The organism is Rhodococcus sp. NPDC056960 (assembly GCF_042674125.1).
Classification (GTDB): domain Bacteria; phylum Actinomycetota; class Actinomycetes; order Mycobacteriales; family Mycobacteriaceae; genus Rhodococcus_F.
Map to the genome: position 1 here is coordinate 1 of NZ_JBHURF010000027.1, position 112,598 is coordinate 112,598.

Below are 112,598 nucleotides of genomic sequence, written 5' to 3' on the forward strand. Positions count from 1 at the left end.
AACAGGGCGCACCCGTGCTCGTGGACGGCGTCGGCGACGCGCCGGTATCCCTCGATGCAGCTGTCGTCGGTGGCCATGAGCACGTGGTAGGTGTAGCGGGCGGTCTCGTGGATGCCGGCGACCTGCATGACGATCAGCCCGGCACCGCCGGCGGCGCGGGCGCGGTGATAGTCGACGAGCTGGTCGGTGACCTGGCCGTCGTGCACCATCACGGTGTCGTGCCCGGAGGAGAAGATCCGGTTCTTGACGGTGACGGGGCCGACCTGCAGGGGGGAGAACAGGGTCGGGAAGAGGGTGTCAGACATGAAAATCCCAGTTTCTTACCGGTGGGGGAACGGGGTCGGGAACAGGTCAGTTGGCGTCGGCGAGGACGCGCTGGGCACCGGAGACGGCGACGGCGTCCGCCTCGAAGAGCATGCCGTCGACGAGGAAGTCGTTCTGTACGGCGGTCACCGCCGGGTACGGGGCGGTGAAGAACTCGGCGCGGACCTTCTTGAACGTGTCGAAGTCGTCGCGGTGGCCGAGGTAGGCGGTCAGCTTGACCACCGATCCCATCGACGCGCCGTGCTGGTGCAGGATTGTTTCGATGTTGCGGAACACCTGGCGGGCCTGGGCCTCGAAACCGCCGTCGACGAGGGTGCCGGCGTCGTCGTAGCCGGCCTGACCGGACGTGAACACCAGATCTCCGGCCTTGGCGCCCTGGCTGTATTGGGCGGACTGTGCCCAGGTGAACGGGGCGGGGCGGGTCTCGACGATGGTCTCGGTGGTCGTCATTGGAAATCCTCTCGAAAGACGTCCCGGAGATCCGGGACCGCGGTGGCGGCGTGTTCGCCGCTGACGAGAGGAAACGCTAGGGGATGACCCGCCCAGTAGTAACCGTGCTGGTGGCTAGAACCGGACTATCGATCTAGTCATCAGTATGTCTCGGCGAGGTGGGGGGAGAATGCCGGATCGCGGCGTCCCGCAGAACCCGGAGCAGCGGCGTCACCCGGTTGCGTCGGTACACGAACCTCACGACCGCAGGAGGCGCGCCGACCAGCGGGATGAACCGCACATTGCGATGAGTCACCCGCCTTCGGGCCACTTCCGGAACCGTGCCGACACCGCGATCGGCAGCGATCAGTTCGAGCCACTCGTCGAAATTCGTGCACGTCACTACCGGACCGTCGTGGTTCGGCCACAGATCTTCGGACGTGGTGCCGCTGAGGGTATTGATCACCAGCGGAAGGGCTCCGAACTCGGCCCACTCGATCGACGTGCGCGCCGCGAGGGGAGAGGCGGTCGACACCGCCGCGATCCGCTGCTCCTCGAACAGCGGATGCTGCACGAACTCGTCGCCCGGGACGTCCCGGCGGACGACGGCGGCGTCCACGGTGGCGTTGTTCAGCGCAGCGATGGGGTCGTCGCAGCGACGGGGTACCACGGTGGCGCGGGAGTTCTGCTCGACGTCGTCGATCACCTGCTGCGCCCACGGATCGGGGAGGAGCCAACTGAAGCCGAGTGCGAGAGATCGATTGGTGTACAGCGCAACCGCGGAATCGAGATCGCCGAGAATGACGCGCACCTTCTCGACGAAACCGGCACCGTCCTCGGTGAGAGCGAGTGCGCGCGAGGTCCGGTCGAACAATCGTACGCCGAGCGCGGCCTCGAGTTGCTGCACCGTTCGGGTGAGCGCCGGCTGGGTGATGTGGAGTGCGTTCGCCGCCGCGGTGAACGAGCCTGCCTCGGCAATCGCCACGGCGGCCCGCAGATGCCGCAGTTCGATGGACATAACTCCCAAGCATAGATCCAGCCGAATCGGCATTTCCGCTCCGCGAGACAGCGGTGCAGGATCGAGTAGGGAACACGTGACGCGGACGCAAATCGCGTCCGCCACGCACACATCGACCGAAAGGATCCCGGTGTTCGATCTCGAGGACGGCCTCCGAATTCCCATCATCGGGGCGCCCATGGCGGGCGGACCGAGCACCCCCGCACTCGTGGCCGCGGTCTCGTCCGCCGGTGGCCTCGGCTTCCTTGCGGCGGGATACAAGACCGTCGATGCGGTTCGGCGTGAGGTCGGCGCCGTTCGCGCACTGACGAGCGCGCCGTTCGGACTGAATCTCTTCGTCCCCGGACGACCCCTCGCCGATCGTGCAGCCGTGGAGGCCTACCGGGAGCGGCTGCGGCCGCTCGCCGAACGGTGGCAGGTGGTGCTGCCCGAGATCGTGGACTACGACGACGACGCGTTCGACGCCAAGGTCGACCTCGCGGTCGAGCTTGCGGTTCCCGTGGTGTCCTTCACCTTCGGCCTTCCGTCGCGGGACGTCGTCGATCGGTTGCATGATGCCGGCAGTGCCGTGGTTGCCACGGTGTCGGATGTCGACGAAGCACGCGCGGCCGCACAGCGGGGCGTCGATGCGATCTGCCTGCAAGGAGTCGACGCAGGCGGGCATCGAGCGACGCTGGACCCCGACGCCGAGCCGGACCCGCGTTCGACGCGAGAACTGGTCGAGGCGGCCCGCTCGGCCGTCGACCTACCCCTCCTCGCGGCGGGAGGGATCGCGACCGCGGCAGACGTCGCCGCGACCCTCGCGGCCGGCGCCGCTGCGGTACAGATGGGTACCGCCCTCCTGGACGCCGACGAGGCTGGAACCAAGCCGGCGCACCGCGCCGCGCTGCACGACGCGCGGTTCACCGACACCGTCGTCACCCGCGCGTTCTCCGGTCGTCCCGCCCGCGGCCTGGTCAACGGCTTCATCACCGACTTCGATGCTCACGCGGTGGCGGCATATCCGCAGGTACATCTGCTGACCAGTGGCCTGCGGGCGGCAGCGGGCGCCGCTGACGACCCGGACGGTCTCGCTCTGTGGGCCGGCGTCGGGTATCGCAGCGCACGTTCGGCACCCGCGGCGGAGATCGTCCGCGATTTGTGGAGCGAAGCACGAGATGCCTCGCCGAGATCGGCCACCTGACATCGCCTACCCGAATATCTTTGGAAGAGAAGGCATGAGCGCACCAAGTAGGGCGGACGGACCGGTCACGGTCCGACCGCCGACATCACCGTGGGTCACGGTCGGTCAGGTGGGGGCGGCATTGGCGGCCGCCATGGGCATCGGGCGCTTCGTCTACACCCCGGTTCTGCCTCTGATGGAGGCCCAGGCAGGTTTGACACCGTCGGCGGGCGCCGCTCTGGCGACGGCCAACTATCTCGGGTATCTCCTCGGGGCGCTCGCCGGAATCGTCCTCCCCGCTGTGGTGCGCTCGGCGGTGGCCATGCGCGTCTCGATGCTCGTCCTGGCCGCGACGTTGGCGCTGATGCCGGTGACGTTCAACGAGACAGCGTGGGGTGTATTGCGATTCGTTGCGGGTGTGACCAGCGCGATGGTCTTCGTCATCGCCGTCAGTGCCATGCATTCCACTCTGCGTGGGCACGCGGCACACCTGTCGGGTTGGGCGTTCGGCGGAATCGGAGCGGGTATCGCGCTGTCCGGGCTCGTCGTCCTCATCCTGCGGTCGTTGAGCACGTGGGGTTCGGTGTGGTGGGCGGCGGCGTTGCTGACCGTGGTCTGCACTCTGGCGGCGTGGACGCTCGCACCGGCACACGAGGCCACCCCGACCGCCGCTGAGCGGACACTGTTCGGCGGCAGGGCGTTCCGCTGGTTCGGCGCACTCTTCGTCAGCTATTTCCTGGAGGGCGTCGGCTACATCATCGCAGGCACGTTCCTCGTCGCGGCGATCGATCGGACCGCGGGTAGCCTCGCCGGCAGTAGCGCATGGGTGCTCGTCGGGTTGGCGGCGTTGCCGTCCGGTCCGCTCTGGGCGTTGCTCGGCCGACGATGGTCCCGTCCGATCCTGCTGGTGATCGCCCTCGTCGTTCAGGCCGTCGGCATCGCGCTGCCCGCGGTGGCAGACGGCATCTGGCCGGCCCTGATGTCCGCCTTCCTGTTCGGGGGAACATTCCTCGGCATCAGCCAGATGTCGCTGGCGATCGGTGCCGACCTCCAGTTCCCGCGAGCGGTCGCGATCTTGACCAGCGGATACAGCCTCGGCCAGATCGCGGGCCCGCTTCTCGTCACGCCGCTGCTGTCCGATGGCTACCACCTGGCGTTGCTCGTCGCCTCGGGCATCGTGCTCGCAGCGGCACTCGCGGCCGCGGCACTGCCGGTCTTCACGCGGTGTCTGTCGACACGAGACGGAGCCACAGCCACAGGCGTGTGGTCGGATCGTCGAAGTCGATAGAGAACTCCTCGGTGAGACGGGTGATTCGGTAACGAATGGTATTGCCGTGGACATGCATTCGGTCCGCGGCTTTGGAGACGTTCGCGTTCGAATCGAAGTACGCACGCAGCGTGATCAGAAAGTCGGTGTGGTGGGCCTCGTCGTACGCTCGGATCGCATCGATGACGTCGAACCGGTCGAGATGCTTCTCGGCGATGTACCGGCCGATCTCCAGTAGGTTGAGCTCGGTCCAATGATCTTCGAACACTGCGACTGCCGGAAGAAGTGGAGTCGGACTCTCCCTCGCGACCGACTGCCGGTGCATGAGGAACTGCAGAGTACGGACCGCCTCGGTGCGGGATCGAGGTAACTCGCCGATCTCCTCGGCGATGCCACCCACCGCGGCGACGACGGGATGTGCACTGATCGTCGTTGCGTAGGAGCCGAGGTCACGGATCACGCGACGGTGGGCTGCCCGGGGATTCTCCCCCGCACAGGGGAGAAGTGCGTAGACGACCGAATCGATCAGAGCGCTGTACGCACTGCGGAACTGGACGTTGCACGTGACGGTCACGAGTTGAAGTAGTCGATGCTGCTCGCGCATGGCGTCGAGGCTGCCGGCGTTCGGGTGGGCGAGGGCGAAAGCCGCAATGGCGAATCCATCGGTGAACTCGAGGCCGAGTTGCGCAGCGGCGAACGACGCTTGTGCCGGATCGGCCATCAGTGTGCGCATGAGATCGGCGTTGCGGCGCTCGGTGAAGTCGGATGAAGACCGGGCGTGAAGCATGTGGAGACCGGCCAGCGGGGCCAGCCTGTCGAGCGCATCGAGCGCCGGTTGGCGCCGTTCACCTCCGGGATCGATGATCCAGATCGATCCGAGCAGTTCCCCGCCGGCTCGGACCGCGAGTGCCAGCCGGTCCGCGATGTCGCCCGGCGACTGGACGAGTAGCGCAACAGTCGAGGCGTAGACGACCTTGAAGTCCTCGTCGAGGGCCGGGGGTGTCCGTTCCTGCAGGGTCAGGGTCGTCTCTCGCCGCAGATCGTCGATCGGCTGGCCCGGCACGGTGGAATATCCGAGGATGCGGCCCGAGGGGTCGACGATGCTGGCGGCGCCATTGGTTATCGAGGCAACGGCGTTGGCGAAGGCGAACAGATCGCCCAACCGCACGCCCGATACCGAATCGACCGCAGCACCCGCGACTGCTGTCCGTGCTGTCGCGATCAGCCGTGTCCAGTCCGCGTCCTCTCCGACGACGAGCACGGGAACGTCGTGACGATTGGACGCGGCTCTCAGGTCTTCGATCGGGGTTCCTCGCGCCTTGACGATCACGGCGGCGGCTTCGCCGTCGGCGGCGTGGACGAGTACTCGTTCGAATCCTGCCGATCCGCACGACACGCCTATCGCGAGGACGACTGCGTTCCTGACATTCGCCCGGTCGTCGAGTGCGTCGTAGAGCTGCACGTCGGCGACGGGGCGACGGAGGTTTTCCGGTGTCGGATTCGCGTGGACCAGATCTTCCTGCACGAGATCGGTCCAGTCCGCCAGCGCGATCGGCGCGGGTGCCGCGTCGTCGTGGAGCTGCTCGAGGGAGTGCATCTGGAAGATTTTACAAGCGCTGCGGATGAGCTTGGAAATTTCTCCATATCAACGCGGTGAGGTCTGGATCACCATTGGTTCACCCCGCGCACCGGGTGTCAGCACCATTTCGAGGAGTCCCGATGAAGCTCAGAGATATCAGGTCGTTAGTCAACGTCGAGGGCCCCGCTCGGTCCGTGCCGGAACGGCTCGCACGGCGATGCCACAGCATCGAAGACGTGCGAAAGATGGCGGCCGCACGTCTCCCGCTGAGCATCTTCGACTACATCGAGGGCGGCGGGGAAGACGAAGCGTCGATCCGCCGCAATCGTGCCTCGTTCGACGACTGGTCTTTCGTGCCGCGGTGGGGCGCGGTGGAGAACCTCGACCTGGCGTCGACTCTCCTGGGGCAACCGGTGGCGATGCCGCTGATGCTCTCGCCGACCGGGGGAACACGGCTCTTTCACCCGGAGGGCGAACTCGGTGCGGCGCGTGCCGCTCTCGCCGCAGATGTCCCGTACGGCCTGGCGCATCTGAGTACCACGCCGATGGAACTGGTCAGTGCACAAACCCCGGGCCTGCGTCGCTGGTTCAACATCGAACCGATGGCGGACAAGGGCATGCTGCAGGCGCTGCTCGACCGGACATCGAGCGCGGGGTACGAGGCACTGCTCGTCAATGTCGATTGCCGGGCCATCGGCCATCGGGAACGTGACTACCGCAACGGCTTCACCGCGCCCCCGTCCCTCAAACCGCGGACTGTCGTCGAGGGAGCACTGCATCCCCGGTGGGCGTGGGGTTTTCTGCGCAACGACGCGATCGCCTTCCCCAATCTCGACGGGACCATCGCGGAGGGGCCGCTCGCGAGCACACCGGACATGTGGCGAACTCTGCTGTCCGGGTCCTACGAGCCCACCGACTGGGACACCCTCTGCGACCTCCGCTCCCGATGGAGTGGCCCGATCGTCCTCAAGGGCTGTGTCAGCGCCGACGACGCCGCGATCGCCGCGGACATCGGCATCGACGCCATCCAGGTCAGCAACCACGGCGGCAGGCAACTCGACCACATGGCCTCGCCGCTGGACGTGCTGCCGGAGATCGTCGAACGCGTGAACGGACGGGTCGAGATCATCGTCGACAGTGGCATCCGCCGCGGATCGGACGTGATCAAGGCCCTGGCTCTGGGAGCGACAGCGTGCGCGATCGGCCGTCCGTACCTCTATGGACTCGCGGCGGCCGGTCAGGAGGGTGTCTCGCACGTACTGCGGATCTTCGCGGACGAGATGACGCGGACGATGATGCTGCTGGGGGTGTCGAGCATCAAGGAACTGCAGGACAACGGACCGGCCCTCGTTCGCAACCGCCACGCTGCCCTCGCCCGCTCCACGTCGGCGCATGCCGGATCGGACTCGGCGACCTCGAAGCGGACGTCCTCGTCATGACGCGACACGAGGCACGAATTCTTCCCGGATGCCGCGCTCGCCGCCTCGTGTGTGCAGGCGCCCTCGCTGCACTCCTCCTCTCGACGGCGGGGTGCGGTCGACTCCAAGAATTCGCGGACCCGCCGGCCTCGCCCGCTGTGGAGGGCGAAGGTGTACCGGAACTGGGCGTGAACGACGCGGCAGTCGCGTTGCTGCCTGACTCGGTGGCGTCACGGCACACGCTCCGGGTAGCGATCCCGACCAATGAGCCACCCACCCAATTCTATTCGGAGGGCAGCCGATACATGACCGGCACGAATCCCGACATCGCGAGACTCATCGGCAAGGCGCTGAACCTGGACGTCGACATCGAAGTCGTCAATTTCGACTCGATCATTCCCGGGATCGCGGCCGGCCGCTACGACATGACGGTGTCCTCGATGACGCCCACCACCAAGCGGATGGCGGTGATGGATTTCGTCGACTACATGCAGATGGGAAACGCGATCGTGGTCGCGAAGGGGGCGGAACCCATGACGAAGGACACCCTCTGCGGGAAGCGGGTCGGCGTCCTGACCGGCTCGTATCAGCTCACCGTCAACATCCCGGCCTTGAACCACGACTGCACAGCCACCGGCAAGCAACCGATTCAGACCGGCCAGTTCCAAGACACGCGACAGGCGATCTCCGCGCTGACCAGCGGCCGGCAGGACGCTGTCCTGGCGGACTCCCCGATCCTCGAATACGCGACGGCGCACAATCCCGCCGTCGAGGTATCGGACACATTCGAGTACACCCCCGTTGCCGTAGGCGTCACCAAGGCGCCCGCCCTCGTCGACGCCGTAGCGGCGGCACTCGACTCCGTCGTCGCCAGCGACGCGTACCGGGAAGTTCTCGGAAAGTACGGTGTGGAGTCCGCGATGATCACCCGTGCGCGCGTCAACGCGGCCCAATAAGGAGACCCACAATGCAGCACTTGGCCTCGCGAGACGCCTTTCCCTCACCGTCCGCGGTGACGACGACTCCGGACCCATCCGCCCCGGTGATTCCACTCAAACATCCTGTGCGGCAGACGTTCGCGATTCTCCTCCTCGTCCTCGCCGCGGCGGTGACCTGGAATGTCGCAACGAACGACCGGTTTCACTGGACTGTCGTGTCCACCAATCTCTTCGCCCCGCAAGTACTTCGTGGCGTAGTCCTGACGATCATCTTGACGGTCGTCTCGATGACCGCCGGAATTTCGCTCGGCACTCTCCTTGCCGTCATGCGGCTGTCGGAGAACCCGATCGTCAATGCGATCAGCCGGGGCTACATCTGGTTCTTCCGGGGCACTCCACTGCTCGTCCAACTGATCTTCTGGTACAACATCGCTGCCCTGTATCCCACCGTGTCGATCGGAATTCCGTTCGGGGGTCCCGAATTCCTGTCCGGGTCCGTGAACACGTTGATCACGCCACTGGGGGCCGCCCTCCTCGGGCTGTCGCTGAACGAAGCGGCCTACATGGCGGAGATCATCCGCGGCGGCATCGGATCGGTGGACAAGGGCCAGTACGACGCGGCTCAGGCATTGGGAATGAACAGAACTCAGCTGATGCGCCGGGTCATACTGCCGCAGGCGATGCGGGTGGTGCTTCCGCCGACCGGTAATCAGGTGATCTCGATGTTGAAGGGAACGACACTCGTCAGCGTTCTCGCGATCTCCGATTTGCTGTACTCGGCGCAGATCATCTATTCGCTGAACTATCAGACGATCCCGCTGCTGATCGTCGCGAGCCTGTGGTACCTCCTGATGACCACCGTCCTCAGTTTCTTCCAGGACAAGCTCGAGAAGCATTACGCGCGGGGCTTCACCGCATCGGCAGCACCCACTCGTTTTCGAAGTGCATGGGGAAGGACGAAATGAACAACGTCATGGTGCAAGCGGTGGGAGTCCGGAAGCGATTCGGCGCCACCGAGATCCTCAAGGGCATCGACCTCAGCGTCGAGCGCGGTTCGGTCACCTGCCTCATCGGACCGTCCGGCTCCGGGAAGACCACCTTCCTGCGATGCATCAACCATCTCGAAAAGGTCGACGCAGGACGCCTGTACGTGGACCGAGAACTCATCGGCTACTCGGAACGCAACGGCCGGATCCACGAGATGAAGCCACGGCAGACGGCGCGTTCTCGCCTGAACGCCGGGATGGTGTTTCAACGGTTCAACCTGTTTCCTCACATGACGGTTCTGGAGAACATCGTCGAAGCCCCGGTTCACGTTCTCGGCAGACCCCGCGACGAGGTGACCGCGGAGGCGAACATCCTGCTCGATCGTGTCGGACTGGGGAACCGAGGCCACTCGTACCCACGAGAGCTCTCCGGCGGACAGCAACAGAGGATCGCCATTGCCCGCGCACTGGCGATGAAGCCCAAGTTGCTGCTCTTCGACGAACCGACTTCGGCACTCGACCCGGAACTCGTCGGTGAAGTACTGGACGTGATGAAGTCGCTCGCCGAAGCCGGAATGACCATGGTCGTCGTCACCCACGAACTCGGGTTCGCCCGCGAGGTCGGCGACCAGATCGTCTTCATGGACCAAGGTGTCGTCGTCGAGGCCGGCCCACCCTCCGCCGTCATCGGGAACCCGCAACAGGAACGGACCCGCGCGTTCCTCTCCAAGGTGCTCTGACACCTCACCCGACCCGTCCGAGAACGAACACCCGAAACTGAGGAAAGACATGAAGATTCAACACGTCCGCACGGACCATGCACCCCGCCCTGCAGGGCACTACTCCCAGGCGATTCTCGCCGACGGGGTCATCTACACGGCAGGCCAGACACCCCACCACCCGGACACGTGGGAATTGGTCGGCGAGACCATCGAGCAACAAACCGAACAGGCACTGCGCAACCTCGCAGCCGTGCTCGAATCGTGCGGCTCGGACTTCTCGCACGTGGTCAAAGCCACTGTCCACCTGCAGAATCCGGGGCGAGACTTCACCGGGTTCAACGAGACCTATCAGAAATTCGTCTCGGAGCCGTACCCGGCGCGAACAACCGTCGGATCACATCTCGGCGACTTCCTGGTCGAAATCGACGTCGTCGCTCTGTGTCCCGAGGGAACCGAATGATTCGCCGGCCGACTCGACCGCGCAGCCTGTTCGGCGCGGTTGCCTGATTCGCAGATCTCGTCCCATAGGGATCCGCGCGGCCGAGAACATGTGACATCCTCACGAGGTGCGACGGTGCAGAGGTGAGAGTGGTGTGGCCGGTACGCTGGCTGCGACCACGTCAGGGGAAACCCCTGGCTCGACAGTGTTCGTCGGAGGCACCGTCCGACGCGCGACCGTATGCTCCGCGTGCTTCGGCGCGCCGCAGACGACAGATATCGGTCACCTCTCACCGTCGCACACATGACAGCCGGTCGCGCCGTCGAGCCTGCACTCGCTCGCCGCCTCGCGGAGGTCGCGACCACCGGCCCGTGGACGAGGGCCGGCCTCGTGCTCCGCTTCGAGGAAACGGGTGCGCCGGATGCCGGCAGGATCGCGACCCGGCTCCACGACCTCATGCCCACACCGCCGATCGACGACGTCGGCACCGTCTATCGGCTGCTGTCGGAACTCCCGCAGATCGAGCAACCGGAACCGGTCGTCGAGGTAGCCGGCAGCGACTGGAAGTTCGACGTCCCGCGATGGACTCACACGACGTCGGTCGCGCAGGCGGTCGGCCTCACTCCCGCCGAACTCGCATGGTTCGCAGATCCGGGCGGTTGGCTGCGCACGAAGGCGCCGCCGCTGCAGCATTACCGCTACCGGATCCGATCCGGCAACCGTCTGCTCGAGGCGCCCAAGGAACGCCTTCGGGAGGTGCAGCGCCGGATTTTGCGGTCCGTGCTCGACCGCGTTCCCGCGCACGATGCGGCGCACGGATTCGTCCGTGGCCGCAGCGTCCATACCTTCGCCGCTCCCCACGCGGGCCACGACGTCGTGCTGCGTATCGACCTCCGTGCATTCTTTCCGTCCGTCTCACAGGCGAGGGTGCGTGCGATCTTCGCCGCCCTCGGCTATCCGCCCCCGGTGTCACGCGTGCTCGCCGGGCTGTGCACGACCTCCACACCGCCAGGCGTCCTCGCACAGATTCCCTTCGACGCGGCGACTCGGCTGCGGGGTGCGCACTTGCCGCAGGGTGCGCCGACGTCGCCGGCGCTCGCGAATCTCGTCGCCTATCGACTCGATCGCAGATTGACTGGACTTGCGCGGGCCGGTCGGGCCGGGTACACCCGGTACGCCGACGACCTCGCGTTCTCCGGCACGGATCTGGCGGTGGATCGGCTGATCCACGCCGTCGGCCGGATCGTCGCAGACGAAGGGTTCTCCGTGCACCCGGGTAAGACCCGCATCATGCGGGCGCACCGACGCCAGCACCTGGCCGGGCTGGTGGTGAACACTCGGCCGCAGGCAGCGCGAGCCGACTTCGACGATCTGAAAGCACTGCTCTTCAACTGCGTCCGCTACGGGCCCGATTCGCAGAATCGCGACGGGAGAGCGCATTTCCGTGACTACGTCTACGGGCGCATCGCCTGGGTGGGGGAATCGAACGCGAACAGAAGTCGTGCGCTGCACGCGCTCGCGGAGCGGGTCGACTGGGCAGGGTAGATCTGTGCCGCGGAGCCGCATCACTCGGAGGGGATTCAGTGGGCGCGGATTCCGTAGACGGTGACGACGAAGCTGCGCCCCTTGGCGGTGCAGGTGACGTCGCCCATGAATCTTGCGAGACAGGTGGTTCCCCCGTGCGTGATCGTCTTCTGGTACATGGTCCGGCTGGTGGCGACCTCGGAGATGTCGGGGTTGCCGCCGGGCACGGTGAAGGGGGTGCCGAGCGGATAGGTGGGATGTGCCGGAAGCCAGGGAACATCGATGACGACGTGTCGGACCGGGCCGAGCCAGGGCAGGCCGAACTCGCCGAGCCGCGGGAAGTCCATCGGTACCGGTTGCGGCAGATCGCATCCCACGGTGCCGTCGGGGGCGATCGAGCAGTTGACATCACCCACGCGGAAGTAGACGGGGGAGGGGAGTCCGCCTGCGCGGGTGGGGCGACCGCGAGCTGCGCCGCCGTAGCGGCGGCGAGCGGGTGGCGACTCTCTTCACTGAAGGGTTCATACGACGTATATACGGCGGCGAGCGCAGGACGTTAGCCTGGCGTACGCCCGGTCGCGACTGTGTCGTTCTCGCAGACGGAAGTGCCGTTTTTCGAATGAGTTAATCGGGGTATTCCGTCGTAGGACGAGGAGGTCTGAGGAAATGCCTGTTTGGGGATGGATCTTGATCGCGGCGGTCGTCGTGATCGCCGTGCTGGCGGTCATCGCGTCCCGCTCGGTGAGCAGTCGCAAGAGGACCGAACGGCTGAAGGGGCGGTTCGGTCCCGAATACGAGCGGACCGTCGGCGAGGTCGGCGACCGGAGCGCCGCGGAAGACGAACTCGCCGCACGGGAACGAAAGCGGGAGAAGCTCGATATCGTGCCGCTGTCGCCCGATGCGCGAGCGAAATACGCAGACTCGTGGCGGACGGTGCAGATCGAGTTCGTCGACAATCCGTCGAGCGCGGTCGGCGCTGCGGACCGACTCGTGATCCACGTCATGCGCGAGCGGGGCTACCCGATCGACGACTTCGACCAGCGGGCGGCGGACATCTCCGTCGATCACCCGAAAGTCGTCGAGAACTACCGAACGGCGCACAGGATCTTCCTGTCGCAGGAGCAGGGCGACGTCGGTACGGAGAAGCAGCGCGAAGCGTTCGTGCACTACCGCGCACTCTTCGAAAAATTGCTCGAGACGGATGAGACCAAAGACAAGCCAGAGGAGACGCGCGCATGACCACCCAGGATCAGCAACCCGAGAACACCGGATCGACGGTGGAATCGTCACCCGCGGCCGCCGGTCCGACCGAGCAGACCGGACCGGCGACGCAGGCCGCCGGACCCCCGATGCAGGCAGCCGAACCCCAGACGCAGGCAGCCGAACCCTCGACCGAGCAGACCGGACCGCCCGCTCAGGCAGCCGAACCCTCGACCGAGCAGACCGGACCGCCCGCTCAGGCAGCCGAACCCGCGACCCGGGCAGCGGAAGCACCGGCAGCGAAGGACGAAACATCGCCTGGAGAGTCACTGTTCGCCGAGGACGAGCTTTCAGTCCTCCGGCTGCGCTGGGACGAGGTGCAGTCGAGTTTCGTCGACGATCCCAGACAGTGCGTCCAGAAGGCCGACGGCCTCGTGCAGGATGTCGTCGACCGGCTGACCACCGGCTTCTCGGAGGCACGTTCGCGTCTCGAGGAGCAGTGGGCTCGCGGTGAAGAGGGCTCGACGGAGGATCTTCGTCTCGCGCTCAAGCGCTACCGCGAGTTCTTTCAGCGGTTGCTCACGGTCTGAGAGAGCTGAGGGAACAACTTCAGGGCGTTGTGGGTGGTCAACGACCGCCATGTGTCGGGGGTGGGCTGCTGGGCGGCGTCGAGGGAGGCGATCTGGCGGGCGGTCACGGCCGCAGGGGTCCAGCAGTAGTCGCTGCCGTAGAGAACGCGGTCGGAGCCGAATGCGGTCGTCAGCGCCGGAATCTGGTGCGGGAAGGGCGTTCCGGCCGTGTCGAACCACAGCCGGCGCAGCTGATCCGGAACACTCGGGGCGCTCGCGCTGGGTTCCGCGATCAGCCCACGGAACAATTCCATCCGATCGGCGAGCAAGGGTAGGGCGCCCCCGCCGTGGGTGAAAACCCATTCGATACCCGGATACCTCAGGAGGACGCCGGCGAACACGAGGTCGCTGACGGTTCGGGCAGAGTCGAAGAGGAACTCGAGCATCGGCCTGGGGCGTCCGAGCGAGACCGCGTCGTGGCCGGGCGGCGAGGTGGGATGCACGAAGACGACCGCGCGGCGTCGGTCGAGTTCGGCCCAGACCGGCTCGAACCGGCGGTCGCCGAGATACAGGCCGTGGGCATTCGTTTCGACGGTCACACCATCGGATCCCAGAACATCGAGGGTATAGTCGATTTCGCGCAGTGCCGCGTCGACATCGGGCAGCGGCAGGCTCGCGAAATGGCCGAACCGGCCGGGGTACCGCCGCACCAGGTCGGCCGCGTACTCGTTGACCTCGCGGGAGAGATCCCGGGCGGCGCGGTCGTCACCGAAGTGCGTGCCGGGTGACGACACCGACAGCATCGCGGTGCCGATGCCGCCCTCGTCCATCAGGGCAAGGTGGTCGGCCACGTTCCAGTTCGGCCACCCCGGCATGCCGTCGGGCTGGTCGTGTCCGGCGGCGCGAGCGGCGCTGACATAACGGTCGGTGACGAAATGCGCGTGCACGTCGACGAGTGTGGGTGCGTCGGTACTCATTCGGAATGCGCCTTTCGGGGAACGAACCGGGCGAAGTAGCGCAGGGATGCGGGGTCGTCGACGGTGTCGCTGCCGACGACCTTCTCGATCGGCGCGCCCTGGAGCAATCGTTTGATCGGTACCTCGAGTTTCTTCCCGGTGCGTGTGTGCGGGATCGACGGGACGGTGATGATCTCGTCGGGGACGTGGCGGGGGGAGGCCTGGGTGCGGATGGCGTCGGTGATGCGATGACGTAGCGCGTCGTCGATGTCGGTGCCGTTGGCGAGGACCACGAACAGGGGCATCCAATAGCCGCCGTCGGGGAGTTCGGCACCGATCACCAGTGCCTCCCGGATCTCCTGGAGGTCCTCGACGACGTCGTAGATGTCCGCGCTGCCCAGGCGCACTCCCTGCCGGTTGAGGGTGGAGTCGGAACGGCCGGAGACGACGAGGCTGCCGCGTGAGGTGACGGTGACCCAGTCGCCGTGCCGCCACACGCCGGGATACGTGCCGAAGTAGGCGTCGCGGTAGCGCGTGCCGTCCGGGTCGTTCCAGAAGTAGATCGGCATCGACGGCATCGGCGCGGTGACGACGAGTTCCCCGACCTCGTCGACGACCGGGGTGCCGTCGGCATCCCAGGCGGCGAGCGCGACACCCAGTAGGGGTGCGGAGATCTCACCCGGCCATACCGCGGTCGTCGGTGCGCTGCCGGCGAAGCCACTGACGACGTCCGTGCCGCCGCTGGTCGAGGCGACCTGGACACGGTCCCCGACGTGGTCGCGGACCCAGTGGTAGGACTGTGCGGGCAGGGGTGCGCCGGTGGATCCGATCAGACGCAGTGCAGACAGGTCGAGGTCGCGGCCCGGTTCGACACCGGCCTTCGCGCAGCCGAGCAGATATCCGGGGCTCAGTCCGAGGACGCTGACGCGATGCTCGGCGGCGATGTCCCACAACCGCTGCGGGTCCGGGTGGGCGGGGCTGCCGTCGTAGAGGACGATGGTGGCGCCGACCAGAAGACCCGACACCACCATGTTCCACATCATCCAGTTGGTGGTGGTGTACCAGAAGAACCGTTCCCCGGCCCGAAGGTCGTTGTGCAACCCCATCAGTTTGTGGTGATCGAGGATCACACCGCCGTGCCCGTGCACGATCCCCTTCGGCAGCCCGGTCGTGCCCGAGGAGAACAGCACCCACAAGGGCGCGTCGAAGTCCACGCGCACGAACTCCGGTTCGGCGTCCGCGGCCGTCACCTCGTCCCACCGGACGTGGGGAGTGCCGTCGAGATCGACGGGCAGGCCGAGGACCGGCACATGCACGACAGCGCGGACGGTCGGAAGTTGCCGGCCGAGTTCGGCGACGTCGGCGCGGCGGTCGTGTGCGCGACCGTTCCACCGGTATCCGTCGGCGGCGACGAGGATGGTCGGCTCGAGTTGCGCGAATCGGGACGCGGCGCCGGACGCCCCGTAGTCCTGGCCGCACGCGGACCACACCGCTCCGATCGCAGCGGTGGCGAGGAATGCGACGACCCCGTGGACGGTGTCGGGGAGATACCCGACGACCCGGTCTCCCACCCCGACCCCCGCCCGGCGCAGCCAGGCCGCGACGGCGGCGACCTGACGCCGCAGCTGTGTCCAGCTGATCTCGATGGTGGTGCCGTCCTCGGCGACGGAGATCACCGCCGCCTCGGGTGAGTCACCCTGGCGGAGTGCGTGTTCGGCGTAGTTGAGCCGAGCTCCGGGGAACCATCGGGCGCCCGGCATGGTGGAGTCGGCGAGGACCTCCTCGGGCTTGACGTCGGCGATGATGTCGAAGTAGTCCCACACCGCCGACCAGAAGGCGGACGGTTCCTCGACGGAGAAGTTCCAGAGGTCGCGGTAGTGCGGGTAGGTCGCGCCGGTGCGGGCGGCGACGGCTTCGGCGAATTCGGTGATCCGCGCCTGCGACCTCTGTTCGGGGTCCGGTGTCCAGATCGGCTCCGACGCGAGGCCGGCGGGGGTCGAAAATGTGTTCATCCCAGTCCTTCGTGATGCTCGAGAGCGATGTCAGGGCGCGATCATGGGGGTGCGGAGAGTCCCGACGCCTTCGATCCAGCTGGTCAGGACGTCGCCGGGCCGCAGAAACTTCGGGGGCTTGCGGGCCCCGCCGACACCGGAGGGGGTGCCGGTGAAGATCAGGTCGCCGGGCAGCAGTGGGCACACCGCCGACAGGTGGGCGACGAGTTGGGGGACGGTGAAGATCAGATCCGCGGTGCGGCCCTTCTGCAGGACTTCTCCGCCCTCGAGGGCGCAGCCGATCTCGAGGTCGTCCCGGTCGGGTAACTCGTCGACGGTCACCAGTTCCGGCCCGGTAGGGGCGAAACCGCGGTAGGACTTGCCGAGGGAGAACTGCGGTGCCGGTCCGGCCAGTTGCAGTCCGCGCTCGGACAGATCCTGCCCAACGGTCACTCCGGCGATGTGGCCCCAGGCGTCTGCCTCGGACACGTAGTCGCAGCGGGTGCCGACGACGGCGACGAGTTCGACCTCCCAGTCGACGGTGTCGGCGGGCAGGGTGACGGCCTGGTCGTGGCCCGTCAGGCTGGTGGGGAACTTGGTGAACACCGGAGGGACGGTGGGGCTGTCGAGTCCCGACTCGGCAGCATGGTCGTGGTAGTTGAGTCCGATGGCGAACACCTGCCGCGGACGCGGCACCGGCGGGCCCCACAGCGTCTGTTCCGTTGTGTCGATCACGGTGTGGCCGCTGGTGTCCAGGTGCGCGGCCCAGTTCGTGAATTCCGTCCAGACCTCGTAGACGGCCTGCGGGTCGGCATCGAAGGCGCCGCCGCTGGCGTGTTCGACGTCGATGTAGCCGTTGTCGACCGCGAGGGCGAGCCGTCCGTCGATGTTGGCGATTCTCATGGGGGTTCTCCTTGTTGGAATGTCGGAAAAGGGGTCTCAGACCTCGGCGGGGACGGTCGCGGTCGTCGGCGCCGGCTCGTGGTGGCGGGTGGTGAGAGCGGCGACGCTCAGCAGCGACGCGAAGGCGGCGATTCCGGCGAAGACCGAGAAGCTCACCAGCGCAGGAAGTCCCGCGAGAAAGCCACCGAGTACCGGACCGCATACCCCACCGATCCGGCCGATGCCACCGATCAAGCCGAGCGCGCTTCCGCGCACCTGCGCGGGAAAGTGGAGTGCGGCGAACCCGTACACGACCGGCTGGATCCCGACCGTGCCTGCGCCGGCGAGGAACAGTGCCAGGTACAGAACAGGCTGCGGCAGCGCCGCCGACAGGCCGAAGATGGCGACGGCGCCGATCGCGAATCCCGCAATGGTGACGCGGCGTCCACCCACCCTGTCCGCGGTCCACGAGCCGGTTGCGCTGCCGGCCATCGCGCCGATGCTGAAGACGATCAGGAACACCAGCGACGAACCGAGGGAGTACCCGGACGATTTCATGATCTGCGGCAACCATGTGAGCAGCCCGTAGGACAGGACCTGGCAGCACCCGGTGACCACGATGAAACCGGCGAGGGCCCGCGCACCGCCGTGGCCGAGCAGCGCACGCAGCGAGACTCTCACGTTCCGCCCGGATCCGGTGGTCGCGTCGGCGCTGTCCGGTGCCCACTTCCTCAGCTTCACCGCCCCGATCGGAACGACGAGCAGTAGCGGGATCACGCCACCGATGAGGAACACCGCCCGCCAGCCGCCGCCTTCGAGGAAGGCCAGGGCGCTGAGCGCCGCCGTGATGCCGCCGACCGGGAGTCCGGTCAGCATCACTCCGTTGAGGAAGTTCCGCCGGTCGTGCGGTGCGACACTCATCGTCAGTGCGACGGCGGCCGGACCGAGACCGCCCAGGCCCAGTCCCGCGACGAGGCGGGCGATGCCCAGCAGTTCCGCGGTGGGCGCAGCTGCGCAGAAGATCATCCCGAGGGAAAACCAGGTGACGCAGGCGAGGAAGAGCCGGCGGGCGCCGAAGCGGTCGGCCAGCACCCCGGCGGCGATCGATCCGAGGCACATGCCCACGATGGCCGTGCCGGCGATGACTCCTATCCGGGCTGGGGTGAGTCCCCAGTTCGGGTCGGCGAGCAGGTCGGGTATCGCGGCACCGAAGATGGCGAGGTCGTAGCCGTCGGCGGAAATCGCGATGAATGCGAGAACCGCGACGCTGACGAAGGCGGGCACGCGCGGTCGTGGAGAGATGGTCATGAGGTCCTATCCCTGGGATTCGTGAAGCCACGTGTGATGCGCCGCAACGTACTTCGCGGCGAGCTCGGGACGATCCGGGCCCGGCAGGTCGGGGCCGATGGTGTAGCCGACGCTGTCGAGCACGGCAGCAAGGTATTTGTACGGGCGGTCGACGGGGAACTCCACACGAGCCAACGCCGACAGGTCCGCGGCCGGATTCACCGGGGAGACGACGTCCTTGTAATAGAGCATCGTCAGGTCGGTGATACGCCACTGCCCGTCGACCCTGATCAGCCGCTGGTAGAGCCGGCCGTGCGACGCGATGTCCAGCTCGATGCACGCGAGGGTTCCCCTCGCGTGCACCGTGACTCCCTCGTGGGCGAGTGCTCGCCCGCCGACGATCTCGACGCTGGGCGCGCCGACGACGTGGAAGCCGCGGCTGCCGCGGTCGTACATGTCCTTCGAGGCATCGACGAATTCCGCTCCGGTTCCGGTGAACCAGCTGAGACTCACATGTGCGTCGGCGGCGAACGCCGACCGCATCTGGTCCCACTGCGCGGTGTCCCGCCCGGCGCGCTCTCGCAGAACCACGTCGATCACCGCGGCGGTGTCCGAGGGGTCAGGCACTGGTGCTCCGATCGGGTGTGGTGAGCGGCGGCGTTGCACCGAGCGTCGCGGCCGGGGCGTGTTCGACACCCCCGCACCAGATGCGTTCGATGTTGCGGGTGGCGCGGATGTCGGCGAGAGGGTCGCCGTCGACGAGGACCAGATCGGCACGCAGGCCGGGTTCGACGGCCCCGCGGTCGCCGAGACCGAAGTGGTGGGCGGGCAGCACGGTTGCGGCACGCAGTGCGTCCACCGTCGACAGTCCCGCGGCGACGAGGAGTTCGAGTTCGTGATGAAGGCTGTCGCCGTGGGCGACGAGTTGGGGCAGGCCGGGCTGCACTGCGGCGTCGGTGCCGGCCAGGACCGGCACTCCCGCCCGATACAGGGCGGCCACGCTGTCCGACGCGGCGGCGAACGCGTCGGCGTTTCCACGCAGTGCCGCGAGCGCCTGCATCATCGACAGTGTCGGCACCGCGACACGGCGCCCGGCCACCATCCGGGCCACGATGTCGTCGCCGAGCGGGTCCTCGTTCGGGACATGGGTGACGATGTCGGCGCCCGCCTCGAGTGCCAGAGCATAGGCTCCGGGTGAGGAGGCATGCGCGACAACGTTTTTACCGTGCCGGCGCGCGGCATCCACGACGGCCCGTGCGACCGCAGGGTCGGGGCCACCGTCCCCGGGGGCCTCGAGGACGATCTTGATGTAGTCGGCTCCTTCCGCGACTCTGGCCGACACGAACCGGTCCGCGGCCTCCCCGTCGGGCACGACCGCGTCGGCGGGCATGCCGAAATGCGAGTGCGGACCGGCCGGACCGATCACGGGGATGCCCGGACTGCGGATGTCGGTCAATCCGTCGATGCCGCGGAGTGAGGACACCAGTTCCGGTGGCCACGTGGCCATGTCCAGGCCGGTGGTCACTCCCCAGGAACACAACTGCTCGAGTGTGTCGCGGCCGTGCAGGTGGATGTGGGCGTCGATCAGTCCGGGCAGCAGCACCCCGCCGTCGGCGTCGACGATCCGTGCGCCTGCCGGGTCGGTCCCGATCACGGGTCCGTCGATGACGACGGTGCGCGGTTCGGACAGTTGCCGCCCGTCGAAGACCCGGACGCCGGTCAGCGCCGTCCTGCCCGCCGACTGTCGTGTCGTCATGATGCCGCCCCGGCGAGCGCCGGCAGCGCCGCGTGGGTGCCGAAGGTCCGCCTGCTGTACACCAGCGGGGTGGCGTCGCTCGTCGAGCAGTCGCGGACCGTGGCGAGGAGCAGGGTATGGTCGCCGCCCGGGATCTCTGCGGAGACCTCGCATCGGAGCCATGCGCTGCTGCCGGTCAGGAACGGGAGGCCGTCGACCAATTCCCATGCCGTACCGGCGAATCGGTCGTCGCGGCGGCTGGCAAATCGCACCGCCGCCTCGTGCTGACCGGTGGACAGTACGTTGACGCCGAAGCCGCCGGTCTCCCGTACGATGGCGAGCAGTGCCGAGCCGTTGTCGAGTGCGACGGTGATCATCGCCGGCGACATGCTCAGGGAGGCGAGCGAGCTGACGGTCGTGCCGTGCGGGGTGCCGTCGCGGTGGGCGGTGACGATCGCGACGGGTCCGGTGACCCGGGCCATGGTGTCCCGGAACTGGTGCGCATCCATCGGACTGTTCCCTTCTGCTGGGTGCGGTGCCGGAATCATCCGTGCACTCCGGTCATCAATTCGGCGAGATCCTCGGGGGCGAGGAACGACGGCGGGGGCGGCGGACCCCAGTTGAAGAGGGCGCGAGCACCTTCCCAGTCCCGCGGCGTCCACAGTTGGTCGTCGACGATGCAGTCGAGATCGGAGTAGTACTCGCTGAAGTTGCCGGCCGGATCCTTGAGGTACCAGAAGAAGTTCGACCCGACATGGTGGCGGCCGAGACCCCAGACGTGGCGCTGCGGGTCCTTCTCCAGCATGGTGGTGGCGCCGCGGCCGACCTCGTCGACGTCGTCGACCTGCCAACTGGTGTGGTGGAGCATCGTCACCGGGGCCGCCTGCACCAGCACGTTGTGGTGGTCGGTCGAGCAGCGCAGGAATGCGGCCATGCCGGGCACCCGGTCGCTGACCTTGAAACCGATGCCCTCGGTGAAGAACCGTTCGCTGGCCGGCTGATCGGTGGAGCCGATCACGACGTGCCCGAGTTTGCGGGGCCGGACGCGTCCGGTCCGCTCGATCGCGTCGGCGCGGCCGTTCCGCGCGATGTTGCCGGGAGCGTTGTAGGCCGGAAGGACTGTGCGGTCCTGGATGATTCGGCTCCCGACGGCCACCCGCACGAGAACATCGGTTCCCGGATCGACGACGGACAGTTCGGTGTCGTGGCGGGCGGGGGTCAGGCCCAGCCGCCGCAGGTTCTGCTGGATCCGGTCGAGGTCGTCCGTGTCGTCGACCGCGACGTCGAGACCGACGAGCCGGCGGCGGTCGGACACGGGCACCAGTTCGAGTTGGTCGCCGCCGTCGAGCGTGGCGAAGGAAACGGCCTCGGTCCGACCGGCGGTCGGGACGGTGCGGGTGAGTCCGAAATCGTCGTAGAACGCAGCGGTCTCGGCGACGTTCGGCACGCCGATGGTGACGCGGGTGAGGGTGTGTAATGGCATGAGAGAAGCACCTTCGGATGGGGATCGGCCGCGGGCCGGTCACTGAACGGTGAGCAGGGGCAGGTGGTGCGTTTCGGCGAACACCAGGCACTCGGGCCGGGTGATCATCCGGGTGGGATCGGCGAGACCGACCAACTCGGCGAGCAGGGCACCGGGCCGCAGCCCTGCTCGCCGGACCAGGTCGAGCGCGATCGCCGCAGTGGTGAGGGGAGGGGCGTCGGCCGCGTGGTCCACACAGACCGGGACGAGATGGCCGGGCCGGGTGAAGTCGCCCGGCTCGGCTGCGGAATCCAGCAGTGCGCGGGCAGTCGTGGCGCGGTCGGCGGCGGAGATTCCGGTGCCGGTTCCGTGGACCGCGTCCACCCCGACGCACATCCGATCGCCGTCCGCCTCGAACGGGTTCATCGGCGGGAGTAGCAGTTCCTCGCATACGTGTCGTGGGAGTGCGATCTGCAGAAATCCGGACGAGTGACGGATCGCGAATGCCGTTGCCGTGGTGGATGCCCGATCCGCCGCGACGACGAGAAACCCCTGTCCCGCCGCGGCATCGCAGAGGACGACGGGTAGGCCGTCCGCGAGTGGGCGGAGACTGTCGCACTCCGAAACGGAGAGCGTCGGTGTCCCGGACTCGAGTGTCAGTGTCATGGGAAGACCTCTTTTGCTGGATCGCTGCGGATCGCGGGGGGACTCAGACGAAGGGGGAGACTTGCTCGTCGATTCCGAGGAGCGCGCGCCCGTAGATCTCCTGATTGATGTTCAGGTTGATGAAGGCGTGCCGGGAGCTCGTTTCGAGGTCACGCCAGATCCGTTGCAGCGGGTTGGCCTGGGCGAAGCTGCCGGCTCCGCTCACGTTGAGGAGTAGTTCGACCGCCTCGCGGCAGAGGTGCGCCGCCCGTGCGGCGTCCATCCGTGCCCGCGCCCGTTCGATGACCGGCATATGCCGGCCGGCGACTGCCGCGGCGTCGATCTCGTCGGCGCTGCGGAAGGCGAGCAGGCGGGCCTGATCGATCAGCGAACGAGCCTCGGCCATGTTGAGCTGGGTGGACGGCGCGTCGATCGACCGCTGATAGAAGGAGTAGGCGATCGGCTTGTTCTTCTGCAGCGTCGACACGACCGTGTCGTAGGCGCCCTCCGCCATCCCGAGCACGGGCCCGACCAGCACCAGTGCCAGCACGGGAACGAGTGAGGAGTGGTACAGGGTTTCGTCCTGGAACTCCGAGGCGGTGCGCCCCTCCATCATGTCGGTGACCGACAGGATCCGTGCGTCGGGGACGAACACGTCGTCGGCGACCACGGTGTCGCTGCCGGAGCCGGACATGCCCGCGACGAACCAGGTGTTGTCGATCGACAGATCGGTCATCGGGATCCACGCCGAAGCGGCCCCGGTGACGTCACCGTCGGGATTCGTGAGGGGGATACCGACGTTGGCCCAGCTGGCGTGATGTGATGCGGAGGCGAATCCCCACCGACCGGTGACCCGGTAGCCGCCCTCGGCACGGACCGACGTCGAGGTCGGGGTGAAGACGCCGCAGGTGGCGGTGTGCGGATCCGGTCCCAGCACGTCACGCTGCACCGACTCGGGGTAGGCGCCGACGAAGAACGACGTCACGTTGCTGAGAGTGGTCACCCATGCCGTGGAGGCACAGGCCCGGCCGAGTTCCAGTGACACCTCCAGGAACGTGCGGAAGTTCTCCTCCGCTCCGCCGAAGCGTGCGGGTTTGGTGATGTCGAACAGGCCGGCGTCGCGAAGCGCGTCGATGTTCTCCTCCGGTACCCGCCGGTCCGCCTCGGCGCGCGCGGCGTTCGTACGCAGCAGGGGGCCGAGCGTACGCGCGGCGGTGACCAGGCGTTCCCGCTCGGAAACCGGCGTCGTCGTGTGCGGGGCGGTGTCGGTGATCGTCATGGTGTGTCCTTCGCTCGGTGATGTCTGTGAGGGGCGCTGTCCGCGTGCACTCGAACGGCGAGAAATAATCATGATTAATTGATAGAGTGATGTGAAGGCGGTCACTTGTCAAGAGCGATGCGATACTGACCCCCACGAACGGAGAGGAGAACGATGAGCGGCACCGACGGCGACGAAGAAGTTCTCGCCCCCGAAGTCGAAGACTTCGAGGGTCCGGCGTACTCACGTGAGATGTGGCGTCGCCCAACAACTCCGCAGGGAAGGGTGTCGATCGGCGGATCCCGGGCGGAACAGGCCGCGGGGCAGATCGCTCGATTGGCGGCCAGCGCGCCCGCGGGCGAGCGCCTCGGCAGCAAGGACGATCTGCGTAAGATCTGCGGCTTCTCCGTCGGGACCATGAACGAGGCAATCAAGCTCGCTCAGGCCCGCGGGGTCATCACCTCGCGACCGGGCCCGGGCGGTGGCATCTTCGCCTGCGATCCTTCCCCGCTGTCCCGCATGAACGGATGGTTTCGTGCCGCGGCCGGCGATCATGCGGCCTTCGCGGAGGCTGTCCAGATTCGCGACGCCATCGCGCCCTTGCTGATCGAGGAGGCGCTGCGTCGGATGACGCTCACGGATCAGGAATCCCTCGCCGAGCGACTGTGGGAGGTGCGGCGGGCGCGCAACTCCGGAGCGGTGTCCGACTTCGTGTGGGCGTGCTGGGAATTGCATGCGTACCTCGCCGGCATCGGCAAGGGTCTCCTGCTCGACACGCTCTATCTGAGCATCATGGACGTCGGCACGTCGTATCTGTGGGCAGTGCTCGAGGCCACGGCGCCGGACGTGCATCTCGACGGATTCGCCCAGGTCATGGAAGATCTCGTCGACGCGCTCGAACGCCGGGACGCCGACGCCGCCATTGACGCGCTCCGTCGTACGGACCCCTCCATGATTCTGCGGTCATCGACCGAGTCCGGCACCGGGTAGGCAGGTGTGCCGGCCCCGAAAAGCCATCAAATTCGCCTCACGGGTTACTTTGTCAGCACAAATGGTTGACTTCTCTTCCCGTGCACAGCACTGTCGTGAAGACACCTGCCGCACCGATCAGTTCCGGAGTCGAACGTGACCAACGTCAACCCCACCGAAATCGCAGTATCCGTCGCCGGATTCGGCTGGATGGGCCGAGTGCACACGAACGCGTATCTGCGCCAGCGTCAGCATTTTCCCGAGGTGCCGCCCATCCGGCTCGCCGCCGTCGCCGACGAGGTACCAGGCCGCGCCGACGAGGCTGCCGCCCAGTTCGGATTCGGTGCGGCGCTGACGGACTGGCGCGACATCGCCGCCGACGAGAACATCGATGCGGTCAGCATCACCGCACCCAACTTCCTGCACCGCGAGATCGGCGTCGCGATGGCCGAGGCGAACAAGCACATCTGGATCGAGAAGCCGGTCGGCCTGTCGTCCGACGACGCCCGGGCCGTTGCCGCCGCAGTCGAGAAGGCCGGCGTGCAGTCGACGGTCGGATTCAACTACCGGCACGCACCGGCCATTGCGATGGCGCGGGATCTGATCGACTCGGGCGAACTCGGTACCATCACGCACTCGCGATTCCGCTTCCTCAGTGATTACGCCGCGCATCCGGACGGCGCACTGAGTTGGCGTTACGAGAGCGCGCGCGGCGGGTCGGGTGTCCTGGGCGACCTTGCCTCCCACGGCGTCGACCTGATCCGATACCTGCTCGGCGATATCGACGCCGTGGTGGCCGACACGGCCATCTTCATCCCGCAGCGTGCCGTTCCGACGGGTGCCACCAGTGGACATGCTCGCGCGACCGGCGGCACGTATGGGGCGGTGGAGAACGACGACTTCGTCAGTGCACTGGTTCGCCTGTCGTCGGGCGGGCGGGTGACGCTGGATGCCAGTCGTGTGGCCGTCGGTGAGCAGAACAACTACGGGTTCGAGATCCACGGCACCCAGGGGGCGGTGTACTGGGACTTCCGCCGGATGAACGAACTCGGAACGAGCCTCGGGAGCAAGTACCAGGACCAGTCGATCGCGACGGTGTGGGTGGGCCCCGACGCCGGAGCGTACGCCCGCTTCCAGCCCGGGTCTGCGTCATCGATGAGCTACGACGACCTCAAGGTGATCGAGGGAAACAACTTCGTCACCTCGATTGTCAACGGAAAGCCCCAGGGCGCAACGATCGCCGACGCCGTGGCCGCGGCCGACGCCCTCGACGCCATCACGGCATCGATCGCCACGCGCGCCTGGGTCGCGGTGGGCTGACGTCGCACTCACAGACCGTCGTGATCGCCGGGACCCTGAGCTCGGGCGGATCGGCGCCCGGCGATCATGACGAGCGGCATTTCGGCGATCCGGGAAACGTTCTCGTCGACGAGATCGAGTCCGCGTGCGAGATCCCGTGCCTCCGCGAGATCGATCGAGCGACCGGCGATCCAGGTGTGGAAGATTGCCAGACTGATGCTGCCGGGGCAGCGGGGAATCTTGTGGTTCGCGACGAACTTCTCGGCGTCCTCGAAACTCGTGCTCCGGTCCGCATCGGCGATCAACAGCGGTCCACCCGGTTTGAGAACGCGCATGCACTCGGCGAGGCCTGCCTCGCGCGATGACCAATGTTTGATGGAGCCGTAGCTGATCACGCCCTCGTACATCGAGGCGTGAGCCGGTGTATAGATCGCGGTGATGGGGTCGAACGGCGCCATCGGCATTGTCTCGCTCCGTCATATCCGTCCTCCGCGGCGCTCCGACCCCACCCTCACGCGGGCGCGGCGCCGGCGGTACTTCCAGACGGAGAGGATACGGGCGGGAGGTTCGGAAATGCACTGGGATGGATGTAATTCCGGCGGAGAATGCACTTTTGTTCCTCAGAGAATCGAGTCCGCAATGCCTGACCCGACGGCTACGCTCTATTTGGTTCGTTCGGTCAGTTTCCGTACCCGTCATTCTCAACGGAGGTCGGTATGAATGCCAAACCGCTCGGCACAGGCTTTGTCATTCTCGCAGTGGCGATGTCTGCAATCTCGTGTTCGTCGGGCAATTCGTCGGCCGACGACAATTGTGTCCGCGCGACCGACAGCGAGTTGGATGCGCTCTTCACGAAATGGAATGATGCGCTGGTATCCGGGGACGCGAGCAAGGTGGCCGCGCTGTACCGGTCGGATGCAGTACTGCTGCCGACTCTTTCGGTGCCGATCGCCGACACTCCGGAAGAGATCACGGCGTATTTCGCCAACCTGATCAAGACCAACGCCACCAGCCGAATGGTGGAAAGCTTCAAGTATTCGGAGTGCAACCTCGCCTACAATGTGGGCCGTTGGGTCATCAATTCCAACGGTCAAGACGTGGAGGCCCGGGTGTCGTGGGTCTATCGGTACGAAAACGGGAATTGGTTGATCGCCAACCACCACTCCTCGGTGAATCCCCAGAGCTGAGGAATAGGTGACGGGTGTTTCCTGCCGGCAGAAACCACCGCCGCAGCCAGGATGATCGTTCTGCGGCGGTGGTCACACGGTATCGCGGTCTACGACGACGTGGTTCTACGACGGGGTGGCCTGGCGGCCGGCGACATAGACCTCGGCAATCGACGACTCGCGGATCCCCATCAGCAGCCCGAACAGGGTCTGATCGCGGGCCAGGTCGGGATCGGCGGCGCGGACGGCGTTGCGCATCTGCGCGTCGAGCGCGGGCGTGCCGGACGGGTCGACGACGATGAAGTCGGCTTCCTTCCCGACGTCGAAGTTGCCGAACCGGTTCTCCATGTCCAGGGCCCGGGCACCGCCGAGGGTGCCGATGAACAACATCTCGGCCGGATGCATCGACACCCCGTCGTCGCCCGGTTCGGTGATGTGTACCTTGAACGCATCGCCCAGGACCCGCGGAATCAACCATTCGTCGCCGCCGCCGAAATCGGATCCCACCGAGATGGTGACGCCCGACGCGACGGTGCGCTTCCACGGCATCGTTCCTGACCCCAGGAACAGCTGTGAGATCGGGCAGTGCGAGACGGACGTACCCGTCTCCGCCATCCGTTCGAGCTCGACGTCCTGACAGTGCACGCAGTGCGCGAGGATGGTCCGCCTGCCCAGCAGGCTCTTCCCGCCGACTGCCGAGCCGGGCAGGAATTTCCCGTCGTAGGTGTCGAGGTACGAGTTCACCTGATAGGTCTGTTTGGTGGAATCCACCTCACCGGTGCCGGGGCGATTGTTCTCGTTGAGGTGGGAGTGCACGTACACCCCGCGGTCGCGTACCTCGTCGTACAGCTCGCCGAGATTCTTCAAGGTCTCGGGCGTCACCGACAACGAGAACCGCGGGATGATCGCCACGTGCAGGAGCGCGGTGGCGACATCGCCGGTGTCGGCGCCGTGCCACTTGTCGATCTCCTCGCGGGTGAGTCGGATGGCGTCCTCTTCGGACGTCATCAGCGGCCGCGCGGTCTCGTCGCCGACGGTCTGGATTCCACGGCCGCTGACGATGCGCAGACCGGCCTTCTTCGTCTCGGTGAACAGTGCGTCCTGCGCGTGGGGGAACGCCGATCCGAACACCATGGCGGCGGTGGTGCCGGCCGCGATACGCCGGTTGGTGAATTCGACGGCTGCCTGCTGCGCGAACTCGGGGTCGGCGAACTTCGCCTCCGACGGGAACATGCACAGGGTCAGCCACTCCAGCAGCTGGCCACCGCCGTAGGAATCGCCTGCGTAGGTCTGCGGGAAATGGACGTGGGTGTCGACGAATCCCGGCAGCAGAAAACCGGGACGGTGGTCGTGCACGGTGGCGGACTCGTACTCCGACGGAATCTCGGCTCGAGCCCCGCAGAACACGATTCGACCGTTGTCGTCGAGCACCAGCGCACCGTCGGGAATCGATGTCAGAGCGGCCGCGGCTTCCGTCACTTTCGGCGTGCCGGCGATGTGGAAGATGTGCCCGAGGTGGGTGTGCGTTGCCATGTGCTGAACTCCCGTCGAGTGATAGCGGATCATGCCTTTTGCAACGAACTTCGGCTCCGGCAGCGCTCTCGCGACGATCACTGCCGCACTCACGATTGGATACGTGCCCGCAATTACAATGCCACGGATCGACCCCTGCGTGCGGCTGAACAGGAACAACGAACGGCCCGCCTGTGTGTGCCCACCCACGCGGGAGAGTGTCACGTCGGGTCGGTGTCTCTCTCAGGCCGGCGGCGCCGGTGGAACCGTGCGCGCTGGAGATCGAGGAGTGTCGCGCCCTCGGCATCGACTTGCTGTTGCCGGCGGGTGATTGCGACGCGGACGGCGGCGGTGTGCCGGTCCAATTCTGCTGCACGGCCGTCGGCGTCTTCGTCGTCGAGGAGGTACGCGGCTGCCCGGTCGCATCGAATCAGCAGTCGTTCGTACGCGAGGCGGGTCGGTGCCTGCTCGTCGAGTTGCGTCGTCGCGATGTGCTCCACCAATTGCAAGGGGATACGCAGTAATTGGTAATTGATTCGCAAGAATGTCATCGGTACCGCGCGCAATCGTGTCACGACCGGCGATGCTAGCGCTCGTGGACGATACCTGCGGAGCCTTTCGGGCCGACCCGTGATCTGAGAGGCAACGAGTGGACCGGTGCGCGCTCCGTCGAAGTTGTCCGCTGGGAGCGAACGGGGGCATAGCCGGCGGTGTGCCGGTGCTGTAGTGAGTATGAGTGAGCTCGACGAGTTGGACGGGTACTCGCGTACGGTGGTGTCGGTCGCCGATGCCGTGCTTCCGAGTGTGGCCAGCCTGGGTGTGCGTACGTCGCGGGGGAGTGGATCGGGAAGCGCGACCGTCATCACCGACGACCGGCTCTTGTTGACGAGTGCGCACGTCGTCACCGGTGCGAGCGAGGCGGAGGCGGCGTTCACGGATGGGACCACGGTCCGCACCGACGTCGTGGGACGTGATCCGTTGTCCGATCTGGCCGTTCTGCGCGCCCGAGGCGATGTTCCGCCCCCGGTGGAACTCGGTGATGCCGCGTTGCTGCGGGTGGGACAACTCGTCGTCGCCCTGGGCAATCCGCTCGGTCTGGCGGGGAGCGTGACGGCGGGCATCGTGTCCGCGTTGGGCCGCTCGTTGCCGACGGAGTCGGGGCGGGTGATCGATGAGGTGATCCAGACCGATGCGGCGCTGAATCCGGGGAACAGCGGGGGCGCGTTGGCCGACAGTGCGGGCCGACTGGTCGGGGTGAATACCGCAGTCGCGGGGATCGGCGTGGGTCTGGCCGTGCCGATCAACTCGACGACGCGGCGGATCATCGCCGCACTGATATCGTCCGGGCGCGTGCGGCGGGCCTGGTTGGGGATCGCGGGAATGCAGGTTCCGTTGCCGCCGACGCTGCAGCAGCGGATCGGGTCGAAGACCGGGTTGCAGGTGGCCGGCGTCTCCCGGGGCAGTCCGGCCGCGGAGTCCGGGCTTCGGCGCGGCGACATCCTGGTCGAACTCGACGGCGAACCGATCGTGACGACGACCGCGGTTCAGCGGCTGATGGTCGAGGATGCGATCGACCGGGAGATCGAGATCACGGTGTGGCGTAACGGTGCGCTCGTGGATGTATTCACCCGTCCACGCGAACTCAGGACCTGACGAGAACAGGCAGTCGGCAGCGTGGAACCGTGTGGAGGAACAGTTATCTCGGGTCGGCGACCCACCGGGGGTCGCGGCCGGACAGGCCGATCAGTCGTTCGATCAGCGGCGCGGATTCCGGGACCTCCACCGGTGGTCCGAACAGCCCCGGTGTGCCGTCGGGGTTCTGTTCGGCGGACGCCTTCACGAACTCGTACGCGGCCGTGAGCAGTTCCGTGTCGCAGCTGAAGCTCTGCCCGGTGGCGACGGCGAGGTCCCAGCCGTGCACGACGATCTCGTCGATGGCGACGGCTCCCGCGACGTCGGCGGGCAGGTCGAGCCCACCGGCCTTGGTCATTCCACGCCACGCCGTGTCCTCACGCCAGGCGACGGCCAGTGCGGCCAATCGCTCCGGAATGCGATGTCGCCACTCGGTGCCCAGCCGGGCGGCGTCGGCGGACGGGGGTTGGCTGCCTCCGTCCAGCGGTGCCTTCGTCGCGGCGGCGGTGAATGCCGACGACAACCCGTCGACATGGTCGAGGAGATCACCGACGGTGAGTTGCGGGCAGGGGGTCGATGCGGTGAGTTGCTCGTCGCGTACGCCGCGGACGAGGGCGGCCATCACGTCGGTGGCGGGTTCGAGGTCGAACATCGTGTGGCACTCCTCTTGTTGGTCGCCGAGCGCCGGTCGCTGACCGGCCGGTGGCAGTCCTACGCTACGACGGACCGCAGTACCGCGGTCCGAGAACGGAGCATCGCACTGGTGGCTCGTCCACCGGGTCACTCGATGCGTTCGGTGAGGTGGATGGTGACGGTGTCGCCGGGACCCTTTCCGATGGCCGTGCGCGTGTCGGCCTTCACGGCAAGCTTGTGGGTACCGTCGCCGAGGGCCATGAACGAACTTCGGAACGGGTGACCGTCGATAGTTCCGCGAATTTTGACCAGGCCGCGAGTTCCGAAATACGTCGCGGAGTCCGGCATCACCACGTAGGTCCAGGCGCCCTTGCCGGGACCGCGGATCAACGTGGCCGTGAACGATCTGTCCAACGGGCCCGGTCTGCAGGCGGCCGGTGTGTGCGGCATGGTCGTCTCCGTCCGAAGTGGGGATACCGGGATGTGTCGTCGTAGGGGTTGACCTCGCGCCGAAGCGAAACTCATCGGTCGCCCGCGTGCGTACAAACTCCCAGCATCTTCCCAGCCGGACGCCAGGTTCTCCCGCGCGGACGCCGAGTAGCGTCCGGGCATGACCACACGTCTCGCACTGATCGCCGCACCGCTTCTCGTGGTTGCCGCGATCGTCTCCGGATGTAGTTCAGGCAATGACGACGGTTCCGGGAACTCCGCACCGTCCACGTCTGCCGCACCGTCCACATCGACCGCCGCCGGTAGCGGTTCGACGGTTTCGACCGCCGCCGCCACCGTGTCAACGGTCGACCCGAACACTGCAAGCGAAAGCCAGATCGCGGCCGCGTTCACTGCCGCGGGGGTCGACAACGCGAACAAGTGGGCCAAGGAGGTCACCGAATACGGGCCCTACACGCCCGACACCATCTCCGACACCCTCACGAAGGAACTCGGTAAATATGACATCGATCAGCAGACCCTCGACACCATCCTCGGTGTCCTGGCCCCGCAGTAGCCGGTGCGTGCGATGACCGGGGCGCATCCGGTGTCACCGGCGATGACCGCCGGCGACGACGCGAGAGCGAGCAGGCTGGTCGCGCGGTTCCAACGGTGTCTGCTCGGCCTGTCGTTGCTCTCCTGCGTCTTCGTTGCCGTCGAGTTGGCCTCGTTGCGGCACTGGAAGACCGGTGCTCAATATGTGCCCTGGTACGTCCTGGCGGTGATCGCCGTTTCGGGGCTCGTCATGGCACTCGCACCGACACGCCTCGGCGTGCTCCAGGCACGGGTGGTTTCACTGGTGTCGGTACCCGCCGCACTGTTCGGGGTGTATGAGCACGTCGCCGCCAACCTCGAGACCGGGGTCCTCAACCACAGATACGACTGGACCGCCCTGCCGGGCTGGGAGCATCTCTGGCTCGCATCGACCGGTGCCGTCGGCGGAACCCCGGCGCTGACCCCGCTCGTCCTCGCACTGGCGGGCACGCTGCTCGGTCTCGCCACCGTCGGAATGGCCACGATGGTCGGGGACCGCGTCGCGCCCCGGTAGAGTGCGCGCCGCCGGACAACCCGACGTCGTCGCCCCGCCCAGCTTCGCCGCGGTGACCGAGCGCGACACCCCGTGGACCGTCCGTCCATTCCGAATTGATGGCGTGCAAGAGAATTCGCGACAACAAACGGAGCCGAATCCTATGCCGCGCTCGTTGAGAAAACGCTGAGAAACGGTCGCCGACTGCTTGTGCGTGAATTGCCTTTGCTTAACGACGATCTGGATTGAATCGTCCTTCCTGATAGTGCGCTGAGAATGGCAGGCGCGGGGTTATGTTATGAGTCTGTGCTGGAATAGCATTGGCGTGCTGCCCATCGCTGCAACCGATACGAGGCAGTGCATCGGCCCTCATTCCCTTGGCGAGAGGGGAGCGGTCGGTGCAACGGCTCCCGCCGGCGCAAGACTCCTTGCACGGGCGGGAGCCTTCGGCGTGCTCGCCGGACTTCCAGATTCCGCGTAGACGACGCGACGCCGTGCGCAGCGGATCTGGAAGGCTGCGCACGGCGTCGGTGTTCGGGCGCGCATTGATACGCGCCCATTGCTATTCGGTCAAAGGGATCGACTCAGTTGAGTTTCTGCGGCACACCGTACGTCATGACGGTGTCACCGTTGGCGGTGACCGCCGTGGCGTATGGACGGATGGTGACCGGACCGACCGCACCGGAGATCGAACCGTGGACTCCCTGCATCCGCACCGTGGCCGCCGGACCGTCGAACGACTGATTCTCGAGGAGCGGGACGGTGGTGATTCCGCCCGGTTCCAGGTCGATGTCGAGTTCCTGTGACGGGATGATGTCACCGACGAGATCGGCGTGATTGCTGGCGTTCAGGCTCAGTGAGGGGTCCGGGACCAGTCCGAGGTTGATCCCGTTGCTCGTACCGATCGCGAACCCCAATCCGGGTGAATTGAGGACGATGGTCGCACCGGTCAAGGAGATCGGGTACCCGATCTGGTAGCCGACGGTCAGTTTGGTGCCCTTGAACTCCGCGGCATTCGGTCCGGTGATGTTGACCCCGGCGTAACCGTTGTGGAAGAACTCGACGCTGGTCGGTACCCCGTCGAGCGGCGGAACCACCTGGAACTGTGTATCACCCTGCAGGACTTCGATGCGATTGCCTCGCGCGTCGACGACGGAACTGGAATTGTCCACCCCGGCCATGGCGGTGCCGTTGCTCATGGTCAGTCCCAGCACCGCGATTCCCACGACTGCGACTGCGCGCGTGAAGATTCGGAACCCACGGCGGGAGGTACCGGTGTCTTTCATGTCTACCCCATTCTGAGTGCACTTCGATCGAGACGAGAAGGAACGCCGAGCGTATCCAGTGGGGGAATGCGGCGTCCTCGTAATGATCAGAAGTTCACGAAATCGCCTTGTATTCAATAGAATTCGGCGATTTGCGCATGCGGGAGCGACGAATGGGGCGGCCACGCACGAGGGCAGGAGTTGCCCTTGCGTGAGCAGGTATCAGCTGCGTGCACGCCGTGGGACGAGCGGTCCGTCTCCGCCGCTCGACGCCGCGGTCGACCGAACTGACCGCCAGGTGGGGGATCGGCTACGACCGCGGACGCGACGGTAGCATCGGCTCGCTGAAGATTCGCTGTGAAGCCCGTGCTGCCGGGGCCCACTCACCGCCGCACGATGCCCGGCGTCCGGGCATCACCGGTTGACGTGGTGGCGTGCAGCCGCGAGCTCGTCGGGTGTGCCGAGGGCGATCAGGATCGTGCCGGACTCGAGGGTGAGGGTGGGTGCCGGATTGGCGACGAATTGACCCGAAACAGGTCGCACGGCGAGGAGCAGCGCGCCACTCGTCTCCTGGAGTCGCATCTGCGCAAGCGTGCATCCCACCCACGGTGATGCGCCAGCGACCGTGATTTCTTCCATCCGATAGTCGAGGCTTTCGTCGTGCATGACCACGTCGAAGAATTCGGCTACGTGAGGTTGCAGGGCGAAGGATCCCATCCTGCGGCCGCCGATCAGTTGCGGGTTGACCACCCTGTTCGCTCCCGCCCGCACGAGTTTGGACATCGACCCCTCGTTGCGGGCGCGGGCGATGATGACGAGATCGGGGCGCAGCGCCCTGCTCGACAACGTGACGTAGACATTGTCGGCATCGGTGTCGAGTGCGGAGATCAGCGCATGCGCATGCGCGATGCCGGCAGCTTCCAGGGTGCGGTCGTCCGTGACGTCGCCGACGACGGTGGGATGTACAACGTCCCGGAGTCGGTCGGGATCGCGATCGATGACGACGATTTCCCTGCCGAGTGAGGTGACGTGCTGCGCACTCGCAGTGCCCACTCGCCCCCAGCCGCAGATGATGATGTGGCCGGTCATCCGGCTGATGCGTCGATCCATTCGCCGTCTTTCCATGAGGTGGCGCAGATGGCCTTCGATGAGCGCCTCGAGGAGGACGCCGAACATGTAGAGCGCGGTGCCGACACCCGCCAGGATCAAGACGATGGTGAACAACTGTCCGACACCGGTGAGCGCGTGTACTTCGCGGAATCCCACGGTCGTGATCGTGGTGACGGTCTGATAGAGCGCGTCCAGGAGCCCGAAGCCGAGGACGAGGTAACCGACCGTTCCGATGACGACAACCAGCGCGAACGCGAGGAGCGCTCGGGCGATCCGTCTCAGGGGACTCACTGCATGATTGTTCCCCCGCGAGGGCCGGTGATGGGTCAATTTCCGGCATCGATACGGGCGACCGATGCCATTGCCAGCAATTTCCCAGGTTGCTGACAGGTCCCGTACAAGCGGTCGTGCATGAATGTGGTGTGACAACGACGACGACACCATCGGCACCCCCGCTCGAACCCCGGGGCCCCGCTGCGATCACCCGGTGGGAGCGGGGCGGACTGGCGGCACTTCTCGTCGGTACGGCGGCAATGTATCTGTGCAACATCACGGTCAACGGAATGGGGAACCAGTTCTACGCTGCCGCCGCCCAGGCGGGCGCCGCGAACTGGGAAGCGCTGCTGTTCGGATCGCTCGACTCCGGCAACTTCATCACCGTCGACAAACCACCCCTCTCGCAGTGGGTGATGGGCCTGTCCGGGCAGATCTTCGGCTTCAGCAGCGCCAGCATGATGATCCCGCAGGCGGTGATGGCGGTCGGTGCCGTCGCATTGCTATATGCGGCCGTTGCCCGGATCAGTGGCCGAGGTGCCGGTTTGCTCGCCGGGGCCGCTCTCGCGCTGACCCCGGTGGCCGCGTTGATGTTCCGGTTCAACAATCCCGACGCGGTGATGGTGCTGCTGATGACCGCCGCTGCCTACTGCACGGTGCGTGCGATCGAACGGGCGAGTGCGAGGTGGATCGCCTTTGCCGGCGTCGCGCTGGGATTCGCATTCCTGTCCAAGATGCTCGAGGGGCTGATGCTGCTGCCTGCGCTCGGGCTCGCCTACCTCGTCGCCGCACCGGTCCCCGTGCGCAGTCGGTTGGCGCATCTGGTCGGTGCGGCCGCTGCGCTGGTCGTGTCGTCCGGGTGGTATGTCCTGCTCACCGTGCTCTGGCCCGCATCCTCCCGCCCGTATCTGGCAGGGTCGACGGACAACAGCTTCATGAATCTGGTGGTGGGCTACAACGGGTTCGCCCGCGTCCTCGGACGCAACCACCAGGGTGGCGGGCAGGGGCCCGGACCAGGGCCGGGCGCATCCCCGTTCCGGGCGGGGGAGGTGCCGGATGCCGGTGGAGCGATGACCGGGCAATCCGCTCACGGGGGATTCGGCGGGTTCGGTGGTCAGGTGCAGGGACTGCCCCGGTTGTTCACCGGTGAATTCGGGTTCGAGATCGGCTGGCTGCTGCCCGCAGCACTGCTCGCGACCGTCCTCGTCATCGCGTCGCGGTGGCGGACACCACGAACCGATCTGGTGCGGGCGGGTGCCATCGTGTTCGGCGGCTGGACGATCGTCGACGGGCTCGTACTCAGCTACATGCAGGGCACCATCCATCCCTACTACACACTGTCCGTCGCCCCGGCGATCTCGGGGGCGCTCGCAGTCGGTGCCGGCGAGATGTGGGCGAAGCGGGCGTCCTGGCTGGGACGAATCGGGATGGCCTCGCTCGTACTCACCGCCGGGATCTGGGGCTGCTGGATACTCGGCCGCAACGCTAACTGGTTCCCGCCGCTGCGATGGACGCTGCTGGCGCTGGCGGTGATCTCCGCCCTCGCGATCGCGCTGACCCTGGCGGGGCGCCGGGCCCGCTGGCTCACCGCAGCGGCGCTCGTGGCCGGGGTGATCGCATCGCTCGGGGGATCCACCGCGTATGCGATCGCGACGATCGGACAACCGCACACCGGCGGCGGCCCCACCGTCGGACCTGCCGCACCCGATCAGCCCGGAAATCGGGGAGGAGGCGGAGGCCGGTTCGGCGACGCGCCGGCCGATCCGCAACTCGATGCCCTGCTCGCGGCGACCACGACCACGTGGTCAGCGGCGATCGACCGGTCATCGCCCGCCGCTGCCCTCGAACTGTCCAGCAACACCCCGGTGATGGCGGTCGGCGGGTTCACCGGCACCGACCCCACCCCGACACTCGACCAGTTCGTTCAGGACATCACCGATCACCGGGTGACGTACTACATCGTCCAGAGCAGAGGCGACGACCGCGCGCAGGATTCGGCGCCAGGGGCAAGTGGGGGAGCGGCGAACACCGAGCGGGCCGACGGCCGCCACTCCGAGATCGCCGACTGGGTGGCGGCCCACTTCCCCGCCGAGACCGTCGGATCGGCCACCGTATACGACCTCTCCGGTTACCCGGGGTGAGCAGGCGACGAGGAGCGGATTGTCGCCGTCGCGGTCATCACCCCAGGCGGTGGCCGTCACGGCGCGATGCACCACCGGATACGGCCCCGGCGAGCGTGCTGCGCAGTGTCTGCAGTGCCCGATGTTGATCGAGGAGCACTTCGCCGGGTGTACGACCGAGTGAGGTTGCGGTGTCCTCCGTGTCGAGTCCGACGATCAATCGCAGTGTCAGAACGTCGCGTTCGGGTGTCGGCAATCCGGCGAGGCCGGTCGATGCCGGACCGCGGCGGTCCGACGGGGGTATTCGCGTAATCAGCCGAGTCGTCGTCGCGTACACGAGGCGCAGGAACGGCTCGTCCGGCATGGTGCGGCCCCCGAGCGTGCGCAAGACCGACGTACAGGCGACGTCGGCAACCATGTCGGCGACTCCGGGGGCGAGTTCGGCGCGGCACCGGCGCACCACCATCGGCCGCACGGCCGCCGACAGCCGCGCCATTGCCGCATCGTTGCCCCGTGCCGCCGCCGCGGCGAGACTGTCGAGCGAATCATGTTGGAGTGCAGGTCTCATCGGGGCCACACCCGCCTCTCCGTCGTTATCGAACCCTTCGCTGCACAGCCTCCAGCGAACGGCGATCCGGCGTTCCCTTGTGTGGACTGTGCCGACCAGTTCAGGCCCGGATCCTGGATCTCCGCTGGCACGATCCTGGCAGTTTCCTGGCAGGATCCGAGTACGACGAAAGACGTTGTGCCCCTCCAGGACGACCGTGTCGGGGTCGAGGTGAGAGTTCGGTTCAGTGCGGCGCGATGACACCCCGGTCGCCGACTTCCGCGCGGACGTCGATCACACGCCCGGACAGCAACCAGCCCGACGGGCTGCGGCTCCACTGGTCCCGGTACTCGCCCATGCATTCGTACGTGGCGCCGGCATGATCGCCGAGGCCGACGTGGAACGCCCGGAAGTAGCACCGGGTGCGCGCGGCGTCACCGTCGAGTTCGATGCGGATGTTGCCGATCAGGTGCTGGGTGGCGCCGCACACGTCGAGGTGGGAGCGAACGCGGGCGACCACATCGGTAGGCCCGGTCCGGCCGTAGGCGACGACGTTCTCGGTGAGGGCCGAGGCGAAGCCCGGCCAGTCCTTCACATCGAGCAGGGTGGCCACTACGTGCAGGCGGTCGGTGATCTGGACGCGGTCGGTGAGGAACTCGGACATGGCTCGATCCTCCTCCGAGGACCGGCCACATCGGATTCGACGTCCCGATGACCGAGACGGCGACCACGTCTGCGACGGAGCAGTCCGCTCAGCCCGCGTTGTCGCCGAAGATGGCCTTGGCCTCCAAGAATTCCATCAGGCCGAATCTGCCGAACTCCCGGCCGTTGCCCGATTGTCTGTATCCGCCGAACGGTGCATCGAAGGCGAGCGGGGCTCCGTTCAGATGGACCATTCCGGTCCGGAGCTTCCGTGCGACGTTGCGTGCGCGCTGCGGATCGCTCGACGAGACCATTCCGGAGAGCCCGTACGGGGTGTCGTTCGCGATGCGGATTGCGTCGGCCTCGTCCTGGTAGGCGATCAGCATCATGACGGGGCCGAAGATCTCCTCTCTCGCGATGGTCATGTCGTTCGTCACGTCCGCGAATACGGTGGGCTGCACGTAGTAGCCGGTGAACAGTCCGGCTGGGCGATCGACACCACCGGCGACGAGCGTGCCGCCCTCGTCGATGCCGGTCCGGATCAGACGCTGTACTTTGTCGAACTGTGCCTGTGACACCAGCGGGCCCACCGTCGTTCCCGCAGCATCGGGTGGTCCGACCACGCACGTCTCGACGGCGGCTTTCGCGATGGCGATCGCGTCCTCCATACGGTCGGACGGGATCAGAATGCGGGAGCCCGCATTGCAGGATTGGCCCGAATTGACCACCACGCCCAGCACGTCTCGCGTGATGACGTCGTCGAAATCCGCGTCGTCCAGCACGATGTTCGCCGACTTGCCACCGAGTTCCTGCGCGACGCGTTTGACCGTTCCCGCAGCATTTCGAGCCACCTCGATTCCGGCGCGCGTCGACCCGGTGAACGACACCATGTCGATCTCGGGATGCATCGAGAGCGCGGCTCCGACGGTGGGCCCGTCACCGTGAACGAGGTTGAAGACCCCGGCGGGGACACCGGCTTCGTGCAGTATCTCCGCGAAGACGATCGCGTTGAGCGGCGCGACCTCGGACGGCTTCACAACCATGGTGCAGCCGGCGGCCAGGGCCGGTGCAACCTTTGCGGCGATCTGGTTGACGGGCCAGTTCCAGGGTGTGATGAAGGCGCACACCCCGACCGGCTCGTGCACGACCGTTGTCGTGCCGATTTCCTCCTCGAAGTCGAATTCGCGGAGAGCGGCGAGGGCCGCGTTGAGATGCACCAGCCCGGAGGGTGCCTGCGCGGTCGTGGCGAGTGAGTGTGGTGCGCCCATTTCCTGGGTGATCGTCGACGCGAGGTCGTTCACTCGCCGCTCGTAGCCCTCGATTATCCGACACAACAATGCAATCCGATCGGCCCGCGTCGTCGAGCCGAAACTGTCGAATGCTCTGCGGGCGGCCATGACGGCGCGGTCGACATCCTTCTCGTCGCCCAACGCGATGGTCGCGATGGTCTGCTCCGTCGCGGGGTTGACGACGTCGAGCGTGTCCGTGCCGATCGGGTCGACCCACTCGCCGTCGATGTAAAACTTCCGGGTGTTTTCCATGGTGCTCCTCGAGCTGCAGAAGATCAGTAACTGTGTGCGTCAACAATGGCTCTTCGCAGCCCGGACGTCTGTCCGCCAGACGGGTCGATCGGGGGATGAATGCGTCGTCCCCCAATCGGAGGACAACCGGAAGTGGTGGCGGTGGCTTCGAGCTGGTGACGGCGACCCATGATGTGCAGGTGCCGCCCAACCTGCAGCTCGGACGGCACCTGCACTCCACCCCTCGCGCGATCGGCCCGTGTGCCCGGGCGTTCGCGTCGTCATGTGACCACCATGACGACCCACACCCTACCAGTAAACCGTCCGAATGGTTTGTTTTGCTACGGGTGGGGCGGAGGTGCCGCGCTGCGGGTGTGGAGGATCGCCGTCATCACCGCGATTTCATTGCTCTGTTCGCGGATCATCCCGAGTGCGGTGCGACGGATCGGTTCCGACGCGACCGCGTGGGTTGCTGCCTCGGCCATGTCGACGCCTCCTTGGTGGTGGCGGATCATGAGCTGCAGAAACAGGGTCTCGGCGTCCGCCCCACGCAGGCCGGCGAGACGGGCGATCTCGTCGGTGCTCGCCATCCCCGGCATCGGAGTTCCGTCGTGCTCGTCGGTGGCGTGATCCGGGCCGTGCATCCACCGCATCGGATGCGCTGTGGTGAACGGTTCGTCGAAGAGGGCGAGCCAGCCGCGCATGGTCGCGATCTCGGAGGTCTGCGAGGTGACGATCTGTTCGGCGATGACGCGGATCTGTGGATCGATGTCTCCGGCCGGCGTCTGGGCGATCAGGACGGCTTGCTCGTGGTGTACGGACATGTCCTGTGCGAAACCGATGTCCGCCTCGGACAGTTGCACGCCGACGGGGTTCGGGTCGCGCACCGACTGGAGCCACATTCCGGTCGCCACCCCGGCGACGCACAGCAATGCAGCGCAGAGCAGGAGGAGGAGTGGACGTCGACCATCATTGCCCATAGGTCGACGCCTGATTCGCCGGCGGCTGGTACATCGAGTCGTCCAACCGCAGTGCCATGAATCCGTTGTCGCTGCACGACGTCCAGATCTGGTTGCCGTGGAACTCCGGCGGCGAGAAGCACCAGTCGGCGGACAGGTCGCCGAACGCGACCATTCCGGCGCGAGGGCCGAACGCGACCCGCGGATCCGCCTGGCCCTCGAACACCGCGCGGGCGAGCGGAACGAAGTCGAATAGCGACACACCGATCACCGAGGACAATGCGTGCGGCGAATTGGTGAGCTGGAGGTTCTTGCCGGTTTGAGCGGGCGGGTTGTAGTAGGCGATCTCCCGGATGCGGTTCAGGGCGCGGATATCGAATACGCGGATACCGGACGATTCCCAGGAGCAGGCGAGCGCGGTCGGGTCGGCCGGGCGGTCGACCACACAGTAGTGCGGATCGTACGAGAAGAGCGACCCGCCTTGCGACGAACGAAGATTCGCGGCCGAATTGGCGGGAAGTTGGATTTCGAGCTTGATCTTCTGCACGATCTCTGCGTGTGCCGCGTCGGCGACGTCGAACACCTTGATGCCACCGCCGCCGGTTTCGTCGACGGTATAGATGTAGGGCTTTCCCCCGTACATGACCGGAATGCTGTGCTGATTGAAGTAGCCGTCGGTCCACAGATAGGTGGCGATCTGCGGCACCGTGGGATACGGGTCTCCGCGTTGGACGGCGCTGATGTCGAGGACGGTGATCCCCCCGAGATTCGACAGGTACATCCGATTTCCGTCGGGAGTGATGCCGAATCCGTGCCCGCCGAGTCCGTGCAGTCCCTGCCAGACGATCCGCGGATCGGCCGGGTTCCTGATGTCGATGGCGGTGAGGAATCCCGGTGCCGGGCCGGACACCCAGTAGGTGTTGCCGTCCGGCGCGAAACCGCCCTCGTGGGAGATGAACGGCAGCGGCATCGCGAGGTCGGTGCCGACACCCCGGTTGAGCAGGCGAGGGTGAGCGCAGTCGGAAATGTCGTAGACGGAGAAGTAGCCGGTGCCCGCAGCGAGCGGAACCGCCGTGGCCGCCAGCAACTTGCGCACCTTGTTGACCTTCAGGCTCTCCCAGGTGCCGCCCAGCATCGCGGGTTCGTTCAGCGTGGTCGCGAGCACGGGCCGGGCGGCGTTCGACACGTCGAGTACCTGGACTCCGGGTGTGGTGGGATCGAGCAGGTTGCCGGGGAAGAAGGAGCTCGTGTAAGAGCAGTGGTCGTAGGTCACGGACAGCAGGCCACCGCCGCGATCCTGCAGGCTCCCGATCAGCGACATGTTGCATCGGTACCCCTGCGTGCTGCGGCCGCTGTTGCGGTCCTCGGCCGGAACATCGCCCTGCATACCCGTTTCCGGCAGCGAACCGGCACCGCACTCCGCCCGCGGAACGGCCGTCGAACCGACGTCGTCGAAGAAGAACGTCTCGGCCGACGCGATGGCGGGTGCGGGGCTCATCGACACCCCGAGGACCATCGACACCGCGGCGGCTCCGATGGCGACCGCGCGCTGTGCGATACCTGTCCGCATCCGGACGATCGGCATGGCGACACCTCCGAACCGGACGGTCTGGGATTATCTCGGAGAGACTAACAACCAGTACTCGCGTTCACACACAGATTCGTGAACCCGGCGGTGCGCTCATACGAAGTCGAACAGCGGTGGAAGGACGCCGACCATCAATGCCGCCCACAGGCCGAAGACGGGGAGGTAACGGGTCTGCCAGCGGTCGGCGGCACTGAAGGCGCGACGGCCGCGGAGGAACCCGAGAATCAGATGCGCCGACCAGCTCAGGTTGACGAGGAGGATCAAATTCATTCCGAGAGCGGCCACCTTGTTCGGGGTGACGCCGAACTCGGCGATCCGGGTGAGCATGGCGAACAACATGATCAGGTCGACCGCGAGAGCGCTCACGACGAGCACCAATTGGAGGCGGTCGAACAGATCGGGTGGGAGGGCGGGGTCACGAGCCGAGATCGCGTACAGCAGAAGCCCCAGGACGACGACGAGGATGAGATCCATCAGGATCAACAGGTGCCGGTCGACGTCGACGACGCTTCCGGTCGTCGCGAAGGCCACGAGCAGCACCAGCAGCATGAGGATCGTCAGTGGTGTGAACACCCGGGTGAGGACCGGTGCGATGTTCTCCACCACGTTCTGCTTCGCTTCCACGAGCCACGCGGCGACGACGACCGCGCCCGGAACGCCGAACGGCAGCACCCAGTCCTGGGCGAACCACTCGGCGCTCAGGTCGAGGGCATTGAACGCCCCGATCGTGAGGCCGATGAGGACACCGCCGCCGAGAGCGAGAAGGGTCAGGTAGACGACCCATTCGCCGGTGAATCGGATGAAGTCCATTCGCCGTCGGTCCGATTGCCAGCGGCCTCCGACGTAGGCGAAGCCGACCGCGAACCACAACGCGATCGGGGCGTGAATCGCCGCGATCACCTCCGTCGATCCGTCCGTCACGAACGGGAAGGCGTTCAACAGGACGGCCGCCAGGGCGAACGGAACCAGAAGAATTGCGGCGATGCGCGGCGCCATCTGCCGCTTCCAGGCGAAGTACCCGGCGAGGAACGGCAGAACGAACAGGCTGACATTGCGCGCGAACGTCTGCTCTCCCAGCACGGACAATCCGGCTTTGAAAGCGAGGGCTGCTCCGACGGCCAGCGTGAGCACGACGAACAGTTCCCGTGGGGGGCGAGCGCCGCCCTCCGGCACGGTCGGCACCAGAACGAGTTGCTTCCACAGCCGATCGGAATGCTCCCGCGCGAACTCGCGGGAAATGTCGTCGAGCTTGCCCATGCGTTTGACCGCGACCAGGAAGGCCTCATCGGATTTCAGGCCCGCGGCCGACAGATCCGAAATCTGGCCGCGCAGATGGTCTTCCATCTCGTCGGTGTCGGCGGCGGATATCGCGCGACGGCGCTCGACGTAGCCCCGCCATTGACCGATCTGCGATTCCAGTTGCTCGTCGGTGTCCATCACGACCATCCTTCGGCGGAAGCGGGGGGCATCTCGACAGCACGCCACACCTGGCTCAGGGCGTCCGCGACGACGTCCCACTGCGCGCGGCGTTCGGCGAGGACCTCCCGGCCCGCCGTCGTGATCGTGTAATGCTTGCGCCGCCGTCCGATGTCGGAGGTTCCCCACGACGCCGACACGTATCCCAGCCTTTCCAGGCGATGCAACAGGGGGTACAGCATGCCGTCGGTCCACTGGATCCGTCCGTCGGACAGGTCGTTGACCCGTTTCACGATGGCATACCCGTAGGACTCCCCGTCCGCGAGGATTCCGAGCACGAGCGGTGTCGCCGAAGCCGCCACCAAATCCTTCTCGATATACATAGAACGCCTATCCCTAGATCTGCTAGCTATGAACGTAGCAGACCGGGCTCCCGAACCATCGGCGACTCGATGCTCTGTGACTCAGCCGCGGCCGACGAACGGCATGCGGGAGGCCATGATCGTCAGCGTCGGCACGGTGACGTCCAGGGGGAGTTCGACCAGCCGGGTAACCATGTCCGCGACGAGACGCGGATCGAAGGTGGGTTCCGCGCGCACCGATCCGTCCGGTTGGCGGGCGGAATGGCCGATACCGGCGGTCATGGCGGTCTCGGCGTTCCCGATGTCGATCTGGGTACAGCAGATGTCGTGGTCGCGTCCGTCGAGTGCGATCGACTTGGTCAGTCCCGACACTCCGTGTTTGGTCGCCGTGTAGGCGACGCTCGCGGGCCGTGGCGTGTGCGCGGACAGCGAACCGTTGTTGATGATCCGCCCGCCTCGCGGGGTCTGCGTCTTCATCATCCGGACCGCCTCCCGCGAGCAGAGGAAGACCCCCGTCAGATTTGCGGCGACCGTCCGGTCCCACTCTTCCGGCTCGATCTCGTCCACCGCACCGGAGGGGCCGAAGGTTCCCGCATTGTTGACGAGGACGTCGACGCGGCCGAAGCGATCGGCCACGACGGCGAAGAGTTCGTGCACCGAGAGTGGTGACGACACGTCGGAGGGTGCCACGACCGCGCGTTCGTGCCCCTCCGCCGTCTCGTCCAACGTCGCCCGGGTTCGTCCCGACAACACCACATGGTGGCCGGCATCGAGCAGTCCGGTCGCGATGGATCGCCCGATACCCGAGCCTGCTCCCGTCACCACGACGACTCGTTCCGTCACGTGCCCTCCTCGGTCGATTGTTGTCTCCGTGAAACCACCGAATTGTCGCCGATCGCCGTGTTCGATGCGGCCGTTCGGCGGCAGTTCGCGGTGCTCTTCAGGAATCACGGTGCGCCTAACTCTGGAGCGACAGACAGCGGTCGGCTTTTCTTTTCCGGTGACCATCGCAGACATCGCACCCCGTACGGCGCTGCAGCAGCGCTACTGGGATGCCGCCCTCACCGAACCTGCGCAATGGAACCCGGTCCTGGAAGCCCTGCACACGCACCGGTCGGTCCGCCGTTACCTGCCCGATCCGCTCGCTGACGGGACCGTCGAGGTCCTCGTCTCGGCGGCACAGTCGGCCGCGACGTCGTCGAATCTCCAGGCGTGGAGTGTCGTCGCGGTCCGGGACCCCGACCGCAAGGCCCGGTTGGCCGCCCTCGCGGGCGATCAGGCCCACATCGTCGATGCCCCGGTCCTGCTGGTCTGGCTCGCCGACTTCGCCCGTGTCCGTCAACTCGCCGACGACCGCGGTGCCCCGATCGAGGGAGCCGACTACCTCGAGAGCAGCTACATCGGGATCATCGATGCCGCCCTCGCGGCGCAGAACGCTGTGACCGCGGCGGAGTCACTCGGGCTGGGAACGGTGTTCATCGGCGCGCTCCGGAACAAGCCCGAAGAGGTCGCGGCAGTACTCGGTCTGCCGCCCCACGTGTTCGCGGTGTTCGGTCTCGTCGTCGGGCACCCGCATCCGGATGCGGGTGCCCAGATCAAACCGCGTCTACCCCGGGCGGCGGTATTGCACCACGAGACCTACGACCTTCCTGCCCAGCGCGACCATGTCGACGCCTACGAGGGGCGCATCGCTGCCTTCTATACTGCCCAGCGTCTCGACCATTCGTGGACCGAGCGGGTCCTGGACCGACTCGCGTCCGCCGCGCGGCTGAACGGCCGGGATCGGTTGAAGGAGTCCTTGATCCGGCTCGGGTTCCCCCTGCGCTGACGGCTGCGGGTCCGAGCTATTCGTTCGACAGCAACGGGCCCAGCGGCCCGAGGTCGATGTTCAGGTCTTCGGGTGTGAGATCGAAATGATCACGCAACTCTGCCATGCGTTCCTCGAGCAGCATCAGCGTCGTGCCGATTCGTTCGATCTGCTCGTCGCTGAGATCGCCGTGCTCGACGCGGCGGAGCGCCTGCCGTTCCATCAACTGGCGTAGCAGTTCGACGAGGGTCAGCACCAGCGTGACCAGACCCCGTTCGACCGATTCGGGGTCGGCGTCGATCCGTTGCGGCAGAACCCGGCGGCCGAGGTCGGCCGGTGCATCCGAAGCGGTGGAATCGGAGTCACTCATCGGCGGGATCCTCGCCGACGGGGTCGGGGACCAGGGCACTGACCGAGGCGATGAGTGTGCGCAGCGAGATGCGGACCATGTCGACGTCGGCCAGCGACAGGGTGATCTCACCGGTGATGACGACGCCACCGCCGAGAACCCGGTCGAGCAGGTCGACGAGAGCGATACGGCGAGTGTCGTCCGCGGGCACGAGGTCGCTCACCGGCTCACCCGTCGATTCCCGCGAAGGAGTACGGCGGCCACGGTCCGGTCAATTCCAGTGTGACGCCGGGACGTTCGGTGTCCAGAGTCGTGACGAGCGTTGTGAAGTCGTCGACTCGTTCGTCGTCCACGAGATAGGTGCCGTTGAAGATCATCCAGGCCCTCTTGCCGGTCAGCACCGGATCGGTGACCTGCCGGCGCAACCCGTCGACGGCCCGGCCGAGGAGCGCGGCGTGAATCTCCTCCGCGTAGGCCGCGGCCTTGCGTTCGACGTCCTGCTGGGCGGTCAGTTCGGCACGACGGCGGAGCAGATACGCGGTGCCCTTTCCGGCCGAGCCCGTCGGGGACGGATCCGGTTTCGCGTTTTGGGCCAAAGCCTTCGAATCCGCATACGCCTTGACGCCCCACTCGCTTCGCCCGGTCACCCGGCGCAACGTGGCATCGAACTCCTGGTGTCGTTGGTCGAGGAGCAGCCGAACGCGGTCGTCGTCGAGGTACAGCGTTGCCAATCGCAATGGAAGGGTGGGACCGCAGCGCAACACGGCCGCCACCACGGCGTCGTGTGCTCTCGCCGTCGCGGCCAGCCAGTCGAGGTCCTCGAGGTTGCGCTGCAGAGGTTCCTGCCCGAATTCGCCGAGGCCGACTGTTCCCACCACCGCGACGAGACCCGCCGCGGTCACCGCCCGGACCGGCTCACCGGCGACGCCGGTGACACCGGCGAGTTGTGCGTCGCCGGTATCGCCCGTGGTGATGCTGTACAGCCACACCCCGTCATCCGCGGTCATCGTCGCGCTCCCGCTCCGACTCCACCTCGACCGTGTCGGAGGCCTCGACGGCAGGACGCACCGATCTGTCGGACTCGAGTTCGGCGATCCGCTCCCGCAGCTTCCGATTCTCGAGTTCGACGTCGCTGTTCCTACCCGTCAGCCAGGGATCGTGTTCCCACCAGTTGATGCCCACCTCCTTCGCGGTTTCCAGCGAGGCGATCACCAATCGCACCTTGATGGTCAGCAACTCGATGTCGAGGAGGTTGACCTGAATGTCGCCGGCGATGACGAGTCCCTTGTCGAGCACCCGCTCGAGGATCTCACCGAGATTCGTCGATTGGTGCCCGCCGCCCGCACCCTGTGGCAGGTTGCTCGTACCGCCGCCGGCGAGGGTCATGACTGCATACTCCCACTGTCACCGACACCCCGGATGTAGCGGCGGGTTCTGCGATAGGACAGCAACTCTCCGTCCAAATCCAACACCACCTCGTACAACGCCAGCATGTCGGTCGACGACGGGATCCGGCGATCCTCGACCACCTCGACCTCCACCGACCAGCCGTCGTCGGTCGGCATGACCGACGTCGCACCCATCGGTTTCTTGCCGGTCAACTTCGCGATGTCACGCGTCGCGATCTCGGCGATCTCGGGCGCGGGCAACGGAGGAGGCTCCTCATCTGCCATCGCGCATCACCCCTTCTCCGGACCGGCGGGGCAACGTGGCGATGAAGGACAGCAGACCCATCGGTCAGCCCTCCGGCTTCTGTGTCACCACGAAGTCGTAGGCGGCGAGAGGTCCGAGCAGACGCATCTCCACCCGGCCGTCCCATTGTTCGGCCAGTCCGCCCACCACCTCCTCGAGTTCGTCCTGCCGGGCGACCTCGACGAGGACGGCTACCTGTGCGGCCTCCTCCTCGTGGGTCGGTTCCCGGACGTTGATCGAATCGGACATGGAGTCGAGTGCCTCGACCACCGTGCGGGTGTCCTCGTCCCGCTTGGCCTCGATGGCGTTACTGACGATCTCGCCGAGTGCCATCCGGGCGTCGCGGGTAGTTTCCTCGGGCTGATCCCGAATCGTGCGGAGCAGCTTTCCGGCCTGGTCGTTCTCTTCGATCACCTCGCGAAGGATCGCCTCCTCGACGTACCGTCCCTTCACCACGTACTGTGCCCGGCCTTCGAGTTCCTTCAACGCCGAGGCGAATTCATCGGCATGTGCCGAGAGCAGTTCCTCTTCGACGGAGTCTTCATCGGTCATCACCGCCCCGAAACGCAGGGGGAGCACCGGTGCCACGCGGGACGTGCCGTCGAGGAGGTGTGCATGGGCTTGGAGGTCCGCCGGCTTGCCGAGCGGTCGGTCCACCGAGATTTCGCTCACGAGGGCGGCGATGTCGCCGTGCTTGACGATGCTCACCGGTCCGTCACACACCCCGACCGCGCCCTCCTCGGCTTCCACATCCGCCGGGACGATCCCGTAGACGTAGAAACCGCTGGTGCGCGGCTCGTCCGACGCGTTGTCGGTCTTTTCTGACGTTGACATCACTTGTCCCCTCGAGTGGACTTCCGTGAGACCCGCTCGCGTTCAGGTTCTTCTTGCCCGCCGCCCTCCGTGACGTCGCCGACCAGGTCTGTCAGACCTTTCGGTTCGCCGCTGCCGATCTCGAGCCTGTTCACGGCCTCGGCGAACCGGAGGTAGGTGTCGACACTGGCAACGACGACGCGCGCGTCGATGGTCAGCAGTTCGATGCCGACCAGCGAGACGCGCACGTAGGCGTCGATCACGAGGCCTTTGTCGAGGATGGTGTCGATGACGTCGGCGAGGCTACTGGAGCTCGGGCCCCCGCTGACTCCGCCGCCACCCCCTGCCGGTTGTATTGCCGTCATCGTCCTGCACCTTGCCTGGCGCCGGACGCCGCGGTCTTACGCGGTCGGCCGCGCCGTTTCGGAGCTGCCTGCTCCCTGCCGGCGGCCGCGGTCTTACGCGGGCGACTGCGCCGTTTCGGCGGTGCCTCCTCCTCTTCCTCGGGCTCCTCCTCTTCGTCCGGCTCGGCAGACTCGTCCTCTGCTCCTTCCTGCTCTTCTTCGTCCTCGGCCGGCTCTTCGTCCTCGGCCGCCTCGTCACCCTCTTCGGTTTCGTCTTCGGCGTCGCCCGCGCCGTCACCCTCGTCGGTGTCCTCGAACTCCTCCGATTCCTCCGACTGCGCCTCGTCGTCCTCGGGTTCGACCACTTTGCCGTCCCGGATCTCGCCGCGCCAGCCCTCCACCTCGTCGGGATGAAGGACGGACTGTGTCATGACATGGCGTGCAAAGTGCTTCAACTCCAACCGCACTCGACGTCCCTGGGCACGCCACAGGTTCCCCGTCTTCTCGAACAAGCCCTTCGGGTGATATTCGAGTATCAGAATGATTCGGGTGAGGTCGGGGGTCACTTCGTGGAACGTCACCGCACCGTCGACAAAGCCCTTGGCACCCTTCGAGCGCCACACGATCCGTTCGTCGGGAACCTGTTCGAGAATCGACGATTCCCAGGTTCGGTGCGACAAGAAGATCTGCGCCTTCCATTCGATTCTCTCGTCGGCTTCTTGCTCCACCCGCTCGACCTTCTTCATGAAGGACGGGAAGTCGGCGAACTGGGTCCACTGGTTGTAGGCCAGTTGGACCGGGACACCGACGTCGAGCGTTTCGACGATATTGGTCAACTTGAGCTTCTTGCCCTTACCGCCGCCCTTGCCGCCACCACCGGTGACCGCATCCTTGACGTCGCCGGCCTTGTCCGTGACCATCTGCTTGGCGCCCTCCCAGCCTCCGCTCACCGCAGATTTGATCGGTGACTCACCCTCCGCCAATTTCTCGGAGCCGGTGATTGCGGCGAGCAACCCGCCTCCGCCACCCTCGGCGTAGTCGGTGAGTCTCCCGGACGCGTTCTGCACCTTGTCGGAGACCGATGAGAGTGCCTTGTCAGTCATCGTGCCGACCAACTGCTGCAGGGCCTCCTGCAACACACCCGACGATACGTTGCCGTCACCCGGCGCGGATTCTCGTAGCTTGTTCGCGGCGTTCGTCATGGTGCTTACCGTCCCCGGCGTCGAACCGGCGTGGAATCAGTCGTGGCCTTCGCCCGTGTCCTACGGCCGCGAGCAGGGGCTTCTTCGTCGTCCTCGTCGGATTTCTTGCTCCGTGACCGACTACTCGGACGGGAGGTGCCGCTGCCAGAACTCCGACGACGCGCGGCGGGCCGCTTGCGTGGGGCCTGCTCCTCGTCGTCGCTTTCCTGCTCGTCGGATTCCTGCTCGCCGGGCTCCTCGAACTCGTCCTCTTCGTCGGTGTACTGTTCGTCCGATTCTTCGTCCGCCGGCTCTTCGTCCACGTCGGACTCGTCATAATCCTCGTCCTCGGACTTACTGCGTCGCTTCCGGCCGATTTTTGTCACTCTGCCGAGCTTGCCGACCGAGTTACCGACGCCGCCGACGGTATCGCCCACGGTCTCACCGACGTCGTCGACGACCTCTCCACCACCTGACATCAGGCGGTTGTTGAGCGAATTGATGCGCTGGCTTGCGGCGGTGACCGCGGCGGCCTTCGCCGCGCTGACCAGTTCTTCGCGAACCGAATCACTGATCTTGGCGAACTCGGGGGAGCTCGCGAGCATTTTCGTGCCCCGTTCCAGCAGGTCGCGCGGCCCACCGGGGAAGCGCCCGGTTGCTCCCGCAGCCGCGAGCATCAGCGCCATTTTCATCCTGTGTGTGCGGCCGAGCATGTATCCCGCGCCGACGGCCAACGCCACCTGACCTTTGGTTTTCATCGTCGAACCCCTTCACCGAGTAGTCACCGGCGCACCGCTCGCCATCCTCGGCAATGTGTCGCGGGATCATCCGCGGCAATGTGTCGCAAAACCGTGTGTGGTAAGTGGCGCCGTCTCTCGACTACCCCAGCTGCAGGACACTCAACCAGCACCGAGAAATTCGACCCGCTCGACCGTAGGCCCCGACGTTCCGGGACCCGATACGGCCGACCACAATCGTGCTGCGTCATTTCCGAATCAACTGTCCGGCTGCCATGCGATCGGCGCCGGCTGGGACGCGATTCGCTTGAATTCGAGTAGCATTGCGGTTCAACAACTCTCGTCGGAGTTCGGTCACTGCGCGGCGGCGCGAATCGCTGCGACCAGCGCTGCGACAACGAGCACCAGTAGGAGGACCACAAGCAGCACGGGTGCGAGAAGGAGCGCGAGGAGCAGAAGGAGAGCGAGGCCGACCTTGGCCTTGCCGCTCAACCCGGATATCAGGGCTTTGGTCGCGGCCCATACCGGATTTTTCCCCGTCAGGGCGGCCCGAATGCCCTCGATTACGGCTTTGGTCCCTGCGTCGCTCTGTGCAGCCGACGCGATGAGGGACTTCAACCATTTCTCGGCCTTCTGGAAAATGTCCTGAGCGACATTATCGGCGCGGCCGCGCAGCGCGTTCACGATTCTGCGGAACTGGGATTTGAGCCATTCGATGACGGCCCCGATCGAGCGCGACACCAGCTGGCGTGGGGGATCGGGAGGATCTCCTTCGTCGGTGCGTTGTGACGCAATATCGGGCCCGCGCGTGCGTGTCGGCGCGGTGGCCCGCGGGTGCGCAGATGCGTGGGGTTCGTCGTCGCGCGGACGCCTGCGCGCCGGCGGCTTCGTGGTGGTGGTCTGCTCCCGCTCGCGAGACTCCGGCGCGGTCGAGGCGGCCGGACGCCTGGGCGGAAGCGGGCGTCTCCGCGGGAGCCGCCCGGCGACGGTGGTGCACGGCGTGGTCGTTCGTGTCGCCTTCGTCGGCGACCGGGTCGGCGCACCGGACTTCGCGGTTTTCTTTACGGTGCCATTGTTCCCGGTTTCACGGTGGGAGAGAGTGCTTCCACGGTCAGGCCGGACCGGCGCAGTCCGGCCGCTCGCCTGCTCGCGTGTACCCATATTCTGCAATTACCCCGCGGACAATTCTCGAAACCGCGGAGTTACCCGGGCGCTCACGATGTCGGCGTCGGATCTGGAACGAAGGGCTAACGAAGGGCTTTCGGAGGGTGCGCCGCGGCCCGCAAGGGGGGAGACTGGAACCAGGAGGACGTCATGCGGGCGCTACGTGGACTGCTCGACACGGTGCTGGGACTCGTTACCGCCGTACTCGGCACGGTGCTGGGAATCGTGGCGGCCGTGGTGTGGCTCGTCGGTCTCATATTGTGCGTGACGATTCTTCTCATTCCTCTGGGTCTTCCCGTCATGAGGCTCGCCCGTCGATTGTTCACCCTTGCCGGGCAGTTGATGCATCTTCCTTGAACGCGGGTCGATCCGCGGAGCTCGTGAGGATGACGAGCTGTCCGGTCGCTCGCGTCATGGCGACATACCGGTCGACCGCTCCTTCGATGCCCGTGCCGAAGGACTCCGGGTCGACGAGGACGACGAGGTCGAATTCGAGGCCCTTCGACAATTCCGGGGTCAGCAATCGGACGCGGGGTGCTGCCCGGAACGAAGACTCTGCGATGTCTCCGGAACCGATGACGCAGGCGATCCCGTCGGCATGGTCGGCGAGCCACATGTCGAGAATCTTTCCCAGATCCGACGCAGGTCCGTGCACAACGGGGACACCGCTGCGGCGGATGGAGGCCGGCACGTTGGCGTTCGGGAGCACGGCCCGGATAACCGGATCGGCTTCCGTCATGATTTCCTCGGGTGTCCGGTAGTTGATGCTGAGGGCCGCCAGGTCGATCCGGTCGAGCCCGACCCGCTCGAGTCGTTCGTGCCACGACTCCGTGAACCCGTGCCGGGCCTGGGCGCGGTCGCCGACGATGGTGAAGCTGCGGGACGGGCACCGGAGCAACAACATCTGCCACTCCGCGTCCGTGAGTTCCTGAGCCTCGTCCACGACGACGTGCGCGAACGGTCCGGCGAGCAGATCCGCCTCGGTTCCCGGCAGAGCGGATTCGTCGACCAGTGACTGCTGCAGGTCCTGGCCCCGCAGCATCGACATCACGAGTAATTCGGAGTCGTCGGCGGCGATCAGGTCGTCGACGACATTGCTCATGCGCGCGCGTTCGGCAGCGACCGAGGCGTGGTACTGACGTTGCCGCCGGGACGCCTCGGGGTCGCCGAGCCGCTGCCGGGCCGCGTCCAGGAGTGGCAGGTCGGACACCGTCCAATTCTGGGCGTCCGCGCGCTGGAGTGCGCGCACCTCGTCAGCGCGGAGCCACGGCGCGCACTTGCGGAGGTAGGCGGGCACCGACCACAGGTCTCCGACGAGGTCGGCAGCCTCGATGATCGTCCACGCGTTGTCGAGGGTCGCGCGCAATTCGTCGTTCTGCAGCAACGACTTCCGGAGTTGGACCGCCGGAACGTCGCCGTCGTACTTGTCCAGCAGGATCGTGAGCAGCAGCTCCCAGACCTGTTCGCGCGCTTCGTTGTGCGGAGTGCCGGGTTCCGGTGCTTCGAACGCCTCGGCCCAGTCGTCGGGGCCCAGCCAGATGTCGGACCAGTCGGTCGCGACCGTCATGCCCGTGGTGGGAGGTTCCTCGTAGAAGGCGACGGCTGCGTCGATCGCCTTCACCAGATCCGCGGACGATTTCAGGCGCGCCACTTCCGGGTCCTCTTCGATCCTGGCTGTGGCGCCCTCGGGGACGAGGTCCCGCAGTGTGCAGAGCTGCACCCCCTCCTCGCCCAGGCTCGGCAACACGTCGGCGACGTACGCCAGGTAGGGCTCGTGCGGACCGACGAACAGCACGCCGTGCCGGAGTCGAGGATCGGAGTAGAGCAGATACGCGGCGCGGTGCAGCGCGACGACGGTCTTACCGGTGCCCGGACCGCCGTCGACGACGAGGGCGCCGCTGGAGCCCGCGCGGATGATGGCGTCCTGGTCGGCCTGGATGGTGCCGAGTACGTCTCGCATCCGGTTCGAGCGATTGCTACCGAGGCTGGCAATGAATGCGGATTGGTCGTCGAGCGCGGCGTTCCCGTCGAACCCGTCAGCGGTGAATACCTCGTCCCAGTAGTCGCTGATCCGGCCGCGGGTCCAGCGATACCTGCGGCGTAGTTTCACGCCCATCGGGTTGGCATGTGTCGCCCCGAAGAACGGCTCGGCCGCGGGGGAGCGCCAGTCGACCAGCAACTGGTTGCCCGCGCTGTCCATGAGGCCGAGGCGTCCCACGTACATCGGTTCGAGGGTGTCGGCATCGACGATGTGTCCGAGGCAGAGGTCCAGACCGAAGCGGCGCAGGGCGCGCAGCTGAGCGGTCAGCTGGTGGACCATCATGTCCCGCTCCATCGCTTCCTGCCCCAGGCGGCGGGGCGCCCTGCGTTCGACATCGATGCGATCGGCCAGGTCGGCGATGGACTCCTCGAGGCTTGTCGCGATCGCCGCGAAGTGGCTCTCGTCGTCGGCGATCAGCGCGGGGTCGGCTTTGGCGGTGAGATTGGCGGGAAGGTCGAACGCGCTGGTGGTCAGTGGGCTCACGTCAAGGGCTCCGATCTGAGGTTGGTGCTTGTGGATCCTGCTCTCGACGTCTTCATGCGACCTGTCCGTCCGCGACGACATACGCAATTCGTCCACTCCCATTTCCGTCGGTTCCGGCTTCGGTCCGACGATTCTGCGGCACGACCCGGGCCTTGCCGCAAGGCCCCCGGTGCGATATAGATTGAAAGTGGAAGAGAGGTGTACTCCTTCCGTTCATCGCCCGATTCGGTCGCTCACAGCCCACGAAGCGCTTCGGAAGTTCGCTCGCCTGCCGCGAGCAGAGCACAAAAGGGAGGTCACCCGGTGCCTACTCTTCAGGACGCCTTCGGGCTCGCTCGCGCCGATCAGGGGTTGGCAGTAGTTGCCACCCTGCGCGCCGACACAACCATCCAGTCGAGCGTGGTCAATACCGGCGTCCTCGCGCATCCCGTCACGGGCGAGAGTGTGCTGGCCTTCGTTGCGCTCGGCAAGGTCAAGCTGGCCAATCTGCGGGCCCGTCCCCAGGTGACGACGACCTTCCGCAATGGCTGGCAGTGGGCGACGGTCGAAGGTCGTGCGGAACTTGCCGGTCCGGACGATCCTCAACCCTGGCTGGACTCCGAGCGGTTGCGGTTGCTGTTGCGTGACATCTTCGTCGCGGCGGGCGGAACCCATGACGACTGGTCGGAGTACGACCGGGTGATGGCCGCGGACCGCCGAACCGCCGTGTTCGTCCGGCCGGATCGCATTTACAGCAATCCGGCGCCGGCGAGCACGGATTGACCCGGACTTCTCTTCGGAAACGGCGGGAGGGATTCGTGTCGTAGGTGCGAGGTACATTCGCGCTGCGACGAAACAGGTCGCCACTCACATCCTCGATATCCGAGAGTTCCCGGCTCGGAGGGATACGAGGTGCATCCGCACCTCGTATCTGGGTGAGTGGCGACCATTTCTTCGCCCGAAGTGTGTGATCACGGAATTCCGGCACCTGTCGGTAGGCGCCGGGGCGCGAGTGAGCGGGCGCGTGTCAGCGCTCGCCGCGACGGAGTGTGCGGGTGTGCCGTCGGCGGTCGGCTTTGGTCATACCACCCCAGATTCCGCAGGGTTCGCCTCCTGGACTCGCACGGGCAGGTGCGTCACGTCATCGTCTCGGGGATCCGACGCTGGGGGCGGACGGTGAGGTGGCCGGCAGGTCCGGGTTCTACATCGATGTCACCGATCTGCATGCGCAGAATCGTGTTATCCACGGCCCTGGGGTGAGTCGGTTCGCGCTGCGCACAAGTGTGGTGATCGACGTTCAGGTTGACAGTGTGATGAGGCGACTACCTGCTCGAATGCCGTCGCTACGTTCGAGTTTGGTGGCGAGCGCGAGGAAGAGGTTGGCGGTGGTCATCGCGTCACCGAGAGCATGATGTGGTGTGTGCACCGGTAGTCCCATGCGTGAGGCTGCGTATTCGAGGGCGACCGAGTGGTTGGGCCTGGTGGGGATGTCGAGGACGATTGATGCGAGTTTCGCCGTGTCGATCACATTGCTGGTGAACACGCGTTGTGAGCATTTGAAGGCGCGCCGGAGGAAAGAGTGCTCGATCCACGCCCCGTGCGCTACGAGGATGTGTCCGCGTAGCAGTTCGTCGAGTCGGTCGACGCATTCATCGATCGACGGAGCCGTGGCCAGATCCTGTTTCCGCAGGCAGTGTGTGCGGAGTGCTGCTTCCGAGCTCTCCCGTTCTGATCGGACGAGGCTGTATGCGGCGTCGGAGGCCACGATTCTCCCGTCCCGTATGGGCACCGCCCCATAGGAGATGATGTGGTCTTTGCACGTGTCGAGTCCGGTGGTTTCGAGATCGATGACGAGGTAGTTCGACGAGCGCCAGGTAGGTGTCGTGTGGTGCCTCTCGATCGGCATTTCGAGGTCGCTATTCGCGAAGCTGCGTCGTTTCCATTTCAGTTTCTTGGTCATTGGTCGTACCGATCTGAGCTTATCCGTTCTTGTACCTGGTTGATCGAGCGGAACGCCGCACGTAGGTGTCGGCGTTGAAGACTGTCGAGCTTGTCGACGTCGACGGTGGAGCTGATTGCGTGGTCGTTCTTGATCGCGTGGATCTGCTCGCCGAGGACGAGGTCATAACACAGAGTGAAGGCACCTTTGAGCGATTCCGCTTCGTCGAGGTCGAGAAGGCCGGCATCGTGTGCGCGGTCGAGTCGGTCCACAGTTGATCCGGTTGTGTCGCCGGTGCGAAGGGCTAGTGCACGGGCCAAGGACACGACCGGCCTCAGCCCGGCCTTCTTCAGGTTGAGGTGGCCTTTGAGCTCGCCGAACCTGCCGATGACGAAGTTGCGCGCGAACCCGGAGGGGGGCCGGCTGCCCAGCGAGTAGTGCGTGAAAGTGCGGGCGAAGCTGTGGTTGTCGGTTCCTGCTGCGAAAGCTGCCCGTACCGGTTGAGCCAGGGCGGTATTGGTGATCGGTCGTGCGTCGAGCAGCGTCGAGGAAAGCATGAGGTATTTGGAGTTGTCGAGTTCTTCCCGCCAGAAAACGGCAGCCTGTTGCCACGCGGCGACTGTGCGATTGAACAGCGGTGACGAGGCGTTGAGTCCCTCGGGGCACGGCATCAGTCCGAACTGGTTGAGTCGGTTCAACAGCGGGTGGCAGGCAGCTGCGACATCTTCGCGGCGGGGTTGGGAACAGCCGTTGCCTCTGATCGGATTCCAGACGAGGGCGGTATCGACATCGGAGTTCAACAACGGCTCGCGGCGACCGAGCGAGCCGAGCAGCATCCAGCTGCTGTGGATCCCGGACAGGGGTGCTGTCGTACTGCACAGCTCGACGAGTTTGCGGAAGACGGCTTCGACCATGGTCGAATACAGCGCCCCCAGATGGAATGGAGGAACCCCCGCGTCCCACAGCTCCACCGCGGTCGGGCGCAGCATCGTTGTGGCCTGCGCGAGCTCGTCGAACGATCTCGCCGATGAGGTAGCACTCCGAATGAGCAAGGGGTGACGGACGTCAGTTGCTGCGATGTCGACGACACGCGCAATGCCCACTGCGGCCCCAGCGGTGTCGGTGACGACGAGATGATGGATGCCGTGTTCGACCATGTGTAGGTAGGCGGTGCTGACGGTGACGTCGGACGAGATCGCCATCGCCGGAATGCTGGCGATAGCCGAAATCGGTGCATTTACGGGAATCTCCCCGGTTGCCACCCTCTTGCGGAAATCATCGTCCGTGACGATGCCGATCTGGCCGTCGTGCACGAAGTTCGTACACGACTGGCCGGTGCGGGTCATGGTCTGGGCGACCTCGCGGATGGAATCGGAGGCATGGCACCAGGTGATGGGGTGGGTGAGATCGACGATGGAGCGTTCGAGCCTGTTGAACGATCCGCCGGATGCCAGCAGGCGCTCGCGCGCAGTGACTGTTCCGTAGTGCGCATAGCGCAGGCGGTCCGGGTGCGCGACCACCGTGCGAGGGTCGGGGATGCGGTAGCAGAGGGTGTCTTCGGCGGCGCGCACCACGAGGGCCGGCGGCAGTCCGGAGAGCACCGAGACGTGACCGAAGGTGTCGCCCGAGGTGAGCACATCGACCGTGCGGCCACGGTCGAGCACTTCGACAGCACCGGTTCTGACGATGTAGAGATGTTCGAGCGCCGGTACGTTCTCGGGGACGATGATGTCCCCGCTGCCGAAGAATTCCACCTCCACCGTACGTGCGAGCTTGTCGAGATCGTCGCTGTCGAGCAGGTCGTACGGTGTTTGTGCTCCGAGGAAGTCGATGAATTCCTGCATCGCCTCGCCCTTCGTGGTCGGTGCTCGATGATCGGCCTCGGTGCCGCGGTCGCCCCTCTCGATGTGAAACGACCGCGGTCGGCAATTCTGCGGGTCAGCCGAAATGCTTCGCGAATTGCCGCGCCAAATCGACAACCTGGTGCTGGGCGGTCGCCTTGTTCGACTGCGAGGTGTCGACCCATGAGGCCATCGTCGGGATCCGTGAGGCCAGGGTCAGTTCGGCTCGGATGAAGGTGACGTCCATGCGCAGGGCCACCCCGAGTACCTGCTGCAATGGCGGGATCTGGTGATCGATGAGCTCATCGGGGCTCCCGGGGCCATACTGATCGCCACGGCTGGTCACCACGATCGCAGGTTTGCCGGCAAGCGGCTGCGTTACGGCATCGAACGTGGTGGTGATGCCGGGCACGTGAATGTAGTCGATCCACGCCTTGAGCGTCGACGGGATCGACCAGTTGTACATCGGAGCGCCGATCACGACGACGTCGGCCCCGATCAGTTCCTCGATCAGCTCGCGCTGGAGGGCATCGGCTTCGACGGGTACGGGTCGGCCGTTGGTGCGCAGTCTCGGTGCCCAGTGCAGCTCGTTGGTCGGGATGTGTGGCAGCGGGCTGGTGTGCAGGTCGCGCCGCACCACCGAGTACTCAGTGCCGAATGAGCTCCATTCCGCCGCGAACCGCGCCGTGAGATCCCTGCTGGTAGAGGAGTGAAGATCTGCCGACGAATCGACATGAAGTAGCTGGGGCACTGTCGTCCTTTCGTGGGCGGCGAGCTGTCGCCGCGCTTCGTGCCGGCTATCCGTGAAGCAGGAGCCGCTGCATGGGCCGGGCTCCGCGATTCCCCCGGCGAGGCAAGTCCTGGGCGAATTAGTCGTGGGAGGAGTGATAGCGCGTTTCTGCAGGCTACCATTCGATGTTCGGTAAAGGCACCCTCTTCTCGGGAATTTCCAGTTTTTTGATCGGTATCTCGATCGAACAGCGACTTGAATCCAGCTCTTGACAGACAATGCCGATCACCCGCTACTATCGGTTCGCTCGCGAAGGGGCGGCAAGGTGGTGGGGGTGTGAAGCTGGACCTTGTCGCCCTGCGGGCGTAGCGCGTGCTCGGCTATATCGACTGTGCTGCAACAGGGTTCGATTTTGTTCGACGAAGATCCATGTATAGCAGTGCAGCGCATTGTTTTCCTCGGCGGGATCAGTGCGCGATCATCAGGGGTCTGGCAGGTTCCCCGGAGGGCATCTCGAATGTTCTGCAGCACAGGCGTGTGAGTGACGGCAACGATCGGAATTTACCCGCCGATGGAGGTGACGGCACGCAAGCGCCGGACCGGGGTGCGGGCGGTGGTGAAAAGCTACAAGACGGTGGGTGTTCGCTCAGGTCCGCAGCATCGAGTCGAGAAACGAAACGTGTATCTCGGAGGCCTGCTGGTTGTCGGCGAGACGGCCTCGAACAGCCGCAAGTAACGACACCATCAGCCCACCACCGTCAGGGAGATAACGCACCAAGCCTCGTTCTTGGCAGGTATGCACCATCTGGGCAACGAGGCCTGTCGCTTCGTCGTGCCGTCCAGCGACGGCGAGGCAGGTGGCCAGCAGACGCTGCGCCTGTAGCAAAGCTCGACGTCGCCGGGTTCCCACCAGCGCGGTGACCCACTCCTGGGCCCAGGTGCAGGCCAGTTCGACGCTGCCGGCGTCAGAGGTGTCGAGTAGCCGCCTGATGGCGACCGCTTCTTCGAGTTGGACGATGACCTCCTCGAGCCCGTTGTTCGGATAGCGGCGATTCGAGTACTCGACGCCGGCGCAGTTCGGCGCCCGCAGTGGTCGAAGACCGAGGACGAGTCGTTCGTACTCCACCGCGGCGCCGAGCCGCGGTAGCTGCAGAGACGCGCCGAGTTGGGCGCCCGCCTCGAGGTACCGGGCCGCGGTGTCGTGTTCACCGCGATACACCTTGAGCCGAGCGCCACTGACGTAGTGGGCGAGCATGAAGTCGACGCCGCCTTCTCGCCCCAGGACGTGGCTCTCGTCGAGTAGGTGTTCGGCTTCGGCGATTTCCCCGCGTTCGTAGAGCAATGCGCCCAGCAGCGCCCCTGCCAGCAGCGCTGCCTGGCAGCGCTGGCCGCCGGATTCGACGGCCAGTCGGTGGGCTTTGCGGAACCGTCGCTCGGCACCGAAGAAATCGAGTTCTTCCATCTCGGCGAGTCCGGCAAAGCAGTGGCCGTAGATGACGCTGAAGGGTCCGCTCAGTTGGGTGTCATATTTCGCCGACTGCTGCTGCAGTTGACGGGTGGCTTCGAAGTCGAAGTCGAAGATCGTGACGAAGCCCGCGATTCCGGCTGCGGCGGAGGCCACCCATGGCGGCACCGCTTCCGGCCGTGCGAGACAGGCAGAGAGGAGTTCGCGAACCCCGTCGATCTGGTCGATGCCGATCTTGATGTCGGCTTGAACCACGTCGGCCTCGACCCGGAGGGCGGCGAGTTCTGCTGCGGGCAAGTGGCGGTGGGTGAGGAGCTCGGCGGCACGGGTGGCAGCCTTTCGAGCCGACTCCGGTCGTACCAGGGCGCTGTCCGCCCACGCAATGCACAGTTGGAGCCGGGCGCTGGTCGCGACGAGATGATCGGGCAGCTTGTCGACAAGGCCCAGTAGCGACGTGAGACGGCCCTGTTCGAGCAGGTGGAAGCCCTCTCGTTCCACGAGGTCGACCGCTCCGGTCGTGTCTCCTCCGGCGAGGGCGTGATCGACCGCCTCGCTGAGCAGATGGTGGGCGGCGAACCACCGTGCTGCCACCAGATGCAGGGGGCCGACCCGGTCCGGGAAATCTCGTTCCAGGCGTTTCCGCAGGAATTCGGCGAACAGATGGTGATAGCGGAACCACTTACCTTCGTCGTCTGTTCGCTGCAGGAACAGGTCCTGGCTCTCGATCTGTTCGAGTAGGGCCTGCCCATTCCCGACGTCGGCGAGTGCGGAGGCCAGCGAGCCGCACAGGCGTTCGGTCACCGACGTCTGCAGGAGGAAGTCGAGCACATCCGCGTCGAGGGCGTCGAGCACATTCTCGGCCAGGAATTCCCCGATCGCCGGGTGCCGGCCGGAGATGCTGCCGAGGAGCTGCTCGGGATTGTCCCGTCCACGCAGCGACAGCGACGCCAGCTGCAGAGCGGCCGCCCATCCCTCGGTCGAGTCGCGCAAGGTCGCAACGGCGTCGTCGGTGAGCTGCAGTCCGGCGCGGTCGACGAGCATCGCATGGCATTCCTCTATGGTGAATCGTAAAGAGGTGGAGTCGATTTCATTGAGTTCCCCGGTCACGCGCATCTTGGCGAGCGGCAGGTGGGCTTGGGTACGGCTGGCGACCACGATCCGCAGATGACGACAGCCGTTGTCGATGAGGTATCCGAGCGCGGCGATGGTGTCGGGATCGTCGACGCGGTGCCAGTCGTCGATCACCACGGCGAGATGCTCACTGCGGTGGTAGATGTCGTTCACCAGTGTCGCCAGTACGTAGTGTTGTGCTTGTTCGCCGTGTTCCTCGAGGATCTGACCCAACTCGCCCGCCAGCGTCGGTTTGACCTGTCTGATCGCCTCGACGAGGTGGGCGAGGAACCACGCGACATTGTTGTCGTCGTGATCGATGGTCATCCAGGCGACCGGCACGGCGTCGGAGACGAGGATGTCGCGCCATTGTGCGGCGAGCGTGCTCTTGCCGAAGCCGGCCGGCCCGTGAATCACCGTCAGCCGTCGCGGCAGGCCCGCGCGGAGCTCGTCGAGGAGGCGTTCGCGGCCGACCATCGCGTGGGTCGAGGGCGGGCGGGATCGGGTGACTGGGATCGGTGGGGTGGTGAACCGGGGCGCCGGTGAGGTGCCGGTGGTCGGTGCGGGTGTGTCGCGGAACAGGTTTTCGCCCGTCGATGCGGGTATCGCCATGTCGTCGACGGTGAGCCGGTGACGCCGTTGGACGGCGCGGAGTTCGTCGCCGAGCGCGACCGCGGTGGCCGGCCGGTCGGCCGGCTCGAGGGACATGGCGCGTTCGACGGTGGCGGCGAGGTCGTCGGGGAACCCTTGTTCCCGCAGGTCCGGTATCGGCTGCTCGGTCATCCGCAGGAACTGGGAGATCAGTTTCTCGCCGTCGCGGCGTTCGAACGCGGCGTGAGCGGTGAGGAGGCAAAACAAGGTGGCACCGAGACCGTAGACGTCGGCTGTCGGCTCCGGTTCGGCTCCGCGGAGGATCTCGGGGGCGGTGAAGGCGGGGGAACCGGTGATAGAACCGCTGGTGGTGCGGAAGCCCCCCGCCACGCGTGCAATGCCGAAGTCGGTCAGTTGTGGTTCTCCGTAATCGGTGAGCAGAACATTGCCGGGTTTGACGTCGCGGTGGAGGATCTCGCGTCGATGGGCGGTCTCGAGGGCACCGGCGAGTTTGATGCCGTATCGAAGTGCCTGTTTCCACCCCACCGGGCCGCTGCGTCGTAGTGCGGCATCGATCGACCCGGCGCCGTGGAATTGCATCACGATGAACGGCCGGGCGGTGGCGGTCACCCCGACCTGATGAATGTTGACGATGTGCGGGTGTCCGGAGAGTTGGCCCATCGCGATCTGTTCGCGCAGAAATCGTTCACGACCGTCCGTGTCCAGAGCGGCAGTGAGCACTTTGACGGCGACCGTTCGGCGGAGGGACCGTTGGCGGCACCGGTACACGACACCGAACCCGCCGCGGCCCACTTCCTGCGCATCATCGAAGCCGGCCTCGGCGAGTTCCTCGACGACGCCACCGCCCGGGTCGCGCTGGGTGGCGAACGGATCGTTCACGTCCATCAGACAACCCGCCCTCGCTCTCGATGCAACGGCTGTTCCGGCGATACCGAGCTTAACCCTGGCAGGAGCTGGGACCCCCGGTCGAGAGCCGGGGACATACGGAGCTCGCTGCCGAGGACCCCGAGCCAACACATCGACCGGGAAATCCCCTCAGCGCATCACCGGCACGGCTTCCGCGATGAGCGCAGTGATCGGAGATCCGATCGGAAGCCGCATATCTTCGACTCTGTTGCTCAAATCAGCGAACGAATTGCTTCTGATCGACACAAGGGGGTTACCTTTGCCGAACGTGGGTGGTAGCTTATGCACATGGCGTGACAGAGATCACTCATGCGGAGGCTTTGAACCTCGCCGAGGGGCGCGACGGCGGTTTCGGTTGGGCGACAAGGCTTTCGGTCTGACAACTTGACAGTCCACGAGCGTGGGTGCTCTACCGCATCACGTCATTTCAACGACGCATACACGTCCGATAACAAGCTCGGAACGCACCGTGCCGGTGCGTTGACTTGCCATGCGGACTTCTGTGCGGCCCCCATCAGATGATCCCAAGGAGGAGACTGTGCAACAGGTCTCTGATTCTTCCGACGCCGCCCATCTCGAGTCGCTCGGGTACGAGCAGAAGTTCGATCGCAAGATGTCGTTGTGGTCGAATCTGGCGCTCGGCTTCTTGTATCTGTCGCCACTGGTCAGCGTGGTGGCGATGTTCGCGCAGGGGTTGGCCACTGCGGGTCCGCCATCGATGTTTCTGGATCCTCGTCGTCGGTGGTGGGCAGTTGTTGGTCGCGCTGATCTTCGGTGAGATCGTGGCGCAGTTCCCCATTGCGGGCGGGCTGTACCAATGGGCGCGACGGCTGTGGAGCGGCAAGTACGCATGGATGCTGTCGTGGATCTATCTCGCGACCGTCGTAGTTGCAATCGCGACCACCGCGATGTTCAGCTCGAGTTTCGTGGCGAACCTGTTCACCGGAACCGCGACGAGCACAGGCGTGGCAGTCACTCCCGGCGTGCAGGTCCTCATCGCCGGCAGCATGTTGCTGGTGGGTGTCCTGCTCAACATGACGGGCACGAAGACACTGGCCAGGATCGCCGGAGCCGGGTTGGCCGCCGAATTGGTTGGTGTCGTCGCCGTCGGTCTGTACCTCCTCGTGTTCGAACGCCACCAGCCGTTCTCCGTCTTCTTCGACACGATGGGGACGGGCGAGGGAGGCTACTTCGGCGCCTTCGTCGGTGCCGCGCTCGTCGGTCTGTTGATGGTCTACGGCTTCGAGGCGTGTGGTGAGGTCGCGGAGGAAGTGCCCAACCCGGGTCGCCGCATCCCGCAGGCGATGATCCTCACGGTCGTGGTCGGTGCAGGGTCCGCGTTGCTCTCCTTCGCAGGTTACGTATTGGCTGCCCCCAACCTTCAGCAGATCGTCGACGGGGATATCGCGGACCCGATCCCGGTGATCCTTCAAGACTCGATCGGTCTGTTCGGTACCAAGGCCTTCATGGTCATCGCCCTGACCTCCTTCCTGGCTTGCGTGATGGGTCAGCAGGCTGCTGCCAGCCGGCTGGTGTTCTCGTTCGCTCGCGACAACATGTTCCCCGGCAGCCACGTGTTCTCGAAGCTGTCGAAGGTCCGCCACGTCCCGGTCAACGCCATCGTCGGTGTGAACCTGTTGTCCGGCCTCATCCTCGCCTTCGTCTACTTCTTCCCCGAGTCGCTCTTCCGCGTGGCCTCCATGCAGATGCTCGCCGGCTACGTCGCGTTCCAGATGGTGGTTTTCGCCGCGCTGCGCTCCCGGCTGCGGGGCTGGAACCCTGCAGGCTCGTTCACCCTCGGCCGCGCCGGATTTGTCGTCAATATCGGCGCCCTGGTCTACGGCGTGCTGTCGATCCTCGTCCTCGCCAAGCCCTCCGGCGATCCCAGCCTGGCCTTCGTCGACCGCTGGATCGCTGTCGTCGGCTTCGCGGTTGTGACTCTCACCGGCCTGGCATACCTGCTCATCGCCAAGCCCGAGAAGAACTCGACCGCACCGGAGGGTGACGCGATCGAGGTCGCGGCCGCCATGCGGGCCCGTAGAGCAGGGCAGACCCTGGCTGCCCACACGGACCGGGACCGCGAAACCGCCGCGGCCGAATTCTGAGCGGCCTCAGCCGCCACCCCGACCCGGCTCGCCGACTGCGGCGAGCCGGGGCGGACCGACACCACACGACTGACCTCGTCTCGTCATCGGTAGTGCACCGGACGACATCACAGCGTCTCGTCTCGAAAGGGAGAAAAGAACATGGGCCAGCTCGACGGCAAGGTTGCCTTCATCACCGGACTTGCACGCGGACAGGGGAGGTCACACGCCCTCACCCTCGCGCGTGAAGGCGCCGACATCATCGGCCTCGACTTGTGCGGAGAGATCACGTCCACCGCATACGAGGGCGCAACTGGCGACGACCTCGACGAAACCGTCCGCCTGATCAAGGACCTCGGGCGCCGCGTCGTCGCCACCCGCGCCGACGTGCGTGACTACGACCAGGTCAAGGCCGCCTTCGACGCCGGACTCGACCAACTCGGGAGGGTCGACATCGTCATCCCGAACGCCGGCATCTGCGCGGGGGGACCGATCTGGGAGAACACCGTCGAAGCCTGGCGGGAGACGATCGACATCAACCTCACCGGTGTCTTCCACACGATCAAGGCAGCGACACCGACGCTCATCGAGCAGAACGAGGGCGGATCGATCGTCTTCATCGGCTCCACCGAGGCCCTCAAGGGCGCGGCGGGGATCGGGGCGTACTCGGCCTCCAAGCACGGCGTCACGGGTCTGATGACCTCCCTCGCACGGGAACTCGGCCCGTACAACATTCGGGTCAACTCGGTCAATCCGACCTGTGTCGACACCCACATGATTCAGAACGAGTTCGTTTGGAAGCTGTTCCGGCCCGACCTGGAGAAGCCGACGCGCGACGATGTCAGCGATACGTTCGCGAGTACGCACATCCTCCCGGTGCCGTGGCTGGATCCTCGGGACATCAGCAACGCCATCTTGTACCTGGTCACCGAATCCGGGCGATACGTGACCGCAACGACAATGACCATCGATGCCGGTTTCATCGTCAAGTCCTAGCCGAGTCCGGGGTGTGGGGGCACGGCAGCAGGCTGCGCGTCCCCACGCCTCGCCCCACCATCACGGTGGCCTGCCCGCCGGGCCGCTGTCGACGCCATCTCAGCCACGGTCGGACGCGCGTAGACACCGCCCGATCTCGGCGCCGATCTGTGTGGTCCTCGCCGACCCAGCGACCGACACGGCAGCCTCGCGTTACCTCCAACGGCCCGGCGTGGTGCCCGGTGAGGTAGTGGTCCTGGCAGTCGAGTCGCGACGCCGGCACGGCGTCGCCACAGTCGAGGCATTGCGCCGCACCGGATATACGGAGGCCCTCGTGGTGGTCGGCCAGTTCGACGAGGACGCCAGGATCGCCCTCCTCGAGGCCGGGGCCGATCACGTTCTCAACCTGCCCATCGGTCCGCATGAGTTGGCCGCGTGGATTCGATCCTGTTGTCGCCGCGTCGATCGCACCCGGACCGGCGCGGCACCGACGCGGCGACCACTCGACCATCCGCACGGCATCACGCTGACCTGGAGTGACCGCACCATCGAGCGGAACGGCCGACGGATGTCACTGACCAAGACCGAGTTCGACATCATGACGATCCTCGTGCGCTGTGCCGGCCGGGCAGTCTCGCGCGAGTACCTCCTGATGATCGTGTGGGGGATCACGTCCGAGTCGAAAACCAACGTGCTCAACGCCTATGTGTGGTCGCTGCGCCGCAAGCTGGCCGGCATCGACGCCCCGACCGCCTTGCACACCGTTCGAGGGGTCGGGTTCGCACTGCGAGAGGCCCAGTGACGAACCAAGTTGGCCGTATGCGTGCACGAACGAAGATATACAAAACAAGAGAAATTGGAGAATGACAATGGGAAAGCTTGACGGGAAGGTCGCGTTCATCACGGGTGCGGCACGGGGCCAGGGCCGCGCCCACGCGGTGAAGTTCGCGCAAGAAGGCGCCAACATCATCGCCGTCGATGTCTGTGCACCGGTGAAGTCCGCCCCGTACGAGATGGGCACTGCCACGGAATTGGAGGAAACCACCCGTCTGGTCGAAGCAGCCGGGGGCAAGGTCGTGAGCACGATCGCGGACGTGCGCGACCTCGCCGCGCTGACCGCGGCCGTCGACGAGGGTGTCGCGCAGTTCGGTCGACTCGACATTATTCTCGGCAACGCCGGCATCTGCACCTACGGCGACCTCGCGACCATGTCGGAGGAGCAGTTCGACGAGATGATCGAAATCGACCTGACCGGCGTGTGGAAGACCGTCCGCGCCGGGGTCGGGAAGATCATCGAAGGCGGCAACGGCGGATCGATCGTGCTGACCAGTTCCACGGCGGGACTGAAGAACCAGAACACCATCGGACACTACGTCGCGGCCAAGCACGGTGTCACCGGTCTGACCAAGGCCCTGGCGAACGAGTTGGCACCGCACAACATTCGGGTGAACTCGATCCACCCCACGAACTGCCGGACACCTATGATGACCAATCCCGGTGTGCGGAAGATGTTCCGCCCGGACCTGGAGAACCCGACTCTCGAGGACGCAGTTCCCGCGTATGGATCGATTCTGCTTCTCGACACGCCCTGGGTCGAACCGGAGGATGTGTCGAACGCCATCCTGTTCCTCGTATCTGATGAAGGCCGGTTCGTCACGGGCACCGCCCTGCCTGTCGACGCCGGGATGCTCGCTAAGTAGCCCGCGGCCGGTGGCTGTCCTGCGATCCAGGACAACCACCGGCCGACGTTTCGGCTTCCGCCCACGACGTTGCACTCGCGGGCAGGTGAACTCGCCGGGAAGTGATCTGCTGGTCGCTCAGGTGAGGATGACCTCGCCACGTGCTCAGCACCATTCACATCCAGGCAACCCGCCCGGGCATCTCCAGTCCGCCGATCCGCGCGACAGCGTTGAATCGGAAGATGGCTGGCGTCGACCCTTGTCCCGGAACCGGAACGGTGTCCGGTCAGGGCGTCGGGATCCCCGGCCGATGGCTTTCGCCTCCGCCGCGATCCGGCGGGCCGCGTAGCAGCCGGACTGGATCGCGACCCGGTGACACCGGGCAGGCGATCTCTGGCCGTCATGTCCCCGACCACGAACACGTTCGGGTGACCGGGGAGGGTGAGGTCGGATTGCACTTCGATCCGGCCTGCTCGGTCCACCAGTGCACCCCACTGCTCACTTTTGCTGTCATTGACGGTGACACCGGCGGCCCTCCGACGCCTCGGCGCCGAGGTGCCACCGAGATAGGGGAGTATGTCGGTGGTCGGCCCGGCGAACCTAGTGGTACAACCCGATTGGGTCGAGTCTGCCCAACGGGAAATTGCCCTGTGGCTCCCGGAACTGACTGCAGGTTAAGACTTTCCATTGAATCTGTGTTCTCCAGCGGGTCCCCGGTGGGTGCCCGCTGGAGGACGGAGGAGTCCCCCGTCGGATCCGCACTCGGACGAATGTCAGGCGTCGACCTGATTGTGGGGCTGGACGTCTTTTCGGACGATGCGATCCGCGGCTCGAGCGTCGCGATGCGTGTGCTGATCATGGGTGGCGGTCGCTGGACTCGTCTCCATCACGTTGCGGTTCCTTCCTGTGGGTCACGTCGCTGGTGTCCAAGTGCCTTACCTAGGCATCAGGTGCGCCCCGTTCTGTGGCCACCTGGGTGGCGGTGTCGCTGCGAGGGGTGTCACGCCGTCGGCGGCCGCGGGTCAGTGCCCGGTGTCGTGCGTAGAACTGGTTGATGGTGAGCCCGAACTCGATGAAGACGTCATCTGGTGTCGGACCACCGTACGGCTCCCATTGCTGGTGGAATTCTTCGATTGCGTGGTTGTAGTGATCCATTCGCGTGACTCCGTCGGCCGGTATCGACCGAATGTATGGCGAGGGGAGGGTGGTGACGCGGCGGGGCGGTTGCAGCGCCGGATCGTGCTCGTACCCGGAACGCTGCAACCGCCGAAGCCGCGTTTTTCTTGTCTTATGCCTTGCCGGCGCGAAGACGTTGAGCGATCTCGATTGCATCGCCTTCGGGTGCTGTGGACTTCCGGTCCGGTTTGGCGACGAGCAAGTACACCAACCCGACTACCGCGACGACGAGGAACCCGATCAGTGCGATCCACCGGTCATAGAAGGGAAGGCTCGTGTCCGAGCTCGGTTTGGCGAGGATGACCATGGCGACGACGCCGTAGAGCAGTGCCCCGATGTTGATCGCCAGACCGCTGCGACCGAGGGTCCACGGTCCGCCGGGCTTCCAGCCTTTGAGCCGCATCCGCAGGGCAGCGAGGACGACCATCTGGAACGCGAAGTAGCCGGCCAGCATCTGGAATGCGGCGATCCGGAAGAGCGAGTCGGGGGAGAAGTAGACGAAGATGACCAGGAGCACCGGGAGGACGTTGACGGCGATCAGCGCGTTGATCGGTACGTGACGCTTCCGGGCGGTGCGGGAGAACAGGGCGCTGCCGGGGAACATGCCGTCCCGTGCGAACGAGTAGACCAGGCGGCTGACCGCGGCCTGCTGGCCCATGACACCGGCGATGAACGAGGTCAACACGGTGATGAGGAAGAGTTTGGTGCCGATCAGTCCCATGCTGTCGTGCAAGATCGCCGGGATCGGGTTGCTGTCCTCGCCGTTGACGATCGCTTGCAGGTTCGGGGCGGCGAGCACATAGCCGGCGAACGCGATTACGGCGACGACCATGCCGATGATGACGGTCATGGCCATGGACACGGGGATGGCGCGGGCAGGGTTGGGCGTTTCCTCGGCGACCTCACCGCAGGATTCGAAGCCATAGAACATGTACAGGCCCACCAGAGACGCGCCGAGGAACGCGAAGAAGTAGGGGCTCGAACCGCCGGCACCCATCGTGTCGAAAAAGACGGAGAACGGCTGCTTACGCTCGAAGAGCAACAGATAGAGGCCGATCACCATGATGCCGACGACCTCACAGATGAGCCCGATTTGAGAGACACGGGCGAGGGTCTTCGTTCCGGCCATGTTCAAGACGAGGCAGACGGTGATTACGCACAGGGTGATCGTCAGCTTCTGCAGCGGCGAGGCAGTGATGGACGGTTCGGCGTCGGTGCCCCAGAACAGGCTGGCAATGAAATCCGAGCTGAACAGCGCCGTCGTCGTAATGCCGATGGTGATGCCGAAGACGTAGATCCACGCCATCCACCAGGCGTATCGGCCGTTCCACAATCGGCGACCCCACTGGTACAGGCCACCGGCGAGCGGGAACTGGGAGACGACTTCACCGAAGACTAGGGCGACGAGGAGCTGGCCGCCGGCAATGAGGAAGATCCAGAACAGCGCCGGCGGGCCGGCGGTACTTATGCCGAGGGCGAAGATCGACACCACACTCACCATGGGGGAGAGGTAGACGAACCCCAGGGCGAAGTTCGCGGACAGGCTCATCTTCCGCTCGAACTTGTTCTCGTACCCGAGTTCTCGTAGGTGTGCGTCGTCATCGAGATGCTCGTAGGCGTCTGATTTGGCGCGGTAGTTGTCGGGCGGAGGTGGCGTGTCCGCCTGGAGGTCGGCGCTGTCACCGGTGGCAGGCATTTTGCGGTCCCTTCGAGGTTCTTTCATTGTGAACGTGACCGGATTGCGTATGTGTCGCAAACGCGGCCCGGATGCGGCTCGTCATCAACTCCGCGGCAGGAATCTCACCTTCGCCGCCGGACGATGATCCGTGTTGTGGGAAACGCTACCCCGTGATCGGTATTACGGCTACAGTCTGGCGAAAATTTGGCATAACGATCGGGAAAGCGGACATGATGGCATTTGTAACGGAAACTCTGATCGGCACATCGATCGAGGGTGTCACGCGTCGTCGGTGTCATCGAAAGGCCGGATCGCGGTCGTCGCGGCGTACCCGACGCGCCGAACGCAGCGTGACGACAGCATTCGCCGTGAAAACGGCGAGGGCGATCCAGATCAGGACGAAACCCGCCCACCGCGCAGGCGGCATGTCTTCGTGTACGACGAGTATTCCCCACGTCATCTGCATCCCCGGGGTCAGATACTGCAGTATCCCCAGGGTCACGAGGGAGACCGTCTGGGCCGCCCGTCCGAACAGCAGGAGCGGGGCGGCGGTGATCGGGCCGAGGCACAGCACGAGGAGGGTCTGTGCCGGACCGAAGGAGAAGGCGTGGGGTGCCCCGCTGAGGAGGGCCACCACCAAGATGGTGAGTGCGGCGGGGAGTGCGACCAGTCCTTCCGCGGTCAGACTCACTGTCGGCCGCAACGGGATGAGCTTCTTGACCACTCCGTAGGAGGCGAACGACATCGCCAGGGTCAGTGCGATCCAGGGCGGGCGACCGTAGTCGACGGTCAGTATCGCGACCGCAACTACCGCGAGTATCACGGCGCAGATCTGCACCCTGTTGATGGACTCCTTGAACACCACTACCCCGAACAGCACGCTGACCAGGGGGTTGATGAAGTAGCCTAGTGCGGCCTCGACGACATGGCCGGTGGCCACGGCGAACACGTACATTCCCCAGTTGGTCGAGATGAACAGTGACGCGGCCGCAACCATCCCCCAGGTGCGTCTCGGTAGTCCCTTCAGCTCGCCGAGATGTCCGGCGAAGCCCAGTACGGCAAGCATCAACACGACGGTCCAGACAATCCGGTGCGCCACGACCTCGAGCGGCGACAGGAACGTCAGGAGCCCGAAGAACGCGGGAAACGCGCCCCAGATGGCGTAGGCGCCGAGGCCGGCAAGCGCACCCGAGGGGGAGGTGGAAGCCGAGGTAGCCCGGAGATTGGTTGGGGAGGTCACCGCAATAGATCCTTCTGTACAGGTAGGCGATCGGCCCACCCCCCCCATAATTGGACGAACAAGCCGTGAGGAGTGCTGGCGCTTAGTCAGCACTCGACGACGTTGACCGCGACGGTCACGGCCAGGCCGCCGGTGGAGGTCTCCTTGTACTTCGAACTCATGTCCAGCCCGGTCGCCCGCATGGTGGCGATGACCTCGTCGAGACTGACCCGGTGGGTGCCGTCGCCCCGCATGGCCATTCGGGCCGCGGTGATGGCCTTGTTCGCCGAGATCGCGTTGCGCTCGATGCAGGGAATCTGCACCAACCCGCCGATCGGATCGCAGGTCAATCCGAGGCAGTGCTCCATCGCGATCTCCGCGGCATTCTCCACCTGTTGCGGTGTGCCCCCGAGGATCTCCGCCAACGCGCCCGCCGCCATGGACGCGGCCGACCCGACTTCGCCCTGGCACCCGACCTCGGCACCGGAAATGGATGCCTGCTGCTTGTACAGCGCCCCGATCGCACCGGCGGTAAGCAGGAACCGCAGGGCGACGTCGTCGGGATCCTCCCTGCCCGCGGCGGTGTAGTGGGTGGCGAAGTGCAGAACGGCGGGAATGATGCCGGCGGCACCATTGGTCGGTGCCGTCACCACGCGCCCGCCGGACGCGTTCTCCTCATTGACGGCCAATGCCACGAGATTGACCCAGTCCTCGGCATGCTCGGGCGACTTGTCCGGATCTTCGTCCCGCAGTCGCTGATGCCAGGTATGCGCGCGGCGCCGCACATTCAGGTTGCCGGGCAGGTTCCCGGTCCGCTGCATTCCGTTGTCCTGGCACTGTTCCATCACATCGCGGATATGCAGAACCTCCTTGACGATCTCTCGTTCCGGACGGAGCGTGAGTTCGTGCTGCATCATCACGTCGCTGACAGGGAGCCGATGGTGCTCGGTCAACGCCAACAGTTCGGCGGCGGTGGAGAAGGAGTAGGCGGACGACGTGTCCTGCTCCGGCGGCCGATTCTTCTCCTCTTCGGAGACGATGAAGCCACCGCCCACCGAGTAGTAGATGCTCTCGAGCAGGTCACCGTGGGTATCGGAGATCGCACGGAACTTCACCGCGTTCGGGTGGTAGTCGAGAACGGTCAGCGGCCGTTTGATCAGGCGCTCTTCGTCGAGGGAGATCAGGTGCGTTCCCCCGAGCCGGACCCGACGGTCGGTGCGCTGTCGTGCGACGACACGCTCCATCTCGTCGACTTCGAGGGTGTCCGGGTGCAGCCCCTCGAGCCCGAGAAGGATTGCGGTGAAGGTGCCGTGCCCGGCCCCCGTCGCGGCGAGCGACCCGTACACCTCGACGTGGACCTCGTCGATGTAGTCGAGGACCCGCAGCGAACGGAGTTCACCGGCGAAGCGCGCGGCGGCCCGCATCGGCCCGACCGTGTGAGAACTCGACGGGCCGATGCCGACAGAGAACAGGTCGAAGACGCTGACGGTCATGGCATCACAATCCTGGGTAGAGCGGCCGGCTCTGCGCCAGAGCGCGGACCTGGTCGGCGAGGTCGGACAGGTCGGCGTCGTCCTCGGCGATCAGGGCACGCGCGATCAGGTCGGCGACCTTCTCGAAATCGGGGGTGGTGAAATCGCGTGCGGCCAGGGCCGGAGTGCCGATCCGCAGACCGGAGGTGACCATCGGGGGGCGAGGGTCGAACGGCACCGCGTTGCGGTTGACCGTGATGTCGATCGTGGCGAGACGGTCTTCGGCCTGCTTGCCGTCGATGTCGGCGTCACGCAGATCCACCAGGACGAGGTGGACATCCGTACCGCCGGTGAGCACCGTGATGCCGCGGTCCTTGACGTCCGCGCGGGAGAGCCGCTCGGCAAGGATCGTCGCACCGTCCAGGCACCGCTGCTGGCGCTCGACGAATTCCGGCTGCTGGGCCATCTTGAATGCGGCCGCCTTCGCCGCGATCACGTGCTCGAGCGGGCCGCCCTGTTGGCCGGGGAACACCGCGGAATTGATTTTCTTCGCGATGACCGAATCGTTGGTCAAGATGATCCCACCCCGCGGCCCGCCGAGGGTCTTGTGCGTCGTCGACGTCACGACGTCGGCATGCGGAACAGGTGAGGGATGCAGGCCGGCCGCGACCAGGCCCGCGAAGTGCGCCATGTCGACCATCAGCAGGGCACCGACCTCGTCGGCGATCTGCCGGAACCGGGCGAAGTCGATGTGACGCGGATACGCGGACCAACCGGCGATGATCAGCTTCGGCCGGTTCTCCCGGGCAATGCGGGCGACCTCGTCCATGTCGATCAGGTAGTCAGTCTCGGAGACCCCGTACGCGACCACGTTGTAGAGCTTGCCGGAGAAGTTGATGCGCATGCCGTGGGTGAGATGCCCACCGGCGGCAAGGGACAGGCCCAAGATGGTGTCGCCCGGGTTGATCAAGGCGTGCATGACCGACGCGTTGGCGGTGGCACCGGAATGCGGCTGCACATTGGCGAACTGGGCCCCGAAGATGTTCTTGATGCGATCGAGGGCGAGCTGCTCGATCTGGTCGACGTACTCGCAGCCGCCGTAGTATCGGCGGCCCGGGTAGCCTTCCGCGTATTTGTTGGTCAGCACCGAGCCCTGCGCCTGCATGACCGAGATCGGCGCGTAGTTCTCCGAGGCGATCATCTCGAGACCCGTCTGCTGACGGTCGAGTTCCTTTCTGATGAGGTCGGCGACGTCGGGGTCGAAGTCGCTCAGCTCACGCGAGAGGATGCTCATGCGTCGACTCCGTTCTTCTCCGCATACTCGGCGGCGGTGAGCAATTCGCCGGCCTCGGACGGCAGGACGGCGAACAGCCAGCCCTCGCCGTAGGGGTCCTTGCTGACCAGTTCCGGGTCGTCGACCACGGCGGTGTTGACGATCGAGACGGTTCCGGCGACCGGCGGGTACAGCTCGGAGACCGTTTTGGTCGACTCGACCTCACCGCACGCCTCACCGAGGGTCACCGTCGATCCCACCGTCGGGAGTTCGAGGTAGACGAGGTCACCGAGGTTGTCGACGGCCACCGCCGTGATGCCCACCCGCACCGGGTCGGCGGGCAGGGAACACCCGGGTTCGACGGCTACCCACTCGTGCTCGTCGGTGTAGCTGAGGTTTTCGGGAAGGGAGATCTCGCTCATGGCTTTTCGCCTTTCGAAGAAGCTGGAATCGGTCGACGTGGAGTCGTCAGGACCGCGTGTAGAAGGGGGGCTTGACCACGGTGAAGGGCAACTTGCCGCCGCGAACGTCGACCAGCACCGTCGAGCCGAGTCGGCTGCGGTCGCTGTCGAGGTAGGCCAACGCGATCGGGTAGCCGAGGGTGGGGGAGAGGATCCCCGAGGTGACGACCCCGATGGCGGAACTCGGGTCGTAGGCGTCGTGCACCGCATACTGCGCCCGTGCCGCCCGCTTGCCTGTGCCGACCAGCCCGACCAGCGTGCGCGCAGGTGCCGTGTCGGCGATCTTCTGCAGGGCCTCCGATCCGACGAACTTCTTGTTCAGGCGCACCACCCGCCCGAGACCCGCCTCGAACGGGGTGATGTCGAGGCTGAGTTCGTGCCCGTACAGCGCCATCCCGGCCTCGAGCCGCAGCGAGTCCCGGCACGCGAGACCGGCGGGAACCCCGCCGGCGCGCACCGTCGGCTCGAGCAGTGCCCGCCACAGCTCCACGGCCCGCGCGTTGGGGACATAGAGTTCGAATCCGTCCTCACCGGTATATCCGGTGCGTCCCAGGAGAATCGGAATCCCGGCGACGGTGGCGGTCGTGGCCGCGTAGTACCTGAGCTCCTGCACCGTGGACGCCTCCGCGGTGGGGACCAGGGTGAGCAGGATCGATTCGGCGGCCGGGCCCTGCAGGGCGATCAGGGCGGTCGTCTGCGAGCGATCGGTGACCGCGACGTCGAATCCGGCGGCGCGCTCGGTCAGCTCGGCGAATACGGTGCCGGCGTTGGACGCGTTTGCGACGACGAGAAACTGGTCGGCGCCGAGCCGGTAGGCGACGAGGTCGTCGATGACGCCGCCGTCGTCGTTGCAGATCAGCGAGTACTTCGCACGGCCCGGCGCCACAGCGGTGAACTCACCGGCCAGGGCATGATCGAGGAACGGGGCCGCATCGGGGCCGGTGACGTCGATCTCGCCCATGTGGGACAGGTCGAAGAGGCCGGTCACCGACCTGACCGCATGATGTTCGGTCAGGTCGCTGTCGTACTTGAGCGGCATCTGCCAACCGGCGAAATCGGTGAAACTTGCTCCGAGGGAACGATGCTCGTTTTCGAGGGGAGTGGCGAAACTCATGCGAGGACTTCTTCTCTCGTATCGGTCGATGAGGGGGCTTCGAAAGCTTCGGGTGCGGGGCACGAGCACACCAGGTTGCGGTCGCCGTGTACTCCGTCGATCCGTCGGACCGGCGGGAAGTATTTGTTCTCGCGCAGCGAGGGCACTGGGAAGGCGGCCTCCTGCCGGGTGTAGGGCAGCGTCCACTCGGTGGTGGTGACCTGGGCGGCGGTGTGCGGGGCCTGTCGCAGCGGGCTCGATTCGAGTGGCCAGGTGCCGTCGGCCACCCGTTGGATCTCGGCGTGGATGCCGATCATGGCGTCGATGAACCGGTCGAGTTCCTCGAGGTTTTCCGATTCGGTGGGTTCGACCATCAGGGTTCCGTTGACCGGGAACGACAGGGTCGGGGCGTGGAAGCCGTAGTCGATCAGCCGCTTGGCCACGTCTTCGGCGGTCACACCGGTCTGCTTGGTCAGGGCCCGCAGATCGAGGATGCATTCGTGTGCGACCAGATTCCCGTCGCCGGTGTAGAGCACCGGGTAATAGGGCGCGAGCGCGCCGGCGAGGTAGTTGGCCGACAGCACTGCGGTTTCGGTGGCCCGGGTGAGTCCGTCCGGTCCCATCAGCGCGATGTAGGCCCAGGATGCCGGCGGAGCCGTAGTTCGCCGCGGAGACCGGGGGGCCGGCGGGATCGGCCGCGAGCGGGTCGGACGGCAGGAAGGGGGCCAGATGCTCTCGCACGGCGACCGGTCCCACACCGGGACCGCCACCACCGTGCGGGATGCAGAAGGTCTTGTGCAGGTTCAGGTGTGAGACGTCGCCACCGAATTCGCCCGGCCGGGCCAGGCCGACCAGTGCATTGAGGTTGGCCCCGTCGATGTATACCTGCCCACCGGCGTCGTGGACGAGTTCACACACGGTGCGGACATCGTTCTCGTAGACACCGTGGGTAGAGGGGTAGGTGAGCATGATGGCGGCGATCTCGCCGCTGTGCCGGGCGATCTTGGCGCGTAGATCGTCGAGGTCGATGTTGCCGTTGGCGGCCGTCGCAACAACCACCACCTGCATGCCGGCGAGCACCGCGGAGGCTGCGTTGGTTCCGTGCGCGGACTGCGGAATCAGGCAGACGGTGCGGTCGGTGTCACCGTTGGCGGTGTGATAGCCGTGGATGGCGAGCAGGCCCGCGAACTCCCCCTGGGAGCCGGCGTTCGGCTGCAGCGAAACCCGGTCGTAGCCGGTGATCTCACTCAGCCACCGTTCGAGGTCATCGGTGAGCTCGCGATAGCCCTCGGTTTGGTCGGCCGGCGCGAAGGGGTGGATACCGGCGAACTCCGGCCAGCTGATCGGCTCCATCTCCACCGCGGAGTTGAGCTTCATGGTGCACGAGCCGAGCGGAATCATCGTCCGGTCCAGGGCGAGGTCCTTGTCGGACAACTTGCGCAGGAATCGCTGCATCGCCGCTTCCGAGCGGTAGCGCCGGAACACCTCGTGCTGGAGGAACGCCGAGGTCCGGGCCAGTGTCGGCGGAAGGTAGGAGGTGTTGACGGGAGCCAGGGCCGCACCGAAGGCCGCCAGGACCCGCTCGACGATCTCGCCGGTGGTGTGCTCGTCGCAGGACACCCCGACGTGGTCGGCGTCGATGTAGCGCAGGTTGATGCCGTCCGCGTTGGCGGCGCGGACGATGACACCGGCCCGGTGCGGGACGTGGGCGACGACGGTATCGAAGAAGTTCGAGTGCAGGGTCTCGATGTCCGCGGCGTGCAGTCCCGCGGTCAGGTGCGCGGCGTGCGAGTGCACCCGCCGGGCAATCGCGCGCAGTCCCTCGGCGCCGTGATAGGCGGCGTACATCGCGGCCACGTTCGCCAGCAGAGCCTGGGCGGTGCAGATGTTGCTGGTCGCCTTGTCGCGGCGGATGTGCTGCTCGCGCGTCTGCAGCGCCAGCCGGTATGCCGGTGTGCCGTCGGCGTCCTTGGACACTCCGACCAACCGGCCCGGCAGCATGCGTTCGAGACCGGTGCGGACGGAGACGAATCCGGCGTGCGGGCCGCCGAAGAACAGCGGAACACCGAACCGTTGGGCCGACCCGACGGCGATGTCCGCCCCCTGCTCACCGGGGGAGGTGACCAGGGTCAGCGCGAGCAGGTCGGTGGCCACCGTGGTCAGGGCGCCCCGCCGGTGCGCCTCGGCGATCGACTCGCTCAGATCCCGCACCCCGCCGGTGACCGACGGATTCTGGTAGACGACGCCGAAGAAGTCACCGTCGGGCAGGCCGCGGTCGAGGTCGGTCACGACCAGCTCGATGCCGACGGCGTCGGCTCGGCCGCGCAGAACGGACAGCGTCTGCGGGAAGCAGCCGGCGTCGACGAGGACTCGGTTCGAGGCGGTCTTGTCGGCGCGGCGCATCAGCAGGACGGCCTCGGCGACGGCGGTGGCCTCGTCGAGGAGCGAGGCACCCGCGACCGGGAGGCTGGTCAGCTCTTCGATGACGGTCTGGAAGGTCAGCAGTGCCTCGAGTCGGCCCTGGGAGATTTCCGGCTGGTACGGGGTGTACGAGGTGTACCAGCCCGGCGCCTCGAGGATGTTGCGACGCAGAACGGCGGGAGTGATGGTGTCGTAATAGCCGAGGCCGATCATCTGCACCCGCGGCCGGTTCTTGCCGGCGATCGTCCGTAGGTCGGCCAGCACCTCCTGTTCCGCGCGGGCGGCAGGCAGGTTCAGCGGTCGCGCGGTCCGGATCTGGGAAGGGACGGCACGCGAGACGAGGGCGTCGAGGGAGTCGTATCCGAGGACCTCGAGCAGTTGCGCGATCTCGGTCTCGGACGGGCCGATGTGCCGGTCTTGGAACGCGGGTGCGATGTCGGGATGGGACACGGAGGACCTCCAATGGTCGGTTCTGCTCGACTCGACGTCGAGCGCAGAGCGCGGCCCTCCCCGATCTGTCCTGTCACCTGAGAGATTATGCACCCCAACAGCATTGGGTCGCTCTTCACGTTCGGTAAGCGTTCGCGACGCTTTCTCCAGAGTTGCCTCTGCGTATCAGTACTGGGCCTGAGAGATTCCCGGGGAGGAACTTGCTCCTACGGCGGCCCCGCCTCGGCAGGGCATCTCCTGACACGCATCGAACGGCATGTGCAGTTGTTGTGCGCCCCGTCACTGTACCCACAATGTTCGGAGTTCCGCACGCCAATTGGTAACAATCGAGAAAATTGTACGGAATTCCGCTCATTTGAGGCGATCTGTTCTTGTGTTCGCGGGTACGGTGCGGCACTCTGGGGAACGAGCGTCGGGCAACCGCCCACGCTGTTCGGCATTCCGATCACAACCCGAGGAATCGCCATGGCAGTGACCAGCGACGGCCGCAAACGTCTGCGTCTCGAGGTCCGCAACGCTCAGGCGCGCACGACGAACCTGAAGTACGCCCCGGTGACCGGCCTCAGTCTCCAGCGTCCGGATCGAGCGGATTTCCGATCGAAACCCCGAACAAGACATTAGTTCGTTCGGAATGCCGATCAAAAATTGCCAAACACTCTTGATTTGTTCGGCAGACACGTCTAACGTTCTTCTCATGACAAGCGCAAGGCGGCCCGGCGCCGCGAGGAGCGAAGCGGCTCCGACCGTCGTGGTCATCGGCACTTTCGACACCAAGGCCGCTGAACTCGGAGCCCTCAGTGATGAGATCGAGCGGCTCGGTGGGATCGCCATCATGCTCGACACATCGGCTCGGACGGCGCAGCGTCCCTCGGACGCGGTGATCGGCACTCGCCGCTTCATCGACCAGGCAACGGTCGCCGCCGCGGCGGGAAGTTCGATCGCCGCGATCAGTGAACTACCGCGCGGTGAGGCCGTCAGTGCCCTGCGGTCGGGAGTCAGTCGCCTCCTGAGCACGATGGTCGCCGAAGTCGAGATCGACGGCGCGGTGTGCATGGGAGGGGCCGGGACGCACATCGCCGGCCCTGCCCTGCAGCACCTGCCCTTCGGCTTTCCCAAACTCATCGTCTCGCCGCTGGCCTCGGGAAACAGGACCTTCGACCCCTACGTCGGAATCAGCGACATCGCCGTTCTGCACTCGGTCGCCGACATCATCGGCATCAACTCGGTGACCAGCGAGATCTACCGATCGGCCGCCGGCTACATCGTCGGTGCCGCGGCCGCCGCCGCGCCCGCCGCGCCGACCGTCAGTGCCGGTCAGCGTCCGACCACCGTGGCGGTGTCGATGAACGGCAACACCACACCCGCTCTCGAGCGGGCCCAGAAACACCTCGAAGACAAAGGCTTCGGCTTCGTCGCCTTCCACGCCAACGGCACCGGTGGCCGGGCACTCGAGAACGCTGTCCAAGCGGGCCAGGTCGATGCGGTCATCGATTTCACGACCACGGAACTGAGCGGCCACCTCATCGGCGGCCTGATGGATCCCGGTCCCCACCGGATGGAGGCGGCCGGCAAGGCCGGACTCCCTCAGGTGCTCGTTCCGGGCTGCGTCGACTTCATCACTTGCGGCAAGCTGGCCGACACCCAACGACAATTTCCGGGACGCACCTACTTCGGGCACAACCCCGAACTCACGCTGGTGCGGCTCACCACATCCGAAATGATGAGGGTAGCAGAGACATTCGCGGCAAAGGCCAACAACAGTGTCGGTCCGACCCGGGTGTACGTCCCCACCGCGGGCTTGTCGGTGCCCAACGCGCCGGGCCAGGTCTTCTGGGACCCGGAAGCCGACCGCGCCTTCACCACGGTGCTCGAATCGCGCCTCGAGCCATCCATCGAACTGACCAAACTCGACGTCCACATCAACGATCCCGCCTTCATCGACCACATACTTGCAGATTTCGTTCCTCTGCTCGACAGCCGTGCCCATCACGCACTGCCCGCCGCCCTGGCGGAGGCATCCATCCCCACCCCCACAGGAGGTAGCTATGCCCATCGGTAAGGATGCCGTCGTTACCTCGTTCGGCCACAACATCTTCCAACACAAGAACCCCACCGCCTGATAGCCGCATACTCAACCATCCGCGAGTGAACACGATCGATCGGAGGCACCGATGAAAGCAGTAGTTCTCGAAGCCGAGTGGGCCCCGCGTGCATCTGCACGCATCTCGGACCGCGACGCAGAACGCCAGTGGGCCCGCATCGCCAGCGATGCGTACCGTAACCCGTCGGTCGACCTCCGGACGATCGCCGACCCCGGCGAACCCGGTCCCACCGAGGTCGTCGTCGAGGTCGGTGCCTGCGGGCTGTGCGGCTCGGACGTGCACATGTTCGAGACCGACGACGAGGGGTACATGCTGCTCCCGTACCACCTCAAGGCCCCGGTCATCACCGGGCACGAGTTCGCAGGCAAGATCGTCGCCGCCGGCAAGGATGTCACCGAACTGCGTGTCGGCGGACTCGTGGCCGTCGAGGAAATCCAGTGGTGCGGCAACTGCCGCGAATGTCGCGGCGGGTACTGGAACCAGTGCCGCAACATCGAAGACCTCGGCTTCACCGTCAACGGCGGCTTCGCCCAGTACGTCAAGGTGGACGCCCGCTTCTGCTGGCCCCTGGACGCAGTCCTCGACCGATACGGCGACGAGGAAACCACCCTCGAGGTCGGCGCCCTGACCGAACCGACCAGCGTCGCGTACGAGGGCATGTTCACCCGGGGCGGTGGCTTCAAGCCCGGTGGTGCGGTGACGGTGTTCGGCGGCGGACCCATCGGGCTGGCCTCTGTCGCACTCGCACAAGCCGCCGGCGCCTCGAAGATCTTCATCGTCGAGCCCATCGCCGAGCGTCGCGAACTCGCCCTCGAGCTCGGAGCGACGCACGCCATCGACCCGATCAACGAGGACGCCGCCGACGCGGTGCTCACCGAAACGCGCGGGAACGGCTCGGCCATGGTCGTCGAGGCCAGCGGAAACACCAAGGCCGTGATGCGCGGCGTCGAAGACACCCTCGGAGTCGGCGGCAAGGTCATCGTCGCCGGCATGGACGCCAACGCGGCACAGATCAACCTCATCAACATCCAGCTCAAGGCCGGCTCCTTCTACGGAACCGTCGGACACTCCGGAACCTGGGACTTCCCGAACGTCATCAACCTGATGGCCGCCGGGCGAATCAACATGGAGCACGCCATCACCCGCCGATTCCCGCTCGCCGGGCTCGTCGACGCCATCGACGAAACCAAGCAGCGCGGCAACGGAAAGATCCTGGTCAAGCCCCAGCTCTGACCACTACCGACACCTGTATCGAACCCTCTAGAAAGGCCCTCTCATGACCGAACTGCACTCACGCCTGATCACCGACCTCGCACCGCCGGACATCCAGAAATACCTCGAGACCGACGACACCATCCTCATCCCGATGGGCGCGGTCGAGATGCACGGCTACCACCTGCCCATCGGCACCGACATCTACAACGCCATGGAGGTCTCCAAGCGGGCAGCCGAGAAGGCCGGCGTGCTCTACGGACCGCCGATCTGGACCGGCTACAGCCCGCACCACCTCCGCGAAGCCGAGAACGGCATGGGCACCATCACCTTCCGTGGAGACACCGTCCGCGGCATCATCTACGACACCGCCCGCTCGCTGATCCACCACGGCTTCAACCGCATCATCTTCGTCAACGGCCACACCTCCAACACCAAGGTCACCGACGAGGTCTTCCGCACCCTGCGGTACGAGACAGGTGCACTGCTCGGCATGTTCAAGCCTTACGGTGAGCGCTACCTCGGCATCATCGAGGACCTGATGGAGAACACCCCCGAGGAGACCGCCGGCTGGCACGCCAGCGAGCAGGAAACGTCGATCATGATGGCGTACAAGCGCGACAACGTGAAGCTCGACCGCGGCCTCGACACCCGCGCCCAGGCTCCCGAATGGCTGCCCGAGTCCTTCAAGAAGGTCGACGCCAGCCCCGACGTCGAGTTCCAGGGCTACGAGTACTTCTACTTCCCGATGGAGCACCAGGAGATGGCCCCGCACGGAGTCATCGGCAACCCCTTCCGGGCGACGGCGGAGAAGGGCGAACAGATCTTCGACCGGTTCTCCCAGCACCTGGCCGACGCGGTCGGTGAGCTCAAGAAGGTCAAGGTCGACATCACCCAGCGTGAGTACATCCTGAAGGCCTGACCCACCCCACCCCTGCACCAGCGGCAGTCCACGGAGATCCCTCGGCCGGTCCGGACTCCCTGGTGTAGGGGCGAGCCCCTCGGGGCTCGGAACCCAGTTTCCGGGTAGGGCGATGTCGTCCTCTCGCCCTACCCGGGTTTCCACCTCCCGCAGTGGCCGAGATTCCGAACAAGTTCACAGAGGACTATCGGTCGCTCCCGACCGTCGGCCGGCGAGCTACCACCTTTGAGTTGTTTACTACCATAAGGATTCGGTCTGCGTAGACGGCGAACGCGATCCAACGGCTGTGTACGCGATGTTCGCCAAACCGAACGCTCCGACGTAGACTGGACTCGGCCCGAAGTAACCTTCGGCACGGTGAGGAAGCCCGGCCGATGCCGCGCAGGGGCGCCCTTCACCGGCGGTCCAGGTGTCAGAAGAGATGGAGAGAAAGATGACGGACGTGACGGATGATCCGGCGGATGTGGGTTCGATCGGTGACAGGCTGCGAGCGCTGCGCACTGAGCACGGCTACTCGATTCGCGCGCTCGCCGAGCGTGCCGAGATCTCATCCTCCGTCATCAGTGAGGTCGAGCGGGGAAAGACCGAACCGTCGATCTCGACCCTCAAGCGTGTTGCCGCCGCGCTCGGAACCAGCATCACGTACTTCTTCACGGCGCCCTCACAAATGAACGGTCACGTGATCCGTGCCAAGGAACGGATCACCATCAGTCCGGCCGGCGACAACGGGCACGAGGCCCGCACCTCGATGAAGGCCCAGGGCGTGCATTTCGAATTGGCCTCGCCCAATGAATCGGAGGTCCTCGAGGCCATCTTCGGTCGGTACGAGGTCGGTGCCAGCACCGGCGACGAGCTGTACAGCCACGAAGGCGAGGAATGGGCGATGGTCCTGAAAGGACGCTTCAAAATCACCCTGGCCGACGAGGTGTACTTCCTCAACCCCGGTGACTCGATCTGGTTCCAGAGCACCACTCCCCACAAAATTGAAAACGTTGCAAACGAAGTAAGCGAATACATCTGGATCGACACGCCGAAATCCTTCTGACCTGACATCAGAAGACCCGCGTGTCCGAAAGCGGAGGAGAAATCAATGGGAAAGCTCGACGGCAAGGTCGCCTTCATCACCGGCGCCGCCCGCGGTCAGGGACGATCGCACGCGGTGAAGCTGGCTCGAGAAGGCGCCAACATCATCGCGGTGGATATCTGCGCCCCCGTGGAGTCCGCTCCCTACGCCATGGCCTCCGCTGACGACCTGCAGGAAACGGTTCGCCTCGTGGAAGCGGCCGGCGGCAAGATCGTCAGCCGGATCGCCGACGTCCGCGACCTGGCGGCACTGTCCGCGGCCGTCGACGAAGGCGTCGAACAGTTCGGGCGCCTCGACATCATCCTCGGCAACGCCGGCGTCTGTACCTACGGCAAGCTCGCCACCATGTCGGAAGAGCAGTTCGACGAAATGATCGAGATCGACCTCACCGGCGTGTGGAAGACCGTCCGGGCGGGCGCCCAGGCCATGATCGACGCCGGTAACGGCGGATCGATCATTCTCACCAGCTCCACTGCCGGCCTGCGCAACCTCAACGAGATCGGACACTACGTCGCCGCCAAGCACGGCGTCACCGGACTCGCGAAGGCACTGGCCAACGAGCTCGCACCGCACAACATCCGCGTCAACTCGCTGCACCCGAGCAACTGCGAAACGATGATGATGACCAACACCGGGGTGATCAAGATGTTCCGCCCCGACCTCGAGAACCCCACCCTCGACGACGCCAAGGACGGCTTCGCCTCGATCCACCTGCTCGACACCCCGTGGGTTCAGCCCGAGGACGTCTCGAACGCGATCCTTTTCCTGGTGTCCGACGACGCCCGATTCATCACCGGCGCAGCAATTCCCGTCGACGCGGGCATGCTCGCCAAGTAGCCCACGACCGAATAGTTCCCAACAGAGAGGACGAAATGCCGTTCACCCATGTCGTGACGTTCCGGTGGGTACCGAACCAGCACGACGTCGCCGACGAGGTACGCCGGTCACTCGAAGAACTGGTCCACTCCCTTCCCGGTGTGCACAGCTACCTGTGTGGCTCGGACGCAGGCCTCACCCCCGGAAACTCCGACTTCGCGGTGGTCGGCACCTTCGCCAGCAAAGAAGACTTCCTGCACTACCGGGAACACCCCGAGCACCAACGCATTCTCGAGGAACTGATCGTCCCCAACCTGGCCGATAAGGATGTCGTTCAAATCGAACGATGACTACGGGTACTGGTAGGGGCTGATCACCCGCAATCTGCCCCTGCCGGCACCTGCACTCGGCAGCGAGACGATGACGCCAGACGACCGAGACCTCCTCGCCTTCGCGACGAATGGCCGCTCTACGGAGGCGACCCCGGCGAAGTGACGATGCCGACCTTCGGATCGACCCGGCCGCAGTACCTGCACCCCGTAGACAGGGCCCTCACGTGAGCTCGCCGCCACGCAGATCGCCGCGCGCACCGGTCTACGTGAACTGCAGCTCACGAGCAGTTCAGAATCGACTACCTACTCGATCCGAAGTCCAGCAACACCGTTCCCACCCGGACGACGGGGCGGGGCGAACTCGGCATTAGTGAGAACCCAGTGCGCTTCCACGTCACGAGCATCCCGAAGAAGCTCGATGTCGGAAGTTGGCGAGAGGACACGGCGACACTCTTCGAAGAACTGCACTGACACGGCACCCGGCCATGCACGGACCCAAGAGCGCACGCCACCAGCGACCGTTGACCAGTACACCGAGTCCGCCCGAAAGGACCACAGATGCTTCGCGTCGCAGTTCCCAACAAGGGCTCGCTGTCCGAGTCCGCCGCCGAGATCCTCAACGAGGCCGGCTACCGCCGTCGCACCGACTCTCGCGACCTCACTGTCCTCGACCGCGCCAACTCGGTCGAGTTCTTCTTCCTGCGACCCAACGACATCGCGATCTACGTCGGATCCGGTGAACTCGACCTCGGCATCACCGGCCGCGACCTCGCGCGGGACTCCGGCGCTCCCGTCAGCGAGCGGCTCGCGCTCGGCTTCGGCCGCTCCACGTTCCGGTACGCCGCCCCCGCGGGCCAAGACTGGAAGGTCGAGGACCTCGCCGGACTCCGGATCGCGACGTCGTATCCCAACCTGGTCCGGGACGACCTCGACGCCCGCGGAATCAAAGCCTCGGTCATCCGGCTCGACGGCGCCGTCGAAATCGCGATCCAACTCGGGGTCGCCGACGCGATCGCCGACGTCGTCGGCTCCGGCCGCACGCTGCGCCAGCACAACCTGGTCGCGTTCGGCGACACCCTATGCGATTCCGAGGGCGTGCTCATCGAACGCACCGGGTCGGACATCGACGACCCCGCCCGCAACCAGCTCGTCGAGCGGGTCCGCGGCATCGTGTTCGCCCAGCAGAACCTGATGCTCGACTACGACTGCCCGAAAACCATCCTCGGCGAAGCCCTGACGATCACCCCCGGAGTCGAGTCACCCACGCTGTCGCCGCTCGCCGACGAGAACTGGGCCGCAGTGCGGTCGATGGTCCCGATCACGGGACACAACCGGGTGATGGACCAACTTGCCGCTCTCGGCGCCAAGGCCATCCTCGTCTCAAACATCCGATCCTGCCGCGCGGTCACCGACAGATACGCCTCGGAGGAACAATGATGAAAACGACTGAACACGGGAACGTACGCCGCTCACAGATAGAGAGCGCTACTGATAGCCGAGTGCTCAGAATCCTCACCGATGCAGTCCGCGTAGGAGTGCGGATGGTGAGGGCCGCCGCGGCGACGGTGCTTGACGTGGCCCGGCACCTCTATCCCGAACCGCTTGCCCCCGCGGACGGAGACCCACCCCTGACTGGGTCCGTGACACCCGCAGTCGATCTCCGTCGCGACGCCATCAAGCGCACAGCGACAACAGCTGCAGTACTGGACAATCCGGCGCGGGATCGATTCGATCTCTGGGTGGGCGACGAACTGGTAGGTGTGCTCGGCTACCTCAACGAGCACGACATCGCCGCCCGGGAACCCTCCGATCGGCGCGGAGTGGCGTTCATGCACACCATCATCGCGGAGGACTGGGCCAGGCAAGGACTCGCAGCTTTCCTCGTTCGCGAAGCGTATGGCCATGCGCGCAAACGTAACTGGACGGTCCGACTTGTCTGCAGCTACGCCCGGAGCCTCGCCCTCGACCATCAGGCTCACGAAGTACAGGCGTAGCCACGTCGCGGATTTCAGGTGGCCGGGGTCGATCCCGGCGTAACTGTGCTCGAGCGGAGGGCTGCCGACTGCCCCTCACGGGTGCGGATGAGTAGACACAACGAGGCATTCGTCCCTCGCGGTCATCTATCGGGGCTGCGTGAGCTGCTTCGCAGAGTCGAACCGACCGAAGATCGCCGCCATGTCCTTGATCAGCGGAATGAATGCCTTCCTGGTCCGTGGAAGCGAACTGCCCAGCGTCATGCCGGGCAGTAGTTCAAGGATTGCAAATCCGAACACGCAAAGTCGATGATTCTCAAATATCCGTCTCTAGGATCGGAATACCGAACGAAAATGCCCATAAGGGGTTGATCTGTTCGGCAAACCGGGCTATCGTTTCAGTCAAGCTACTTCGCAAGAATGACATCTAGTCCCGGCGCGTGAAGCGCGGGATCGTCCGCCATGACGGACAGCCAAATCCCCCCCCAGCCGATCGCTGTCGCGGCGATCCACGATGCAGACAAGGCCAAAAATGATCGAGCTAATTGCCATGCTCACGCACAACGACAAGACCGTTGACAACGCAAGGGAGGTCTTCGCGCAGTCCGTCGATGCACCCACGCAGCACTGGGGGTTCAAGGACACCGGCCTCTCTTCTCCAGAACTGGCGCTTCTCGCGCGAGACATGAAGGACGCGGGTAAGACTGTGCACTTCGAGTCGCTGGAGGAGGAGGAGTCACGCTGCGTGGCCGCGGCCCAGTTCGCGATCGACAACGGGTTGGACTTCCTGATCGGCATGGCTTTTCACCCGTCTGTCGCCGAGCTGCTTGCAGAGGCAAACGTGGGGTACCTGCCGACCTGTGGCGGCCGCAGTGGAATTCCGCGGATGCTTCACGGCAGCATCGCGGACATCGTGGGAGATGCGAACCGTATTCGCCCTCAGGCCGATGGGGTTGCGCTGTCGCTGTACCGATGGACTGACGGCGATCCCGGGCAACTCGGAAAAGCCTTCACCGAAGAAGTCAAGTCTCCTGTCGTAGTCACCGGCTCAATCAACAGCACCGACCGAATGGACGAGATTGCTCGTCTGTCTCCGTGGGGCATCACAGTTGGCTCCGCACTGTTCGACGACGTGTTCGGGGTCGGGAGTTTCGCGGCCGGTCTGGAATGGATGCGAGACTACTTCGACCGCGTCTGACCGGCACCTCTGCGGTCGTAGGGACCCAGGGCCCAGATGCGCCAAGGCGCTCTGGGTTGGGGCCCTACCCGCCCCGCGGCGTCCACACACGATGAGCGCTTGCCACTGTCGGAGCCGGCCTCGAACTCGGTCAGGCCATCGACCGCATCCGGGCTCACGGGTTCGATGTCGTCCTGATCGCCCGCAACCGGACAACGCTCGACAACTCGCGGACACGCCCTTGTCGGAAGTCGCCAGTATAGATAATATTCGATTTTGTAGTTGAAAACATGCTGTGGCACAACATGAATGGGGCCAAAAATAGATCTGTCTACTATTCACAGGTAGCGGTTACGATGACCCATCGTGAAAGTCCCCAGCACGTTCCATGCCCCAAGGGCTGGTTAATGCTGCACGTCGTAGAAATGGCTCTGCTCAATTCCTTTGCCGCTCCGAGAGGCCTCGGGCGGGGGACCGCTCTAGCGCGAATTCAACGATCGGGCCGTGTATGCGGTGGCGAGTCGGTGACTGCATTGACATGGAGTTCGTTTCTGAAGTCTGCTTCCGATCGATTCCGAGAATCTGTACTTCGACCGGCTTCCTCCTGCGCGACCCCGCTGCCGCGGTCCGTTGAACCTACTCCGCAACCCGCTGTCGGGCAACGGTTTTTGTGGCTCGAGTGGGATTGAGAGGCGGCGGGGGCGCGGAACGGGCCGTCTCGGGTACAGCCGATGCGAGCCGTCCTGGCGTGGGTCGAGGGGGTGTCGAATTGCACGCGGCAATCTCGGCGTGCTTTGTTGACCGGTCTATCGCGGCGGATCACCCGGCGGCGCCATGGGAGGTACTTGCGGCGGTCGAAGAAGCGGGCGGTGGGCATCTCTTCCGGGACGCGGTGCCGCGGGTTGAGGCGGGTGACGCCGATGCGACTGCGGGCAATGCGCAGGCGGCGACGCTAGAGTCCGCCGGTTGCGCGATATTTCCACCGCCGTCCATCGCACCGAGCAGTGGCAGTTCGGCAGGGTGATCGCGGTGATCGAGCGCTGCGCGCCGCACGCACCGGATCTTCGCGGATCTGAGGAAGAACCGGATGGCATGGCATCGTGGGTTCGTCCGAGGCTTCGCGATCCGCCCCTACATCCTGCTCGCCGGGTTCACCCTCGCTGCGTTGAACCTGCTGATTGCACACGCGGCCACCCGGCGCGGAACGCTCGACTGTGAGGAACGGTTCCTCGGCGAACCGGAAACTCGAACGCCTACCCCGAACGCGCCGTCGCAGTCCCTGGTCCGTTCACGCGTCACGCGTCACGCAGCATTGTTGGCGGCCTCAGGACCGGGCAGACGACCATCCCGCCCCACCGCCGGAATCCGCGGCTCCCGGCGGTCGAGCATGACGACCACAGAAAATGACCAACGACGCCCGTTCACCCACGCCCGGCGCCGACCCCGGCACCCCGCCTACCGGGAACTCTCGGATACGGGGGGTGTTCACCCGTTAGGCCTACTGTGTTCACCTATTGGCCCGCGATCGACTCGAGCGCTGCTTCCTACGCGTGGTAGCCCTTGACTCCGGCTTCTCGCGGATTTCCGGTCTGTGTGCGGCGCGTGTCAGTGCTCGCCGCGACGACGGGTGCGGGTGTGCCGTCGACGGTCTGCTTCGGTCATACCACCCCAGATTCCGTAGGGTTCGCCGTTGCTGAGGGCATGGTCGCGGCACTGGGCGAGGACGGGGCAGTCGTGGCAGATCTCGCGGGCGCCCGATTCGCGTCGGGCCCGGGCGACGCCGCGTTCTCCGTCGGGGGAGAAGAAGACCGACGATGCGATTCCGCGGCACGCGGCGCGAACCTCCCAATTCCCGGGGCGGGTGCAGACCTCGTAGTCCGGTGTCGGTGGGTATGTGTCGTGCGCGGGCACTGCCGTTCCTTTCGTCCCGAACAGTGGAACCGTGAACAGATCCGCACGCCAGGAAAACCGTTGGTGATGTCGTTCGTGTGTTGCTTGTCGGCTACGCCTCGTACCAGATAACAAACCGGGCACCCTGTTTTAGAGGTATACCTGATCTCCCGACGTCGACGCCACTCGGTCGGGTGTCCAGCAGTCCTCGGGTGTGGTGCCGACCTCGGGCTCGTGCGCTGTCCCGGAGGCGGGGAGCGGTGCCGACTCCGAAGGCATTCCCGGGAAATGCCCCGATACGCGCGCACATCCTTCACAATGGCCACCGAAAGAGCTTGACGTGCAACGTATTCGAATCCTCTGTTGCTGTAGGGAAATTTGAGACGTAGGAGACCCGATGCCCGTTTCGTCACAGATGTTGTTGCAGCACGTTCAGGACCGCACTACCGATCTGCGCCGATGGTTGGATACCGGTGGCAACGGTGCGTCTCTGAACGCGTACCTTCGCGACGAACCTGTCGACCATCGGTGGGTGGCCACCTATGAGCGACTCCGGCTCGACCTGCTGCGGGCAGTCGGGTGCGCATGCCCTCCTCAGTCCGGGCGCGCGACGCCGACCGTGGGGCGCCCGCCGCACGGCCGATGAACCGGAATCAGCGCCGGGCGCTGGAGCAGGTGCGCGACACCTGCGCCATGCTGCACAGCTTCATGGACACCGACTTCGTGGACACCGATCCGGGCGACCAGCCCCTGGAACGGGTCCATTCCGCGACATTCCATCAACTCACCGACGACCTCCTCGACGCCGTGACCGCCGCAGAGTCGGCGGGCGTCCCCGAACACCTCATTTTCGACAGTATGTGAGGCGAGCGGCGGGTGCGGGACCGTTCTCTCACCGGCCGAGTCGTGCGAGCCGTTCACCCGGTGTCGTCGCACCCCAGACGCCGTGCTGCTGGCCGGTCTGGAGGGCATACGCCAGGCATTGCTCCACCACCGCGCAGCCGCGGCAGAACTCCTTGGCGAGATCTTCCCGCTCGGAGCGCGCGCTCCTGCGTTCGGCGTCCGCCGGGAAGAAGATCTCAGTATCTTCTTTCCGGCACCGCGCAGCCAGTCGCCACTGCCACAGCTCGGTGTCGTGAGACTGCAGTGTTGTCACGAGTGTCGACATCTTTTCGACTACCCCCTTCGCTCTGGGTCGGCCCGTAGTACAACCCGATCGGCACGTCCGCAGAAGGATTCGAATCTCCGGGATTCCGGGTGCCGGGCCTGGTCGGGTGAAGATCTGATCGGCGTGACGCGAATCCTGTTGTTCGACGGCTGCTCTTGCGATGCTGACCGAGTGACCGCCGGCATCTCCGCCACCGTGTACGCCAAGCTCGAATTCCTCAACCCCGGCGGAGGAGTGAAGGATCGCGCCGCCCTGGCGATGATTCAGGCGGCGGAGGAATCCGGAGAGCTCCTGCCCGGGTGCACCGTCGTGGAGGGCACGTCGGGCAATACCGGGGTCGGGCTGACGTTGGTCTCGGCTGCGCGGGGCCACCGTTCGGTCGTCGTAGTGCCGGACAAGACGAGCGTCGAGAAGATCGCGTTGCTGCGGGCCCACGGGGCGCGGGTGCATGTGACGCCGGGCGGCCGGCCCAGCCACCATCCCGAATTCGTGCGCAACGTCGCCACTCGTCTGGCGGCGGAGATTCCGGGCGGGTGGCTCGCCGGACAGTACGACAACCCGGCGAATCCGGACGCGCACCGCGCCACGACCGGACCGGAGATCTGGCGTCAGACTCAGGGGCGCGTCCCCCATTTCGTGGCCGGTGTCGGGACCGGCGGGACCATCACCGGGACGGGGGAATTCCTGACGAAGGTCTCCGGCGGGGCAATGCAGATAATCGGAGCGGATCCCGATGCCTCCGTCTACGGCGGGGGAGACGGACGGGCGTGGTACATCGAATCCGTGGGCCATTTCCTGCACCCGCAGACCGAGCGCGACGAGTGGCCGGACTCGTACCATCCGGACGTCGTCGGTCGAATCGAGCGGATCCCGGACGTCGAGGCCCTGACGGTGCTGCACCGCCTCGCCAGGGAGGAAGGCCTGCTCGCCGGAGGGTTCGCCGGTACCGCGGTTGCTGCCGCCCTGCGGGTGGCGCGCACTCTCGGTCCGGTCGACGCAGTGGTCGTGATCATTCCGGACTCGGGCCTGGCCTATCTGGCGAAATACTTCGACAACGAGTGGCTGGGACGGCTGGGCTTCCCGCTTTACCACGCCGTTGCCGAGGCGCGCGACGTGCTCGCGGATACCCCGGAGGCCTCACCCGTCCTGCTGGCGCGGCCGGGCATTGGTCCGGTCGTGGTCGCGGAGATCCTGGGGTCCGTCAGCGGCGCGACCCTGGCGGGGGTTCCGGACCACGACCCGGTCAGCGTACACATCGATCAGCCGTCACCCGTGGTCGAATACCTTCTCGAAGCAATTCGAGAATGGCAAGATCTCGTAGGGGGAGAAGGTCGGAATCCGGGAGTAACCACTCTTCTCGTACAATCGCACAGCATCCGGTTGCCGGTCGCCGGTCTGGAGGATCAGTCGAGGTCGTGCCGCGTTCACAGCGGCATCTTCGACCGCGCGCAACAAGGCCGTCGACACACCGGTTCCGCGATGCTCGGGTTTGACGAACATCCGCTTCAACTCCAGGTCCTCGCCGTTCCACCGAAGGGCGGCGTGGCCCACCGTTTCTCGGGCGTCGGTATGCACGGCATACGCCACCACCGTGAGGAACACGGACTGCGGGTCAACCGCATTGGTGGTTGCGCGGTCTGCCGTCGAAACCCGGTCGGAGTATCGCGGCCCGACCTCCGCGGCCATGGCTGCTCGCAATGCCTCCGCGTCGGGATCGAACCACGACACTTCGCTCACATGAAGGGTCGAGATCGTCAGTTCAGAGGGCATGTACCTTCTCCGTCGATGAAACCGATTATCCGGTCGATAATCCATCAACCGCATCCCGGCATCGACAGTTGAAATCACCGTGACGTCAATACGGCTCTGGACCGAGGAGAACGTCACGTATCGGGGCAATATTTCCAGGTCGCCGATTCCACGGTGCTGCATCCGACGTGGCCGAGCGTGTCGCCGCTGCCGAGGCCGACGTACAGCTTTTCTGGGGTGCGCTACTCGATGGAGTGCGGGAACGGATCGAGCGGTTGCGGTCGCTGAGCGAGAAACTCGGCCGAGAGCATGTGCCGCGGGAGTTCGGTCTGCGGATCACCACCTTCGTGCGGGACACGACCGCGCAGGCATGGGCCGACGCCGAGGCGAAAGTGGCGGAGATGGCGAACTATGGTGCAACTCTGCGAAATTCGAGTCGCAGGATCGCCGGGGGGACAGCAGCGACTCCTCGATCTGGTGGCGCGTGGCGACGTGCTGGACGACAACCAGTACACCGCACCCGGAAAATTCGGTGGCGGCGGAGCCGGCACCACCTGGCTCGTCGGATCTCGCGGTGTAGTTCTCACTGAAGCTCGGTCAACAGGGCGGTGAGGGTCTGCGCCTCGACGGTGGGGTCGGGTGTGCTTGCTCGCACCGCATGAAGGACGGCGTCGATTCTTCCGTCGACGACGCCCCACGCGGTCTGGTCGGCGGGACGGAGGGTCGCCTCGTCATCGTCCCACGCAGTTTCGAGGTCCGTGATCCGCGCCTCGGCGTCAGCCTGCTGCCCGGCCTGCACTTTCGTGAGCGTGTCTCGGGCGATGGCGCGGAACTTCGCGACCTCTGCCGGAGGGAAATGTGCGGTCACCTGACCTGCGTCGAGTGTTGCGGTCACCGACAACGCACCGGATTCCTCCTCGTCGCTCGCCACGGCCGCGTGCGGCTGACCGGCCGCCCACCCGAGCAGAACGACTGTCGCGACCGCGATAGCGGCGTAGTACCCGAGCGTGATTCGCTCGCGGGCCGGCCGTGCGGTGGCGGCGGGCGTCGGGGTCCGTTCGGGTAGTTCGATGACGTCGCTGTGGGTGAGGGTGAGGTAGCCGACCGTCGCAAGGATTGCAACGAGGAATACCAGACTGGTCAGGGCGGTGCCCCACCCGAGACCGTGCTCGGCTGACGGGGAGGCCAGCCAGTCGCCGAGGTTAGCCCCGAGCGGACGAGTGAGGATGTAGGCGAGCCAGAACGACAGCACGGCGTTCGCGCCCAGTCGCCAGCCGATCGCGATCAAGGCGATCAGGCCGGCCGGTAGGAGCACCGATGTTCCCGGCCCCCAGCCGGTGAGCTCGAGTGTCCAGTCACCTGCGGCCGTGCCGAGCGCGAAGGTGACCAGCACTGCGAGCCAGTAGAACAACTCGCGGGGAATCGTGACGATGCTGTGGATGGACAGTGTCCGCTCGCGGGCGTACCAGACGCCGAAGACGACGGCGAGCGCCGCTGCGAAGATGCTCGTGCTCACCGCGAGCGGAACACCCAGGGCATCGGTGAGGATGTCCGTGTAGAGCGTGCCGGTCACGCTCAGCACGACGACTGTCAGCCAATAGGCAATCGGCACGTACCGGTCCAGGCACAGTTGCCATCCCAGAACCGCGGCAAGTATTCCCGTGAAGATGAGAGCGGTCAGGGTCAGACCGACACCCAGGGTCATGTCGATCCAGTCGGCGAAGCTTTCACCGACGGTGGTGCACAGGATCTTGATGACCCAGAACCACACCGTGATCTCGGGCACCTTACTCAGCATCGTGCGCCCGGTCGTGGCAGCCGCAGACCGCGTCGTCTCGTTCACAATGCCAGACTGTAGGGATCTGTGGCTGAGCGCACGCTGAGCGCTGTGATACGCCCAGACCTGGTGGTGACCCGCTTCGTCGCTCGACGACGGGCCGGGTTCTCAGGCCAGGCGCCGGCTCATGGCGAGGCCGGTGGCGGCGGCCGCGGCGACCAGTGTGGAACCGAGGATCAACCAGGGCCGGCTGGCGTCGCCGAGTTGGTTCTCGTAGCCGATCTGCTGCTGGAGGTCCTGGTAGCTGGCATCGAGTTCGTCGGCGGTGGTGGCCGTGAAGAACGACCCACCGGACAGGTCGGCGACCTGCCGAAGGGATCCGTCGTCGACGGGGACGGGGACGCTTTGGCCTTGAATGTCGACCGTGCCATGGGCGGTGCCGAAGGAGATCGTCGAGATCGGGACATCCTTCTGATTCGCCAGTCGGGCGGCGGTGAACGCACCGCGCGGGTCGTCCAGGGCGGCGGGCTCGGTCTGTTTGCCGTCCGACAAGAGGACGATCCGGGCCGGCGGCGGGCCGCCGTCGCCACCGCCGAGCACGCTACCGAGCGTGTCGATCGCCTGCAATGCGGTGAAGATCGCTTCCCCGGTAGCGGTCCGCTCGGCCAGTTGGAGGTGGTCGAGCGCGCCTGCGACGGCGGCATGGTCGGGAACGGGAGAGACCAGAACCGATGCAGTTCCCGCAAACGATTCGAGACCGAGATTGATTCCCGGGGTGAGGGTCTCGGCGAAGTTCTTCGCGCCCGCCTGCGCCGCCGCGAGACGCGTCGGTGACACATCCGTCGACCGCATCGACAACGACACGTCGATCACCAGCATCACCGTGGCCCTATTGCGTGGAACCTTCCGGGCGGCGGTCGGCCCGGCCAGCGCGACGGTCAGGAGCAGCAGCCCGATCAGCAACAGCGCGGTGGGGACATGCCGGGCCATGCGGGGTCGGTGGGGTGCCACGCTGTCGAGCAGCTCGAAATTGGTGAACCGCAAGAACCTTCTGCGCCTCTGCCGCTGCACCCACAGGTACCCGGCCAGCAGAGCCACGATGACCGCCGCGAACAGCAACCACAACGGTGAAGTGAATCCGGACAAGCTCATTCCCAATCCTGCCGTCGCGGATTCGAGCCGGACGGTCGTTGACCCCTGCGCCCGTGGATACGGCGTGTCGAACCCGGCCACTGTGGAAACACTGAGAGCCGGTGGTCCCCGGCCCGCACAGTGTGGTGCTGTGATTGTGCCGTCGGCGGAACGTGGGCACCCGCACTTCGCCGGCGGCCCTGGCGCCACTGGCTGCAGCCAGTTCAGGTCCCGGCGGCGGGACCGGGTTGCTCGGGGACTACCGTCGGGGACATCACTCGACCCGGTGGTGGTGGAACTGGCCGCCGTCCCCACCGTGGGAGATCAGCACAATCGCCGCGATCGCGTACAGGACGACAGCCAGAAGCAGGAGGGCACCGAAGATCCACAGCGACAACTGCCCGAGTTTGCGGACCCGGCGCGAGGCATAGAGAGCGCCGTCGGTGTCGCCACCCGCCCACAATGGATACACCTCGAACGCGTGGTGAAACGCAGAAAACGCCAGCGGCCAGAAGAACAGCAGTGATGCCACCGCCCAGCCGGCATTGTTGCTCGGTCGCGACTGCGCCACGGAACTGCTGCCCGTGACGGAAGGGGGGCGTTCCGGCTCGTCTCGTGCGGGTTCGGATTGCGACGACTCCATGATGACAAGTTCCCGTCCCTAGAAGGATCGCCTCCGAACGTATGCGGAGTTCGTTGAGAAACCGCTGAGAGCGGCGACAATTGTTCGGAGTCACGAAAGATATTGGAAGCGAATGTGTTTCGAATACAGATCGGGGTGGTGGCGGAGATGATCCGCACGCTCGGGTGTCCGCGTCGACCCGGTTCCAGGACGAAGGGCGGATGATGGCCGACATGAAAGTCGCACCGATGTGGCTGACGCCGTCCTCGTGGGGGTTGGCCTTGCGTTCGGCGCTGAGCGCAGGTGTGGTGGTGGCGGCCGCACTGGTGTTGGGCGCGGCGGCGCTGCTGTACGTGCTCGACCGGGCACTGCTCTTCGCGCTCGACGATGCCGCGACCTCCCGCGCCGCAGACATCGTCGCCGGGTTGCGCACCGACTCGCCGGCCGATCTCGACGGCCAGCTCCTCGACACCGACCAGCGCATCACCCTGGTGCAGGTCGTCGACAGCGGTGGCCGGGTGGTGCGATCCTCCGCGGACGATCCCGGTCTCCCGGTCACCGGGGTGCAGCCCCCGCCGGGTAACGCACCGCTTCGCGGGTTGGTCACACAGGGAGCGGGTGGGGCCGATCTTCGGGTCACGGTGCAGGGGTCGCGCGGTGTCGGAGGCGACTACAGCGTGATCGTTGCTGCCAGTGAAGAGCCGGTGGAGGCGACCTTGGCCACGGTCGGCGGACTCCTCGTGGTCGGGGCACCGGTCATCGCCGTCGTCGCGGCTGCGGTGACCTTCAAACTGGTCCGGCGTTCATTGCGGTCGGTCGAACGGATCCGCACCGAGGTGGCCACGATTTCGAGCACCGATCTGAGCGAACGAGTACCGGTACCGCGCCCACGCGACGAGATCGCCGCGCTCGCGTGCACGATGAACGACATGCTCGCACGTCTGCAGAGCGGGCATGCCGCCCAGCGGCGGTTCGTCGCCGATGCCTCCCATGAATTGCGCAATCCCTTGGCGACCGTGACCGCGGCGTTGGAAGTGGCCGATGCACGCCCCGAAATCCTCGACCAAGAGCTGATCCGTGGCACCCTACTGCCCGAAGCGATGCGGATGCAGCTACTCGTCGACGACCTCGTCCTGCTCGCGCGGGCCGACGAGCGGGGCCTGCCGCTGCGGGTCACCGATGTCGATCTCGACGACGTCGTCGACACTGAAGTCCGCCGCACGCGTCTCGGTGACCGCGTCACGGTCAAAGCCGAGGTGACTCCGGTGCGCATTCGCGGTGACGCGGATCAGCTGTCGCGGGCGGTGCGCAACCTGATCGACAACGCCGTGCGGTACGCGGCCACGACCGTGACGGCGGCGGTCCACCGGCGGGGCGACACCGCGTACATCGTCGTCGACGACGACGGACCGGGAATACCCGAGGCCGACAGGGTTCGGGTATTCGAGCGGTTCGTGCGGCTGGACTCGGCCAGGTCGCGGTACGCGGGCGGGTCCGGACTCGGTTTGGCGATCGTTGCCGAAATCGTCTCGGCCCATGGGGGTTCGGTGCGGATCGACCCGATGGCGGGTGGCGGGACGCGGGTGGTGATCACACTTCCGGCGGAGCAGCCGAATCCGTAGACGGGGTCGTCAGCAGGTGGTGTCGACCGTCAGGGTTGCGCGCAGGCCCCCACGCGGGCTGTCGGTGAGGGTGACGGTGCCGCCGTGGAGCGCGGCCTGCTGCGCGACGAGAGCGAGACCCAGGCCGGATCCGCTGACCCGCGGGTGGGGTCCGCGTTCGAATCGTTCCAGGACGCGTTCGCGGTAGGTGAGAGGCAGGCCGACACCGTTGTCGTCGACGCACAGCTCGATCTGCCGGCGATCTGCGTTGTGGACGAGGGTGGCGGACAACTCGATTTCCGTTGCGCGCCCGTGGGTGAGTGCGTTGCGGACGAGGTTGTCGGCGGCGAGGCGGATGCCGTCGGGCCATCCGGTCATGAGCAGGGGCTGATCTCCGCGGGTCGTAATCCGCACGTTCGGGTGGGTGCGCGCATACTCCTGCGCCAACCGGTCGAACAATTCGGTGACGTCGAAAGTGACCCGGTCCTCGGGCCTCATCACCTCGCCGGCAGCGAGGTGACCGAGCGCGGTGACGGTCGACTCGACGCGCCGTTGCGTGCGGATCAAGTCGCCCACGATCTCATCGAGGTCGGATTGTCCGAGTGGTCGAGTACGCAGCATGTCCAGATCCGTGCGCATCGCGGTGAGGGGAGTGCGCAGTTCGTGGGCAGCGGCAGCGGCGAAGCCACGGGCGGAATCCAACGCCGACCGGGTGCGTTCCTGCGCGGCGGTCATCCGCGTCCACATGTCGGTGATCGCAAAGGAGAGTTCCTCTGCCTCGGCGGCGCCGCGCACCGGCGCGGGCGTCGGGGCGCCCTCGGAGGTCAGGGTGCGGGTCTGGGTGATCAGCTGACGCAGCGGGCGCACAGCACGGCCGGCAAACCACCAACCCAGTGCCGCGGCAAGCGCGACCGCGAGTACTCCGGCGAGGGCGAGGCGGCGGGCGAGCGGACCGACCAGCGCACGGGTCGGGTTGTCCCGCACTCCCACCGACAGCAGCGCCCCGTCGGGTCCGGCTACCGTGCGCACTCGATACGGGACCCCGCGCACGACTGCGGTGCTCAGCCCGGGCGTCGCCGCGGGCAGAATCACCGGAGTCGATTCGACGACGGAGTCGCCGGCCCTGAGGGTTGCGACGTATCCCTGGCCGCGAGTAATGGGATCTCCACTGCCGGCCAGGGCTTCGGCCACGGCGTCGACGCGGCGGTCGCGTTGCTGATACTCGTTGGTCACCCATGTCACCGCGGTCAGGCCTGCACCGAGCAGGACGACCAGCGCGGCGGCGAGTCCGGCGGCCCACGCGACCCGGGCCCGCACCGACAGCGACCGGGTCGGGAACCGCGGCGGGGACGGACTCATCGGACCGGGTCCTCGCGGAGGACGAATCCGACACCACGCACGGTCTGAACCACCCGCGCGGCCCCGCCGGCCTCGAGTTTCCTGCGGAGATAGCTGATGAACACGTCGACGACATTGGTGTCGGCGCTGAAGTCGTAACCCCACACCAGCTCCATCAACCGTTCCCGGGCCACGACCACACCGATGTTGTCACTCAACGCCGCCAGCAGTTCGAACTCCCGTTTGGTCAGATCGACGCGAACGTCGTCGGCGAACACGAGTCGACTGGCCGGATCGATGTGCACGGATCCGATCGTGCGCGCCGTGCCGCGCTGGGGGAGTGCCGTTCCCCGGCGCAGCAGGGCATGCAACCGTGCCACCAGTTCGGTGATGTCGAAAGGCTTGATCAGGTAGTCGTCGGCGCCCGCCTCCAAGCCGGCGACCCGGTCGTTGACGGTGTCCAACGCGCTGAGCACACAGATCGGGACGTCGTTGCCCATCGCCCGCAAGGCCGTGACCACCGCGACCCCGTCGAGGCCGGGCATCTGGATGTCGAGCACCACCGCGTCCGGTGCGCCCGCACCGACCTGGCGGAGGGCGTCGCGGCCGTCCACTGCGGTGTCGACAGCGAACCCGGACATCCGCAGGCCGCGGGCCACCGAGCGGCGCACGTCCGGGTCGTCGTCCACCATCAGAATCTTCCGAGCAGCGTTCATACTCGACAATCTTGCCGCCGAATCGGTTTGCGACGCCTATCGCATCCGGCACTGCTGACGCAGGGCGTGTTCGGCCGAACGGGCGTCTTTCAACGCCGCCGCGACATCCGGGTGCGCCGCGAAGTATGCCTTCGCGTCAGGTTTGCGCTGGTCCTTCGGTTCCGCTCGCAGAGCGGTCAGTGCCTGATCGACGTCGGGATGGGTCTGCAAATACGCCGATACCTTCGGTGCGCTGTCCGCGCGGGCGGCGGCGATCTGTCCCACGGTGCACACCGTGGTCGGTGTCGGCGCTTTGTCCAGATGGGAGAGTGGCGCGGCCTGCGCCGCGGAGACCGACAATCCACCCGCCACCGATACCCCGACCGCCACGATCGCTACCCGAATCACCCTGTTCGTCAGTGTCATTCCTGTACTCCCGTTCTGCCCCACACGCGGCGCCCTGCCGCGCGTTCTGACGGTAGGTGCCGCACCTTCACGCACCGCTAAGCGTGGATGAGAAAACTCTGAGAAACGTGTGAAGACCGTTATCCGACATTCGTTATGCCCGAAGGAAGACGTCGTCGAGAGTGACGGTTCGGAGTTTGCGGTCGCGGATGATCTGGACGAGATGCGGATACACATGGGTGACGGGCAGGTAATTGAGGTGTCCGATGACGATCGCCTGCGGGGTGAAGTACTTGTCGGCCATCTGCATCAGGTAGTCCTCGGTGATCAGCTGCGAGTCGGACAAGGACCCGAACCACAGGGTGGGGACGGTGTATCCGAGGCTCGCGGCCACCGCATCGACCGTGCTGTTGTGGTTGCCGTACGGGGGACGAAAATACGGTGCGGCATCGACACCGTACGTGTTTGTCAGGAATGCGTCGTTCTTGGTCAATTCCTCCGCGATCCTGGATTTCGAGACCGTGGTCAGATCCGGGTGAGACCAGGTGTGATTGCCGAGCTGGATCTGACCGGACTCCACCAGGGGGCGCAACAGCGCCTTGTTGTCGGTCCAGGACGGGTACTGCCCGTTCACGAAGTAGGTGAGCCGGATGCCCGTGTCCTTCGCGAATTGGGTGTAGAGGCGGACGACGTCGCTGTTCACCCCGTCGTCGACGGTGAGCGCGAGGAGATCCCCGGTGCCCGGCAGTGCGGTCAACGCGCCGCCGCCAGGCAACCGGACCCTCGACGCCGGCGGCGGTGGCGGCAGTACCGGCGGACTCGCCGGCGTCGTGGTGACCGGAGGTCGCCCCGGCTCGGTGGGATCGGGCACTGCTTCGCCCGCCGTCGCGCGGCCAGTGATTGCGTAGCCCGCACCGGTGGTGATGGTCACGGTCGCCGAGGCGAGCAGGGTCAAGAACTGACGTCGATCCACGCGCGAAAGTGTAAGGGTAGGAGGGGAAAGACAGGTGTCTGCCGCGCCGACGGCGCCCGGCGCCAACGTCGATCTCGAAATATGGGGTGCAGCGAGACCGGAGCGATTCCGACAATAAGCATTGAGGACGAAGATCTCCTCTCGGAGGATATATCTCCCATCCTGTGTAAACGCTGAGTAGCGGAATTCAGCCGGATCGACGGTTACGCGACTGAACTCGCGGGCGAGAGGTCGCTGAGAGCGCGCTGAAAACGACGGCACTTGTCCTTCCTTCTGGGATTGCGCTGGAATAGTATTCGGGTGCTGCCGTCGTTCGCTGCAACCGATACGAGGCGGTGCACCGAGTCCTCGCCGCCGGAGACGCAGGGCCGGTGCGATCGGCTCCCGCCGACGCCCCCATTCGGTGTCGACGGGAGCAGTGAAAGTCTCGAGCGCACCGCCGAAGGTCGTCGCCGTACAGTCAGGGGGTGCGCACCCGATTCAGTGACAACATCGACGGCCTCGCAGCGGATCTGGCTGCGATGTGCGGGCATGCCGAAACGGCCATCGCGGATGCCACCCGGGCCCTTCTGGCCGCCGATCTCCGCGCGGCCGAACAGGTGATCTCCACTCGCGAATGGTTCGATGATGCCGCACGGGGATGGGAGAACAAGGCTTTCGCGCTCATCGCGCTGCAGGCGCCCGTTGCGGTGGACTTGCGGACCTTGGTCGGCGGATTGCACATCTCCGCCGATCTGCAGAGGATGGGTGGCCTCGCAATCCATGTCTGTGAGCTCACCCGCCGTCGGCACCCCACCTATGTGCTCCCGGTGGAGGTGCGCGAAATCTTCACGAATATGGGACGACTCGCCGCCGCCCACACGGCGGAGGCCGGCGATGTCCTGCGGAACCGGGACGTCGAACGGGCCAGAAGGCTCGAGCACACCGACGAAGAGATGGACGATCTCAACCGTACTCTGCTCGCACACACCACCTCCGGGCACTGGCCACACGGAGTGCAGGCCGCGATCGATGTGACGCTGCTCGGCCGCTTCTATGAACGGTTCTCCGATCACACCGTGGAGATCGGTCGGCAGGTGGTCTTCATGGAAACCGGGGAGCGGGACACGACGTAAGACTCGTACTCGGTGGGATCCATCGAATCAATGGGGATCGGGCGCGGGGCGGACTGCGATGCTCTCAACCGATGTCGTGTTCTGGCCGGTGCAGTCCATGACGACTGTATAGAAGCTGCCCGATGGAATACTGGTGAGCTTCACGGTTTGTCTCGCCTTCGGCGCCAGAATGACCTCTTTCGACGCGATCGTCTCTCGAGAAGGATCCAGGACGCTGAAATCGCACTCGCGCGTCGTGTCGTCGCCCTTCGCGGACACGGTCACCTGCCCCCGTCCGCCGACCGCGGTCATGGTCGCGTCGGCGGATGCCGCTCCGGCTCCAAGGGCAGCCAGCGCGATCGCCGCGGGTGCGGCCATGAAGGCCTTCAGAACGCGTCGCTCCACGTGCCCAATTCTAGTCCTCGATCGACTCGTTGGCGTGCCCGCATCGGGCGGCAATGGGTACGCTCCGGCTGTGGACTTCGCCCTCCGCTCGTGCAGTTGGCACGGGCACGAGACCTACGCCCCTGACGAACCGGCGCTGCGGGCCCGGTTACGGGTGGACACACCGGCAGGAGAAGCGTGGCGGTGTCTGCGCTGCGCCAACTTCGTTCCCGGCCCGCCGAAGACTTCCGGGCCGGCTGACGAGGCCCCTGAAGTTCCGCGTGGGCGCTTGCTGCGGGATCGGGTGATCATGCGCCTGCTCGCGGTCGAACGAGTGATCCGCGCACTCGTGCTGATCCTGGTGGCCGTCGGTATCTTTCACCTCAGGACGTCGAAGACCCATGTGAAGGAGGCGTTCGACAACGAACTTCCCCTGATCCGGCCGCTAGCGGACCAGTTGGGCTGGAATGTCGACGAGTCGAAGATCATCAAGACCATCGATAACACATTCGCGCTGTCGTCGACCACACTGGCCTGGCTGGCACTTGCCTTCCTGCTGTATGCGCTACTGCAGTTGATCGAGGCGGTCGGTCTGTGGCTCGTCAAGCGGTGGGGTGAGTATTTCGCCGTCGTCGCAACCAGCCTGTTCCTTCCGCTGGAGATCTTCGAGCTGTTCGAGAAGGTGACAGTGCTGCGGGTAGTCCTGTTGCTCGTGAACATCGCCGCGGTCGTGTGGCTGATCTGGAGTAAACGGCTGTTCGGTGTCCGCGGCGGGGGCCGTAGGTATCACGAGGAGCACAGCGCGGAGAGCTTGTTGACCGTCGAGCGTGCCGCACTGCTCCATTCAGGAACACTCGGGACGGATGCACCGGTGTCCAGCGGGCCGACTGACGTGACCCGCTAGACGCCGACCGAGGCCGGTTGCCGGATCTGCGGGGATTCGACGCCCTGCGCCAGTCTCACACGGGGAACTACGGCCCTGCGGACCATCGACAGCAACACCGTTGCCCCGGTCACCACCATCCAGATCGGCAACGGATACAGAATGATCCGCTCGGTCAGGCCGAAGTGCATATTCGGGAAGGCGAGAAGTACCCCACCGGCAAGTCCGGCGAGAGCACATACGGTCGACCAGATCGCCGTCCATCGCCTCCGGTTCCACAGTCCCCACGCGACGAGGCCGAGCACGACATGTCGGGCGACGAAAGCGGGAAGCACGGCGGCCAAGTGGATCATGGGCCCGTAGTTCGCAGGGAACAATCCCGTCGCAGCGGTGCTCAGCCCGGTGACGACAGCCAGGGTCATCGTCCATCCGTGGAGGCGGCCGCGCGGTAGGTGCCCGCGCAGGAGAATCGCGCCGACCGTCATCAACAGCCCTATGGCGACGAACGAGAGATTCATGAACGAATGAAGTGGAGAGCACACCTGGCTGCAGGTCGTGACGCCGAGGTCGCTGATCGAGTTGTAGACGAAGCTGTACGGCGTGGTCCACGCCTCCGCAGTCAGGGTCTCCGACAGCAAGTATCCGATGGCAAGGGTCCACACGATGCCGCCTGCAAACCGTCGATAGTCGTACGTCGTCATACTCTGCTTCCTGCGAATGCGCGGCGTGGAGGCCTACGGGTGGGCGCACCGGTTCCCGAAGCCCGGTAGCGTCGATCCCCGTCGAGGGTACCCGATTCGTTATAGCGCCGTTATCTCACTGTTATCGGAGCTGCTCGGGCGCGTAGGTTCTCCGCCCATAGATCTCCAGGTGGTTCACCGGGCCTCTGGCGGAACAACCGCCGCGCTTCGGCGATACGTCTACGCGGTTAGTGCCGATTCCGGCCAGCGGTGCCCCCGCACCGTCCGCGCGCCCATTGCCGCCCACGGCAAAAGTGCCTATTGCGCAGCGGAATCAGCTGTCGATTCGGTGGTCGAATGTGAAGTATGAACCCCGCACGCTGTGGAGACGCTGAAAGGCGGGGGCCCACGCGCTGGGTGCGAACATCACGGTGTGGGTGTCGGCGCCGCGGTCGTCGATGGCGCCGTGCTGGTCCCAGGCGGTGCGATGGTGGTCGTCGGGCCCGGTGTCGCACCGTTCCCACCCACTGGCGGACCGGAGCCGCCATGGCGTCCACCGGGGCCGCCGTGCTGATCATCGCGCATGTGGTGCCCGTCCCCGGACATGGAGTGACCCCCGTGCCCACCGTGGTGCCACGCCATGCCGGTGGCAAGCCCTAGGCCGAATCCGACGCCGAGGACGAGCAATCCGCCGACCACCAGAGACCCGATCCGCAGCAACCGCGATGCCCGCCACTTCTCTTTCGCGCCATCGCCGCTCCGGAGGAGTTGGTGTGCTCTGGCGGGTCGCGTCTGATTCGCGCGCCGCGTCGTCGTGCGTCATATCCGGTCCTTCGCTGGATGCACTGCCTTCCCGGGCGAGGATAGGAGCGCTTCCTGGGAACCAGATCCCGCCAGGCTGTGAATCTGCTGTCAATTTCGATCGGCTATCGGCTCCGTGGAAGGCGATGCGCAACTCGATGATTCGCGCGTACCGGCCAGGCGGTGACTCACTACCCCGGGCTCATCCGTGGGGGCCTCTCAGATCTGCCCGCGCACCGCTCTCGCATTCGAACGCCCGTGAGTGACCGCCGGAGAGTCGGATACTGTTTCGATGACAAGCCCGCGACGGCGCCGGCCCTGCCGGGACGCATTTGCCGGCGCGCCGGGTGCCGCAGTCGGGACCCGTTCGATCCACTATGGCGGTGAGATGAACGACAAGACAGTTCGGCGCCGTGGCGCGCCCAGTCACCGTATGGCACCGCACCCGCGCGCGGGCCTAGGGTGGCGGATCATCGTGTCCGCGACGGCACTGATGGTTCTGGTGAGTACGGGTTTCGGCTGGTACCAATTGCAGGCCCTCGCCTCTGGACTCAGCATGTCGGACGCCCTCGGCGACGGACCCAGATCCCAGGACGGGGCCACGAACATCCTGCTGATCGGCCTCGACTCACGCAAGGACCAGCAAGGAAACGACCTACCGCAGGCCATCCTCGATCAACTGCACGCAGGCGACGGCGAGGAGGGCGGCTACAACACCAATACGTTGATCCTGCTCCACGTGCCGGACGACGGCAGCAACATCACCGCCTTCTCGATACCCCGCGACGATTACGTCCCCGTCAAAGGCATACCCGATAACGACCACGTGAAGATCAAGGAAGCCTACGGCCTCGAGAAGTACTACACAGAGCAACGATTGGCCGCGACGGGTGTGACCGACAAGCAGACCCTCGAAACGAAGGGCCGTGAGGCCGGCCGCGCGGAAACATTGCAGACGGTCCGCGACGTCCTCGGTGTGCCCATCGACCGTTTCGCCGAAATCAACCTCGCCGGATTCTACGATGTGGCGCAGGCGCTCGGCGGGGTCGACGTGTGCCTCAACCATCCCGTCGACGACGACTACTCGGGTGCCAGCTTCCCGGCCGGACCGCAAACGCTCAACGCTTCCCAAGCTCTCGCGTTCGTGAGGCAGCGGCACGGTCTCGACAACGGAGACCTCGACCGCACTCACCGGCAGCAGGCATTCCTGGTGTCGGCGATGCACAAGCTGCAGTCCGCGGGGACCTTCGTCAACCCGGGAAAACTGCAGAACCTGCTCGACGTCGCCAAACGGGACGTCGTCCTGTCGTCGGGATGGGATATCGGAAGCTATGCCCAGCAACTGGGGAAGGTCGCCGGCAGTACCACCGAGTTCCAGACCCTGCCCGTCGTCCGTTACGACACTATCGACGGCCAGGATGTGAATATCGTCGACATCCCTGCTATCCGAGCCCAGGTGCGTGCCGCGTTCGGAATGTCCGAACCGACCACGACCAGTCCAGCGAAACCACCGACCAGCACTGTCGACGTGGTCAATGCCGGCGAAACGCCGGGGCTGGCCACCGACATGTCGAAGGCTTTGGTCGCAGACGGCTTCGCGGTGGGCGCAGTCGGTAATGCCACGTCCCGGGACGGCACGGCTTCCTCGGTGACCTACGGTCCGGGAAGCGACGCCGACGCCGAGACTGCGTCGGCCTTGCTCGGAGATCTGACCATCACCCCCGATCCCACCCTTCCGCCCGGCCACATCCGGATCGTTCTCGGCCGCACCTTCACACCCCCGGCAGGTCCGAACGCATCGACCAAGAATTTCGTGATGCAGTCCGGGCCCTCGACTCGAGCGGTGAATCCCGGCACCGCCGGCCCCACCGCGACCAGCACGCCCGCAACGCCTCCACCAGATCAGGGCTCACCTATCGACGGCGGCACGGTACCGTGCGTCGACTGACCCCGGGACCGGTCGGATGCCACCGAGCAGGCACGGCGTCTCGACCCGGATCGCTGAGGGTGGCGATTACTTCGCCGAGTCGGGGTTTCTGCGCTGGTTGGCAATGAAGCGCGCCTTCTTCTCACGATTCCCGCACGTGTTCATGTCACACCATTTGCGGGTGCGACTTTGGCTGGTGTCGAAGAAGGCGGCTCGGCAGGTTGGCGATGCGCACAAGGCCAATTTTCCATCTCGTTCGCCTGCGATGATGCTGATCGCATCGGCGGCGATCACGCCCAGGGCATCTTCCACGCAGGAAGCCGAGCCGAGTCGCCATCGCCGATTGCCCTCGGGCGTCAGGACGGCCGCGGCCCGACCCTGAATGCTGCAGTCATTGATGACCTGGAGAGCAGAAGCGGGGAGGGCGTCGTGGATCGCGGCCGCTGTTGCTGCGGTGTGAATTGATTCCCTCAATTCCCGAGCGAATTCGAGCTGGGCTGTGGTGCAGGAGTCCACGGCGAGGCCGTTCGCCGCCAACCAATCGACGAGCCGGCCCGGTGTCGGTATGCGCTCCACGTGCTTTCCGCAGCGCTCACTCAGAGTCCCCGTGAAACTGGTCGCCAGCACGCTGCCGAGGCGAAAGTCGGGGAACGAAGCACGCATGGAACCACCTTAGCCGGTTGCCCGCTGGCATGACGGCATGTTAGAACCGTCTCAGCCGGTTCGCGGTAGGTCAGGCCGGTTCCACGATGACCGGGAGGTCTCATGCCCCGTCCAACCAGCGACGTGCAAGCATTTGAAGCCCACGCCACCGACGCCGACCTCGAGGATCTGCGCGCGCGATTAGCCGCGGCGCGGCTACCGGAAGCTGAGACGGTCTATCGCGCCGCGCCCGACCCTCGCCGATGGGAACAGGGCGTTCCTCTCGCAGAGCTCGTCGAGGTCGTGAATTACTGGCGCACCGGGTACAACTGGCGGTCGTTCGAAGAGCGCCTCAACCGGATCGGCCAGTTCCGCACGACCATTGACGATCTGAGAATCCACTTCCTACACCGCCGATCCACACGCGCAGATGCCACTCCGCTGATCTTGACGCACGGCTGGCCGGGCAGCATTGCCGAGTTCATCGATGTAATAGACGAGCTGGCAGATCCGAAAGATGCAGACGCGCCGGCGTTCCACGTCGTGGTCCCGTCGCTACCAGGCTTCGGTTTCAGCGACAAGCCGGCCACCACCGGGTGGGGGATCGAAAAGATCGCGGCCGCATGGGTGGAACTGATGGGACGGCTCGGCTACGGCACGTTCGCGGCCCACGGTGGCGACTGGGGAGGTGTGATCACCACGGTCCTCGGCGGCAGGTTCCCGGTGCACGTTCTCGGCATCCACACAACGACGGCACAGGCACCGCCCGGGTTGACAACGGACGGGCTGACGGCGGAAGAGCGCCAATGGACCGAGGAAACCCGCGATTTCTGGCGCCACCACGCGGCGTACGCGAAGCAGCAGGCGACCCGACCGCAGACCATCGGCTATTCGCTCGTCGACTCACCAGTGGGGCTTCTCGCCTGGATACTTGACAAGTTCGCCGAGTGGACAGATACCGACGACAGCCCGTTCGAGACGATATCCAGAGACAGGATTCTCGACGACGTCACCCTGTATTGGCTGACGCGGAGTGGCGCGTCGTCGGCTCGCATCTACTACGAAAGCCACAACTCGCTCGACCCCGAACTTCGGGTCGACGTCCCGTCGGCGATCAGTGTGTATCCCCGCGACATCGAGAAGTGTCCGCGCGTCTGGGCGCAGGAGCGATTCCGGCAGATCGTCCGATGGAGGTCGCCCGAAACCGGGGGACATTTCCCGTCGCTGGAGGTTCCCGAGTATTTCGTCAAGGATCTGCAAGAAGGCCTTGCGGCAGTGCTGGCCGCAGATCGGTAAAGTCGGTCACCGTTGGCGCTGTGCCTTGTCGCGACGACGGAAGCGGTGAATGAAAGTGGCAGCGCAGCAATAGATCTAGTGACCACCAGTGGATCGGATTGTGCTAGGGAATCTTGGGCGGCGAGGGCCTCCACCTCACCCGCGGCACACAGCAGCCGGTCGAACTCGGGGTTCGTCGCCGTCGTTTGAACTTCCGTCGGATTGGTAATCCACTGGAAACGGAGGGAACATGTCGGAAGTCACCATCGTCGGCGCCGGAATTTGCGGGCTGACCCTCGCGATCGCAGTCACCGCCCACGGCCACGACGCCACGGTGTACGAGCGCCGGGACCGGAGATCGGGGGCCGAGGACGGTGCCTACCTGACCGTGTCCGGCCGCGCGCTCGCCGACCTCGAGAAGCTCGGAATCGGCCCGCGCCTCCGCAGTACCGGCATCCCGGTCCACGCGATCGCCATGACTGCCGACGGCCACACCCGCCGCGGGACCCTCCCGCCGACCGAGGGAATCGGGCACCACCACGTCTGGCGTCGTGACCTGCTGACGGCACTGCAGGAGCGATGCCGGGAGGTGGGTGTGAGTATCGTGCACGACGCGCACGCGACCGCTGTGCAGACACTGCCCAGCACTGTCCGGCTTCATCTGGGCGATGGGCGGGTGGTCGATTCCGATGTGCTCGTCGGATGCGACGGACTGTCCTCGGCCGTGCGCCGCGACATCGTCACCGGGCCCACGGCGCCGGTCTACGAAGGGCAGGTCGTGCTCTATGGGCACCATCGTGGGCCGAGCGACCGCCAGGAGCTCGAACCCGGGGTGCTGTCGTTCTTCCGCCATGAGGCGCACACCGTCGGTGTCCTGAACGGCGGGGGAGAAGGAATCTTCTGGTTCGCTCGGTTGACCCGCCCCGCGCTCCGCCCTGCCGACGTCGGCCTCCACTCGTCGCGGGACTGGAAGGACGAGCTCACCGCCGCGTTCCCGGCCACGATCATCGACGTCCGCGCCCTGGTCGAGGACACGCCGATGCTGTTCGGCTGTAACGCCGAACGGGTCCCCGAACTGCCCCATTGGGGTGGTCGCCGTGCAATGATCCTCGGCGACGCCGCGCACGGAATGTCACCGGCCGCGGGCCAGGGCGCGACCCTGGCCATCGCCGACGCCCTCACCGCCGCGCCCCTGCTGGATCCGGCAACTCCGACGGCGAAGTTCATTTCCGCGATCGCGGAACGTCGGACCGCGGCCGCGGATGCCCGCCGCACCCCTCCAGCCCGGTCGTCGTCGACACGGGTGAGACGCTCTCCGTGAACGATTGCCGCGGACGCGCGGATCCTCGGTCTCGAGGTGGGACCGCGTCCCGGAGGTGTTGCGGTGGGCACCCGTCGCGGCGCGGCGTGTGCCGGGCTCAGGGGGCGGTGGTGGGGGTGCCGTAGAACTCGGTCGCGGCGAGAGTTTCCCGGACACCGAGTTCGGCGGCGACCGCGGTGATCGCAGTGGCGCCGACGGCGAGGTCGGCTTTGCCGTCGACGGTGAAGTACGGTGCGATGAACTTCTCGTAGTGCGCCCGGACTTCGTTCGCGGTCTGTCCGCCGAGGAACGTCCGGAGATGCCGCACCGTCGTGTCGGGATCGGTGTGGATCACTTGGAGGGCCCGCCGGTGGGCGCGGACGACGGCCTGAATCGCGGGGGCGTCCGGGCGGATGTAGGTGGGGTCGACGGCCACGCCCACGGTGGGGATCTGGAAGTGGTCGCCCACCCAGGCCAGCACCCGCCAGCCGTGCTCGGCGGCGACCGCTTCCGGTGCCATGGTGCTACCGACGAAGGCGGCGTCGATGGCGCCGTCGCGCAGTTGGCGCAGGTCCATGCCGTAGTCACCGGGCTGCCGGAAGATGCACCGGATGTCGCGGTCCGGGTCGAGGCCGGCCTGGCGCAGCACGATCCGAGCGAAGCATCCGGGCGGCGTGTGGGGTGCGTGTACCGCCAGTCGTCGGCCTGCCAGGTCGGTGAGGGAGGCGGGACCGGGGCGGGCGAGGAACCAGAACAGTGGGCGGTGGGTGTTGACGGTGAGTGCGACCCAGGGGATGCCATCGGTCAGCCGGGACAGCAGGGCCCGGCCGAGCCCGATGGTAGCGCCGTGGCGCAGCCGCTCCGCGTCCCAGGCGCAGCCGTCGCGCAGTGCGACGTGGACGCCTTCGTCGGCGTAGTAGTCCTGTTGGTCGGCAATGTAGGCGACCAGTTCCTCGTGAAGTCCCCGCCCGACGTAGGCGAGATCGATCGTGTGCATGATCGTTCCTCCTCGATCGTGTCACCGCCACCCGCCCGCACAACTGCGGGCCCCACCGCCGCGGCCTGACGCTGAGATGACGGTGTTCCGGACGCGTTCGGTCGCCGGCGGCGCGCGTGCCGAGAACGCCGGGGCGTCAATACATGAACATCCC

At 65.8% G+C, this 112,598-nt stretch carries 108 protein-coding genes, 4 pseudogenes and 1 riboswitch (1 of these 113 running past the window's edge); of the genes and pseudogenes, 44 read left to right on the plus strand and 68 right to left on the minus strand.

Annotation, left to right across the window (positions count from 1 at the left end; all coding sequences use genetic code 11):
• The 3 genes and pseudogenes from ACFTWF_RS34130 to ACFTWF_RS34140 form a co-directional block, all read right to left on the minus strand.
• A pseudogene (locus tag ACFTWF_RS34130) lies at nt 1-305 on the minus strand (oxidoreductase); the annotation flags it as partial.
• A gap of 46 nt (nt 306-351) precedes the next feature.
• Nucleotides 352-774 (minus strand): RidA family protein, encoded by a 423-nt coding sequence (locus ACFTWF_RS34135; protein ID WP_378465499.1) that lies wholly within the window; start codon nt 772-774, stop codon nt 352-354.
• A 133-nt stretch (nt 775-907) separates the two neighbouring features.
• Nucleotides 908-1,771: a LysR family transcriptional regulator gene (locus ACFTWF_RS34140; protein WP_378465500.1), complete on the minus strand. Its 864-nt coding sequence runs from the start codon at nt 1,769-1,771 to the stop codon at nt 908-910.
• Between the two features lie 130 nt (nt 1,772-1,901).
• Here ACFTWF_RS34140 and ACFTWF_RS34145 point away from each other — a divergent pair, with 130 nt between their 5' ends.
• Nucleotides 1,902-2,954: an NAD(P)H-dependent flavin oxidoreductase gene (locus tag ACFTWF_RS34145; protein WP_378465501.1), complete on the plus strand. Its 1,053-nt coding sequence runs from the start codon at nt 1,902-1,904 to the stop codon at nt 2,952-2,954.
• 34 nt (nt 2,955-2,988) lie between these two features.
• Nucleotides 2,989-4,221, plus strand: coding sequence for a YbfB/YjiJ family MFS transporter (locus ACFTWF_RS34150; protein WP_378465502.1), 1,233 nt, complete (start codon nt 2,989-2,991; stop codon nt 4,219-4,221).
• Here ACFTWF_RS34150 and ACFTWF_RS34155 read toward each other — a convergent pair.
• Nucleotides 4,151-5,797, minus strand: coding sequence for a PucR family transcriptional regulator (locus ACFTWF_RS34155; protein ID WP_378465503.1), 1,647 nt, complete (start codon nt 5,795-5,797; stop codon nt 4,151-4,153). The genes ACFTWF_RS34150 and ACFTWF_RS34155 overlap by 71 nt on opposite strands.
• Before the next feature lie 227 nt (nt 5,798-6,024).
• Here ACFTWF_RS34155 and ACFTWF_RS34160 point away from each other — a divergent pair, with 227 nt between their 5' ends.
• The 6 genes from ACFTWF_RS34160 (at nt 6,025) to ACFTWF_RS34185 (ending at nt 11,827) form a co-directional block, all read left to right on the plus strand.
• Nucleotides 6,025-7,218: an alpha-hydroxy acid oxidase gene (locus tag ACFTWF_RS34160; protein WP_378465504.1), complete on the plus strand. Its 1,194-nt coding sequence runs from the start codon at nt 6,025-6,027 to the stop codon at nt 7,216-7,218.
• Nucleotides 7,215-8,153, plus strand: a complete 939-nt coding sequence (locus ACFTWF_RS34165) for a transporter substrate-binding domain-containing protein (protein ID WP_378465505.1) — start codon at nt 7,215-7,217, stop codon at nt 8,151-8,153. Before ACFTWF_RS34160 ends, ACFTWF_RS34165 begins: the two co-directional genes overlap by 4 nt.
• 11 nt (nt 8,154-8,164) lie before the next feature.
• Nucleotides 8,165-9,100 carry an amino acid ABC transporter permease gene (locus ACFTWF_RS34170; protein ID WP_378465506.1) on the plus strand — a complete coding sequence of 312 codons (936 nt, stop codon included), beginning with the start codon at nt 8,165-8,167 and terminating at the stop codon, nt 9,098-9,100.
• Nucleotides 9,097-9,861, plus strand: a complete 765-nt coding sequence (locus ACFTWF_RS34175; protein ID WP_378465507.1) for an amino acid ABC transporter ATP-binding protein — start codon at nt 9,097-9,099, stop codon at nt 9,859-9,861. Before ACFTWF_RS34170 ends, ACFTWF_RS34175 begins: the two co-directional genes overlap by 4 nt.
• Before the next feature lie 49 nt (nt 9,862-9,910).
• Entirely contained in the window at nt 9,911-10,303 is a 393-nt protein-coding gene (locus ACFTWF_RS34180) for a RidA family protein (protein WP_378465508.1), read from the plus strand.
• Nucleotides 10,304-10,585: 282 nt separating this feature from the next.
• Nucleotides 10,586-11,827 carry a reverse transcriptase family protein gene (locus ACFTWF_RS34185; RefSeq protein ID WP_378465509.1) on the plus strand — a complete coding sequence of 414 codons (1,242 nt, stop codon included), beginning with the start codon at nt 10,586-10,588 and terminating at the stop codon, nt 11,825-11,827.
• Between the two features lie 35 nt (nt 11,828-11,862).
• Here the strand turns inward: ACFTWF_RS34185 and ACFTWF_RS34190 are convergent, their stop codons facing one another.
• Nucleotides 11,863-12,222 (minus strand): hypothetical protein, encoded by a 360-nt coding sequence (locus ACFTWF_RS34190; RefSeq protein ID WP_378465510.1) that lies wholly within the window; start codon nt 12,220-12,222, stop codon nt 11,863-11,865.
• A 250-nt stretch (nt 12,223-12,472) separates the two neighbouring features.
• Between ACFTWF_RS34190 and ACFTWF_RS34195 the strand changes: the two genes are divergently transcribed.
• Both ACFTWF_RS34195 and ACFTWF_RS34200 read left to right on the plus strand, forming a co-directional pair.
• A complete protein-coding gene (locus ACFTWF_RS34195) occupies nt 12,473-13,045 on the plus strand; it encodes a hypothetical protein (protein WP_378465511.1) in 573 nt (190 codons plus the stop codon).
• Nucleotides 13,042-13,596 carry a hypothetical protein gene (locus ACFTWF_RS34200; RefSeq protein WP_378465512.1) on the plus strand — a complete coding sequence of 185 codons (555 nt, stop codon included), beginning with the start codon at nt 13,042-13,044 and terminating at the stop codon, nt 13,594-13,596. The genes ACFTWF_RS34195 and ACFTWF_RS34200 overlap by 4 nt, the downstream gene beginning before the upstream one ends.
• On the opposite strand, the gene ACFTWF_RS34205 is transcribed toward ACFTWF_RS34200, so the two are convergent.
• From ACFTWF_RS34205 to ACFTWF_RS34250, 10 genes are read right to left on the minus strand one after another with little or no spacing between them, the layout of a single operon-like run.
• Complete coding sequence (locus ACFTWF_RS34205) at nt 13,575-14,552, minus strand: amidohydrolase family protein (protein WP_378465513.1); 978 nt, start codon at nt 14,550-14,552, stop codon at nt 13,575-13,577. The two genes, ACFTWF_RS34200 and ACFTWF_RS34205, sit on opposite strands and share 22 nt — an antisense overlap.
• Entirely contained in the window at nt 14,549-16,543 is a 1,995-nt protein-coding gene (locus ACFTWF_RS34210) for an acetoacetate--CoA ligase (RefSeq protein WP_378465514.1), read from the minus strand. The genes ACFTWF_RS34205 and ACFTWF_RS34210 overlap by 4 nt, the downstream gene beginning before the upstream one ends.
• Before the next feature lie 30 nt (nt 16,544-16,573).
• On the minus strand, nt 16,574-17,425 hold the full coding sequence (locus tag ACFTWF_RS34215; RefSeq protein WP_378465515.1) for a fumarylacetoacetate hydrolase family protein: 852 nt from the start codon (nt 17,423-17,425) through the stop codon (nt 16,574-16,576).
• 36 nt (nt 17,426-17,461) lie between these two features.
• Entirely contained in the window at nt 17,462-18,712 is a 1,251-nt protein-coding gene (locus ACFTWF_RS34220; RefSeq protein WP_378465516.1) for an MFS transporter, read from the minus strand.
• Between the two features lie 6 nt (nt 18,713-18,718).
• Nucleotides 18,719-19,318, minus strand: coding sequence for a nuclear transport factor 2 family protein (locus tag ACFTWF_RS34225; protein ID WP_378465517.1), 600 nt, complete (start codon nt 19,316-19,318; stop codon nt 18,719-18,721).
• Entirely contained in the window at nt 19,311-20,447 is a 1,137-nt protein-coding gene (locus ACFTWF_RS34230) for an amidohydrolase family protein (RefSeq protein ID WP_378465518.1), read from the minus strand. Before ACFTWF_RS34230 ends, ACFTWF_RS34225 begins: the two co-directional genes overlap by 8 nt.
• A complete protein-coding gene (locus ACFTWF_RS34235; RefSeq protein ID WP_378465519.1) occupies nt 20,444-20,935 on the minus strand; it encodes a flavin reductase family protein in 492 nt (163 codons plus the stop codon). Before ACFTWF_RS34235 ends, ACFTWF_RS34230 begins: the two co-directional genes overlap by 4 nt.
• A gap of 35 nt (nt 20,936-20,970) precedes the next feature.
• A complete protein-coding gene (locus ACFTWF_RS34240; RefSeq protein WP_378465520.1) occupies nt 20,971-21,909 on the minus strand; it encodes a VOC family protein in 939 nt (312 codons plus the stop codon).
• A 39-nt stretch (nt 21,910-21,948) separates the two neighbouring features.
• Nucleotides 21,949-22,554: a 3,4-dihydroxy-2-butanone-4-phosphate synthase gene (locus ACFTWF_RS34245; protein WP_378465521.1), complete on the minus strand. Its 606-nt coding sequence runs from the start codon at nt 22,552-22,554 to the stop codon at nt 21,949-21,951.
• Between the two features lie 43 nt (nt 22,555-22,597).
• A complete protein-coding gene (locus ACFTWF_RS34250; protein ID WP_378465522.1) occupies nt 22,598-23,812 on the minus strand; it encodes an acyl-CoA dehydrogenase family protein in 1,215 nt (404 codons plus the stop codon).
• A gap of 153 nt (nt 23,813-23,965) precedes the next feature.
• On the opposite strand from ACFTWF_RS34250, the gene ACFTWF_RS34255 reads away from it, so the two are divergent.
• Nucleotides 23,966-24,781, plus strand: coding sequence for a FadR/GntR family transcriptional regulator (locus tag ACFTWF_RS34255; protein ID WP_378465523.1), 816 nt, complete (start codon nt 23,966-23,968; stop codon nt 24,779-24,781).
• A gap of 135 nt (nt 24,782-24,916) precedes the next feature.
• Nucleotides 24,917-26,080, plus strand: a complete 1,164-nt coding sequence (locus ACFTWF_RS34260) for a Gfo/Idh/MocA family protein (protein ID WP_378465524.1) — start codon at nt 24,917-24,919, stop codon at nt 26,078-26,080.
• An 8-nt stretch (nt 26,081-26,088) separates the two neighbouring features.
• On the opposite strand, the gene ACFTWF_RS34265 is transcribed toward ACFTWF_RS34260, so the two are convergent.
• Nucleotides 26,089-26,523, minus strand: a complete 435-nt coding sequence (locus ACFTWF_RS34265; RefSeq protein ID WP_378465525.1) for a class I SAM-dependent methyltransferase — start codon at nt 26,521-26,523, stop codon at nt 26,089-26,091.
• 252 nt (nt 26,524-26,775) lie between these two features.
• Between ACFTWF_RS34265 and ACFTWF_RS34270 the strand changes: the two genes are divergently transcribed.
• On the plus strand, nt 26,776-27,246 hold the full coding sequence (locus ACFTWF_RS34270) for a DUF4440 domain-containing protein (RefSeq protein WP_378465526.1): 471 nt from the start codon (nt 26,776-26,778) through the stop codon (nt 27,244-27,246).
• A gap of 105 nt (nt 27,247-27,351) precedes the next feature.
• Here the strand turns inward: ACFTWF_RS34270 and ACFTWF_RS34275 are convergent, their stop codons facing one another.
• Together ACFTWF_RS34275 and ACFTWF_RS34280 are read right to left on the minus strand one after the other, a co-directional pair.
• Nucleotides 27,352-28,758, minus strand: a complete 1,407-nt coding sequence (locus tag ACFTWF_RS34275; RefSeq protein ID WP_378465617.1) for a guanine deaminase — start codon at nt 28,756-28,758, stop codon at nt 27,352-27,354.
• Between the two features lie 200 nt (nt 28,759-28,958).
• Nucleotides 28,959-29,288, minus strand: coding sequence for a hypothetical protein (locus tag ACFTWF_RS34280; protein ID WP_378465527.1), 330 nt, complete (start codon nt 29,286-29,288; stop codon nt 28,959-28,961).
• A gap of 181 nt (nt 29,289-29,469) precedes the next feature.
• Between ACFTWF_RS34280 and ACFTWF_RS34285 the strand changes: the two genes are divergently transcribed.
• The gene (locus ACFTWF_RS34285) at nt 29,470-30,390 is read left to right on the plus strand and encodes a S1C family serine protease (protein WP_378465528.1); all 921 of its coding nucleotides are present in this window, start codon (nt 29,470-29,472) and stop codon (nt 30,388-30,390) included.
• Nucleotides 30,391-30,433: 43 nt separating this feature from the next.
• Here the strand turns inward: ACFTWF_RS34285 and ACFTWF_RS34290 are convergent, their stop codons facing one another.
• Both ACFTWF_RS34290 and ACFTWF_RS34295 read right to left on the minus strand, forming a co-directional pair.
• Entirely contained in the window at nt 30,434-31,021 is a 588-nt protein-coding gene (locus ACFTWF_RS34290) for a TIGR03086 family metal-binding protein (protein WP_378465529.1), read from the minus strand.
• Nucleotides 31,022-31,149: 128 nt separating this feature from the next.
• Complete coding sequence (locus tag ACFTWF_RS34295; protein ID WP_378465530.1) at nt 31,150-31,452, minus strand: DUF1905 domain-containing protein; 303 nt, start codon at nt 31,450-31,452, stop codon at nt 31,150-31,152.
• 160 nt (nt 31,453-31,612) lie between these two features.
• Between ACFTWF_RS34295 and ACFTWF_RS34300 the strand changes: the two genes are divergently transcribed.
• Together ACFTWF_RS34300 and ACFTWF_RS34305 are read left to right on the plus strand one after the other, a co-directional pair.
• The gene (locus tag ACFTWF_RS34300; protein ID WP_378465531.1) at nt 31,613-32,008 is read left to right on the plus strand and encodes a hypothetical protein; all 396 of its coding nucleotides are present in this window, start codon (nt 31,613-31,615) and stop codon (nt 32,006-32,008) included.
• Between the two features lie 12 nt (nt 32,009-32,020).
• The gene (locus tag ACFTWF_RS34305) at nt 32,021-32,539 is read left to right on the plus strand and encodes a hypothetical protein (RefSeq protein ID WP_378465532.1); all 519 of its coding nucleotides are present in this window, start codon (nt 32,021-32,023) and stop codon (nt 32,537-32,539) included.
• A gap of 563 nt (nt 32,540-33,102) precedes the next feature.
• Here ACFTWF_RS34305 and ACFTWF_RS34310 read toward each other — a convergent pair.
• Together ACFTWF_RS34310 and ACFTWF_RS34315 are read right to left on the minus strand one after the other, a co-directional pair.
• A complete protein-coding gene (locus ACFTWF_RS34310) occupies nt 33,103-33,804 on the minus strand; it encodes an MspA family porin (protein WP_378465533.1) in 702 nt (233 codons plus the stop codon).
• Nucleotides 33,805-34,197: 393 nt separating this feature from the next.
• Nucleotides 34,198-35,184 carry a potassium channel family protein gene (locus tag ACFTWF_RS34315; RefSeq protein WP_378465534.1) on the minus strand — a complete coding sequence of 329 codons (987 nt, stop codon included), beginning with the start codon at nt 35,182-35,184 and terminating at the stop codon, nt 34,198-34,200.
• Nucleotides 35,185-35,315: 131 nt separating this feature from the next.
• Here ACFTWF_RS34315 and ACFTWF_RS34320 point away from each other — a divergent pair, with 131 nt between their 5' ends.
• A complete protein-coding gene (locus ACFTWF_RS34320; protein WP_378465535.1) occupies nt 35,316-37,307 on the plus strand; it encodes a glycosyltransferase family 39 protein in 1,992 nt (663 codons plus the stop codon).
• A gap of 37 nt (nt 37,308-37,344) precedes the next feature.
• Here the strand turns inward: ACFTWF_RS34320 and ACFTWF_RS34325 are convergent, their stop codons facing one another.
• From ACFTWF_RS34325 to ACFTWF_RS34360, 8 genes are all read right to left on the minus strand, one after another.
• Nucleotides 37,345-37,854: an RNA polymerase subunit sigma gene (locus tag ACFTWF_RS34325; RefSeq protein ID WP_378465536.1), complete on the minus strand. Its 510-nt coding sequence runs from the start codon at nt 37,852-37,854 to the stop codon at nt 37,345-37,347.
• Between the two features lie 223 nt (nt 37,855-38,077).
• Nucleotides 38,078-38,497, minus strand: coding sequence for a nuclear transport factor 2 family protein (locus ACFTWF_RS34330; protein WP_378465537.1), 420 nt, complete (start codon nt 38,495-38,497; stop codon nt 38,078-38,080).
• An 88-nt stretch (nt 38,498-38,585) separates the two neighbouring features.
• The gene (locus ACFTWF_RS34335) at nt 38,586-40,016 is read right to left on the minus strand and encodes an aldehyde dehydrogenase family protein (protein WP_378465538.1); all 1,431 of its coding nucleotides are present in this window, start codon (nt 40,014-40,016) and stop codon (nt 38,586-38,588) included.
• Nucleotides 40,017-40,336: 320 nt separating this feature from the next.
• Nucleotides 40,337-40,975, minus strand: coding sequence for a DUF305 domain-containing protein (locus tag ACFTWF_RS34340; RefSeq protein WP_378465539.1), 639 nt, complete (start codon nt 40,973-40,975; stop codon nt 40,337-40,339).
• Nucleotides 40,965-42,539, minus strand: coding sequence for an LVIVD repeat-containing protein (locus ACFTWF_RS34345; RefSeq protein WP_378465540.1), 1,575 nt, complete (start codon nt 42,537-42,539; stop codon nt 40,965-40,967). The genes ACFTWF_RS34340 and ACFTWF_RS34345 overlap by 11 nt, the downstream gene beginning before the upstream one ends.
• Before the next feature lie 96 nt (nt 42,540-42,635).
• On the minus strand, nt 42,636-43,979 hold the full coding sequence (locus ACFTWF_RS34350) for a permease prefix domain 1-containing protein (RefSeq protein ID WP_378465541.1): 1,344 nt from the start codon (nt 43,977-43,979) through the stop codon (nt 42,636-42,638).
• Nucleotides 43,979-44,341: a PadR family transcriptional regulator gene (locus ACFTWF_RS34355; RefSeq protein WP_378465542.1), complete on the minus strand. Its 363-nt coding sequence runs from the start codon at nt 44,339-44,341 to the stop codon at nt 43,979-43,981. Before ACFTWF_RS34355 ends, ACFTWF_RS34350 begins: the two co-directional genes overlap by 1 nt.
• Nucleotides 44,342-44,422: 81 nt before the next feature.
• Nucleotides 44,423-45,163: an SDR family oxidoreductase gene (locus tag ACFTWF_RS34360; RefSeq protein ID WP_378465543.1), complete on the minus strand. Its 741-nt coding sequence runs from the start codon at nt 45,161-45,163 to the stop codon at nt 44,423-44,425.
• A 157-nt stretch (nt 45,164-45,320) separates the two neighbouring features.
• On the opposite strand from ACFTWF_RS34360, the gene ACFTWF_RS34365 reads away from it, so the two are divergent.
• Nucleotides 45,321-46,148 (plus strand): NADPH-dependent oxidoreductase, encoded by an 828-nt coding sequence (locus ACFTWF_RS34365; protein WP_378465544.1) that lies wholly within the window; start codon nt 45,321-45,323, stop codon nt 46,146-46,148.
• 16 nt (nt 46,149-46,164) lie between these two features.
• Here ACFTWF_RS34365 and ACFTWF_RS34370 read toward each other — a convergent pair whose 3' ends face one another.
• The 10 genes from ACFTWF_RS34370 to ACFTWF_RS34415 all read right to left on the minus strand — a co-directional run bounded on the left by ACFTWF_RS34370 (nt 46,165) and on the right by ACFTWF_RS34415 (nt 51,984).
• A complete protein-coding gene (locus ACFTWF_RS34370; protein WP_378465545.1) occupies nt 46,165-46,497 on the minus strand; it encodes a gas vesicle protein K in 333 nt (110 codons plus the stop codon).
• On the minus strand, nt 46,490-46,699 hold the full coding sequence (locus tag ACFTWF_RS34375) for a gas vesicle protein (RefSeq protein ID WP_378465546.1): 210 nt from the start codon (nt 46,697-46,699) through the stop codon (nt 46,490-46,492). Before ACFTWF_RS34375 ends, ACFTWF_RS34370 begins: the two co-directional genes overlap by 8 nt.
• A 4-nt stretch (nt 46,700-46,703) precedes the next feature.
• Nucleotides 46,704-47,483 carry a GvpL/GvpF family gas vesicle protein gene (locus tag ACFTWF_RS34380; RefSeq protein ID WP_378465547.1) on the minus strand — a complete coding sequence of 260 codons (780 nt, stop codon included), beginning with the start codon at nt 47,481-47,483 and terminating at the stop codon, nt 46,704-46,706.
• The gene (locus ACFTWF_RS34385) at nt 47,470-47,862 is read right to left on the minus strand and encodes a gas vesicle protein (RefSeq protein WP_378465548.1); all 393 of its coding nucleotides are present in this window, start codon (nt 47,860-47,862) and stop codon (nt 47,470-47,472) included. Before ACFTWF_RS34385 ends, ACFTWF_RS34380 begins: the two co-directional genes overlap by 14 nt.
• Nucleotides 47,859-48,149, minus strand: a complete 291-nt coding sequence (locus tag ACFTWF_RS34390) for a gas vesicle protein (protein ID WP_378465549.1) — start codon at nt 48,147-48,149, stop codon at nt 47,859-47,861. The genes ACFTWF_RS34385 and ACFTWF_RS34390 overlap by 4 nt, the downstream gene beginning before the upstream one ends.
• A 64-nt stretch (nt 48,150-48,213) precedes the next feature.
• Complete coding sequence (locus ACFTWF_RS34395; RefSeq protein WP_378465550.1) at nt 48,214-49,002, minus strand: GvpL/GvpF family gas vesicle protein; 789 nt, start codon at nt 49,000-49,002, stop codon at nt 48,214-48,216.
• Nucleotides 49,002-49,346 carry a gas vesicle protein GvpJ gene (gvpJ, locus tag ACFTWF_RS34400; protein ID WP_378465551.1) on the minus strand — a complete coding sequence of 115 codons (345 nt, stop codon included), beginning with the start codon at nt 49,344-49,346 and terminating at the stop codon, nt 49,002-49,004. The genes ACFTWF_RS34395 and gvpJ overlap by 1 nt, the downstream gene beginning before the upstream one ends.
• Nucleotides 49,343-50,527, minus strand: coding sequence for an SRPBCC family protein (locus ACFTWF_RS34405; protein ID WP_378465552.1), 1,185 nt, complete (start codon nt 50,525-50,527; stop codon nt 49,343-49,345). Before ACFTWF_RS34405 ends, gvpJ begins: the two co-directional genes overlap by 4 nt.
• Before the next feature lie 5 nt (nt 50,528-50,532).
• Nucleotides 50,533-51,264 carry a hypothetical protein gene (locus tag ACFTWF_RS34410; RefSeq protein ID WP_378465553.1) on the minus strand — a complete coding sequence of 244 codons (732 nt, stop codon included), beginning with the start codon at nt 51,262-51,264 and terminating at the stop codon, nt 50,533-50,535.
• Between the two features lie 333 nt (nt 51,265-51,597).
• Nucleotides 51,598-51,984 (minus strand): hypothetical protein, encoded by a 387-nt coding sequence (locus tag ACFTWF_RS34415; RefSeq protein WP_378465554.1) that lies wholly within the window; start codon nt 51,982-51,984, stop codon nt 51,598-51,600.
• 573 nt (nt 51,985-52,557) lie between these two features.
• On the opposite strand from ACFTWF_RS34415, the gene ACFTWF_RS34420 reads away from it, so the two are divergent.
• Nucleotides 52,558-52,764 carry a hypothetical protein gene (locus ACFTWF_RS34420; protein ID WP_378465555.1) on the plus strand — a complete coding sequence of 69 codons (207 nt, stop codon included), beginning with the start codon at nt 52,558-52,560 and terminating at the stop codon, nt 52,762-52,764.
• On the opposite strand, the gene helR is transcribed toward ACFTWF_RS34420, so the two are convergent.
• Nucleotides 52,730-54,931, minus strand: a complete 2,202-nt coding sequence (gene helR, locus ACFTWF_RS34425; RefSeq protein WP_378465556.1) for an RNA polymerase recycling motor ATPase HelR — start codon at nt 54,929-54,931, stop codon at nt 52,730-52,732. The genes ACFTWF_RS34420 and helR overlap by 35 nt on opposite strands.
• A 303-nt stretch (nt 54,932-55,234) precedes the next feature.
• Here helR and ACFTWF_RS34430 point away from each other — a divergent pair, with 303 nt between their 5' ends.
• Nucleotides 55,235-55,693, plus strand: coding sequence for a TIGR03618 family F420-dependent PPOX class oxidoreductase (locus ACFTWF_RS34430; protein WP_378465557.1), 459 nt, complete (start codon nt 55,235-55,237; stop codon nt 55,691-55,693).
• A gap of 514 nt (nt 55,694-56,207) precedes the next feature.
• Here the strand turns inward: ACFTWF_RS34430 and ACFTWF_RS34435 are convergent.
• The 4 genes from ACFTWF_RS34435 to ACFTWF_RS34450 form a co-directional block, all read right to left on the minus strand.
• Entirely contained in the window at nt 56,208-56,870 is a 663-nt protein-coding gene (locus tag ACFTWF_RS34435; RefSeq protein WP_378465558.1) for a PolC-type DNA polymerase III, read from the minus strand.
• Nucleotides 56,867-58,693 carry a putative nucleotidyltransferase substrate binding domain-containing protein gene (locus tag ACFTWF_RS34440; RefSeq protein WP_378465559.1) on the minus strand — a complete coding sequence of 609 codons (1,827 nt, stop codon included), beginning with the start codon at nt 58,691-58,693 and terminating at the stop codon, nt 56,867-56,869. Before ACFTWF_RS34440 ends, ACFTWF_RS34435 begins: the two co-directional genes overlap by 4 nt.
• Nucleotides 58,694-58,787: 94 nt before the next feature.
• Nucleotides 58,788-59,441, minus strand: coding sequence for an FMN-dependent NADH-azoreductase (locus ACFTWF_RS34445; protein WP_378465560.1), 654 nt, complete (start codon nt 59,439-59,441; stop codon nt 58,788-58,790).
• A gap of 625 nt (nt 59,442-60,066) precedes the next feature.
• Nucleotides 60,067-63,492, minus strand: a complete 3,426-nt coding sequence (locus tag ACFTWF_RS34450; protein ID WP_378465561.1) for a protein kinase — start codon at nt 63,490-63,492, stop codon at nt 60,067-60,069.
• A 559-nt stretch (nt 63,493-64,051) separates the two neighbouring features.
• Here ACFTWF_RS34450 and ACFTWF_RS34455 point away from each other — a divergent pair.
• From ACFTWF_RS34455 to ACFTWF_RS34475, 5 genes are all read left to right on the plus strand, one after another.
• Nucleotides 64,052-64,291 carry a hypothetical protein gene (locus ACFTWF_RS34455; RefSeq protein WP_378465562.1) on the plus strand — a complete coding sequence of 80 codons (240 nt, stop codon included), beginning with the start codon at nt 64,052-64,054 and terminating at the stop codon, nt 64,289-64,291.
• Nucleotides 64,266-65,618: an APC family permease gene (locus ACFTWF_RS34460; protein ID WP_378465563.1), complete on the plus strand. Its 1,353-nt coding sequence runs from the start codon at nt 64,266-64,268 to the stop codon at nt 65,616-65,618. The genes ACFTWF_RS34455 and ACFTWF_RS34460 overlap by 26 nt, the downstream gene beginning before the upstream one ends.
• 141 nt (nt 65,619-65,759) lie before the next feature.
• Complete coding sequence (locus ACFTWF_RS34465; protein ID WP_378465564.1) at nt 65,760-66,593, plus strand: mycofactocin-coupled SDR family oxidoreductase; 834 nt, start codon at nt 65,760-65,762, stop codon at nt 66,591-66,593.
• Nucleotides 66,594-66,822: 229 nt separating this feature from the next.
• Nucleotides 66,823-67,374: a winged-helix domain-containing protein gene (locus ACFTWF_RS34470; RefSeq protein ID WP_378465565.1), complete on the plus strand. Its 552-nt coding sequence runs from the start codon at nt 66,823-66,825 to the stop codon at nt 67,372-67,374.
• A 67-nt stretch (nt 67,375-67,441) separates the two neighbouring features.
• Entirely contained in the window at nt 67,442-68,272 is an 831-nt protein-coding gene (locus ACFTWF_RS34475; RefSeq protein WP_378465566.1) for a mycofactocin-coupled SDR family oxidoreductase, read from the plus strand.
• A gap of 918 nt (nt 68,273-69,190) precedes the next feature.
• Here ACFTWF_RS34475 and ACFTWF_RS34480 read toward each other — a convergent pair.
• The 8 genes and pseudogenes from ACFTWF_RS34480 to gcvP form a co-directional block, all read right to left on the minus strand.
• Nucleotides 69,191-69,406, minus strand: a complete 216-nt coding sequence (locus tag ACFTWF_RS34480; RefSeq protein ID WP_378465567.1) for a hypothetical protein — start codon at nt 69,404-69,406, stop codon at nt 69,191-69,193.
• A 133-nt stretch (nt 69,407-69,539) separates the two neighbouring features.
• A complete protein-coding gene (locus ACFTWF_RS34485; protein ID WP_378465568.1) occupies nt 69,540-71,123 on the minus strand; it encodes an APC family permease in 1,584 nt (527 codons plus the stop codon).
• 277 nt (nt 71,124-71,400) lie between these two features.
• Complete coding sequence (gene rarD / locus ACFTWF_RS34490; protein ID WP_378465569.1) at nt 71,401-72,345, minus strand: EamA family transporter RarD; 945 nt, start codon at nt 72,343-72,345, stop codon at nt 71,401-71,403.
• Between the two features lie 86 nt (nt 72,346-72,431).
• A complete protein-coding gene (locus ACFTWF_RS34495) occupies nt 72,432-73,817 on the minus strand; it encodes an L-serine ammonia-lyase (RefSeq protein ID WP_378465570.1) in 1,386 nt (461 codons plus the stop codon).
• Nucleotides 73,818-73,821: 4 nt separating this feature from the next.
• Nucleotides 73,822-75,090, minus strand: a complete 1,269-nt coding sequence (gene glyA, locus ACFTWF_RS34500) for a serine hydroxymethyltransferase (protein ID WP_378465571.1) — start codon at nt 75,088-75,090, stop codon at nt 73,822-73,824.
• A complete protein-coding gene (gcvH, locus tag ACFTWF_RS34505) occupies nt 75,087-75,491 on the minus strand; it encodes a glycine cleavage system protein GcvH (RefSeq protein WP_378465572.1) in 405 nt (134 codons plus the stop codon). The genes glyA and gcvH overlap by 4 nt, the downstream gene beginning before the upstream one ends.
• Before the next feature lie 46 nt (nt 75,492-75,537).
• Complete coding sequence (gene gcvT / locus ACFTWF_RS34510) at nt 75,538-76,644, minus strand: glycine cleavage system aminomethyltransferase GcvT (RefSeq protein WP_378465573.1); 1,107 nt, start codon at nt 76,642-76,644, stop codon at nt 75,538-75,540.
• Nucleotides 76,641-79,479: pseudogene (gcvP, locus tag ACFTWF_RS34515) on the minus strand (aminomethyl-transferring glycine dehydrogenase). Before gcvP ends, gcvT begins: the two are co-directional and overlap by 4 nt.
• Before the next feature lie 171 nt (nt 79,480-79,650).
• A riboswitch (glycine riboswitch) is annotated at nt 79,651-79,744 on the minus strand.
• 215 nt (nt 79,745-79,959) lie between these two features.
• Between gcvP and ACFTWF_RS34520 the strand changes: the two are divergent.
• From ACFTWF_RS34520 to ACFTWF_RS34565, 10 genes are all read left to right on the plus strand, one after another.
• Entirely contained in the window at nt 79,960-80,115 is a 156-nt protein-coding gene (locus ACFTWF_RS34520) for a hypothetical protein (RefSeq protein ID WP_378465574.1), read from the plus strand.
• 73 nt (nt 80,116-80,188) lie between these two features.
• The gene (locus tag ACFTWF_RS34525; protein WP_378465575.1) at nt 80,189-81,553 is read left to right on the plus strand and encodes a Tm-1-like ATP-binding domain-containing protein; all 1,365 of its coding nucleotides are present in this window, start codon (nt 80,189-80,191) and stop codon (nt 81,551-81,553) included.
• Between the two features lie 112 nt (nt 81,554-81,665).
• The gene (gene iolM, locus ACFTWF_RS34530; RefSeq protein ID WP_378465576.1) at nt 81,666-82,829 is read left to right on the plus strand and encodes a scyllo-inosose 3-dehydrogenase; all 1,164 of its coding nucleotides are present in this window, start codon (nt 81,666-81,668) and stop codon (nt 82,827-82,829) included.
• Between the two features lie 43 nt (nt 82,830-82,872).
• Nucleotides 82,873-83,730 carry a creatininase family protein gene (locus ACFTWF_RS34535; RefSeq protein WP_378465577.1) on the plus strand — a complete coding sequence of 286 codons (858 nt, stop codon included), beginning with the start codon at nt 82,873-82,875 and terminating at the stop codon, nt 83,728-83,730.
• A 433-nt stretch (nt 83,731-84,163) separates the two neighbouring features.
• Nucleotides 84,164-84,775 (plus strand): helix-turn-helix domain-containing protein, encoded by a 612-nt coding sequence (locus ACFTWF_RS34540; protein WP_378465578.1) that lies wholly within the window; start codon nt 84,164-84,166, stop codon nt 84,773-84,775.
• Between the two features lie 45 nt (nt 84,776-84,820).
• On the plus strand, nt 84,821-85,651 hold the full coding sequence (locus ACFTWF_RS34545) for a mycofactocin-coupled SDR family oxidoreductase (protein ID WP_378465579.1): 831 nt from the start codon (nt 84,821-84,823) through the stop codon (nt 85,649-85,651).
• A gap of 35 nt (nt 85,652-85,686) precedes the next feature.
• Complete coding sequence (locus ACFTWF_RS34550) at nt 85,687-85,980, plus strand: Dabb family protein (protein WP_378465580.1); 294 nt, start codon at nt 85,687-85,689, stop codon at nt 85,978-85,980.
• Between the two features lie 540 nt (nt 85,981-86,520).
• Nucleotides 86,521-87,399, plus strand: a complete 879-nt coding sequence (gene hisG, locus ACFTWF_RS34555) for an ATP phosphoribosyltransferase (RefSeq protein WP_378465581.1) — start codon at nt 86,521-86,523, stop codon at nt 87,397-87,399.
• A gap of 104 nt (nt 87,400-87,503) precedes the next feature.
• Nucleotides 87,504-87,956 (plus strand): GNAT family N-acetyltransferase, encoded by a 453-nt coding sequence (locus ACFTWF_RS34560; RefSeq protein WP_378465582.1) that lies wholly within the window; start codon nt 87,504-87,506, stop codon nt 87,954-87,956.
• 511 nt (nt 87,957-88,467) lie between these two features.
• On the plus strand, nt 88,468-89,133 hold the full coding sequence (locus ACFTWF_RS34565) for a hypothetical protein (RefSeq protein ID WP_378465583.1): 666 nt from the start codon (nt 88,468-88,470) through the stop codon (nt 89,131-89,133).
• 1,584 nt (nt 89,134-90,717) lie between these two features.
• Here ACFTWF_RS34565 and ACFTWF_RS34570 read toward each other — a convergent pair.
• A complete protein-coding gene (locus ACFTWF_RS34570; protein ID WP_378465618.1) occupies nt 90,718-91,047 on the minus strand; it encodes a WhiB family transcriptional regulator in 330 nt (109 codons plus the stop codon).
• A 540-nt stretch (nt 91,048-91,587) separates the two neighbouring features.
• On the opposite strand from ACFTWF_RS34570, the gene ACFTWF_RS34575 reads away from it, so the two are divergent.
• Nucleotides 91,588-91,866: a hypothetical protein gene (locus ACFTWF_RS34575; protein WP_378465584.1), complete on the plus strand. Its 279-nt coding sequence runs from the start codon at nt 91,588-91,590 to the stop codon at nt 91,864-91,866.
• Between the two features lie 28 nt (nt 91,867-91,894).
• Here the strand turns inward: ACFTWF_RS34575 and ACFTWF_RS34580 are convergent, their stop codons facing one another.
• Nucleotides 91,895-92,158: a WhiB family transcriptional regulator gene (locus ACFTWF_RS34580; protein WP_378465585.1), complete on the minus strand. Its 264-nt coding sequence runs from the start codon at nt 92,156-92,158 to the stop codon at nt 91,895-91,897.
• 207 nt (nt 92,159-92,365) lie between these two features.
• Here ACFTWF_RS34580 and ACFTWF_RS34585 point away from each other — a divergent pair.
• A pseudogene (locus ACFTWF_RS34585) lies at nt 92,366-93,130 on the plus strand (PLP-dependent cysteine synthase family protein); the annotation flags it as partial.
• Between the two features lie 306 nt (nt 93,131-93,436).
• On the opposite strand, the gene ACFTWF_RS34590 reads toward ACFTWF_RS34585, so the two are convergent.
• Nucleotides 93,437-93,994, minus strand: coding sequence for a GNAT family N-acetyltransferase (locus ACFTWF_RS34590; protein WP_378465619.1), 558 nt, complete (start codon nt 93,992-93,994; stop codon nt 93,437-93,439).
• A 37-nt stretch (nt 93,995-94,031) separates the two neighbouring features.
• Between ACFTWF_RS34590 and ACFTWF_RS34595 the strand changes: the two are divergent.
• Nucleotides 94,032-94,489, plus strand: a pseudogene (locus ACFTWF_RS34595) (LLM class flavin-dependent oxidoreductase); the annotation flags it as partial.
• A 13-nt stretch (nt 94,490-94,502) separates the two neighbouring features.
• Here ACFTWF_RS34595 and ACFTWF_RS34600 read toward each other — a convergent pair.
• The 3 genes from ACFTWF_RS34600 to ACFTWF_RS34610 all read right to left on the minus strand — a co-directional run bounded on the left by ACFTWF_RS34600 (nt 94,503) and on the right by ACFTWF_RS34610 (nt 97,470).
• A complete protein-coding gene (locus ACFTWF_RS34600) occupies nt 94,503-95,717 on the minus strand; it encodes a hypothetical protein (RefSeq protein WP_378465586.1) in 1,215 nt (404 codons plus the stop codon).
• A 147-nt stretch (nt 95,718-95,864) separates the two neighbouring features.
• Entirely contained in the window at nt 95,865-96,848 is a 984-nt protein-coding gene (locus tag ACFTWF_RS34605; RefSeq protein WP_378465587.1) for a VWA domain-containing protein, read from the minus strand.
• A 253-nt stretch (nt 96,849-97,101) separates the two neighbouring features.
• Nucleotides 97,102-97,470 carry a CD225/dispanin family protein gene (locus tag ACFTWF_RS34610; protein ID WP_378465588.1) on the minus strand — a complete coding sequence of 123 codons (369 nt, stop codon included), beginning with the start codon at nt 97,468-97,470 and terminating at the stop codon, nt 97,102-97,104.
• A 212-nt stretch (nt 97,471-97,682) separates the two neighbouring features.
• On the opposite strand from ACFTWF_RS34610, the gene ACFTWF_RS34615 reads away from it, so the two are divergent.
• Nucleotides 97,683-99,071 (plus strand): ATP-binding protein, encoded by a 1,389-nt coding sequence (locus ACFTWF_RS34615; RefSeq protein ID WP_378465589.1) that lies wholly within the window; start codon nt 97,683-97,685, stop codon nt 99,069-99,071.
• Nucleotides 99,072-99,080: 9 nt separating this feature from the next.
• On the opposite strand, the gene ACFTWF_RS34620 is transcribed toward ACFTWF_RS34615, so the two are convergent.
• The 4 genes from ACFTWF_RS34620 to ACFTWF_RS34635 all read right to left on the minus strand — a co-directional run bounded on the left by ACFTWF_RS34620 (nt 99,081) and on the right by ACFTWF_RS34635 (nt 102,443).
• Nucleotides 99,081-100,409, minus strand: a complete 1,329-nt coding sequence (locus ACFTWF_RS34620) for a sensor histidine kinase (protein ID WP_378465590.1) — start codon at nt 100,407-100,409, stop codon at nt 99,081-99,083.
• Complete coding sequence (locus ACFTWF_RS34625) at nt 100,406-101,086, minus strand: response regulator transcription factor (RefSeq protein WP_378465620.1); 681 nt, start codon at nt 101,084-101,086, stop codon at nt 100,406-100,408. Before ACFTWF_RS34625 ends, ACFTWF_RS34620 begins: the two co-directional genes overlap by 4 nt.
• Before the next feature lie 54 nt (nt 101,087-101,140).
• Nucleotides 101,141-101,509, minus strand: a complete 369-nt coding sequence (locus ACFTWF_RS34630; RefSeq protein ID WP_378465591.1) for a hemophore-related protein — start codon at nt 101,507-101,509, stop codon at nt 101,141-101,143.
• A gap of 133 nt (nt 101,510-101,642) precedes the next feature.
• Complete coding sequence (locus tag ACFTWF_RS34635) at nt 101,643-102,443, minus strand: polysaccharide deacetylase family protein (RefSeq protein ID WP_378465592.1); 801 nt, start codon at nt 102,441-102,443, stop codon at nt 101,643-101,645.
• A 485-nt stretch (nt 102,444-102,928) separates the two neighbouring features.
• Between ACFTWF_RS34635 and phoU the strand changes: the two genes are divergently transcribed.
• A complete protein-coding gene (gene phoU, locus ACFTWF_RS34640; protein WP_378465593.1) occupies nt 102,929-103,576 on the plus strand; it encodes a phosphate signaling complex protein PhoU in 648 nt (215 codons plus the stop codon).
• 27 nt (nt 103,577-103,603) lie between these two features.
• On the opposite strand, the gene ACFTWF_RS34645 is transcribed toward phoU, so the two are convergent.
• Entirely contained in the window at nt 103,604-103,960 is a 357-nt protein-coding gene (locus tag ACFTWF_RS34645; RefSeq protein WP_378465594.1) for a hypothetical protein, read from the minus strand.
• 70 nt (nt 103,961-104,030) lie between these two features.
• On the opposite strand from ACFTWF_RS34645, the gene ACFTWF_RS34650 reads away from it, so the two are divergent.
• On the plus strand, nt 104,031-104,843 hold the full coding sequence (locus ACFTWF_RS34650; RefSeq protein ID WP_378465595.1) for a DUF2127 domain-containing protein: 813 nt from the start codon (nt 104,031-104,033) through the stop codon (nt 104,841-104,843).
• On the opposite strand, the gene ACFTWF_RS34655 is transcribed toward ACFTWF_RS34650, so the two are convergent.
• On the minus strand, nt 104,840-105,523 hold the full coding sequence (locus ACFTWF_RS34655; protein ID WP_378465596.1) for a DUF998 domain-containing protein: 684 nt from the start codon (nt 105,521-105,523) through the stop codon (nt 104,840-104,842). The genes ACFTWF_RS34650 and ACFTWF_RS34655 overlap by 4 nt on opposite strands.
• A 1,168-nt stretch (nt 105,524-106,691) precedes the next feature.
• On the opposite strand from ACFTWF_RS34655, the gene ACFTWF_RS34660 reads away from it, so the two are divergent.
• Nucleotides 106,692-108,251, plus strand: a complete 1,560-nt coding sequence (locus tag ACFTWF_RS34660) for an LCP family protein (RefSeq protein WP_378465597.1) — start codon at nt 106,692-106,694, stop codon at nt 108,249-108,251.
• Between the two features lie 66 nt (nt 108,252-108,317).
• Here the strand turns inward: ACFTWF_RS34660 and ACFTWF_RS34665 are convergent, their stop codons facing one another.
• A complete protein-coding gene (locus ACFTWF_RS34665) occupies nt 108,318-108,893 on the minus strand; it encodes a CGNR zinc finger domain-containing protein (RefSeq protein WP_378465598.1) in 576 nt (191 codons plus the stop codon).
• A gap of 102 nt (nt 108,894-108,995) precedes the next feature.
• On the opposite strand from ACFTWF_RS34665, the gene ACFTWF_RS34670 reads away from it, so the two are divergent.
• Together ACFTWF_RS34670 and ACFTWF_RS34675 are read left to right on the plus strand one after the other, a co-directional pair.
• Nucleotides 108,996-110,168, plus strand: coding sequence for an epoxide hydrolase family protein (locus tag ACFTWF_RS34670; RefSeq protein ID WP_378465599.1), 1,173 nt, complete (start codon nt 108,996-108,998; stop codon nt 110,166-110,168).
• 229 nt (nt 110,169-110,397) lie between these two features.
• On the plus strand, nt 110,398-111,468 hold the full coding sequence (locus ACFTWF_RS34675; protein WP_378465600.1) for an FAD-dependent oxidoreductase: 1,071 nt from the start codon (nt 110,398-110,400) through the stop codon (nt 111,466-111,468).
• 97 nt (nt 111,469-111,565) lie between these two features.
• On the opposite strand, the gene ACFTWF_RS34680 is transcribed toward ACFTWF_RS34675, so the two are convergent.
• Together ACFTWF_RS34680 and ACFTWF_RS34685 are read right to left on the minus strand one after the other, a co-directional pair.
• Nucleotides 111,566-112,444, minus strand: coding sequence for an ABC transporter substrate-binding protein (locus tag ACFTWF_RS34680; protein WP_378465601.1), 879 nt, complete (start codon nt 112,442-112,444; stop codon nt 111,566-111,568).
• A 136-nt stretch (nt 112,445-112,580) separates the two neighbouring features.
• Nucleotides 112,581-112,598: the final stretch of an SDR family NAD(P)-dependent oxidoreductase gene (locus tag ACFTWF_RS34685; protein ID WP_378465602.1), read on the minus strand. 762 nt of this gene lie beyond the right edge of the window; the window shows 18 of its 780 coding nt (coding positions 763-780); its start codon lies off the right edge, out of view; its stop codon occupies nt 112,581-112,583.

Excerpts from the sequence above, each read along its gene's own strand:
- ACFTWF_RS34135 (WP_378465499.1), bottom strand. The coding sequence starts at position 774 with ATGACGACCACCGAGACCATCGTCGAGACCCGCCCCGCCCCGTTCACC.
- ACFTWF_RS34140 (WP_378465500.1), bottom strand. The coding sequence starts at position 1,771 with ATGTCCATCGAACTGCGGCATCTGCGGGCCGCCGTGGCGATTGCCGAG.
- ACFTWF_RS34150 (WP_378465502.1), top strand. The coding sequence starts at position 2,989 with ATGAGCGCACCAAGTAGGGCGGACGGACCGGTCACGGTCCGACCGCCG.
- ACFTWF_RS34155 (WP_378465503.1), bottom strand. The coding sequence starts at position 5,797 with ATGCACTCCCTCGAGCAGCTCCACGACGACGCGGCACCCGCGCCGATC.
- ACFTWF_RS34160 (WP_378465504.1), top strand. The coding sequence starts at position 6,025 with ATGGCGGCCGCACGTCTCCCGCTGAGCATCTTCGACTACATCGAGGGC.
- ACFTWF_RS34165 (WP_378465505.1), top strand. The coding sequence starts at position 7,215 with ATGACGCGACACGAGGCACGAATTCTTCCCGGATGCCGCGCTCGCCGC.
- ACFTWF_RS34170 (WP_378465506.1), top strand. The coding sequence starts at position 8,165 with ATGCAGCACTTGGCCTCGCGAGACGCCTTTCCCTCACCGTCCGCGGTG.
- ACFTWF_RS34175 (WP_378465507.1), top strand. The coding sequence starts at position 9,097 with ATGAACAACGTCATGGTGCAAGCGGTGGGAGTCCGGAAGCGATTCGGC.
- ACFTWF_RS34180 (WP_378465508.1), top strand. The coding sequence starts at position 9,911 with ATGAAGATTCAACACGTCCGCACGGACCATGCACCCCGCCCTGCAGGG.
- ACFTWF_RS34185 (WP_378465509.1), top strand. The coding sequence starts at position 10,586 with ATGACAGCCGGTCGCGCCGTCGAGCCTGCACTCGCTCGCCGCCTCGCG.
- ACFTWF_RS34195 (WP_378465511.1), top strand. The coding sequence starts at position 12,473 with ATGCCTGTTTGGGGATGGATCTTGATCGCGGCGGTCGTCGTGATCGCC.
- ACFTWF_RS34200 (WP_378465512.1), top strand. The coding sequence starts at position 13,042 with ATGACCACCCAGGATCAGCAACCCGAGAACACCGGATCGACGGTGGAA.
- ACFTWF_RS34205 (WP_378465513.1), bottom strand. The coding sequence starts at position 14,552 with ATGAGTACCGACGCACCCACACTCGTCGACGTGCACGCGCATTTCGTC.
- ACFTWF_RS34210 (WP_378465514.1), bottom strand. The coding sequence starts at position 16,543 with ATGAACACATTTTCGACCCCCGCCGGCCTCGCGTCGGAGCCGATCTGG.
- ACFTWF_RS34215 (WP_378465515.1), bottom strand. The coding sequence starts at position 17,425 with ATGAGAATCGCCAACATCGACGGACGGCTCGCCCTCGCGGTCGACAAC.
- ACFTWF_RS34220 (WP_378465516.1), bottom strand. The coding sequence starts at position 18,712 with ATGACCATCTCTCCACGACCGCGCGTGCCCGCCTTCGTCAGCGTCGCG.
- ACFTWF_RS34230 (WP_378465518.1), bottom strand. The coding sequence starts at position 20,447 with ATGACGACACGACAGTCGGCGGGCAGGACGGCGCTGACCGGCGTCCGG.
- ACFTWF_RS34235 (WP_378465519.1), bottom strand. The coding sequence starts at position 20,935 with ATGGATGCGCACCAGTTCCGGGACACCATGGCCCGGGTCACCGGACCC.
- ACFTWF_RS34240 (WP_378465520.1), bottom strand. The coding sequence starts at position 21,909 with ATGCCATTACACACCCTCACCCGCGTCACCATCGGCGTGCCGAACGTC.
- ACFTWF_RS34245 (WP_378465521.1), bottom strand. The coding sequence starts at position 22,554 with ATGACACTGACACTCGAGTCCGGGACACCGACGCTCTCCGTTTCGGAG.
- ACFTWF_RS34250 (WP_378465522.1), bottom strand. The coding sequence starts at position 23,812 with ATGACGATCACCGACACCGCCCCGCACACGACGACGCCGGTTTCCGAG.
- ACFTWF_RS34255 (WP_378465523.1), top strand. The coding sequence starts at position 23,966 with ATGAGCGGCACCGACGGCGACGAAGAAGTTCTCGCCCCCGAAGTCGAA.
- ACFTWF_RS34265 (WP_378465525.1), bottom strand. The coding sequence starts at position 26,523 with ATGCCGATGGCGCCGTTCGACCCCATCACCGCGATCTATACACCGGCT.
- ACFTWF_RS34270 (WP_378465526.1), top strand. The coding sequence starts at position 26,776 with ATGAATGCCAAACCGCTCGGCACAGGCTTTGTCATTCTCGCAGTGGCG.
- ACFTWF_RS34275 (WP_378465617.1), bottom strand. The coding sequence starts at position 28,758 with ATGGCAACGCACACCCACCTCGGGCACATCTTCCACATCGCCGGCACG.
- ACFTWF_RS34280 (WP_378465527.1), bottom strand. The coding sequence starts at position 29,288 with ATGACATTCTTGCGAATCAATTACCAATTACTGCGTATCCCCTTGCAA.
- ACFTWF_RS34285 (WP_378465528.1), top strand. The coding sequence starts at position 29,470 with ATGAGTGAGCTCGACGAGTTGGACGGGTACTCGCGTACGGTGGTGTCG.
- ACFTWF_RS34290 (WP_378465529.1), bottom strand. The coding sequence starts at position 31,021 with ATGTTCGACCTCGAACCCGCCACCGACGTGATGGCCGCCCTCGTCCGC.
- ACFTWF_RS34295 (WP_378465530.1), bottom strand. The coding sequence starts at position 31,452 with ATGCCGCACACACCGGCCGCCTGCAGACCGGGCCCGTTGGACAGATCG.
- ACFTWF_RS34300 (WP_378465531.1), top strand. The coding sequence starts at position 31,613 with ATGACCACACGTCTCGCACTGATCGCCGCACCGCTTCTCGTGGTTGCC.
- ACFTWF_RS34305 (WP_378465532.1), top strand. The coding sequence starts at position 32,021 with ATGACCGGGGCGCATCCGGTGTCACCGGCGATGACCGCCGGCGACGAC.
- ACFTWF_RS34310 (WP_378465533.1), bottom strand. The coding sequence starts at position 33,804 with ATGAAAGACACCGGTACCTCCCGCCGTGGGTTCCGAATCTTCACGCGC.
- ACFTWF_RS34325 (WP_378465536.1), bottom strand. The coding sequence starts at position 37,854 with ATGAGACCTGCACTCCAACATGATTCGCTCGACAGTCTCGCCGCGGCG.
- ACFTWF_RS34330 (WP_378465537.1), bottom strand. The coding sequence starts at position 38,497 with ATGTCCGAGTTCCTCACCGACCGCGTCCAGATCACCGACCGCCTGCAC.
- ACFTWF_RS34335 (WP_378465538.1), bottom strand. The coding sequence starts at position 40,016 with ATGGAAAACACCCGGAAGTTTTACATCGACGGCGAGTGGGTCGACCCG.
- ACFTWF_RS34340 (WP_378465539.1), bottom strand. The coding sequence starts at position 40,975 with ATGGGCAATGATGGTCGACGTCCACTCCTCCTCCTGCTCTGCGCTGCA.
- ACFTWF_RS34345 (WP_378465540.1), bottom strand. The coding sequence starts at position 42,539 with ATGCCGATCGTCCGGATGCGGACAGGTATCGCACAGCGCGCGGTCGCC.
- ACFTWF_RS34350 (WP_378465541.1), bottom strand. The coding sequence starts at position 43,979 with ATGGACACCGACGAGCAACTGGAATCGCAGATCGGTCAATGGCGGGGC.
- ACFTWF_RS34355 (WP_378465542.1), bottom strand. The coding sequence starts at position 44,341 with ATGTATATCGAGAAGGATTTGGTGGCGGCTTCGGCGACACCGCTCGTG.
- ACFTWF_RS34370 (WP_378465545.1), bottom strand. The coding sequence starts at position 46,497 with ATGAGTGACTCCGATTCCACCGCTTCGGATGCACCGGCCGACCTCGGC.
- ACFTWF_RS34380 (WP_378465547.1), bottom strand. The coding sequence starts at position 47,483 with ATGACCGCGGATGACGGGGTGTGGCTGTACAGCATCACCACGGGCGAT.
- ACFTWF_RS34385 (WP_378465548.1), bottom strand. The coding sequence starts at position 47,862 with ATGACCCTCGCCGGCGGCGGTACGAGCAACCTGCCACAGGGTGCGGGC.
- ACFTWF_RS34390 (WP_378465549.1), bottom strand. The coding sequence starts at position 48,149 with ATGGCAGATGAGGAGCCTCCTCCGTTGCCCGCGCCCGAGATCGCCGAG.
- ACFTWF_RS34395 (WP_378465550.1), bottom strand. The coding sequence starts at position 49,002 with ATGTCAACGTCAGAAAAGACCGACAACGCGTCGGACGAGCCGCGCACC.
- gvpJ (WP_378465551.1), bottom strand. The coding sequence starts at position 49,346 with ATGACGGCAATACAACCGGCAGGGGGTGGCGGCGGAGTCAGCGGGGGC.
- ACFTWF_RS34405 (WP_378465552.1), bottom strand. The coding sequence starts at position 50,527 with ATGACGAACGCCGCGAACAAGCTACGAGAATCCGCGCCGGGTGACGGC.
- ACFTWF_RS34410 (WP_378465553.1), bottom strand. The coding sequence starts at position 51,264 with ATGAAAACCAAAGGTCAGGTGGCGTTGGCCGTCGGCGCGGGATACATG.
- ACFTWF_RS34420 (WP_378465555.1), top strand. The coding sequence starts at position 52,558 with ATGCGGGCGCTACGTGGACTGCTCGACACGGTGCTGGGACTCGTTACC.
- ACFTWF_RS34435 (WP_378465558.1), bottom strand. The coding sequence starts at position 56,870 with ATGACCAAGAAACTGAAATGGAAACGACGCAGCTTCGCGAATAGCGAC.
- ACFTWF_RS34440 (WP_378465559.1), bottom strand. The coding sequence starts at position 58,693 with ATGCAGGAATTCATCGACTTCCTCGGAGCACAAACACCGTACGACCTG.
- ACFTWF_RS34450 (WP_378465561.1), bottom strand. The coding sequence starts at position 63,492 with ATGGACGTGAACGATCCGTTCGCCACCCAGCGCGACCCGGGCGGTGGC.
- ACFTWF_RS34465 (WP_378465564.1), top strand. The coding sequence starts at position 65,760 with ATGGGCCAGCTCGACGGCAAGGTTGCCTTCATCACCGGACTTGCACGC.
- ACFTWF_RS34475 (WP_378465566.1), top strand. The coding sequence starts at position 67,442 with ATGGGAAAGCTTGACGGGAAGGTCGCGTTCATCACGGGTGCGGCACGG.
- ACFTWF_RS34480 (WP_378465567.1), bottom strand. The coding sequence starts at position 69,406 with ATGGATCACTACAACCACGCAATCGAAGAATTCCACCAGCAATGGGAG.
- ACFTWF_RS34485 (WP_378465568.1), bottom strand. The coding sequence starts at position 71,123 with ATGCCTGCCACCGGTGACAGCGCCGACCTCCAGGCGGACACGCCACCT.
- ACFTWF_RS34495 (WP_378465570.1), bottom strand. The coding sequence starts at position 73,817 with ATGACCGTCAGCGTCTTCGACCTGTTCTCTGTCGGCATCGGCCCGTCG.
- glyA (WP_378465571.1), bottom strand. The coding sequence starts at position 75,090 with ATGAGCATCCTCTCGCGTGAGCTGAGCGACTTCGACCCCGACGTCGCC.
- gcvH (WP_378465572.1), bottom strand. The coding sequence starts at position 75,491 with ATGAGCGAGATCTCCCTTCCCGAAAACCTCAGCTACACCGACGAGCAC.
- gcvT (WP_378465573.1), bottom strand. The coding sequence starts at position 76,644 with ATGAGTTTCGCCACTCCCCTCGAAAACGAGCATCGTTCCCTCGGAGCA.
- ACFTWF_RS34520 (WP_378465574.1), top strand. The coding sequence starts at position 79,960 with ATGGCAGTGACCAGCGACGGCCGCAAACGTCTGCGTCTCGAGGTCCGC.
- ACFTWF_RS34525 (WP_378465575.1), top strand. The coding sequence starts at position 80,189 with ATGACAAGCGCAAGGCGGCCCGGCGCCGCGAGGAGCGAAGCGGCTCCG.
- iolM (WP_378465576.1), top strand. The coding sequence starts at position 81,666 with ATGAAAGCAGTAGTTCTCGAAGCCGAGTGGGCCCCGCGTGCATCTGCA.
- ACFTWF_RS34535 (WP_378465577.1), top strand. The coding sequence starts at position 82,873 with ATGACCGAACTGCACTCACGCCTGATCACCGACCTCGCACCGCCGGAC.
- ACFTWF_RS34540 (WP_378465578.1), top strand. The coding sequence starts at position 84,164 with ATGACGGACGTGACGGATGATCCGGCGGATGTGGGTTCGATCGGTGAC.
- ACFTWF_RS34545 (WP_378465579.1), top strand. The coding sequence starts at position 84,821 with ATGGGAAAGCTCGACGGCAAGGTCGCCTTCATCACCGGCGCCGCCCGC.
- ACFTWF_RS34550 (WP_378465580.1), top strand. The coding sequence starts at position 85,687 with ATGCCGTTCACCCATGTCGTGACGTTCCGGTGGGTACCGAACCAGCAC.
- hisG (WP_378465581.1), top strand. The coding sequence starts at position 86,521 with ATGCTTCGCGTCGCAGTTCCCAACAAGGGCTCGCTGTCCGAGTCCGCC.
- ACFTWF_RS34560 (WP_378465582.1), top strand. The coding sequence starts at position 87,504 with ATGGTGAGGGCCGCCGCGGCGACGGTGCTTGACGTGGCCCGGCACCTC.
- ACFTWF_RS34565 (WP_378465583.1), top strand. The coding sequence starts at position 88,468 with ATGATCGAGCTAATTGCCATGCTCACGCACAACGACAAGACCGTTGAC.
- ACFTWF_RS34575 (WP_378465584.1), top strand. The coding sequence starts at position 91,588 with ATGCCCTCCTCAGTCCGGGCGCGCGACGCCGACCGTGGGGCGCCCGCC.
- ACFTWF_RS34590 (WP_378465619.1), bottom strand. The coding sequence starts at position 93,994 with ATGCGGTTGATGGATTATCGACCGGATAATCGGTTTCATCGACGGAGA.
- ACFTWF_RS34600 (WP_378465586.1), bottom strand. The coding sequence starts at position 95,717 with ATGCTGAGTAAGGTGCCCGAGATCACGGTGTGGTTCTGGGTCATCAAG.
- ACFTWF_RS34605 (WP_378465587.1), bottom strand. The coding sequence starts at position 96,848 with ATGAGCTTGTCCGGATTCACTTCACCGTTGTGGTTGCTGTTCGCGGCG.
- ACFTWF_RS34610 (WP_378465588.1), bottom strand. The coding sequence starts at position 97,470 with ATGGAGTCGTCGCAATCCGAACCCGCACGAGACGAGCCGGAACGCCCC.
- ACFTWF_RS34615 (WP_378465589.1), top strand. The coding sequence starts at position 97,683 with ATGAAAGTCGCACCGATGTGGCTGACGCCGTCCTCGTGGGGGTTGGCC.
- ACFTWF_RS34620 (WP_378465590.1), bottom strand. The coding sequence starts at position 100,409 with ATGAGTCCGTCCCCGCCGCGGTTCCCGACCCGGTCGCTGTCGGTGCGG.
- ACFTWF_RS34630 (WP_378465591.1), bottom strand. The coding sequence starts at position 101,509 with ATGACACTGACGAACAGGGTGATTCGGGTAGCGATCGTGGCGGTCGGG.
- ACFTWF_RS34655 (WP_378465596.1), bottom strand. The coding sequence starts at position 105,523 with ATGACGACGTACGACTATCGACGGTTTGCAGGCGGCATCGTGTGGACC.
- ACFTWF_RS34660 (WP_378465597.1), top strand. The coding sequence starts at position 106,692 with ATGAACGACAAGACAGTTCGGCGCCGTGGCGCGCCCAGTCACCGTATG.
- ACFTWF_RS34665 (WP_378465598.1), bottom strand. The coding sequence starts at position 108,893 with ATGCGTGCTTCGTTCCCCGACTTTCGCCTCGGCAGCGTGCTGGCGACC.
- ACFTWF_RS34670 (WP_378465599.1), top strand. The coding sequence starts at position 108,996 with ATGCCCCGTCCAACCAGCGACGTGCAAGCATTTGAAGCCCACGCCACC.
- ACFTWF_RS34675 (WP_378465600.1), top strand. The coding sequence starts at position 110,398 with ATGTCGGAAGTCACCATCGTCGGCGCCGGAATTTGCGGGCTGACCCTC.
- ACFTWF_RS34680 (WP_378465601.1), bottom strand. The coding sequence starts at position 112,444 with ATGCACACGATCGATCTCGCCTACGTCGGGCGGGGACTTCACGAGGAA.